Origin of the sequence: Streptomyces sp. NPDC050548, assembly GCF_044457385.1 — a bacterium.
Classification (GTDB): Bacteria; Actinomycetota; Actinomycetes; order Streptomycetales; family Streptomycetaceae; genus Streptomyces.
Map to the genome: position 1 here is coordinate 1 of NZ_JBITGV010000021.1, position 115,343 is coordinate 115,343.

Annotated in this window: 94 protein-coding genes and 3 pseudogenes (1 of these 97 running past the window's edge); 34 read left to right on the forward strand and 63 right to left on the reverse strand. The window is 70.2% G+C overall.

Annotated features, from left to right (window positions below; all coding sequences use genetic code 11):
* On the forward strand, nucleotides 1-553 hold a 553-nt coding region (locus tag ACIBJH_RS40075; RefSeq protein ID WP_399121865.1), incomplete at its 5' end, for an IS3 family transposase.
* 26 nt (nucleotides 554-579) lie between these two features.
* On the opposite strand, the pseudogene ACIBJH_RS40080 reads toward ACIBJH_RS40075, so the two are convergent.
* The 8 genes and pseudogenes from ACIBJH_RS40080 to ACIBJH_RS40115 all read right to left on the reverse strand — a co-directional run.
* Nucleotides 580-804: pseudogene (locus tag ACIBJH_RS40080) on the reverse strand (serine hydrolase); the annotation flags it as partial.
* Between the two features lie 44 nt (nucleotides 805-848).
* Nucleotides 849-1,703, reverse strand: a complete 855-nt coding sequence (locus ACIBJH_RS40085) for a PaaX family transcriptional regulator C-terminal domain-containing protein (RefSeq protein ID WP_399121866.1) — start codon at nucleotides 1,701-1,703, stop codon at nucleotides 849-851.
* A 12-nt stretch (nucleotides 1,704-1,715) separates the two neighbouring features.
* Nucleotides 1,716-2,168, reverse strand: coding sequence for an acyl-CoA thioesterase (locus ACIBJH_RS40090; protein ID WP_399121867.1), 453 nt, complete (start codon nucleotides 2,166-2,168; stop codon nucleotides 1,716-1,718).
* Nucleotides 2,165-4,534, reverse strand: coding sequence for a bifunctional salicylyl-CoA 5-hydroxylase/oxidoreductase (locus tag ACIBJH_RS40095; RefSeq protein ID WP_399121868.1), 2,370 nt, complete (start codon nucleotides 4,532-4,534; stop codon nucleotides 2,165-2,167). Before ACIBJH_RS40095 ends, ACIBJH_RS40090 begins: the two co-directional genes overlap by 4 nt.
* Nucleotides 4,531-6,189, reverse strand: coding sequence for an AMP-binding protein (locus ACIBJH_RS40100; protein ID WP_399121869.1), 1,659 nt, complete (start codon nucleotides 6,187-6,189; stop codon nucleotides 4,531-4,533). The genes ACIBJH_RS40095 and ACIBJH_RS40100 overlap by 4 nt, the downstream gene beginning before the upstream one ends.
* 61 nt (nucleotides 6,190-6,250) lie before the next feature.
* Nucleotides 6,251-7,204: an acyl-CoA thioesterase gene (locus tag ACIBJH_RS40105; protein ID WP_399121870.1), complete on the reverse strand. Its 954-nt coding sequence runs from the start codon at nucleotides 7,202-7,204 to the stop codon at nucleotides 6,251-6,253.
* Nucleotides 7,201-7,686: a cupin domain-containing protein gene (locus ACIBJH_RS40110; RefSeq protein ID WP_399121871.1), complete on the reverse strand. Its 486-nt coding sequence runs from the start codon at nucleotides 7,684-7,686 to the stop codon at nucleotides 7,201-7,203. Before ACIBJH_RS40110 ends, ACIBJH_RS40105 begins: the two co-directional genes overlap by 4 nt.
* 2 nt (nucleotides 7,687-7,688) lie before the next feature.
* Nucleotides 7,689-8,513 carry a fumarylacetoacetate hydrolase family protein gene (locus ACIBJH_RS40115; protein WP_399121872.1) on the reverse strand — a complete coding sequence of 275 codons (825 nt, stop codon included), beginning with the start codon at nucleotides 8,511-8,513 and terminating at the stop codon, nucleotides 7,689-7,691.
* Between the two features lie 142 nt (nucleotides 8,514-8,655).
* Between ACIBJH_RS40115 and ACIBJH_RS40120 the strand changes: the two genes are divergently transcribed.
* The 9 genes from ACIBJH_RS40120 to ACIBJH_RS40160 all read left to right on the forward strand — a co-directional run bounded on the left by ACIBJH_RS40120 (nucleotide 8,656) and on the right by ACIBJH_RS40160 (nucleotide 27,978).
* Nucleotides 8,656-9,096, forward strand: coding sequence for a RidA family protein (locus ACIBJH_RS40120; protein WP_399121873.1), 441 nt, complete (start codon nucleotides 8,656-8,658; stop codon nucleotides 9,094-9,096).
* A gap of 683 nt (nucleotides 9,097-9,779) precedes the next feature.
* Nucleotides 9,780-13,763: an amino acid adenylation domain-containing protein gene (locus ACIBJH_RS40125; RefSeq protein ID WP_399121874.1), complete on the forward strand. Its 3,984-nt coding sequence runs from the start codon at nucleotides 9,780-9,782 to the stop codon at nucleotides 13,761-13,763.
* Complete coding sequence (locus ACIBJH_RS40130; RefSeq protein ID WP_399121875.1) at nucleotides 13,763-22,876, forward strand: amino acid adenylation domain-containing protein; 9,114 nt, start codon at nucleotides 13,763-13,765, stop codon at nucleotides 22,874-22,876. The genes ACIBJH_RS40125 and ACIBJH_RS40130 overlap by 1 nt, the downstream gene beginning before the upstream one ends.
* Nucleotides 22,877-22,886: 10 nt before the next feature.
* A complete protein-coding gene (locus ACIBJH_RS40135; RefSeq protein ID WP_399121876.1) occupies nucleotides 22,887-23,948 on the forward strand; it encodes a GSCFA domain-containing protein in 1,062 nt (353 codons plus the stop codon).
* Entirely contained in the window at nucleotides 23,893-24,588 is a 696-nt protein-coding gene (locus ACIBJH_RS40140; RefSeq protein ID WP_399121877.1) for a hypothetical protein, read from the forward strand. The genes ACIBJH_RS40135 and ACIBJH_RS40140 overlap by 56 nt, the downstream gene beginning before the upstream one ends.
* Nucleotides 24,589-24,626: 38 nt before the next feature.
* The gene (locus ACIBJH_RS40145; RefSeq protein WP_399121878.1) at nucleotides 24,627-25,505 is read left to right on the forward strand and encodes a TauD/TfdA dioxygenase family protein; all 879 of its coding nucleotides are present in this window, start codon (nucleotides 24,627-24,629) and stop codon (nucleotides 25,503-25,505) included.
* Nucleotides 25,506-25,508: 3 nt separating this feature from the next.
* Nucleotides 25,509-26,177, forward strand: coding sequence for a hypothetical protein (locus ACIBJH_RS40150; RefSeq protein ID WP_399121879.1), 669 nt, complete (start codon nucleotides 25,509-25,511; stop codon nucleotides 26,175-26,177).
* A gap of 81 nt (nucleotides 26,178-26,258) precedes the next feature.
* A complete protein-coding gene (locus ACIBJH_RS40155; protein ID WP_399121880.1) occupies nucleotides 26,259-27,131 on the forward strand; it encodes an LLM class flavin-dependent oxidoreductase in 873 nt (290 codons plus the stop codon).
* Nucleotides 27,132-27,204: 73 nt separating this feature from the next.
* Nucleotides 27,205-27,978 carry a maleylpyruvate isomerase family mycothiol-dependent enzyme gene (locus ACIBJH_RS40160; RefSeq protein ID WP_399121881.1) on the forward strand — a complete coding sequence of 258 codons (774 nt, stop codon included), beginning with the start codon at nucleotides 27,205-27,207 and terminating at the stop codon, nucleotides 27,976-27,978.
* A gap of 18 nt (nucleotides 27,979-27,996) precedes the next feature.
* Here the strand turns inward: ACIBJH_RS40160 and dacB are convergent, their stop codons facing one another.
* Nucleotides 27,997-29,316: a D-alanyl-D-alanine carboxypeptidase/D-alanyl-D-alanine-endopeptidase gene (gene dacB / locus ACIBJH_RS40165; RefSeq protein ID WP_399121882.1), complete on the reverse strand. Its 1,320-nt coding sequence runs from the start codon at nucleotides 29,314-29,316 to the stop codon at nucleotides 27,997-27,999.
* 141 nt (nucleotides 29,317-29,457) lie between these two features.
* On the reverse strand, nucleotides 29,458-32,427 hold the full coding sequence (locus ACIBJH_RS40170) for a SpoIIE family protein phosphatase (protein WP_399121883.1): 2,970 nt from the start codon (nucleotides 32,425-32,427) through the stop codon (nucleotides 29,458-29,460).
* Nucleotides 32,428-32,759: 332 nt separating this feature from the next.
* Between ACIBJH_RS40170 and rutA the strand changes: the two genes are divergently transcribed.
* Together rutA and ACIBJH_RS40180 are read left to right on the forward strand one after the other, a co-directional pair.
* Nucleotides 32,760-33,833 (forward strand): pyrimidine utilization protein A, encoded by a 1,074-nt coding sequence (rutA, locus tag ACIBJH_RS40175; protein ID WP_399121884.1) that lies wholly within the window; start codon nucleotides 32,760-32,762, stop codon nucleotides 33,831-33,833.
* Between the two features lie 87 nt (nucleotides 33,834-33,920).
* Nucleotides 33,921-34,556: an isochorismatase family protein gene (locus ACIBJH_RS40180; protein WP_399121885.1), complete on the forward strand. Its 636-nt coding sequence runs from the start codon at nucleotides 33,921-33,923 to the stop codon at nucleotides 34,554-34,556.
* Nucleotides 34,557-34,572: 16 nt separating this feature from the next.
* Here the strand turns inward: ACIBJH_RS40180 and ACIBJH_RS40185 are convergent, their stop codons facing one another.
* The 8 genes from ACIBJH_RS40185 to ACIBJH_RS40220 all read right to left on the reverse strand — a co-directional run bounded on the left by ACIBJH_RS40185 (nucleotide 34,573) and on the right by ACIBJH_RS40220 (nucleotide 46,740).
* Nucleotides 34,573-35,343 (reverse strand): transglutaminase domain-containing protein, encoded by a 771-nt coding sequence (locus ACIBJH_RS40185; RefSeq protein ID WP_399121886.1) that lies wholly within the window; start codon nucleotides 35,341-35,343, stop codon nucleotides 34,573-34,575.
* Nucleotides 35,344-35,447: 104 nt separating this feature from the next.
* Nucleotides 35,448-38,324, reverse strand: a complete 2,877-nt coding sequence (locus tag ACIBJH_RS40190; protein ID WP_399121887.1) for a glycosyl hydrolase family 95 catalytic domain-containing protein — start codon at nucleotides 38,322-38,324, stop codon at nucleotides 35,448-35,450.
* 19 nt (nucleotides 38,325-38,343) lie between these two features.
* Nucleotides 38,344-39,270, reverse strand: coding sequence for an ROK family protein (locus ACIBJH_RS40195; protein ID WP_399121888.1), 927 nt, complete (start codon nucleotides 39,268-39,270; stop codon nucleotides 38,344-38,346).
* Nucleotides 39,267-40,970 (reverse strand): class I mannose-6-phosphate isomerase, encoded by a 1,704-nt coding sequence (locus tag ACIBJH_RS40200; RefSeq protein ID WP_399121889.1) that lies wholly within the window; start codon nucleotides 40,968-40,970, stop codon nucleotides 39,267-39,269. Before ACIBJH_RS40200 ends, ACIBJH_RS40195 begins: the two co-directional genes overlap by 4 nt.
* A 38-nt stretch (nucleotides 40,971-41,008) precedes the next feature.
* Nucleotides 41,009-43,666, reverse strand: a complete 2,658-nt coding sequence (locus tag ACIBJH_RS40205) for a hypothetical protein (protein ID WP_399121890.1) — start codon at nucleotides 43,664-43,666, stop codon at nucleotides 41,009-41,011.
* Nucleotides 43,663-44,571 (reverse strand): carbohydrate ABC transporter permease, encoded by a 909-nt coding sequence (locus ACIBJH_RS40210; RefSeq protein WP_399121891.1) that lies wholly within the window; start codon nucleotides 44,569-44,571, stop codon nucleotides 43,663-43,665. The genes ACIBJH_RS40205 and ACIBJH_RS40210 overlap by 4 nt, the downstream gene beginning before the upstream one ends.
* Nucleotides 44,568-45,458, reverse strand: coding sequence for a carbohydrate ABC transporter permease (locus ACIBJH_RS40215; RefSeq protein ID WP_399121892.1), 891 nt, complete (start codon nucleotides 45,456-45,458; stop codon nucleotides 44,568-44,570). The genes ACIBJH_RS40210 and ACIBJH_RS40215 overlap by 4 nt, the downstream gene beginning before the upstream one ends.
* A gap of 10 nt (nucleotides 45,459-45,468) precedes the next feature.
* Nucleotides 45,469-46,740 (reverse strand): ABC transporter substrate-binding protein, encoded by a 1,272-nt coding sequence (locus ACIBJH_RS40220; protein WP_399121893.1) that lies wholly within the window; start codon nucleotides 46,738-46,740, stop codon nucleotides 45,469-45,471.
* Between the two features lie 190 nt (nucleotides 46,741-46,930).
* Between ACIBJH_RS40220 and ACIBJH_RS40225 the strand changes: the two genes are divergently transcribed.
* Nucleotides 46,931-47,953, forward strand: coding sequence for a LacI family DNA-binding transcriptional regulator (locus ACIBJH_RS40225; RefSeq protein ID WP_399121894.1), 1,023 nt, complete (start codon nucleotides 46,931-46,933; stop codon nucleotides 47,951-47,953).
* Between the two features lie 54 nt (nucleotides 47,954-48,007).
* Here the strand turns inward: ACIBJH_RS40225 and ACIBJH_RS40230 are convergent, their stop codons facing one another.
* Nucleotides 48,008-50,035, reverse strand: a complete 2,028-nt coding sequence (locus ACIBJH_RS40230) for an ATP-binding protein (protein WP_399121895.1) — start codon at nucleotides 50,033-50,035, stop codon at nucleotides 48,008-48,010.
* A 147-nt stretch (nucleotides 50,036-50,182) separates the two neighbouring features.
* Nucleotides 50,183-50,971 (reverse strand): Lrp/AsnC family transcriptional regulator, encoded by a 789-nt coding sequence (locus tag ACIBJH_RS40235; RefSeq protein ID WP_399121896.1) that lies wholly within the window; start codon nucleotides 50,969-50,971, stop codon nucleotides 50,183-50,185.
* Nucleotides 50,972-50,989: 18 nt separating this feature from the next.
* On the opposite strand from ACIBJH_RS40235, the gene ACIBJH_RS40240 reads away from it, so the two are divergent.
* Together ACIBJH_RS40240 and ACIBJH_RS40245 are read left to right on the forward strand one after the other, a co-directional pair.
* Nucleotides 50,990-51,145, forward strand: a complete 156-nt coding sequence (locus ACIBJH_RS40240) for a hypothetical protein (protein ID WP_399121897.1) — start codon at nucleotides 50,990-50,992, stop codon at nucleotides 51,143-51,145.
* Between the two features lie 170 nt (nucleotides 51,146-51,315).
* Nucleotides 51,316-52,164: a PhzF family phenazine biosynthesis protein gene (locus ACIBJH_RS40245; protein WP_399121898.1), complete on the forward strand. Its 849-nt coding sequence runs from the start codon at nucleotides 51,316-51,318 to the stop codon at nucleotides 52,162-52,164.
* A 9-nt stretch (nucleotides 52,165-52,173) separates the two neighbouring features.
* Here the strand turns inward: ACIBJH_RS40245 and ACIBJH_RS40250 are convergent, their stop codons facing one another.
* Nucleotides 52,174-52,617: an Lrp/AsnC family transcriptional regulator gene (locus ACIBJH_RS40250; RefSeq protein ID WP_399121899.1), complete on the reverse strand. Its 444-nt coding sequence runs from the start codon at nucleotides 52,615-52,617 to the stop codon at nucleotides 52,174-52,176.
* A gap of 152 nt (nucleotides 52,618-52,769) precedes the next feature.
* Between ACIBJH_RS40250 and ACIBJH_RS40255 the strand changes: the two genes are divergently transcribed.
* Both ACIBJH_RS40255 and ACIBJH_RS40260 read left to right on the forward strand, forming a co-directional pair.
* Complete coding sequence (locus ACIBJH_RS40255; protein WP_399121900.1) at nucleotides 52,770-53,954, forward strand: trans-sulfuration enzyme family protein; 1,185 nt, start codon at nucleotides 52,770-52,772, stop codon at nucleotides 53,952-53,954.
* Between the two features lie 297 nt (nucleotides 53,955-54,251).
* Nucleotides 54,252-55,568 (forward strand): amidohydrolase family protein, encoded by a 1,317-nt coding sequence (locus ACIBJH_RS40260; protein ID WP_399121901.1) that lies wholly within the window; start codon nucleotides 54,252-54,254, stop codon nucleotides 55,566-55,568.
* Between the two features lie 152 nt (nucleotides 55,569-55,720).
* Here ACIBJH_RS40260 and ACIBJH_RS40265 read toward each other — a convergent pair whose 3' ends face one another.
* Nucleotides 55,721-56,215: a peptidylprolyl isomerase gene (locus tag ACIBJH_RS40265; protein ID WP_399121902.1), complete on the reverse strand. Its 495-nt coding sequence runs from the start codon at nucleotides 56,213-56,215 to the stop codon at nucleotides 55,721-55,723.
* A gap of 278 nt (nucleotides 56,216-56,493) precedes the next feature.
* Between ACIBJH_RS40265 and ACIBJH_RS40270 the strand changes: the two genes are divergently transcribed.
* Nucleotides 56,494-57,813: a DEAD/DEAH box helicase gene (locus ACIBJH_RS40270; protein ID WP_399121903.1), complete on the forward strand. Its 1,320-nt coding sequence runs from the start codon at nucleotides 56,494-56,496 to the stop codon at nucleotides 57,811-57,813.
* 44 nt (nucleotides 57,814-57,857) lie between these two features.
* On the opposite strand, the gene ACIBJH_RS40275 is transcribed toward ACIBJH_RS40270, so the two are convergent.
* Complete coding sequence (locus ACIBJH_RS40275) at nucleotides 57,858-58,151, reverse strand: hypothetical protein (protein WP_399121987.1); 294 nt, start codon at nucleotides 58,149-58,151, stop codon at nucleotides 57,858-57,860.
* Between the two features lie 248 nt (nucleotides 58,152-58,399).
* Here ACIBJH_RS40275 and ACIBJH_RS40280 point away from each other — a divergent pair, with 248 nt between their 5' ends.
* On the forward strand, nucleotides 58,400-60,379 hold the full coding sequence (locus ACIBJH_RS40280) for a hypothetical protein (RefSeq protein WP_399121904.1): 1,980 nt from the start codon (nucleotides 58,400-58,402) through the stop codon (nucleotides 60,377-60,379).
* A gap of 66 nt (nucleotides 60,380-60,445) precedes the next feature.
* Here the strand turns inward: ACIBJH_RS40280 and ACIBJH_RS40285 are convergent, their stop codons facing one another.
* From ACIBJH_RS40285 to ACIBJH_RS40305, 5 genes are all read right to left on the reverse strand, one after another.
* A complete protein-coding gene (locus tag ACIBJH_RS40285) occupies nucleotides 60,446-61,042 on the reverse strand; it encodes an MBL fold metallo-hydrolase (protein WP_399121905.1) in 597 nt (198 codons plus the stop codon).
* 132 nt (nucleotides 61,043-61,174) lie between these two features.
* The gene (locus tag ACIBJH_RS40290) at nucleotides 61,175-61,741 is read right to left on the reverse strand and encodes a hypothetical protein (RefSeq protein WP_399121906.1); all 567 of its coding nucleotides are present in this window, start codon (nucleotides 61,739-61,741) and stop codon (nucleotides 61,175-61,177) included.
* Between the two features lie 365 nt (nucleotides 61,742-62,106).
* A complete protein-coding gene (locus ACIBJH_RS40295; RefSeq protein WP_399121988.1) occupies nucleotides 62,107-63,069 on the reverse strand; it encodes a phosphotransferase family protein in 963 nt (320 codons plus the stop codon).
* A gap of 245 nt (nucleotides 63,070-63,314) precedes the next feature.
* The gene (locus ACIBJH_RS40300) at nucleotides 63,315-63,944 is read right to left on the reverse strand and encodes a chloramphenicol phosphotransferase CPT family protein (RefSeq protein WP_399121907.1); all 630 of its coding nucleotides are present in this window, start codon (nucleotides 63,942-63,944) and stop codon (nucleotides 63,315-63,317) included.
* Between the two features lie 151 nt (nucleotides 63,945-64,095).
* The gene (locus tag ACIBJH_RS40305; protein WP_399121908.1) at nucleotides 64,096-64,644 is read right to left on the reverse strand and encodes a GNAT family N-acetyltransferase; all 549 of its coding nucleotides are present in this window, start codon (nucleotides 64,642-64,644) and stop codon (nucleotides 64,096-64,098) included.
* 218 nt (nucleotides 64,645-64,862) lie between these two features.
* Between ACIBJH_RS40305 and ACIBJH_RS40310 the strand changes: the two genes are divergently transcribed.
* Nucleotides 64,863-65,132: a hypothetical protein gene (locus ACIBJH_RS40310; protein WP_399121909.1), complete on the forward strand. Its 270-nt coding sequence runs from the start codon at nucleotides 64,863-64,865 to the stop codon at nucleotides 65,130-65,132.
* Nucleotides 65,133-65,153: 21 nt separating this feature from the next.
* Here ACIBJH_RS40310 and ACIBJH_RS40315 read toward each other — a convergent pair whose 3' ends face one another.
* Nucleotides 65,154-66,170 carry a LacI family DNA-binding transcriptional regulator gene (locus ACIBJH_RS40315; protein WP_399121910.1) on the reverse strand — a complete coding sequence of 339 codons (1,017 nt, stop codon included), beginning with the start codon at nucleotides 66,168-66,170 and terminating at the stop codon, nucleotides 65,154-65,156.
* Nucleotides 66,171-66,471: 301 nt separating this feature from the next.
* Between ACIBJH_RS40315 and ACIBJH_RS40320 the strand changes: the two genes are divergently transcribed.
* Entirely contained in the window at nucleotides 66,472-67,050 is a 579-nt protein-coding gene (locus ACIBJH_RS40320) for a cysteine dioxygenase (RefSeq protein WP_399121911.1), read from the forward strand.
* 119 nt (nucleotides 67,051-67,169) lie between these two features.
* Here ACIBJH_RS40320 and pyrE read toward each other — a convergent pair whose 3' ends face one another.
* The 12 genes from pyrE to ACIBJH_RS40380 all read right to left on the reverse strand — a co-directional run bounded on the left by pyrE (nucleotide 67,170) and on the right by ACIBJH_RS40380 (nucleotide 79,029).
* Nucleotides 67,170-67,697 carry an orotate phosphoribosyltransferase gene (pyrE, locus tag ACIBJH_RS40325; protein ID WP_399121912.1) on the reverse strand — a complete coding sequence of 176 codons (528 nt, stop codon included), beginning with the start codon at nucleotides 67,695-67,697 and terminating at the stop codon, nucleotides 67,170-67,172.
* A gap of 61 nt (nucleotides 67,698-67,758) precedes the next feature.
* Nucleotides 67,759-68,550, reverse strand: coding sequence for an aspartate/glutamate racemase family protein (locus ACIBJH_RS40330; RefSeq protein ID WP_399121913.1), 792 nt, complete (start codon nucleotides 68,548-68,550; stop codon nucleotides 67,759-67,761).
* 54 nt (nucleotides 68,551-68,604) lie between these two features.
* On the reverse strand, nucleotides 68,605-69,087 hold the full coding sequence (locus ACIBJH_RS40335) for a MarR family winged helix-turn-helix transcriptional regulator (protein WP_399121914.1): 483 nt from the start codon (nucleotides 69,085-69,087) through the stop codon (nucleotides 68,605-68,607).
* 74 nt (nucleotides 69,088-69,161) lie between these two features.
* Complete coding sequence (locus ACIBJH_RS40340; protein WP_399121915.1) at nucleotides 69,162-70,010, reverse strand: alpha/beta fold hydrolase; 849 nt, start codon at nucleotides 70,008-70,010, stop codon at nucleotides 69,162-69,164.
* 33 nt (nucleotides 70,011-70,043) lie between these two features.
* The gene (locus tag ACIBJH_RS40345) at nucleotides 70,044-70,706 is read right to left on the reverse strand and encodes an isochorismatase family protein (RefSeq protein WP_399121916.1); all 663 of its coding nucleotides are present in this window, start codon (nucleotides 70,704-70,706) and stop codon (nucleotides 70,044-70,046) included.
* Nucleotides 70,703-71,380 carry an SRPBCC family protein gene (locus ACIBJH_RS40350; RefSeq protein WP_399121918.1) on the reverse strand — a complete coding sequence of 226 codons (678 nt, stop codon included), beginning with the start codon at nucleotides 71,378-71,380 and terminating at the stop codon, nucleotides 70,703-70,705. Before ACIBJH_RS40350 ends, ACIBJH_RS40345 begins: the two co-directional genes overlap by 4 nt.
* A 3-nt stretch (nucleotides 71,381-71,383) precedes the next feature.
* Nucleotides 71,384-71,929: a (2Fe-2S)-binding protein gene (locus ACIBJH_RS40355; protein WP_399121919.1), complete on the reverse strand. Its 546-nt coding sequence runs from the start codon at nucleotides 71,927-71,929 to the stop codon at nucleotides 71,384-71,386.
* A complete protein-coding gene (locus ACIBJH_RS40360; RefSeq protein ID WP_399121920.1) occupies nucleotides 71,926-74,304 on the reverse strand; it encodes a xanthine dehydrogenase family protein molybdopterin-binding subunit in 2,379 nt (792 codons plus the stop codon). Before ACIBJH_RS40360 ends, ACIBJH_RS40355 begins: the two co-directional genes overlap by 4 nt.
* Nucleotides 74,301-75,149: an FAD binding domain-containing protein gene (locus ACIBJH_RS40365; protein ID WP_399121921.1), complete on the reverse strand. Its 849-nt coding sequence runs from the start codon at nucleotides 75,147-75,149 to the stop codon at nucleotides 74,301-74,303. The genes ACIBJH_RS40360 and ACIBJH_RS40365 overlap by 4 nt, the downstream gene beginning before the upstream one ends.
* A gap of 46 nt (nucleotides 75,150-75,195) precedes the next feature.
* Nucleotides 75,196-76,596: an MFS transporter gene (locus tag ACIBJH_RS40370; RefSeq protein WP_399121922.1), complete on the reverse strand. Its 1,401-nt coding sequence runs from the start codon at nucleotides 76,594-76,596 to the stop codon at nucleotides 75,196-75,198.
* Between the two features lie 64 nt (nucleotides 76,597-76,660).
* Nucleotides 76,661-77,929 carry an FAD-dependent oxidoreductase gene (locus ACIBJH_RS40375; RefSeq protein WP_399121923.1) on the reverse strand — a complete coding sequence of 423 codons (1,269 nt, stop codon included), beginning with the start codon at nucleotides 77,927-77,929 and terminating at the stop codon, nucleotides 76,661-76,663.
* Nucleotides 77,930-77,997: 68 nt separating this feature from the next.
* Nucleotides 77,998-79,029, reverse strand: a complete 1,032-nt coding sequence (locus ACIBJH_RS40380) for a hypothetical protein (RefSeq protein WP_399121924.1) — start codon at nucleotides 79,027-79,029, stop codon at nucleotides 77,998-78,000.
* A gap of 497 nt (nucleotides 79,030-79,526) precedes the next feature.
* On the opposite strand from ACIBJH_RS40380, the gene ACIBJH_RS40385 reads away from it, so the two are divergent.
* Complete coding sequence (locus ACIBJH_RS40385) at nucleotides 79,527-80,306, forward strand: hypothetical protein (RefSeq protein WP_399121925.1); 780 nt, start codon at nucleotides 79,527-79,529, stop codon at nucleotides 80,304-80,306.
* Nucleotides 80,307-80,431: 125 nt separating this feature from the next.
* On the opposite strand, the gene ACIBJH_RS40390 is transcribed toward ACIBJH_RS40385, so the two are convergent.
* On the reverse strand, nucleotides 80,432-80,758 hold the full coding sequence (locus tag ACIBJH_RS40390) for a carboxymuconolactone decarboxylase family protein (RefSeq protein WP_399121926.1): 327 nt from the start codon (nucleotides 80,756-80,758) through the stop codon (nucleotides 80,432-80,434).
* A gap of 236 nt (nucleotides 80,759-80,994) precedes the next feature.
* Between ACIBJH_RS40390 and ACIBJH_RS40395 the strand changes: the two genes are divergently transcribed.
* Nucleotides 80,995-81,363 carry an amphi-Trp domain-containing protein gene (locus tag ACIBJH_RS40395; protein WP_399121927.1) on the forward strand — a complete coding sequence of 123 codons (369 nt, stop codon included), beginning with the start codon at nucleotides 80,995-80,997 and terminating at the stop codon, nucleotides 81,361-81,363.
* 177 nt (nucleotides 81,364-81,540) lie between these two features.
* Here the strand turns inward: ACIBJH_RS40395 and ACIBJH_RS40400 are convergent, their stop codons facing one another.
* From ACIBJH_RS40400 to ACIBJH_RS40420, 5 genes are all read right to left on the reverse strand, one after another.
* Nucleotides 81,541-82,056 (reverse strand): hypothetical protein, encoded by a 516-nt coding sequence (locus ACIBJH_RS40400; RefSeq protein ID WP_399121929.1) that lies wholly within the window; start codon nucleotides 82,054-82,056, stop codon nucleotides 81,541-81,543.
* A 277-nt stretch (nucleotides 82,057-82,333) separates the two neighbouring features.
* The gene (locus ACIBJH_RS40405) at nucleotides 82,334-82,789 is read right to left on the reverse strand and encodes a hypothetical protein (RefSeq protein WP_399121930.1); all 456 of its coding nucleotides are present in this window, start codon (nucleotides 82,787-82,789) and stop codon (nucleotides 82,334-82,336) included.
* Between the two features lie 50 nt (nucleotides 82,790-82,839).
* Complete coding sequence (locus tag ACIBJH_RS40410; protein ID WP_399121931.1) at nucleotides 82,840-84,744, reverse strand: glycoside hydrolase family 5 protein; 1,905 nt, start codon at nucleotides 84,742-84,744, stop codon at nucleotides 82,840-82,842.
* A gap of 77 nt (nucleotides 84,745-84,821) precedes the next feature.
* Nucleotides 84,822-85,127 carry a transposase gene (locus ACIBJH_RS40415; RefSeq protein WP_399121932.1) on the reverse strand — a complete coding sequence of 102 codons (306 nt, stop codon included), beginning with the start codon at nucleotides 85,125-85,127 and terminating at the stop codon, nucleotides 84,822-84,824.
* Nucleotides 85,093-85,419 (reverse strand): hypothetical protein, encoded by a 327-nt coding sequence (locus tag ACIBJH_RS40420; RefSeq protein ID WP_399121996.1) that lies wholly within the window; start codon nucleotides 85,417-85,419, stop codon nucleotides 85,093-85,095. The genes ACIBJH_RS40415 and ACIBJH_RS40420 overlap by 35 nt, the downstream gene beginning before the upstream one ends.
* Nucleotides 85,420-85,432: 13 nt before the next feature.
* On the opposite strand from ACIBJH_RS40420, the gene ACIBJH_RS40425 reads away from it, so the two are divergent.
* Both ACIBJH_RS40425 and ACIBJH_RS40430 read left to right on the forward strand, forming a co-directional pair.
* A complete protein-coding gene (locus ACIBJH_RS40425) occupies nucleotides 85,433-85,612 on the forward strand; it encodes a hypothetical protein (protein WP_399121933.1) in 180 nt (59 codons plus the stop codon).
* 83 nt (nucleotides 85,613-85,695) lie between these two features.
* The gene (locus ACIBJH_RS40430) at nucleotides 85,696-86,136 is read left to right on the forward strand and encodes a hypothetical protein (protein WP_399121934.1); all 441 of its coding nucleotides are present in this window, start codon (nucleotides 85,696-85,698) and stop codon (nucleotides 86,134-86,136) included.
* Nucleotides 86,137-86,261: 125 nt separating this feature from the next.
* Here the strand turns inward: ACIBJH_RS40430 and ACIBJH_RS40435 are convergent.
* The 6 genes and pseudogenes from ACIBJH_RS40435 to ACIBJH_RS40460 form a co-directional block, all read right to left on the reverse strand.
* A pseudogene (locus ACIBJH_RS40435) lies at nucleotides 86,262-86,767 on the reverse strand (IS110 family transposase); the annotation flags it as partial.
* A 96-nt stretch (nucleotides 86,768-86,863) separates the two neighbouring features.
* Nucleotides 86,864-87,967, reverse strand: coding sequence for a serine hydrolase domain-containing protein (locus tag ACIBJH_RS40440; RefSeq protein ID WP_399121935.1), 1,104 nt, complete (start codon nucleotides 87,965-87,967; stop codon nucleotides 86,864-86,866).
* 158 nt (nucleotides 87,968-88,125) lie between these two features.
* Nucleotides 88,126-89,250 (reverse strand): annotated as a pseudogene (locus tag ACIBJH_RS40445) (IS630 family transposase).
* Nucleotides 89,251-89,618: 368 nt separating this feature from the next.
* Nucleotides 89,619-90,452 (reverse strand): PIG-L family deacetylase, encoded by an 834-nt coding sequence (locus ACIBJH_RS40450; RefSeq protein ID WP_399121936.1) that lies wholly within the window; start codon nucleotides 90,450-90,452, stop codon nucleotides 89,619-89,621.
* Nucleotides 90,453-90,651: 199 nt separating this feature from the next.
* Entirely contained in the window at nucleotides 90,652-91,005 is a 354-nt protein-coding gene (locus ACIBJH_RS40455; protein ID WP_399121937.1) for a DoxX family protein, read from the reverse strand.
* Nucleotides 91,006-91,116: 111 nt separating this feature from the next.
* Nucleotides 91,117-92,700 carry a glycoside hydrolase family 32 protein gene (locus tag ACIBJH_RS40460; protein ID WP_399121938.1) on the reverse strand — a complete coding sequence of 528 codons (1,584 nt, stop codon included), beginning with the start codon at nucleotides 92,698-92,700 and terminating at the stop codon, nucleotides 91,117-91,119.
* Between the two features lie 173 nt (nucleotides 92,701-92,873).
* Between ACIBJH_RS40460 and ACIBJH_RS40465 the strand changes: the two genes are divergently transcribed.
* Genes ACIBJH_RS40465 through ACIBJH_RS40480 form a run of 4 tightly spaced genes read left to right on the forward strand, consistent with a single transcriptional unit; the run spans nucleotide 92,874 to nucleotide 97,534 of the window.
* Nucleotides 92,874-94,283, forward strand: a complete 1,410-nt coding sequence (locus ACIBJH_RS40465; RefSeq protein ID WP_399121939.1) for an extracellular solute-binding protein — start codon at nucleotides 92,874-92,876, stop codon at nucleotides 94,281-94,283.
* Entirely contained in the window at nucleotides 94,280-95,251 is a 972-nt protein-coding gene (locus tag ACIBJH_RS40470) for a carbohydrate ABC transporter permease (protein WP_399121940.1), read from the forward strand. Before ACIBJH_RS40465 ends, ACIBJH_RS40470 begins: the two co-directional genes overlap by 4 nt.
* Before the next feature lie 22 nt (nucleotides 95,252-95,273).
* Nucleotides 95,274-96,146 (forward strand): carbohydrate ABC transporter permease, encoded by an 873-nt coding sequence (locus ACIBJH_RS40475; RefSeq protein WP_399121941.1) that lies wholly within the window; start codon nucleotides 95,274-95,276, stop codon nucleotides 96,144-96,146.
* Entirely contained in the window at nucleotides 96,143-97,534 is a 1,392-nt protein-coding gene (locus tag ACIBJH_RS40480; RefSeq protein WP_399121942.1) for a glycoside hydrolase family 32 protein, read from the forward strand. The genes ACIBJH_RS40475 and ACIBJH_RS40480 overlap by 4 nt, the downstream gene beginning before the upstream one ends.
* A gap of 544 nt (nucleotides 97,535-98,078) precedes the next feature.
* On the opposite strand, the gene ACIBJH_RS40485 is transcribed toward ACIBJH_RS40480, so the two are convergent.
* The 6 genes from ACIBJH_RS40485 to ACIBJH_RS40510 form a co-directional block, all read right to left on the reverse strand.
* The gene (locus ACIBJH_RS40485; protein ID WP_399121989.1) at nucleotides 98,079-99,143 is read right to left on the reverse strand and encodes a LacI family DNA-binding transcriptional regulator; all 1,065 of its coding nucleotides are present in this window, start codon (nucleotides 99,141-99,143) and stop codon (nucleotides 98,079-98,081) included.
* Between the two features lie 96 nt (nucleotides 99,144-99,239).
* Nucleotides 99,240-101,003, reverse strand: a complete 1,764-nt coding sequence (locus ACIBJH_RS40490) for an RICIN domain-containing protein (protein ID WP_399121943.1) — start codon at nucleotides 101,001-101,003, stop codon at nucleotides 99,240-99,242.
* Nucleotides 101,004-101,049: 46 nt separating this feature from the next.
* Nucleotides 101,050-101,871: a carbohydrate ABC transporter permease gene (locus ACIBJH_RS40495; RefSeq protein WP_399121944.1), complete on the reverse strand. Its 822-nt coding sequence runs from the start codon at nucleotides 101,869-101,871 to the stop codon at nucleotides 101,050-101,052.
* Nucleotides 101,868-102,860: a carbohydrate ABC transporter permease gene (locus tag ACIBJH_RS40500; RefSeq protein WP_399121945.1), complete on the reverse strand. Its 993-nt coding sequence runs from the start codon at nucleotides 102,858-102,860 to the stop codon at nucleotides 101,868-101,870. Before ACIBJH_RS40500 ends, ACIBJH_RS40495 begins: the two co-directional genes overlap by 4 nt.
* A 57-nt stretch (nucleotides 102,861-102,917) precedes the next feature.
* Nucleotides 102,918-104,171: an extracellular solute-binding protein gene (locus tag ACIBJH_RS40505; protein ID WP_399121946.1), complete on the reverse strand. Its 1,254-nt coding sequence runs from the start codon at nucleotides 104,169-104,171 to the stop codon at nucleotides 102,918-102,920.
* Between the two features lie 46 nt (nucleotides 104,172-104,217).
* On the reverse strand, nucleotides 104,218-106,179 hold the full coding sequence (locus ACIBJH_RS40510) for a glycoside hydrolase family 127 protein (RefSeq protein WP_399121947.1): 1,962 nt from the start codon (nucleotides 106,177-106,179) through the stop codon (nucleotides 104,218-104,220).
* Between the two features lie 274 nt (nucleotides 106,180-106,453).
* On the opposite strand from ACIBJH_RS40510, the gene ACIBJH_RS40515 reads away from it, so the two are divergent.
* On the forward strand, nucleotides 106,454-107,473 hold the full coding sequence (locus ACIBJH_RS40515) for a LacI family DNA-binding transcriptional regulator (RefSeq protein WP_399121948.1): 1,020 nt from the start codon (nucleotides 106,454-106,456) through the stop codon (nucleotides 107,471-107,473).
* A 4-nt stretch (nucleotides 107,474-107,477) separates the two neighbouring features.
* Here ACIBJH_RS40515 and ACIBJH_RS40520 read toward each other — a convergent pair whose 3' ends face one another.
* From ACIBJH_RS40520 to ACIBJH_RS40530, 3 genes are all read right to left on the reverse strand, one after another.
* Nucleotides 107,478-108,542: a sugar phosphate isomerase/epimerase family protein gene (locus tag ACIBJH_RS40520; protein WP_399121949.1), complete on the reverse strand. Its 1,065-nt coding sequence runs from the start codon at nucleotides 108,540-108,542 to the stop codon at nucleotides 107,478-107,480.
* Nucleotides 108,543-108,576: 34 nt separating this feature from the next.
* Nucleotides 108,577-109,515 (reverse strand): Gfo/Idh/MocA family protein, encoded by a 939-nt coding sequence (locus tag ACIBJH_RS40525; protein WP_399121990.1) that lies wholly within the window; start codon nucleotides 109,513-109,515, stop codon nucleotides 108,577-108,579.
* Nucleotides 109,516-109,664: 149 nt separating this feature from the next.
* A complete protein-coding gene (locus tag ACIBJH_RS40530) occupies nucleotides 109,665-111,620 on the reverse strand; it encodes a beta-propeller fold lactonase family protein (protein WP_399121950.1) in 1,956 nt (651 codons plus the stop codon).
* Nucleotides 111,621-111,758: 138 nt separating this feature from the next.
* Between ACIBJH_RS40530 and ACIBJH_RS40535 the strand changes: the two genes are divergently transcribed.
* A complete protein-coding gene (locus ACIBJH_RS40535; protein WP_399121951.1) occupies nucleotides 111,759-111,902 on the forward strand; it encodes a hypothetical protein in 144 nt (47 codons plus the stop codon).
* A gap of 659 nt (nucleotides 111,903-112,561) precedes the next feature.
* On the opposite strand, the gene ACIBJH_RS40540 is transcribed toward ACIBJH_RS40535, so the two are convergent.
* Nucleotides 112,562-113,284 (reverse strand): hypothetical protein, encoded by a 723-nt coding sequence (locus ACIBJH_RS40540; protein ID WP_399121952.1) that lies wholly within the window; start codon nucleotides 113,282-113,284, stop codon nucleotides 112,562-112,564.
* A gap of 654 nt (nucleotides 113,285-113,938) precedes the next feature.
* On the opposite strand from ACIBJH_RS40540, the gene ACIBJH_RS40545 reads away from it, so the two are divergent.
* The 3 genes from ACIBJH_RS40545 to ACIBJH_RS40555 all read left to right on the forward strand — a co-directional run.
* The gene (locus ACIBJH_RS40545) at nucleotides 113,939-114,352 is read left to right on the forward strand and encodes a peptidase inhibitor family I36 protein (RefSeq protein ID WP_399121953.1); all 414 of its coding nucleotides are present in this window, start codon (nucleotides 113,939-113,941) and stop codon (nucleotides 114,350-114,352) included.
* Complete coding sequence (locus tag ACIBJH_RS40550; protein ID WP_399121954.1) at nucleotides 114,334-114,708, forward strand: helix-turn-helix transcriptional regulator; 375 nt, start codon at nucleotides 114,334-114,336, stop codon at nucleotides 114,706-114,708. Before ACIBJH_RS40545 ends, ACIBJH_RS40550 begins: the two co-directional genes overlap by 19 nt.
* 525 nt (nucleotides 114,709-115,233) lie before the next feature.
* Nucleotides 115,234-115,343, forward strand: partial view of a hypothetical protein gene (locus ACIBJH_RS40555; protein WP_399121955.1) — the 5' end (the start) only. 214 nt of this gene lie beyond the right edge of the window; only the first 110 of its 324 coding nucleotides appear in the window; it begins with the start codon at nucleotides 115,234-115,236; the stop codon falls past the right edge of the window.

The window sequence follows — 115,343 nt, forward strand, 5'->3', positions numbered from 1 at the left end:
CTTCGTGCGCCGGGACTTCACCGCCGAGGAACCGGACCTTGTCCGGGCGGGCGACATGACCGAGATCGACACCGGCGAAGGCAAGTTCTACCTCGTCACCGTCATCGATCTGTTCTCCCGGCGGCTGCTCGGCTACGCGATGGGGGCACGTCATGATGCCGAGCTGGTGGTGGCCTCACTCAACATGGCCGCGGCCACCCGGGGCGGCAACGTCCGCGGCGTGATCATGCACACGGACAGGGGCAGCGAGGGTGGATTCAACTGCTCGCGGCGCTTTCGCCAGGCCTGTCGGCGACTGGGCGTGACCCAGTCCATGGGCAGAGTCGGATCTTGTTTCGACAACGCCGTGAGCGAGGCGTTCAACAGTGTGCTCAAGGTCGAGTACGTCCACCGACACACCTTCGCCACCCGCACCGAGGCCCGGCTCAGGATCGCCACCTGGATCACCGACTTCTACAACACCAGGCGGCTACACAGCGTATGCGGGTTGAAGAGCCCGATCGACTACGAACGCGAGTACCGAGCCACCCTCGCCGAGGGACTGGCCGCATAGATCGTCTCCACACTGCGAGGGGATTGACACCGCGCGGCGATTTCCGTCGGCAGCGGCCCGAACCGGGTGGTGTTCATACCGAGCGGCTGCCAGATCCGCTCCGTAGCGAGTTGATCGAGGCGTTGTCCGGAGAGGCAGCCGAGGATGAGGGCGGCCCGGTCGGTGTACTCGACGGCCTCTCCGGGCCGGCGGTGCAGGGCTTCTCTCAGTACGCCGTCGCGGATGTCCTGCGGGTCGGTGCCGTAGAGGTTGGGACTCGAACCCACAACCAATGGATCAAAAGTTCGCCGGCGGATCACGAACTCTCGGTCAGCAGGCTTCCGGCGAACTCGTGGGCCGGTTCCGCCAAGGTGCTCCGGAGGGTGCCGAAGAGATCCGCGGCCGTCGCGCCCGACCAGGTGGCGGGGAGCAGGGTGTCGGGCAGGCCCGGGTCGAGGTAGGGAAGTCGGCGCCAGGCCGTGAGGACATGGACGTAGTCGATGAACGCCTCCCGGTCCGACAGCGCGCTCCTGCCGGCCCCGGCCCAGCGCGCGGCCATCGGTGTGAACTCGGCGACGAAATCGTCGTAGAGCTTCTGCAGTGCCTCCAAGTCCCACCAGCGGCCCACCTGTTCGGCGGGGTCGCCGAAGGCAACATAGTCGGCGCGGAACAGGTCGACGTACTGGTCCAGGCCGTGCTGGAGGAGGTGGTCGCGGGTGTCGTCGAGGGCGTGGGCCGGGGCGATCCAGACTCCGGAGGAAACCGTGCCGAAGCCCAACCAGGCCAGCCGGGAACGGAGTTGGTGACGCTGCTGCCGTTCGCTCTCCGGCACCGAGAAGACGGCGATGACCCAGCCGTCGTCGGTGACGGCGTGGCGCTCGAAGATACGGCGGTCACCGGTCTCCAGGACGGAGCGGGCGTACGGCGAGAGCGCGTAGCCCGCGCGGCCGTTCCGTCGTTCGGCGACCAGGATCTCGCGGCGCTTGAGCCGGAAGATCGAGGATCGGACCGCCTGGGCGTCGACGTCCAGCTCGGCGAGGAGTCGGATCAGCGCGCTCACGCTGATCCAGCCGCCGACCTCGCGCGCGTAGAGGCCGTACACCGTCACTATCAGGGATCGCGGCGGTGCGGGCTGGCCCGGGCTGTCGTCAACGAGATCGCTTGCCGTCATGATCGGATTATTTTAGTGCGCCGTGCGGGCGTCCGGTTCGGCCAGGTCGGCCGCCATGCCCGTCCCGCCCAGCGCCGCACGCCAGGCGGCCGGCCAGGGCGCGCTGCCGCCCGCCTCCTTGTCGGGGACGTGCACGGTGACATAGCTGCCCCGAGCCGCGCGACGGCGCGGCCCGTCCCCGGCGGTGCGCCACACCTCGAAGCCGAAGGTCATCGAGGACCGGCCGAGGCGGATCAGCTCGACCCGCGTCTCGACCTCCTCGCCGAAGCGGATCGACGCCTCGAACTCCACCTCGTACCGCACCCTCGGGGCCACCGGAAAGTACCCCGGGATGTCGTACGCGCGCATCAGCTCGGCCTCCGCCGCCTCGGCGAACCGGACGACGGTGGTGTTGTGGTAGATGCCGGCGGCGTCCGTGTCGATCCATTCCACGCGGGTGCGGTGGACGGCGTAGGGGCCGCTCATTCCGCCGCCCTGCCCGGGGTCCACCGCAGGTGCACGGCGTCCCGCGGAGTCTCGCGCAGCAGCGCGAGGCGCGGGCGGACCGCGTCGGTCCGTGAGGTGGGCGGCTTGCGGCGGCCGGCCGCGAACTGCGCCGGCCAGTCGGCGCCCGGGCCGCGGTATTCCTGCTCGGCGGCGGCCTGCAGTGTCCACTGCGGGTTGTACAGGTGCGTACGGCCCAGCGCGCACAGGTCGGCGCGCCCGGCGAGCAGGATCGAGTTGACGTCGTCGTAGGACGAGATCGCTCCTACGGCGATCACGGCCGCGCCCGCCGGAGCGGCCACCTCGTGCCGGATCCGGTCGGCGAACGGGGTCTGGTACGAGCGGCCGTACGCCGGCTTCTCGTCCTTGGTGACCTGGCCGGACGACACGTCGACGGCAGCGGCGCCGTGCGCGACGAACGCCCGCGCGATCTCGACCGCGTCGTGCTCGGTGTTCCCGTCCGGGACCCAGTCGGTGGCGGAGATGCGTACCGTCACCGGGCGGTCGGCGGGGAAGGCGGAGCGTACGGCGTCGAAGACCTCCAGCGGGAAGCGCAGCCGGTTCGCGAGGTCGCCGCCGTACTCGTCGGTGCGGCGGTTGGCGACGGGGGAGAGGAAGGAGGAGAGGAGGTAGCCGTGGGCGGCGTGCACTTCCAGCAGGTCGAAGCCCGCGTCGGCACCCCGGCGCGCGGCGGACACGAAGTCGGCGACGACGGCGTCCATGTCGGCCCGGGTCATCTCGCGCGGCACGTGGCAGTCGGCGCCGTAGGGAAGTGCGGACGGGCCCACTACCTCCCAGTTGCCCTCGGTCAGGGGTTCGTCGATGCCCTCCCACATGAGGCGGGTCGAGCCCTTGCGGCCCGAGTGGCCGAGTTGGAGGCCGATCTTCGCGGTGCTGCGGTCGTGGACGAAGGACGTGACCCGCGTCCACGCCTCGCGCTGGGTGTCGTTCCACAGGCCCGTGCAGCCGGGGGTGATGCGGCCCTCGGGGGAGACGCACACCATCTCGGTCATCACCAGGCCCGCGCCGCCGAGCGCCTTGGAGCCGAGGTGGACGACGTGGAAGTCGTCCGGCACTCCGTCGACTGCGGAGTACATGTCCATCGGCGAGACCACGATCCGGTTCTTCAGCTCCAGGCCGCCGATGCTGAACGGCTGGAACATCGCCGGCGCGGACTCGGTCAGGCCCTGGGCGGCTGCGAAGCCGCGCTCGATCAGGTCGGCGAAGCCCGGGTCGCGGTCCTTGAGGTTGTCGAAGGTGATCCGGCGGGAACGCGTGAGCAGGTTGAAGCAGAACTGCGCGGGATCCTGGTCGGCGTAGCGGCCGATGTTCTCGAACCATTCCAGTGAGGCCTGCGCGGCGCGCTGGGTGGACTCCACCACCGGGCGGCGCTCGGTCTCGTACGCCGTCAACGCCTCGTCCACGGTGGGGTGTTCGTGCAGACACGCGGCGAGCGCGAGGGCGTCCTCCATGGCCAGCTTGGTGCCGGAGCCGATCGAGAAGTGCGCGGTGTGGGCGGCGTCGCCGAGGAGGACCACGTTGTGGTGGTGCCAGCGCTCGTTGCGGACCGTCGTGAAGTTGAGCCAACGGGAGTTGTTGGTAAGGAGGTTGTGGCCGTCCAGCTCCCCGGCGAAGATCTCGCGGATCCGGGCGACGGACTCCTCGTCGCTGACACCGGGCGGGAACTGTGTGCCCTCCGTGGAGTCGAGGCCGGCCTTGCGCCACACGTCCTCGGCCATCTCGACGATGAACGTCGAACCGCCGTCGGAGAAGGGATAGCCGTGGATCTGCATGGTCCCGAACTCGGTCTGCTTGACGAGGAATTGGAACGCCTCGAAGACCCGGTCGGTGCCCAGCCACATGTACTTGTTCGTCCGCTGGTCGAGCGAGGGGACGAAGGCGTCGGCGTACTTGGTGCGCACCGCCGAGTTGATGCCGTCCGCGGCGACCACGAGGTCGTAGGACAGGCGGAGTTCGTCGACGTCGGGGGCGAGCGTGCGGTAGTGCACCGTGACGCCGAGTTCGGCGGCCCGTTCCTGGAGGATGTGCAGCAGGTCCTTGCGGGCCATCGCCGCGAAGCCCTGGCCGCCGACCGTGAAGGGGTGGCCGTCGAACTCGATGTCGATGTCCGTCCAGCGGGCGAAGCGGCTCTCCATCGCGTCGTGCACGACGGTGTCCGCGTTCTCGATGCCGCCGAGGGTCTCGTCGGAGAAGACCACGCCGAAGCCGAAGGTGTCGTCGGGCGCGTTGCGCTCCCAGACGGTGATCTCATGGCCGGGGTCGAGCTGCTTCATCAGCGCGGCGAGGTACAGACCGCCCGGCCCGCCGCCCACGATCGCGATCCTCATGCCTGGTTCTCCTTCTCGACGATCTGACGCAGCAGGAAGTGCTGAAGCTTTCCGCTGGTGTTGCGGGGCAGGGAGTCGCAGAAGCGCACTGCGCGGGGGTACTTGTAGGGCGCCAGCTGCGCCTTGACGTGGTTCTGGATGTCCTTGACCTTGGCGTCGTCGCCGACGACCCCCTCGGCCAGGACGACGAACGCGCAGACGACGGAGCCGCGTTCGGGATCGGGCTTGGCGACCACCGCCGATTCGACGACGTCCGGGTGGGTGTTGATCGCGGACTCGACCTCGGGACCGCCGATGTTGTAGCCGGAGGAGACGATCATGTTGTCCGTGCGGGTGCGGTAGTAGAAGTAGCCGTCCTCGTCGCGGACGAAGGTGTCGCCCGTGACGTTCCAGCCGTTGACGACGTAGTTCTCCTGGCGCCGGTCGTCGAGATAGCGGCAGCCGACCGGGCCGATCACGGCCAGCCGCCCCTCGACACCCGGGCCGACCTCCTCGCCGTCCAGGTCGAGGACGGTGGCGCGGTAGCCGGGGACCGGCCTGCCGGTCGAACCGGGCCGGATGTCGTCACCGGCGGCCGAGATGAAGATGTGGATCATCTCGGTGGCGCCGATGCCGTCGACGACCTTGATCCCGGTCTCCTCGTGCAGCTGCTGCCACACCTCTTCCGGTATGTGCTCCCCGGCGCTGACCGCGGCCCGCAGACCGTGCAGCCGGTCCGCCTTCCCGGCCTTGAGGATCTGCCGGTACGCCGTCGGCGCTGTCGCCAGTACGGTGACGCCCGCCTCGGCGACCAACTCGGCCAGCGGCTCCGGCGCGACGGCCTCCGTCAGCAGCGCGCAGGCCCCGGCCCGCAGGGCGCAGACGACCAGGATGCCGAGCCCGAAGGTGAAGGCGAGGGGCGCCGTGCACGACACGAGGTCGTCGGGCCGTAGCCGCAGGGTGTGGCGGCCGAAGGTGTTGTCGATCGACAGGATGTCGCGGTGGAAGTGCGTGGTGATCTTCGGTACGCCGGTGCTGCCGGACGTGGGTCCGAAGAGGGCGACGTCGTCGGCGGCCGTGTCGACGGCCGTGAACTCCCCTGGTTTCGCCGCCACTTGGCGTGTCAGGTCATCGGGCGCGTCGCCGCCGCACGCCACGATCCTGAGGTCCGGCAGGACCGTGTCGCGTACGGCCTCGACGTCCGCCGTGAAGCGGTGGTCGACGAGGGCGACGGTCGGGCGGGTCTTCTCCACGACCGGGGTCAGTTCGCGGGCCCGCAGGGCCGCCATGGTGGTGACGACGATGCCGCCGGCCTTGAGGACGGCGAGCCAACACGCCACGATCCAGGGGTTGTTGGGGGCGCGCAGGAGGACGCGGTTGCCGGGGACCAGGCCGAGGTCCTCGGTGAGGACGTGGGCGATCTGGTTGGTGCGGCGCAAGAGTTCGCCGTAGGTCCACACCTCGCCGTCCGGTGTGCGCAGGGCCGGACGGTCGGGGCCGAAGGCGGCGGTGGGTACGTCGATGAGTTCGGTGCCGGCGTTGAGACGCTCGGGGTACCGGAGGTCGTCGGTGGTGAACTCCAGGACCGGCCACTGGGCGCGCGGCGGGAGGTGGTCGCGGGCGAACGTGTCCGGATAGGCGGAGGGCGAGAGAGCAATGGGGTCCAACTGGTCCATCGGGAGGTTCCTTTCCGCAGGCCGGGGGCGGGCCGTGCAGGGATCAGGAGCTGCGTGGGGATCAAGAGCTGCGGATCAGGCCTTCCTGGGCGACGGTGGCCAGGTGGGTACCGGAGGCGGTGAAGAAGCGGCCGACGGCGAGGCCGCGACCGGAGTCGGCGGCGACGGCCTCCTGGGCGTAGAGGAGCCATTCGTCCAAGGGGCCGGGCCGGTGGAACCACATCGAGTGGTCGAGGCTTGCGGTGACGACTCCCGGCTGCGCCCAGGACAGGTCGAGCATGCGCAGGACGGGTTCGAGGATCGTGTAGTCGCAGACGTAGGCGAGCGCGGCGAGGTCGCGCTGTTCGGAGGTCAGGCCGACGACGGGGCGCAGCGCGTCGAACGGCCTGACCCATACGGCCTGTTGGGGCACGCGTTCGCCCTCGACCGTGAGGTAGACGGGGCCGGGCACGTGCCGCATGTCGAAGCTGCGGCCGCCGCTCCAGTACTCCTCGGAGGCGGGGGTCATCGTGCCGCGGGGTGCGGTGGTGTCGCGCAAGTACGTTGCGGAGCTGGGCAGTTCGGTGGGGTCCGGGATGCCCGTCGGGGGCTCGGCGGCGAAGGTGGCGCCCGGCTCGCCCGCGGCGAAGTTGGCGAGGCAGGTGTAGACGGGCTTGCCGTTCTGGAAGCCGCGGACCTGCCGGGTGGCGTAGCCGCGGCCGTCGCGCAGCAGCTCCACTTCGTAGCGGACGTCCGCGCCGATGTCGACCGGCCGCAGGAAGTAGGAGTGCATCGAGTGCAGCGTCTTGCCCTCGACCGAACGCATCGCGGCGGCGGCGGCCTGCGCCACCATGTCGCCGCCGTACGCCTTCGGCCACGGGCACGGCTGGGTCCTCGCGGTGAAGGCGAGGTCGAAGTGCTCGGGATCGACGGGGGTCAGGGCGAGCGCGGCGGTGAAGACCGCCGAGGTCGGGACGGACCGGACGTCGGTGCGGGTGCTCCGGGAGTCGGCGCCGGTGCTCTGGAAGTCGTTCACGGCCGGTCCAGCCAGTCGCGCAGATCGGCGTCGGCCACCTGAGCCAGGTTGACCACGATGTTCTCCGGGGTGCGGGTCGTCATCCAGGTCAGCGGGTTGTTCCGGTCGAGATTGCACTCGACGTGCGGCATGAACGGCGGGACGAAGACCCAGTCGCCCTCCGAGAGGTCGAGGTAGTCCTCGAAGCGTTCGCCGAAATAGATCCGGGCCCGGCCGGAGAGGACGTAGCCGCCGGTCTCCGCCTCGCCGTGGTGGTGCGGCACCGAGCGGTAGCCCGACTCGTTGCTCACCTTCCCGAACCACAGCTTGGTGGCCGGCGTGTGCTGGACGGAGACACCGGAGATCCGGCTCGCGCCCGCGGACTGGCCGGTGTCACCGACCTCCAGGCCCGCGCGGGTCACGACCGGTACGACCAGGCCGGACTCGTCGGCGTACACGGAGTTGTCGCCCTCTAGGACGTACTTGGAGAAATCGGGTTCCATGATCAGCTCCTGGAGTCGGTGAGACGGAGACGGTTGCGCAGGGTGCCGATGCCCGGGATCTCGGTCTCGACGAGATCGCCGTCGGCGAGGTGGACCGGCGGGGTCATGCCCGATCCCACGCCGCCGGGGGTGCCGGTGAGCACGAGGTCCCCGGGACGCAGCACCGTGAAGGTCGAGATGTAGGCGAGCAGGTCGGCCGCGTCGAACACCAGCGTGCGCGTGTTGCCGCGCTGCCGCTCGACGCCGTTGACCCGGCAGATCACCTCGACGCCCGCGACCGGGTCCAGCTCGTCGGGGGTGACGACCACCGGGCCCAGCGGGGTGGTGCGGTCCCAGGCCTTGCCCTGGAACCACTGGAGCGTGCGCTTCTGCCAGTCCCGCACGCTGATGTCGTTCGCGACCGTGTACCCGGCGATCGCCCGTCCGGCCGTGTCCCGGTCCGCGCTCCTCAGCTCGGCCCCGACGACCACCGCCAGCTCCGCCTCCCAGTCCACGTCGAGATCGTGCGGGAGAGCCAGCTCGTCCTCGGGGCCGGTCAGGGTGTCGGCGAACTTGGCGAACAGTGTGGGGTGTTTGGGCAGCTCGCGGCCCATCTCGGCGATGTGGTCGGCGTAGTTGAGGCCGCAGCAGACGACCTTGCGCGGTGCCGGCAGCGGCAACACCGGGGTGGCGCCGGGCAGTTCGGCCCCGGCGAGGTCCGCGATGCGCTCGGACGCGGTGGTCGCCAGCAGCGCCGAGAGCTCGTCGGCCGGCAGCGCCCGCCAGCGGTCGCCGTCCAGGACGGCGGCCGTGGTGCGGCCTTCGTGGGCCACGGTGGCGAGCTTCATGGGCGGTGCTCCCTCGGTGCTCGGGGCGGCGGTCGGAGTGACCGGGCCGCGTCGGCTGTATAGCGAGATTTTCACGACCGTCGAAAACAGTCAATAGATGAGTTAGGCTGCCTGCATCAGCCCGTCCGAGGAGGAACCCGCAATGACGACTCCGATCCCGGTGAACCCGCCCTCGCTCCCCGCCCCGAGCGGCTACTCGCACGGCACCCTGAGCGGCAACACGCTCCACCTGGGCGGACAGACGGCCCTGGACGCGGACATGCGGATCGTCCCCGGGGGCATCGTCGAGCAGTTCCGGCAGGCGTTCGGCAACGTGCTCACCACGCTGCGGGCCGCCGGCGGCATCCCCGAGGACCTGGTCAGCCTGACGATCTACCTCACCGACATCCCCGACTACCAGGCGCACGGCAAGGAGATCGGCAAGGCCTGGCGCGAGCTGGCGGGCCCGGTCTACCCGGCGATGGCCGGCATCGGCACCACCGCGCTCTGGCAGCCGGAGGCGATGATCGAGATCCTCGGCGTCGCGGTCATCCCGGACGAGCGGCTCGTGCGCCCGACGGAGGGGAAGGCCGCCGGGGTGTGACGGCCACTCGACGGTAGGTGACCGTCGGTCCCGATCTCGCTTGAGCCCTCGTCGCACGCCGACGGGGGCTTCTTGCTGCCGGAACGACGCGTGCATTTCGCGGCCCCCGTTGCCGGGGTTCCGCTTCCGGTCGGCGCGCGGCCATTCTGACATCCCTGCCGAGCGGCGCGGATTTCAAACATTCAATTCAGTTCGACTGCCGAAATGGACGGACCTCTTTGCCTGTTTCGCCGCTCCGGCAGCCGATTCACCCTTCTGCAGGGGAAGTTGTGTAACGGTATGCGGATGTTCTTCCCATATGGGAGTTTCGCGGGATTCCTTTTCAAGGTGACGTCCCGGTGTGGCTCCGGAAAATATCAAGTATTGACATGCCCGGAGCGTGTGATCGATGATTACGACCGCGTCACGGAGTTCCGGAAGGGAATCCGAGGGAACAGGAAAATGACGTGACGAAGTAATTGGCCAGCGATTTCGTGCATCGAATTGTCGAATCTCCGGGCCGCTTTCGGCGGCCTTGCGCGTCCCGGCCATCGGCCGCGCGCCCGCCACCTCCCCTCCCCCCTCACGGCACCCCGCTCGATGGCGAGCGCGCCCTCTCCGGCCCGTCGGCAGCCCGGTGACCCCGGCTTGTCGCGCCCCGATGTCACCCAGCCCCACACCGATGGGAAGGCCAGGTACCGCCGGTGCATCACACCCCCCACTCTGTCCCCGCTCCCCGCGCGTCCACCGAAACACCCCCGCCCGGCCTGGAAGCGACGCCCCGGGTCCGGCCCGCCTCCTTCGCCCAGCAGCGACTGTGGTTCCTGTCCCAACTGCCGGGCGCGAACGCCGCGTACAACGAGACCATCGCCTACACCCTGACCGGCCCGCTCGACGCCGACCTGCTGTCCCGCGCCCTCGACACGCTGACGGACCGTCATGAGTCGCTGCGGACACGGCTGGTGGCCGCGGACGGCGACGTACACCAGCACATCGACCCGCCGGGCAGCGGATTCACCCTGACCCGTGAGGACCTCACCACCGTCGACGGCGCGGACGCGCGGGTGGCAGTCCGCCAACTCGACGAGGCGCAACGCCCGTTCGACCTCGAAGCCGGCCCGCTCGGCCGGGGTCGCCTGCTCGTCACGGGACCCGAACGCCACGTGCTGCTCCTGACGTTCCATCACAGCATCTACGACGGCGTCTCGATGAACGTCATGATGGACGAACTCGGGCAGCTCTACGAGGCGTTCGGCGCGGGTGCCCCGAATCCCCTGCCGCCGCTCGCCGTGCAGTTCGCGGACCACGCGCGCGCCCAGTGCGAAGCCGACCTCGGCACTCAGGAGGACTACTGGCGGCGCGCACTGCACGACGTCCCGCCCGTCCTCGAACTGCCCACCGACCGTCCACGGCCGGCGGAACAGCAATACGACGGCGGGCGGGCCGAGTTCACCCTCGACGCCGAGGCCACGGCCGAACTCCGGAGTCTCGCGAGACGGCACGGCGCCACGCCCTTCGTGGCCCTGCTGACCGGATGGGCGATCCTCATGTCGCGGCTCTCCGGGCAGGAGGACATCGTTGTCGGCAGCCCGTTCGCGGGCAGGCGCGGCCCGGGAGCGGCCGGCCTCATCGGCTTCCTCGTCAACTCCCTCCCGCTGCGCGTCGATCTCTCCGGATCCCTCACCGCCGCCGAGGCCCTGACCCGCACCCGCGCCGTCGTACGCGAGGCCCTCGCCCACCAGGACCTGCCTTTCGAGCGCATCGTCGAACTGGTCAACCCGCCGCGCAGCGCCTCCCGCACACCCCTGTTCCAGACCATGCTGGCCTGGCAGCCCGACCGGCGGGGTCTGCTGCACCTGCCCGGAGTCGAGGCCGAGCCGCTGCCGATCGCCCACGCCCCGGCCAAGTTCGATCTCGCCCTGTCGGCGACCGAGTCCGACGGCCGGCTCACCGGACACCTGGACTACGCGACCGCGCTCATCGACCCCGAAACCGCCCGGCGCTGGTCCGGCCATCTCCGGAATCTGCTCACCGACATGGTCCGCCACCCCGAACGGGACATCCGGGCCCTGGAGTTGATGACACCGCAGGAACGCCGACGGGCGCTCCTCGACGGCGACGCCACGCGGCCCGACACCGCCCCGCCGCCCAACCCGGCGGAGACTGCCCTGCGTTCGGCGTCCGGACTCGTCGAACTCTTCGAGGCACAGGTCCGCGAGCGCCCCGCGCAGACCGCGGTCGTCGACCGGGACGGCTCGCTGGACTACGCGGCACTCGGCCGCCGCGCCGACCACCTCGCGCACGCGCTCGTCGCCCGGTCCGTCCGCCCCGGCGATGTGGTGGGCCTGCACGCGCAACGCACCCGCGACCTCGCCGTCGGCATCCTCGGCATCCTCAAGGCGGGCGCCGCCTACCTCCCGCTCGACCCGGGCCAGCCCGCCGAACGCCTCGCCCGCATGATCGAGGACGCCGCCTGCCCCCTCGTGCTGAGCGACCACGACAGCGCCGAACGCGACCCGGAATGGCTCGACCTGGCCGCCGTAGAGGCCGAGGGATCGACCCGGCAGGGAGCACCGGCGCACATCGACCACACGCCCGACCAGCTGGCCTACGTGATCTTCACCTCCGGGTCCACGGGACGGCCCAAGGGCGTCGCGGTCGAACACCGCAGCGTCCTCGACCTGTTCGCGACCTGGCACGCCCGCATGGGCACCGCCCCCGGCGACGCCGGCTCCGCCTGGTCCGGCATCGGCTTCGACGCCTCCATCCACGAACTGCTGCTCCCGCTGACCACCGGCGGCGAACTCCACATCGTCCCCGAGGAGTTGCGCGGCGACCCCGAGGCCCTGCTGGCGTGGATGCGCGAACACGCGGTCACCCAGGCGTTCCTGCCGCCCGCCTACGTCAAGTGGATCGACGAGGACCCCGCCGCACGACTGCGCGGCCTGCCCCTGCGCAAGCTCCTCACCGGCGTCGAGTCGCTCACCGAAGCCGCGCTGCACCGCATGACACAACACCTCCCCGGCCTGCGGATCTGCTTCGGCTACGGCCCCACCGAGGCGACCCTCTACAGCACCGCCCACTACGACCCCCGCCCGCTGGAACGGCCGTGCCCCATCGGCCGCCCGCTGCCGCACACCCGCATGTACGTGCTCGACGGCCGCCTCGAACCGGTCCCGCCCGGAGTGGTGGGCGAGGTCTACCTCGGCGGAGCGTCGCTGGCCCGCGGCTATCTCGGCCGCCCCGACCTCACCAAGGAACGCTTCCTGCCCGACCCCTTCGTGCCCGGCGAGCGGATCTACCGCACCGGCGATCTCGCCCGCCGACTGCCGGACGGCCAGGCCCACTTCATGGGGCGCGCCGACGACCAGATCAAACTGCGCGGCTTCCGGATCGAGCCCGCCGAGGTCGAGGCGGCGCTCACGGCCCTGCCCGGTGTACGCGAAGCGGCGGTCCTCGTCGACCACGACACGACCGGTCAGCCCAGGCTGATCGCCGGTATCGGCCGCGGCACGGCACCCGCCCGCACCGCGCACGACTGGCGCACCGCCCTCGCCCGCCGACTGCCCGACTACATGATCCCCGCCGTCTTCCTCGACCTCGACGCCCTGCCGCTCAACCGCAGCGGCAAACTCGACCGGCCCCAACTCCTTTGCCTGGCCCAGGAGTCGACCTCCGACCAGGTCAACGCGGCCAGCCCGCGCGACCACGTCGAACACGGCCTGTACCGGATCTGGCAACGCATCCTGCTCCACCCCGACATCGGCGTCAGCGACAACTTCTTCGAGATCGGCGGCACTTCACTGTCCGCCATCAAGATGGCCCACGCCGTCACCGAGACCTTCGGCCGCCGACTCCCCGTCGGCGAGGTCATGACGCGCCCCACCATCGAGGCCCTGGCCGCGCTGCTCCGCGAGGACGGCACCGCCCGCGCCCCCGGCAGCCTCATCGAGTTCCGCCCCGGCACCGGCCCGCGCGTGGTCTGCGTCCACCCCGCAGGCGGCACCGCCTTCTGCTACCTGCCCCTGGCCACCCTCCTGCCCGAAAGCGTCGGGCTCTACGGCATCCAGTCCCCGGGCGTGAACCCCGACGAGGACCTCCTGCCCACCGTGGAAGCCATGGCCGAGGCATACCTGCGCCTCCTGGAACCGCTCGGCGACCAGCCCCTCGTCCTGACCGGCCTGTCCTACGGCGGCCTCGTCGCCCACGAGATGGGACGCCTGCTGGCCGCCGCCGGACATCGCGCGGTCAGTGTCGTCCTCCTGGACACCCAGGCCACCGACGACGCGACCGCCCGCGCGGAGATCGGCGCCGTCGACGCGGCCGAGTTCCGCGACAAACTCGTGAGGTTCAACGGGATGTACCCCGGCATCGACGACGCCCAGGTCGACCGCTACTTCCACCTCTACAACCACAACCGGCTCACCGCCCGCGAACACCTCCCGGCAGCCTCCCCGGCCCGCCTTGTCCTCGCCCAGGCCGTGCCGGAAGGCACTGACACCCCCTTCCACGCCGAGGTCCGTGCCTTCTGGCAGCGCAGGGCCGAGGGCGCGTTCCGGGTGGAGACGCTGGAGTGCGACCACTGGGAGATCCTGGAGGGCGCCGGGGCGGCCCGGGTCGGCGCCCTGCTCGGCGCCGAACTGGCCCACCACACGCCCCAGTCGGCCCTGCCGATACGGGAGGCGTGATGGACCTCCGCCCCGCCCGCACCGTCTCCCCGGCACCGGTCGACACGGCCCCGTCACGGTCCGCCTCCCTCGCCGAGACCGTCCTCGCCCAGGCCCGCCGCACCCCCGCCGCCCCCGCCGTCGAGGACGGCGACCGGGTCCTCGACTACACGGAACTCGAACGAGCCAGTGGCCTGGTGGCGGCGCGGCTGCGCGCGGCCGGAGTACGCCCAGGGCACGCGGTCGCCGTACACCTGCCGCGCTCCTGGCAGTTGGTCTGCGTCATGCTCGGCATCCGCCGCGCCGGAGCCACCGTCGTCCCCCTCGACCGCCTCAGCCCGCCCGACCGGCAGCGCCACATCCTCGACGACTCGGGCGCCGTCGCCGTGATCCACGGGGACGGTCTCCAACTACCGGCGCATCTCCCCGTGTTGGACGTCGACCTGCTCCTGAGCGGCGAGGGTGGCACCGGCCTGCCCGCCGTGTCCGCGGTCCAACCCGGCGACACCGCCACGGGCTTCGTCTTCTACACCTCCGGCAGCACGGGGCACCCCAAGGGCGTGGAGGTCACCGACGAGGGAGTGCTGCGACTTGCCCGACCCGGCTATCTCGACCTGCGGCCCGGCACCCGGATCGCCTGCTTGGCCAACCCCGCCTTCGACGCGCTCAGCTTCGAGGTGTGGGTCCCGCTGCTGACCGGTGGCGTCTGTGTCGTACTCGACGACAGCCAGGTGCACAGCGCGCCCGGACTCGCGAGGGCGCTCGACGATCGCCGCGTCGACACGCTGTTCATCACGACGGCACTCTTCAACGCGGTCGTCGAGCAGGTACCGCACTCCTTCGCCACCGTCGCGCAGGTCCTCGTCGGCGGCGAACAGCTGAACGCCCGTATCGTCCGCCGCTGGTACGAGACCAACCCCGAAGCCCCGACGGTCCTGCGCAACGCGTACGGGCCGACCGAGGCGACGACCTTCGCCCTCTGCCACCCCATCCCGCGCGACTTCGCCGGCGACACGATCCCCATCGGCACCCCGCTCCCCGGCACCGGCATCCTCCTGCGCACCCAGGACGACCGCACCGCCGAACCGGGGGAGGTGGCCGAACTCCTGCTCTCCGGCCCGGCGTTGGCGCGCGGCTACCGCAACCTCCCCGAGCGGACCGCCCACAGCTTCGTACGACTCCCGAACGAGCGGGCCGGGCAAGGGCGTTGGTACCGCACCGGCGACCTCGTACGCCAGGACACCGAGGGCCGCATCATCTACATCGGCAGGGCCGACCGGCAGGTCAAGGTGCGCGGCTTCCGGATCGAGCCGGGCGAGGTGGAACGGCAGATCCTGGTCCAGCCCGCCGTCCGCCAGGCCTACGTCTGCACCCGCCGCGACGCCGAGGACCGCAACGAACTGCTCGCCTTCCTCGTCCTGGCCGACGAACTCTCCTACGACACCTACGACCGCCACCTCGCCGCGACCCTGCCCTCGTACATGCGCCCCCACCACACCTACCTCGTCACCGAACTCCCACGCAACGCCAACGGGAAGGTCGACCGGGAGGCCCTGCTGCGCGACGCCCGCACTCCGTGGCGCGGCACGCCCGAAGGCGACGGACCGCCCGTCAGCGCCGGACAGCGGCGGGTGCTGGACATCGCCGAGGACATCCTCGCCGTCAACGGCCTGCGTCCCGGGGACCGTTGGGCGGCCAGCGGCGGCGACTCGCTGAAGGCGCTGCGCTTCCGCTTCGAGATCCTCGACCGCTACGCCGTCGACCTTCCGCACGACCTGGTCCTGCGGGCCGACTTCGCCGCCCTCGCGGACGCCGTCGACGCCGCCGACACGGCCGTAGGGGAACACCCGCCCGTACCCGGCCCCGCCGGTGAGACGACCGCGCCGGCCACCAGTGAGCAGGAGCGGTTGTGGCTTCTGCGGCAGCGGGCGCCCGAAGACCGGTCCTACGACGTGCCGTTGGCGTTCCGGGTCCGGGGTGACGTCGACACGGCGGCTCTGCGGCGCGCGGTGCGGGCTCTGGTGGAACGGCATGTCGCCCTGCGCACCCGGCTGGTTCCCACCCCGGACGGGCTGCTCCAGCGGACCGGCGATCCCTACGACCCCTGGCAGTATCTCGCAGCCCGCCCGGGGGAGGAGTGGCAGGACACCGCCGAGCGGTTCTTCGAGCACCGCTTCGACCTCACCGAGGCTCGGATGCTGCGTGTGGCCTGGGTGCCACGGGCCGACGGCGGGCTGCTCCTGCTGCATCTGCACCACGTCGCCGTGGACGGCTGGTCGCTCAACCTCCTCCTTCGCGACCTGACCGACGCCTGCGTCGCCGACGGCTCGACTCATACGCCCCTGGACTTCGCTCACTGGCAGCGCAGTTGGCACACGAGTCCCGCCTACGCGGACCGGCGGGCACGGCTGCGCTCCCACTACGGCCGCGACGGCGAACCGTCACCCGCGCAGCCGGTCCCCGACACACCACGGGCCCGCCTGCTGCGCACCACACTCGACGTCGTCCGCCGTGGCGCGCTGGACCGACGCGCCGCACAACTCGGCCTGACCCGCTTCCAGTTGCTGGTGTCCGCGTTCGCCGCGAGCGTCTACGGCGTCACCGGGCAGGGCCGCCCACTGATCGCCACGCCGGTCGCGAACCGGGCCCGGCCCGAATTCGCCGACACCGTCGGCATGTTCGCCAACACCGTGCTCCTCGACCTGCCGATGGAGCCGCACCGCCCCTTGGACGCCCAGCTGTCCGAGCACGCCGACGTCGTGCACGCCGTCCTGCGCGACCAGGAGGTCGCCCTCGCCGACGTTCTCGCGGACCGCGTCTTCGGCGAGCGAACCCCCTTGTTCGACTACCTGTTCGTGCTGGAGAACACCGACTTCTCCGCACTGCGGCTCGACGGCTGCGACGTACGGCCGGTGTGGCCCGAGCCGCTCGGCGCCAAATGCGCCCTCACGCTGTCCGTGGTGGAGCACGAGGGCGGTTTCGACTGCCTGTGGGAGTACCGCGACGACATCGGCGCCGAACGCGCCCAGGCCGCGGCCCGCCTCTTCCGCGAGGCCCTCGACCATCTGACCGGCGACAACGACACCACCCTGCATCAACTGGTCGCCGACTACCGTCGCACCCTGCCCGATCACGGCCAAGGACCCACGCGGGCCTCGGACTTCGCGACCGTCGCCGAGGGCTTCGCCCGACACGTGGCGCGCACCCCGCACGAACCGGCGGTCACCAATGGCGAGTTGACCCTCACCTACGCCGAACTCGATGCGCATGCAGCCGGGTTGGCGGCCGCCCTCGCCGCCCGCCTCCCGGCCGATCCCGCCGCCCCGGCGGCCGTGGCGCTCCACCTCCGGCCCTCCGTCGAACACATCGTGGCCCTCCTGGCGGCGGGCCGGCTGAACCTCACCGTCGTACCGCTCGATCCCGCCTATCCACCGCACCTGCTGCGGCATGTGCTCGACCAGGCCGACCCGTTGTGCGTGCTCGTGGCGCCGCAGGACGAGGACGCGCTCGCCGCGATCGCGCCGGCGTCCCTGCCACGGCACGTCCTGACCCTCGCGGACGCCCCCGCCGCCGCGCCCTACGCTCCCGCGCACCAAGGAGCGCGTCCGCTCTACACCCTGTTCACATCCGGCTCCACCGGCGCTCCCAAAGGCGTCCAGGTCTTCGACCGGACCGTGTGCAACCTGCTGACCTGGCAGCGCACCGACGGCGGACTGCGCGGGCCCGCCGTCACCCAGCAGTTCTCCATGCTGTCCTTCGACGTCTCGTTCCAGGAGATCTGCACCACCCTGTGCTCCGGGGGTCTGCTGCGCCTGGTGGAACCCGCCTGGCGGCACGATGTTCCCTCCCTGCTGCGGGAGTTGGAGACCGGGGGAGCGGAGCGGATCTTCCTGCCGTACGTCGCTCTGCAACTGCTCGCCGAACACGGGGTGCGCACCGGGCGGTTCCCGTCGCGGTTGCGTGAAGTCGTCACGGCCGGGGAGCAGTTGGTGTGCACGGACGCGATCCGCCGCTGGTTCGCCGGGCTGCCGGACGCCCGCCTGTTCAACCACTACGGTCCCACCGAGACCCATGTCGTCAGCGGTCTGTGCCTCGACGGTGATCCCGCCGCCTGGCCGCTGCGGCCCGCGATCGGGCGGCCGGTGGCGAACGCCGTCCTGCGGGTCGTCGACGAGGGCGGCCACCCCGTCCCGCCGGGCGTCACCGGCGAGTTGCTGATCGGCGGCCTCATGGCCCACCGCTGCTACCTCGGCGACGACACACCGCACCACGACCGCTTCACCGACGACCCCGACCTCGGCACCTTCTACCGCACCGGCGACCTCGCGCGCTTCGACACGGACGGCCTGCTGCACTACGCCGGCCGCGACGACAGTCAGGTCAAACTCGGCGGACATCGGCTGGAGTTGGGTCAGGTCGAAGCCGCGCTGTTGCAGTACCCCGGCATCACCCACGCGGTCGCGGCGGTGGCGGACGGACTGCTGGTGGCCTGCCTGCAGTGCCGGGGCGGCGACCCCGACCCGAAGGACCTCGCCGACCATCTGTCCGGGCTGCTGCCGGGCTATGCGCGCGTGAGCAGGTTCCGCCGCCTCACCGAACTGCCACGCACCCCGAGCGGCAAACTGGACCGCCGGGCGGCGCTCACCGTCCAGGGGCGCGAACTGCGCCCGGCGGGTGCGACCGCCCGGGCCGCCCTGTCACCTCTCGAAGCGCGGCTGGCCGATCTGTTCGAGACGGTGACCGGCAAGGCGATCGGTGTCGAGCAGCGGTTCTTCGACGCCGGTGCCACCAGCCTGGACCTGATGCGCTTCCAACTCCGCTGCGCCGGCGAGGACCAACTCACCTTCGGTGTGCCGGAGTTGTTCGAGCACGTCAGCCTTCGCGCACTCGCCCGCCTCATCGAGGGGCGCGCGTCGGAGAGGGGTACGGATTCGATGCCCCTTGGCGCGCCACGACCCGTGGGCGAACCCGTCGCGGTGATCGGGATGGCCGTACGACTGCCGGGCGCCCCCGACCTGGCCGCCTTCTGGGACCTGGTCGTCTCCGGTCGCCGGGGCATCGAGCACTTCCCGACGGCAGACGGCCGGGTCGGTGCCCGCAGCCAGCTCGCCGGACCGCTCGCCTTCGACCCGGGCCGCTTCACCATCAGCCCGCACGAGGCCCGGCTGATGGACCCCCAGCAACGGCACCTCCTGATGAACTGCGTCGAGGCACTCGCCCACGCAGGCATCGCGGACCCGGCCACCCACCGGGTCGGGCTCCTGGCCGCCTGCGGCGAGAACACCTACTTCCAGCGCGTGCTGCGCGAGGCCGAACCGGCTCAACTCCCGGACACCTTCCGGCTCGCGCTGCACCACGAGAAGGACTTCCTGGCCACCAAAGCCGCCTACCACCTCGGACTGACCGGGCCCGCCTTCACCGTGCAGTCCGCGTGCTCCAGCTCGCTCGTCGGCGTGCATGTGGCCGCCGGGATGCTCCGGCAGGGCGACGCGGACATGATGCTCGTCGGCGGTGTCCTCGTCGACATCGACCTGACCGACGGCTACACCTACCGGCCGCAGCACATCTTCTCGCCGGACGGCCATTGCCGGCCGTTCAGCGCGGACGCCGTCGGTACCGTCGGGGCGAGCGGCAGCGCCGTCGTCGTGCTCAAACCGCTCGCCGCGGCACGCCGGGACGGCGACACCGTCTACGCCGTCGTCACCGGCTCGGGAATCAACAACGACGGTGCGGACAAGCTCAGTTACAGCGCCCCCGCCCTGGCCGGGCAGCGTGCCGCGATCCGTACCGCCCTGCACCGCAGCGGCCGTAGCGGCACCGACCTCGGCTACGTGGAGGCGCACGGGACCGGTACCCGGCTCGGGGACCCGGTGGAGACGGCCGCGCTGCGGCAGGCGTACGGGCTCGCGGACGACGCGGGCGTGGCGCTGTCCTCCGTGAAGAGCCAGATCGGACACCTGGGCGCCGCCGCGGGCGTCGTCGGCCTGGTGCGGGCCGTGCTCGCCGTGCACCACGGGGTCGTTCCGCCGACGGCCGACTTCGACCGGCTCAACCCCGAGATAGAGGACGGGCCCTTCCGGATACCGGTCATCGCCGAAGCCTGGCCGTCCGACACCCCGAGAGTGGCCGCCGTCAGCAGCTTCGGCATCGGCGGCACCAACGCCCATCTGCTGCTGGAACAAGGGGAGTTGGCCCACCCCGGTCCTGTTCCGGCCGAGACGGTGATGTGCCTGCCCCTGTCCGGCAGTTCCGCGTCCGCCGTACGCGCGGACGGACGCCGTATCGCCGCCTACCTGAGGGCGCACCCCGACAGCTACCCGCAGGTGCTGCGCCACCTCCAGGCCGGACGGCCCGCGCTCGCGCACCGGGCGGCGGCCGTCTGCCCGGACGTCGACTCCGCCGTCGCGTGGCTCGACACGCTCGGCGAGGTCGGCGAGCCGCTCGCGCGGACCGCGCTGAAGGCACCGGACCAGGACCCGCGCGCCCTCGCGGAGGCATGGACGGCCGGACACACCCTCGTATGGCCAGAGGGGCCCGCACCCGCGCCCTGGGACTTCCCGCCGCCCGCCTTCGACACGGCGGAGTACGACTTCCGACGCGCGCCCGGAGAGGATGACTCCGAGTCCGACTCCGTGCGGTCTGGCGCCCCGCGGCGGCTGCCCCCCGACGAGTGGCTGCACCAGCCGCTGTGGACACGGCTGCGCCGCGCCCGCACCGGCGCCCACCAGCCACAACGCACCGCCGTCGTGGTCACCGCACCGGACGCGGACGGCACGGCGTGGCGGTTCCTGGAACGGCACTACGCCCGCGTGGTGACCGTGCGCGCCGGGCAGGGACTCACCCGGCTCGACGAGGACCGCTACGAGGCCGACCCCGCCGACACCGAGCAACTCGCCGTCGTGCTCGCGGAGATCACCCGGCACGCCGGCCCCGGCGTCGACTGGCTGCACACCCTTCCCCTGACCCTCGACGGCAGCCTCGACGACCGTGCGCTGGAGGCGGCCCAGTGGGCCTGCCTCGACACCGTCGCGGCGCTCGTCCGCGCCCTCGCGCAAGTCCCGGACGCCGAACGGCCCCGCGCCTGGCTGCTGTCCCACGGGGCGCAGCCGGTCACCGGCCCCGTCCGCACGCCCGAGGCGGGCCTGCTCGCCGCCGCCCTCGAAGTGCCCCGGCAGGAACTGGGCGTGACCCTGCGCTGGGCCGACCTGCCAGGACCGCGCCCGGCCGAGTGGGCGGCCCAGCTGCCGGACCTGCTCCTGGACGACACGATCACCGAACCGTCGACCGGCCTGCGCGACGGCTTCTGGTGGCAGCGCACTCTTCAGCCGGTGCATGCCCCCGAGTCGCCGACTGCCGCCGTCCGTACGGCCGTTCCCGGAACCCACCTGGTGCTCGGCGGCACCGGAGGCATCGGCACCGCCCTGGCCGCCCGCCTCCTCGAACACCCCGGCAACCGCGTGGTCCTCGTCGCCAGAGGGACCGGGACACCAGCCGCGCTGCGCGCACACCGGGACCGTGTCACGCTGGTCCCGGCCGACCTCGCGACCGACGACCTGGACACGGTCGTAGAGCGACTGGCTCCGCACCTCGACGGCCTCGCCGGGGTCGTCCACGCCGCGGGCACCGCCGCCGGCGGGCTCCTCGTCCGCCGCGACCCCGCCACCGCCCGCCGGGCCACGGCCGCCAAACTCCGCGGTGCCCTGCTCGTCGAGCGGATCATCGCCGAGCACGACCCCGACTACGCGGCCTACTGCTCGTCAATGGCCGCCCGATTCGGGGGAGTCGGGCAGTTCGACTACGCGGCGGCCAACGCCTGCCTGGACGCCTACGCCCATCACGCGCCGCCCGGCGCCGACGACGCGACCGTCCGTATGACCATCGGCTGGGACGCCTGGCGGGACGTAGGCATGGCACAGCACGCCCTGACCGCCGACGCCCGCCACCAGGAACATCTGAGGTCGGCGCTCACCCCGGAGGACGGCGCGGCGGTCTTCGAGCGGGCCCTGCACCTGCAACTGCCGCACCTGATGGTCAACACCACGCCCCTGGCGGAGGCTCACTACTTCTACGAGCACGAGCACGAGCACGAGCACGAGCACGGGCATGAGTCCGTCGCCGATTCCGGGCCGGGACCCGGCGACCCCGCCGCCGACCTCACCGAGATCCTGCGCGACCTCCTCGGCGTGGACACCGTCGACCCCGAGGCGGCGCTGTACGACCTGGGTGCCGACTCGCTCACCCTGCTGGAACTCATCGACGAGGTGAAGTGCCGTCACGGCACCGACATCGACCTGTCCCGGCTCAGCCACCGGGTGAGCCTCGCCGAGATCCTCGGCCACCTCGACACCGGCACCCGCCGCGCGTCCGCCGCGGTGGCCGTCGAAGTGTGGCAACGAGGGCCCGGACCGGACGTGTTGTGCCTGGTCCATCCGGTCGGCGGCGACATCCAGGCCTACAGACCGCTGGTGGCGGCCCTCCCCGCCGAGTCGACCGTCTGCCTGATCGCCGACCCGAAACTGCGCGACCCGGGACTGCCCACCCGTTCGATCGCCGACCGGGCCGCGCACTACCTTGATGCCGTGCGGGCGGCATTCCCGGACCCCAACTGCCGTCTGCGCCTGGCGGGTTGGTCGTTCGGTGCCTGGACCGCCCTGTCCATGGCGGCACTTGCCGAAGCCGAGGGCAGACCCGTCGACGCCGTCCACCTCCTCGACCCACCGCCACCCGGCGCCGGCCAACGCCTCGCCGCCTACGACGAACAGCAGGTGGACGCCGTGTTCGCCCGTGAACTCAGCGGCAACGCCGGTGGACCGCTGTCGGAGTCCGGCCGCGCCTACGCCGAACGCCTCGCGCACTGCTGCCGAACCAACCTCGCGGCGATGGCCGAACACCGGCTGCCACGACTGCACATGACACCCACCGAGGTATGGATCGCTCAACGCCCGTTGGAGGAAGGGCTGTTGACCCCGGAACCGACCCCGCCCGGCGCGTGGGACGCCCATCTGCCCGGCACCTACCGCCTGCACCACCTCGACGCCACCCACTACGAACTCGTAGCGGAACCCCACGTGCGGACGATCGCCGCCGCACTCGCGACAGCCCCCGCTCTGCCCCATCCCGCCGGACGATCCTGAGGAGGCCACCGTGCAGCACCCCTACTCCCGCCTGCCCGAGCGGTCCTTCTGGCGCACCGCGGTCGCCGAACCCGACCCGCTCGACATCACCGACCTGTGGACGCCGAAGTTCACCATCGGCCAGGACGACCCCGTCGTCACCGCCGGATCCTGCTTCGCCGCCCACATCGGACGGGCCCTCCTGGAGGAGGGCATGCACTGGTACGACGCCGAACCGCCGCCGCCGGGCCTGACCCGCGCGGAGCGGTCGGCGCGCGGCTACCGCCGCTTCTCCTTCCGGACCGGCAACATCTACACCGCCGCCGCACTGCGCCAGTGGATCGCCTGGGCGCTCGACGAGGAGAAGCCGCCCGAGGAGATCTGGGCGGAGGACGGCGCCTTCCACGACCCCTACCGGCCCACCGTCGAACCGGACGGCTTCGCCACGCCCACCGACCTGCTGCGCTCCCGCGCCACCACCCTCGCCGCCGTCCGTACCGCGCTCACCAAGGCCGACGTCCTCGTCTTCACCCTCGGTCTGACCGAGGCCTGGCACGACACCCGCACCGGCACGGTGCTGCCGATGTGCCCCGGAACCGTACGCGGCACCTTCGACCCCGCCCGGCACGTCCTGCGCAACCACACGGTGGCCCAGGTCCACGACGACCTGACGGCCCTGCTCGCCCTGGCCCGCACCGTCAACTCCCGGCTGCGGATGGTCCTCACCGTCTCCCCGGTCCCGCTGACGGCCACCGCCACCGGCCGCCACGCCCTCGTCGCCACCACCCACTCCAAGTCCGTCCTGCGCGCGGCGGCCGGCCAACTCGCCGACGAGCGCGACGACTTCGACTACTTCCCGTCGTACGAGATCGTCACCGGCCACCCCTACCGGGCGGCCTTCTACGAACCCAACCTCCGCACGGTCAGCCCCGACGGGGTGGCCTTCGTGATGCGGCACTTCTTCGAGGCCGTCCAGGGCCGGACCACCACCACGCACATCACCCCCACCCTCGTCGACGGCGGAGAGGACAACCGGTGTGACGACGCAGTGCTCGACTACTACAACCCCCGCCCGCTTCCTGCTGCTCGGTGACTCGCACGCCGGTTGCGTCGGCCGCGCCGCCCAGGCGGCCGAACTGTCTTTCGTGGGAGGCCCGTTGGGATCGGGGCGCGACTTCCTGGGCCCCTTCTTCGACACCGGCACCACCGACCTCACCTTCCGGCAGGCCGAGACCCAGCGGCTGTACCGCGAGTTCCTGGACACCCTCGACGTGCCCGCGCTCGCCGGACTGCGGGTGCCGCTGGTGTGCACCTTCGGCCTGAGCGCCCACACCGTGGCCACCCGGCAGAACTGGGACCTCTACCGCGACCGGCACGGAACCGTCCCCGACACCTTCCTGCGCAGCGGCCTCTTCGCCGACCTGATCCGCGCGACGGTTCGGGGTGCGCTCGCCTTCTACGACCATGCCGCCGCCCTGGGACTGCGCGTACTGGCGCCCCTGCCGCCCCAACGCGTCCCCGGCATGTCCGACCCGGACGTCTTCCTCGCCGCACAGCACATTCTCGTAGCCGAACTCACCGCGAGGGGCGTCGAGTTGGTCGACCTGCGGACCCGCGTCACCGACGAGAGCGGCCTGCAACGCCCCGCCTTCTGCCAGCCGGACGACACGATCCACGGCAACCTCGCCTTCGGCCGCCTCGTCGTGTCCGAACTCCTCGACCGAGGCCTGTGAGCCTCGCCCCTTCTCCACCTACACCAAGGAGGTCCCCCATGGAGGACTACGCGCTCAAGGCCGTCGAGCGGCTCACCACCCGCCCCGCCGAGCCTTACGACACCCTGTCCGTCGAGCCGATCACCCCGCTGCTGGGTGCCGAGGTCACCGGCCTCGACCTGTCCCAGAAGCTGACGCCCCAGCAGGAGAAGGAACTCAAGCACGCGTTCCAGACCCACCACGTGCTGGTCTTCCGCGAGCAGGACATCACCCCCGAGGAACACAAGCGGTTCGCGGGCGTCTTCGGCGAGCTGCACCCCGTCGCCCTCGCGCCCGAGGGATCCGACCCGTACATCCTGGACATCAAGGCGAACAAGGAGTCCCGGGCCGTGGCCGGCAACGGCTGGCACGCCGACGGCACCGCCGACCCCGAACCCTCCCTCGGATCACTGCTCTACATCACCACCATCCCCGAAGGCGGCAGCGGCGGCGACACCGTCTTCGCCAACATGCACCTCGCCTACGAACTGCTCTCACCGGCGATGCGCGGCTTCCTCGACGGCCTCACCGCCCTCCACGACGGCGCCCTGCCCTGGACCGCCGCAGGACAGACCCCGCCGCCCGAGTACGACGTGCCGCGCACCGAACAGCCGGTCGTCGTCCGGCACCCGGAGACCGACCGCAAGCTGCTGTTCGTCAACGCCCCCTACACCTCCCACATCACCCAGCTGTCCCGCCCGGAGAGCGACGCCCTGCTCGACCTGCTGTACGCGCACATGGCCCGCACCCCGCTGCTGCACTGCCGGGTCCGCTGGCAGGAGCGCACCCTTGTGCTCTGGGACAACCGCAGCGTCCAGCACCACGCCGTCTGGGACTACTTCCCGCACACCCGCGAGGGCCGCCGCGTGGCCGTCAACGGCAGTTCCCTGCAGGCCTGAGCGATGCCCACGACCGACATCGCCCCGGTTTGGCTGCGGCACGTCGCCACGGACCTTCAGTTGCAGCTGCCGACGGACGCCCGCGACGACTGGACGGCCCGTCTGCACGGCCTTCTCGACGAAGTCCCGTACAGGGGAGGCCTGTTCGCCGTCCATGTCTGGCAGGCCGGGACGGTTCTGCCGCTCCTCGCGGAGGGGACGCGGGAGGGGGAGGCGGCCGTGTTCGTGGCTCCGGAGGAGCTGCACCGTGCGGCGGCGCACGGCAGGACACCGTCCCAGGACACCTGGAGAACGGCGCTCACCCCGATGCTCCTGCACCTCTACGACGCCGCCTACGACCGGGCCGGCGCGTACACCGAGGCCCACACGGGCGCCCGCGACTACGCGCTGGTCAACGGTTTCTCCGCGACCGAGGCGGACGGATACGGCCACGAGTACGCGCAGTTGAGCAGCGACGCGAATGCGCGGGCCTGCGCCGATGCCCACGCGCAGGCGCTTGGTCCCGCACTGGCACGGGCCTACGCGGACGACGGGTGCGAGGCGTACGCCGACACGTTTCCCGCCGCCCAACTCCGGGCCGTCGTACGGGTCTTGACCGAACGCGGGGGCCCGGCCCCGGCCGCGCGCCTGGCCGAGGGGCTCCTCTCGGCGCTGGCGACATCGCGACCGTAGACACTCGGGGCGGCGATCGCGGAGAGTGTTGATTCGCAGGCGAGATCGGCGGCGCGCCACGACCGGAAGAGGCCATACCTCATGACACAGCTTCGGATCGGTGTGATGTACAACCGCGACTGGGCTCCGGAGGAGTTGCCCGGATTCGCGCGGCAGGTCGAGAACCTCGGCGTGGACGATCTCTGGGTGGTCGAGGATCTGGGGTGGAACGCGGGCGTGTCGGCCGCCGCCATCGCGCTGGGAGCCACACAGCGGCTGCGGGTGGGCATCGGGATCATGCCGGCCCCGTTGCGCAGTCCGGCACTGCTGGCGATGGAGGTGGCCACGGTGGCGCGGGTGTTCCCCGGCCGGCTCGTCGCCGGGATAGGGCACGGGGTGGCCGAATGGATGGCCGACGTCGACGCGGTCGCGCGATCACCGCTCGCTCTGCTGGAGGAGACGATCAGCTCCGTGCGCGCCCTGCTCCGTGGGGAGCGCGTCGTCATGGAGGGGCGGGAAGTACGGCTGGCCGGCGTCCAGTTGGTCCATCCGCCGACGGAGGTGCCGCCAGTGGTCGCGGGTGTGGTGCGGCCCCGCTCGCTGGAGCTGTCCGGGCGAGTCGCGGACGGGACGGTGATCGCCGAGGGGCACGGCCCGTCCGATGTCAGGAGCTCCCGGGCGTCGGTCGACAAGGGCGGTGCCTCCGCGGACCACACCATGACGGTGTTCGCCTTCTGCTGCGTGGGGGACAGTGCCGATCAGGTGCAGCGTGAGCTGCGGCCGCATGTCGACGGCCACGGCGCCTGGCTCGGCCGCCCTGCGGAGCAGGTGTACACCGTCTCCGGCACGGCGGAACAGGCCGCCGAACGCGTCCGCGAACTGGAAGCGGCCGGAGCGCACACGGTGGTGCTGCGCATGATCGGCCCTGAGCCGGTGGCACGGCTGGGGGATCTGCTGACGGCCCTCGGCCGCTGACTTCGGTGGCAGTGAGTCGATCATTCCGGTCCGGCACTGGACACCGCGGCCCGCTCCCTACACGATCCCGTGCATGACAGTCGAGGACGCCATCACCGCCACCGCCGACCGGATCGCCGCGCTGCTCCCGGCGGAGACCGACCCGGAGACACCGCTGCCGGGCGCCGAGTGGACGGTGGGCGAGGCGGCGGCGCACCTCGCGCTGGCGGGGAAGCTGATGCGGGACATCGGGGCGGGCAAGACACGGCCCTACGGCGACGGGACGCCCAGTGGGCTCGCGGCGGCCAACAGGGCCTCCCTGGCCGCCTTCCCGGAGCGGGATCCGGTGGTTCTCGGCACGGTGATAGCGGAGCAGGCCCGGGCCTTCGTCACGGCCGCCGCGGGCCGCTCCCCGCAGGAGCAGGTGCTGACACCGATGGGGCCGATGGACCTGGCCACCCTGGGCTCGTACCTGCTCACGCATCTGCTCGGGCACGGCTACGACATCGCGGTCGCGCTGCGTCGGCCGCACATGGTGAGCCGGGAGGTCGCCCCGTTCACGCTGCCCTTCATACGGCTCGCCATGCCCCGCGTCGTGAGCGCCGGCGCGGTCGGTCACCACGCGTGTTACGTGGTGCGGACCGGCCGCGACCGCTTCGCCGTCACCTTCGCCGACGGCGTTCCCACGGTCAGCGACGAGCCGCCCCGGCGGCCCGACTGCACGATCGCCATCGACCCCGTCGCCTTCCTCCTGCTCGCCCTCGGCCGCTGGAGCGCCCCCGCCACCATGGCCCGCGCCAAGGTGATCGTCTGGGGCCGCAAACCGTGGCTCGGGCCGCGCTTCCCGGCGCTCTTCACGGCGCCGTAGCCGACGGCCCGAACGCCCTTATGCCCAGCAGCCGTTGACGGTGGCGGCGAGGCCGTCGAGGGCGTCCTTCGTGGCGGCGGGGTCGGCGGTGGAGTTGTTCTCGATGAACGAGAAGATCTTCCAGGATCCGTCCGCAGCCTTCGTCAGTCCGCTCAGCGCGATCGCACCGGTGAGCGTGCCCGTCTTGGCCATCACCTTGCCGACCGCGCACTGCGAGTCGGCGGTGTCGAACCGGCCCCACTCGGGTCCCAGCGTCGAGCCGGCCTCGCCCGCGACGGGCAGTCCGTCGATGATGTACTTCAGCGTCGGGGCGTTGGCCGGGTCGTCGGCCAGGTCGAGGATGTCGGCGATGGTCTGCGCCGGGATACGGTTGGAACGGGACAGCCCGCTGCCGTCGTGGATCTCGAAGTTGGTCAGCGAGATGCCGTACTGCGTGAGGATCTGGCGGACGACCGCCGTGCCGTCCTCGAAGGTGGCCGGGCGGCCGGAGGCGAGCGCCGTCATCCGGAGCAGGGTCTCGGCAATATCGTTGTCACTCACCTTGAGCATGTGCTCCACGATGGTGGACAGCGCAGCGGACTGGTGCTGCGCCACGGGGACGGCTCCGGTGCCCGCGACGCCGTGCGTGACACTGCCGGTGACCGTGACACCCTGCGCCGCGAGGAGCTTCGCGAAGGTCTGGCCTGCGTCCAGGGACGTGTCCGTCACGTGGTGGCCGTCGACCACCAACGCCCGTACGGGAGCGATGGAGTCGGGGTAGTAGCCGTCGTTCCAGCCGACGGCGAGGGAGGGCGCGGGGAAGAGGCTGTCGTCGACCTGGACCTTCACCGAGGTCAGGCCCGCGCTCTTCAGGCCCGCGACGACGGTCGTGACCATCGTGCTCAGATCGGCGGAGGTGAGTGTGCGGTCCCCGCCCCCGACCAGGGTGACCGTGCCGGCGTCGTAGACGACCTTCGTGGTGAAGCGGTGATCGGGGCCGAGGACCGTGAGCGCGGCCGTCGAGGTGGCGAGTTTGGTGTTGGACGCCGGCATCAGCGCGGTGGTCGCGGCATGGCCCCACACGACGTTGTCGGACTGCGCGTCGATGACCACACCGCTGAGCGTGGTGCCCAGTCGGGTGTCCTGGATGCGGGTGTCGAGATTGGTCGCCATCTGCTGCTCGGCGGGGTCGAGCGTGGCGGCGGTCTGCCCGGCGGCGAACGCGGACGTGCCGAACAGGATCGTCCCGGCGACGGGGGCGGTCACCGCGATGACGGCGACCCTGCGGAACATCGGACCGGCCGTTCTGCTCTTGCGGTGGCGTCCGCTCGCGTGGTCGGTGGAGGGGGAGTTGGGCATGGCCGCCTCGGTGCAGGGGAGTGTGAGTGGGGACGTACGAAAGATCCGGGGATCTTGAAAGGGGAAAGTAACAGCCCCAACTCACGTTACCCATGGGTACGTTGTGAAGAACGGGAGCCTGGCTGATTTGCGCCGGTGCCGTCAGTCCTCGTCGTCCCCGAAGGGCAGCGAGTCGAGGTCCCCGGCGAAGTCCTCAAGGCTCGGGAACATCAACTCCAGGGCGTCGTCCGGCAGTTCCTGCCGGGCGCCCGAAGCGGTCAGCGCCTGCTCCGTCCAGATGCACTTGCCCGTAGACGTATAGCGCGTGCCCCAGCGCTGGGTGAGAGCGGTGATCAGCTGCAGGCCACGCCCGCCCTCGTCGGTGTCCGTGGCGCGGCGGATGCGCGGCATCGTCAGGCTGCCGTCGAAGACCTCGCAGATCAGCTCGGCGCCGTGCAGGAGGCGCAGGCTGACCGGGCCCTTGGCATGGCGCACCACATTGCCCACCAGCTCACTGGCCAGGAGTTCCGTGGTCGGGGCCAGGTCCTCCAGACCCCAGGTGCTCAGCTGCTCCCGCACATGACGGCGGGCCTGCCCGGCCGCTCGCGGATCCTCGGGCAGCGACCAGGACGCGATCTTGTCGGGGGTCAGGGCGTGCAGCCGGGCGACGAGGAGAGCGGCGTCGTCGGCCGTCGGGTGCTCGGCGGGGAGCAGGCCGGCCGTGAGGGTGTCGCACAGCCGCTCAAGGCCCGCTCGCCCCAGGTCAGCCTCCCCGCCGGACCGGTGCGCCGCGCTCAGCAGCCGCGCCAGATCCGCCATGCCCTCGTCCATCTCACGCTTCGCCGACTCCACCAGACCGTCGGTGTAGAGGACCAGCAGACTTCCCTCCGGCACCTTCAACTCCACTGTCTCGAACGGCGGTTCCGCCGCGCCGAGCGGCGGGTCGGCCGACAGTTCCGGGAAGTGCACCGTGCCGTCCGGGTGGACCACGGCCGGCGGCGGATGACCGGCCGCGGCGATGGAACAGATCTGGGTCGTCGAGTCGTAGAGCGCGTACAGACAGGTCACGTACGACTCCTCGCCCATCCCGGCGACGAGTTCGTTCAGATGGCTCATGATCTCGTCGGGCGGCAGCTCCAGGTCGGCGAGGGTGTGCAGCGCGGTGCGCAGCCGGCCCATCGTCGCCGCCTCCGGCAGACCGTGGCCCATCACATCGCCCACCACCAGCGCCACCTGGCCGCCCGACAGCGGGATGATGTCGTACCAGTCGCCGCCCACGTCCATGCCCTGGCCCGCCGGGAGATAGCGGGCGGCGGCCGTGCACGCCGGCAGCTCGGGCAGCGCCCGGGGGAGCAGACTGCGCTGCAGTTCGCGGGAACGGTCGTGCTCGGCGTCGTAGAGGCGGGCTCGTTCCAGGGCCTGGGCGACGAGGGCGCAGATCGTGGCGAGGAGGGTGCGCTCCTCGTCGGTGAGCCGGCGGGGGTGGTCGAAGGCCACGACGCAGACGCCGAAGGTGTGCCCGGACGCCGTCAGCGGAAGGAACGCCCACGCCTGCTTCTGGGCCCTGGCCGGTCTGGCGGCCAGCTCGGGGTAGCGGGCCGCGTACTCCCCGACCGAGGAGAGGAACAGCGGCACGCCGGACGCGATCACGTCCCAGGACGGCTCGCCGGGGGTCCGGGCGTTGCCGTCGACGACGCCGAGGAACTCCTCCGGGTAGCCGTCCGCTCCCACGGTGTGCAGCCGGTCGCCCTCGATGGCCTGTACCAGAAGTCCGGTGGCGGCGAACGGCGGCAGCACCCGGCGGGCGACCGCGGCCACCACGTCCTGCGAGGTCGTCGCCTTGGCGAGGGCGGCCGTCAGCTCCCCGATCCGGGCCGCGCGCCGGGCCGCCGCCAGCTCGGACGCCCTGCGCTCCTCCTCGTGCTGGCGCTTCTCCGTGACGTCGGTGAGATAGAGGGTGACTCCGTCGGGCCCCGGAACCAGCCGCAGGTGGTGACGGCGGCCGGTGCCCTCCAACTGGGCGTCGAAGCCGACCGGCGTCTCCTCGGCCGCGGCCTTGCGGCAGCGGTCCTCCAGGCCCGGGACATTCCGCACCGTGGGCAGCTCCCACAGGAGGCGCCCGAACAGCTCCTCCTCGGACAGGCCCAGCGTGCGCTCCGCCTCCAGGTTGGCGAAGGTGATCCGCCAGTCGTCGTCCACCGCGAGAAAGCCGTCACTCATATGGCGCAGGGCCCGGCTGAGGGAGTCCCGGGCGGACCGGGACTCGTCGCTCTCCCAGCCCACGCCGATCATCCGCAGGGGCTCGCCCTGTTCGTCGTAGGTCGCCCGGCCACGGGCCCGGGTCCAGCCGTAGGTGCCGTCCAGGCGGCGCACCCGGTACTCGGCCTCGAACACGTCGTGCTCGCGGATCGCCCGGTCCACCGCGTCCAGCGTCGGCGGCAGGTCGTCGGGATGGACGCACACCATCCAGTTCTCGACCCTCGCCGTGTAGTCCTCGGGGCGTGTGCCGTAGAGCTCCAGGGCCGCCTCGTCCCAGATCAGCTCGCCGCCCTGGATGTCCCAGTCCCACGAACCGACGCTGACCTGCTTCAGCGCCTGCCGCAGCCGGTCACGGTGGCCGGCCGGCTCCGCCGTGGAGGGGCCGGAGGGCGGCGGCGCCTGGCTCATCCGCTCCTCGGTCCAGGCGACCAGGTCCCGGAGAAAGGCCCACTGCCGCGGTGTGGGCTCACCCTGCTCGCCCATCAGAACCGTCAGCGCGCCGATGCTGCGGTCCCCGCCGGACACCGGTACGGCGGCCAGACCGGTGCCGGGCCACGGGAGCTTCTGGCCCGCGGACCCGCTCACGCACGTGGGCTCCGCCGGAACCCACGGAACCCATACACCACTGCCCTGGTGCAGCGCCCTGGCCGGGGCCGTCGGCCCCTCCTGGTCGATGATCTCCCACGGGCGGGTCAGGGCGGGAGGCAGACCGGTCGACGACACCAGCCGCAGCGCGGACATCGGGCCACGCAGATGAATCGCTCCACCAAGGGCTCCCAGCTCGCCCACCGCATGCTGCAGTGCGAGCCGGAAGACTTCGCTCTCGGTGACGCCGGGGTCCACAGTGCCGAGCAGAGCCAGACGTGCGTTCATACCGTAAATTTTACCGTTCCCGCCTCACATGACACTGTCTCCGCAGGACTCCCACCCTTGGCTCAAGCTGTCGCGCAAGGCTCTCAACAGCCAGCATTCCAGGCCGAGTTGCATCGGAGTTCCGCCGACGTTCCCTCGGGTGACAATACTCGGCATCCGGGGCACCCGCGCCCTGTGCGACAACAGGGACCGCAGACATCGCGCAGTTCACGGAAGGGGTGGGGAGCGGTAACGGCCGACGACTACCTTTGTGGTCGTCCCGGAAACCCTTGATCATGCCCGCGCGTTGTCACCCCGTCAGGCTCACCGCCCACCCGCCAACGAGGAGCGGCATGGACATCGGCGTATTCATCCCCATCGGCAACAATGGCTGGCTCATATCGAAGAGCGCGCCCCAGTACCTACCGAGCTTCGAGCTGAACAAGGCCATCGTGCAGAAGGCCGAGGAGCACGGGCTCGACTTCGCGCTGTCGATGATCAAGCTCAAGGGATTCGGCGGCGAGACGGAGTTCTGGGACCACAACCTGGAGTCGTTCACCCTGATGGCGGGCCTGGCCGCCGTCACGGAGCGGATCAAGCTGTACGCCTCCACCCCCATCCTGGTGCTGCCCCCGGCGATCGTCGCCCGCATGGCCACGACGATCGACTCCATCGCCCCCGGCCGCTTCGGCATCAACATCGTCACCGGCTGGGCACCCGGCGAGTACTCCCAGATGGACCTGTGGCCCGGCGACGAACACTTCGGCAACCGCTACGCCCGCGCCGCCGAGTACGTCACCGTGATGAAGGAGCTGTGGAGCGAGGGCGTCAGCAACTTCAAGGGCGAGTTCTACGAGATGGACGACTGCGTGCTGTCCCCGCGCCCCGCGGACGGTCACATCGACATCGTCGCCGCCGGGCAGAGCACCACCGGGATCCGGTTCGCCGCCGAGCACGCCGAGTACAACTTCATCCTGGGCAGCGGCGTCAACACCCCCCTCGCGCTGTCGGGCACCACGGCCACGCTCGTCGAAGCGGCCGAGGAGACCGGCCGTGACGTGGGCGCGCTCTCCCTCTTCATGGTCATCGCCGACGAGACCGACGAGGCCGCCCACGCCAAGTGGCAGGACTACCACGACAACGCCGACCACGCGGCGCTGGCGTACATGGCGGGGGAGACGGCCACCGACACGACCTCCGACGGCACCTCGACCGCCCGGACCATCGCGCTGCCCGAGGGTGCGGTGAACTTCAACATGGGCACACTGGTCGGGTCGTACGAGACCGTCGCGAAACTGCTCGACGAGGTCGCCGAGGTCGAGGGAACCAAGGGCATCATGCTCGTCTTCGACGACTTCCTCGAAGGCCTGGAGAACTTCGGTACCCGCATCCAGCCGTTGATGAAGTCCCGGGCACAGTCCCGCTGACCCCTTTCCACGCGAAGGCGGCCCCGGAGGGCCGGACACCCCCACTGTCCGACCGCTCCGGACCGCCAGGACAGGAAGGACGCCGCCATGACCCGTCGTTCCCGACAGGAGGAGGACTACGAGCGCGCCGGGCTCGACGGGCGGCTCAGCCCCGGCACCTCCCCGGCGCTGATCCTGGTGGACCCCGCCCGCGCCTACGTCGACCCCGACTGCCCGCTCTACGCCGGCGTCGAACCGGCGGCCGACGCGATGAGGACCTTGCTGGCCGACGCGCGCCGCGCCGGGATTCCGGTCGTCGTCACCCGGGTGCTGCTGAGGGCGGACGGCAGCGACGGCGGGGTCTTCTTACGCAAGGTGCCGAGCCTGCGGGTATTCGTCGAAGGGAGCCCCTTCGGCGAGTTCATCGACGGACTGGCCCCGATCGCGGGCGAACTGACCATCACGAAGCAATGCCCGAGCGCCTTCTTCGAAACCGGGCTGGCCGAGCATCTCACCGCCGCCCGCATCGACACGGTCCTCATCGGGGGACTCTCGACGAGCGGCTGCGTCCGCGCCACCGCCCTCGACGCCATGCAGCACGGATTCGTCCCGATCGTGGTCGAGGAGGCGGTCGGCGACCGGGATCCCGACATCCACGCGGCGAATCTCTTCGACATCGCGCACAAGATCGGTGAGGTCTGGCCGATCGGGCGCGTCCAGAAGTACCTGGAGCCGTTCGGCTGACAGCGGCGTCGGACGGCTACGCCGCCCGGTGCCGCCCCATGACGGGCTCGGCCAGCACCCTCGCCACCGGGCACAGGGTCTGACCGTGCCGCGCGAAGAGTTCGTCGCGCGAGTCGAAGCGGCCCAGATCCGCCACGACGTAGGCCGAGAGGTCGCACCCGGCGCCCCCCGTCGGGCAGAGCGTCGTCGCACCGTCCCAGTCGACCGCCGTTCGGGACAGCGCCTCGAAGAGCGTCTCCGAGCCGGAGTTGGTGAAACCGGCGGCGCCACCGTCGCTCAACTCCCCAAGGCTGCCGAAGAGTTCGGACACCGCCAACCAAGAGGTGGACGGCGCCTCGTCAAGACGGAATTCCGGCCAGGCCAGCAGCACCCGGTCCGGGACGATCCGGCGCAACCGGGGAAAGCGCGGATACCAGAACGTCCCGTCCACCAGCAGACCGCGCACCCGGGTGGCCGTCCCGGTGGCCCGCGCCACGGCTTCGAGTACGGCGAGCCGCTGGCTGCACGAGCCACGGCCGCGGCGCAGCACCTCGGACACCGGTCGCTCGTCCTGCACCGAGTACACCGGCCGTACCGCTTCGGTGATCCGGCGGTGGGCCAGGCGGAGGGTCTCGATCCGGCGGACGGGGCCCGTGTCCCCCGTCGCGTCGAGCCCGTCGAGCAGCGGGGCCACGAGCGGATCCCGCCAGTCGAGGATCCGTGTCGGGGCCGTGCTCCCCGTCGCTGCCGCACCGCCGGTCGCGCCGACACGGGAACGCCTTCGCGGTGTGAGCAGAGAACTGGTCATGATCGTGGTCCTCTCGTCGGACGGCCCCGACGGTCTGGGCTGCCCGACGGGAGGACCATCATGATGGATAAGTTGAACGCGTTCAACTCTGTGGGTGTTGCACGTCAGCCGATGTGCAGGTCGTCGACATAGCCGCGGTAGCCACCCGTGGCCCCCGAGCGGTCGAAGCCCAGGAGCACCTTGCTGATCGACCGACCCGCCCTGACCGCGCCGAGGTTCACCGTCACCTGGTTCCAGGTGTCCAGGGTCAGGTGCCCGCACTGCCGGGCCGGATGGACCCCGTTGCCGGACTGGTCGGTGGCGCCCGAGTCCCTCAGGTTGCTGCCGTCGGTGAAGACCAGGTCGACGGCGACGCAGGTGCTGTTGTCGGAACCGGCGTCCACCCAGGGGGTGGTGGCATTGGACTGCGGGAAGATCCAGTAGCTGAGCGTGGTGTCGCCGCGGACGGTGAGCGGCGCGCCGTTGAAGCCGTAGACCTGCATGTACGCGTGGTCGTACGGACCGCCGTCGGCACGGCCCGAGTACATCAACGACGTGTCACCGGTGTGGGCCTGTTCACCGGTGCGCAGGGTGGCCTGGGGACCGGTGAGACCGCAGCACAGGCCGGCGATGCCGTAGTTGCCGTCGCCGTGGGTGTCGACGTTGTCGACGGTGTCGGTCCAGGTCGGCTGGGGCTGTCCGGTCTCGAAGCCCGTGGTGAGCGCGGACGTTGTCGCGGACTCGGCCGGCTGGGACAGCTCGTGCCGGATGGTGGCCTCGCTGGTACCCGCCGGCGCGAAGTCGATCGTCTCGCCAACTGTGGTGCGCAGCTTGAGGGTTGTGCCCGAGAGGGTGCCCTTGTGGACGCCGTTCGCGTAGTACTCCACGGACTTGCCGGGCCAGGGGTTGGTGAAGGCGAGGTCGCCGCCGGACCTGCTGGTGATCCGGGCGTACTCGATCGCGTTGTTCCGGATGCTGCTGGACACCTCGAAGTTGCCGTAGGCGAGCAGGCCGCCGAACTTGGCGTTGGAGTCGGTGGGCCAGTTCGGGAAGACCTTGATGTCGTGCTGGGCGGACTGCAGGAGCATCTCGTCGAGCCCCGAGGTGGTGACGTTGAGGTTCTCGATGCCGCCGCCGTAGTGGTGCACCGCCATGTTCGGGTAGGAGTAGGCGGTGGCCTCGGAGTGCAACTCCTCCATCAGGGTGCTGGGGCTGTAGCCGACCATCGCCGCCGCCGCGTACAGGGTGGCCGGGGAGTTGTCGCTGTGCCAGTTGTTCAGCTGCTCGACGGTGTTGCGCGCGGTCGCGAGCAGGTCGGCGGAGCTGTTCAACCCCACTTGCAGGCCCGGGTAGACGGCCTGAATGGCGACGTCGTTGCCGTCGGTGACCCAGCCGGAGCCCTCGGAGGTCTGCCGGAAGACGGTCCGGCCGTTCCGTGTCATCGTGGGCAGCGGCGCGAGGTGGCTGTCGATGTGCTGCCAGGCGGGGATCTGTGAGGCGTTGATGTGCAGGTCCTGGCTCATGTCGATCAGGCCCTGGAACAGCAGGTGCACCAGGCCGAGGGACAGGATGCTGTTGGTCTGCGGGTAGACGCCGCCCTCCTGCGGGGCGTCGTTCTCGATGATGTACGTGCCCGTGGCCGCGTCCCAGGTCAGGTAGTCCTGCCAGAACAGTCCGACCTGCTGGAGGTAGGGGAGGACCTTGCGCGCGTAGGAGGCGCTGCGCGTGTACTCGTACTTCATCACCATGTCGCTGGCGAAGTTCACCGCGTCGGACTTCTGGTTGTACAGGTCGTCCGCCGCACTGGTGCCGTTGGGCGAGATGCCCACGGGATAGAGGACACCCTTGTAGCCGGCCGCAGCGGCCTTCGCCTTGCCTCTCGGCATCCAGTCCAGGATCGGGTCGTCGTAATTGCCCATCTGGGCAACGTGGTTGGTGGACAACGTCGGGTAGAACGCCGCCTCGTAGTTGTAGTTGGCGTGGTAGTCGCCGTACCAATTCATGGGCCCGGTGGTCCAGTTGCCCCACAGGCCCGGGGCGTACTTCCCGGCCCGCGAGACCGAGCCGAGGAGATAGAGGGAGCCGTACCAGCTCTTCTCCACCGCCTGGTCGGGGATCTGTACGAACGACCGGGACCAGTAGGCGCGCCACCATGACTCGTGGGCCGAGTACAGCTTCGCCAGTGTGCCGTCGGTGAGTTGGGCGGCCGTCGTATGGGCGACCTCCTGATAGCGAGGCGTGTCGTGACTGCTCTGTATCGCCGCGACGAGGGTGTAGGTCACGCCGGGCTTGAGGGTGAGGCTGATCCGGTTGCCCGCCGGTTTCGCGGTCGTGCCGCGCACGCTGGTCGCGATACGGGCGTGCGGGTTGCCGGGCGCGTCGGTGGTGCCTGCCTGTACGTCGGCGTCAAGTACGCCCTTGTTACTGGAAGTTGACGGAGTCTTCCCGAGACCGTCCTGCACGGTGACGGTCGCGTCCTGTGCGCGCGAGCCGGACAGCCGCAGGGTGGTCACGAAGAGATTCTCGGTGGCGGAGACCCAACTCCTCGACGAGAGCGTCTGGTTGCCGAGGGTGTAGGTGCCCTCGACCTGTGCCTGGGCGATGTTCTGTACGACGTGATGGCCGGCGCCGGCCAGCCCCGGGACGGCGAGCACGATCCGGCCCAGCGGTTCGATGCCGTTGGTCGCGGTGGAGAAGAAGTCGTTCTTGCCGAGGTAGAAGGTCTGGTCGTCGATGGAGCCGCCCACCGCGACACCGACGTCACCGTTGCCCATGAGCGGGGCGTCGACGGTCTCGCCGTTCGACAGGACGGTGGGCGGGGAGTCCCACTCGCCCTTGAACTGCGCGACGGTGCGCAGGGCTTGGGCCGTGGTGGGATCGGCGCCGGTCTGTACGGCGGCCGTCGCGGACGGGCCGCCTTGGAGAGTGGTCAGGCCGATGGCCACCAGGGCCGAGGCCAGCAGAGCGCTGATGCGTCTCCGGTTGCGAAGTGAGGATGCCACTACGGTGTGACCTTTCTGCTCATCCTTCACGAGGGTCCTCACCGCACGCCGAGGCCAGGTAGGCCGCGCCGAGCAGGGGGGCTTGAGTCGGTTGCTGCGCCGGGCTGATGAGGATGCGTCGGTTGCGTTCCGGGTCGGCTTCGACGAGCCCCGCCCGCAGTGGTTCGGCCACGAGGTCCCAGGCGCCCGCGATGGCGCCCCCGACCACGAGAACGGTCGGTTCGAAGGCGGCGAGCGAGGGGCCCAGCACCCTTCCCAAGGCGGTGAACGTCTCGGCGAACACATCGGCCGCCGCTGCGTCGCCCTCCCGGGCCCGCCGGGCGATCTCCCGCACGTCGGGCGGCGTGGCACCGGTGGCCCGCGCGTAGACCCGTCGCAGGGCACGCCTGGACACCGTCTCCTCGACCGGCCCGCCCGCGTACCGCAAGGTGTGGACGCGGCCCTCGGGCGGGATCCCGGGCCCCTGCCGCACGATGCGGCCGTCCCGCAGGAAGCAGGAGCCCACGCCGGTTCCGAGGGTGATCCCGACGACGGACCGGTGCCCGCGCGCCGCCCCGGCCCACCACTCGCCGAGCACGAACGCGTCCGCGTCGTTCCAGAAACTGACCGCGGTGGCGCCGGGCAGCGCGACCGTCAGGGCGGTACGGAGATCGAAGTCCCGCAGGGCGTCGAACTTGCCCACCCCTTCGTACCGCCCGAACCCGCGCTCGTAGTCGAAGGGACCGGGCAGCGCCACGGCCCACGGCCCCGAGCCGTCGGTGGCCAGGCGCCTCGCGCACCGGACGAGGGCGGACAGTATCTCGTCGGCACTTCCGTCCCCGTCCATCGGTTCACGGAACGACCGGCCGGACCGCAGACCACGCGTCCCGATGTCCACACACGCCGAGGTCACATGCGTACCGCCGACCTCCAGCACCGGCACGACACTCCCGTCGCCGGGACTCATCGCACCAGCGCCTTCACACAGCGCACCGGTTCCGCGCCGAGGGCCCGCACCCGGTAGGCGCCGACCGAGGCGGGCACGGTCAGCGTCTCGGCGTAGGCCAGCTCGTAGGAGTGTCCGCCGCTCGTCTCCAGGAGGATGCCGTCCCCCTCGACGACATTGAGGACGTGGAAACGATCGTCCGTGTCGTCGTTCACGACGGTGTCCGGGGTCAGTTCGAGCCGCCGGACCTCGAAGAACATCTCCGGGAGCCGCCCGATGACGTCCTCCCGCCAGCCCGCGCCCGAGCGCAGGGTGCGAGGCTGCTGGACCAGGTCCCGCGCCACGGCCTCTCCCGACCGGTCGGGATCGAGGTTCTCGAAGGCGTGGTCCACGTGCACCGGCCGCCGCTTCCCCGCGCGGTCGGTGCGCAGCCAGTCGTAGAAGCGAAGGCTGTAGAGGTAGGGCGTCGCGCTGATTTCGAGTACGACATTGCCCTCGCCGCTGCCGTGCGGGGTGCCGCCCGGGATGAGGAAGAGCTGGTGCGGGTCGGCGGGGAAGGTCTGGACGTGGCGCTCGATGTCGAACGGCACGCCGTCGTGGAACGCCCGGTCCGCCTCGCTCCTGAAGGCCGCCAGGTCGGCGCCCTCGCGCAGGCCGAGGAAGACCTTGCCTCCGGGCCCGCCGAGCATCATGTAGTACGTCTCGTGCTGGGTGTACGGCCACCCGAACACCCGCCGCATGTAGCCGGATTGGGGGTGGCAGTGGACGGACAGGTTGCCGCCGCCGACGGTGTCGAGATAGTCGAAGCGGATCGGGAACGAGGTGCCGAACGTCGCGTGCACGCCTTCGCCGAGGACCTGTTCGGGGTACAGCGCGACCAGTGCCTGGAGCGGGACCTCGACGCGCGGGCCGTCCGGGGTGCCGACGAGGATGCCGCTCTCCGGTGCGATGAGTTCGTAGCCGAGCGCGGTGTTGGGCGCCTCGCGGTTGAAGCCGAGCTGTTCCTGGGCCCAATGCCCGCCCCATGAAGTGGTGTTGAAGGTGGGCCGGGTACGGAACGGCCGCCCCGCCAGGCCGGCGAGCGCCTCGCGCAGCGCGGGGCCCGCCAACCAGGCCGGATTCTGCGGTAGTTGGGTGTCCAGCCACAGGTCGACACGGCCGACGAGCGTGTCGCGATGCCGGTCCAGGACGGGCCAGTCGATGTAGAACAGCCGTCTGGTCGTGCCCGCCCCGGTCCCGGCCGGCTGCCCCAGATTGCGGCCGCTCCCACCGGTGATCCCGGCCTCGGCATGGCGTTTGGGCAGGTCCGCGTACCAGAGCAGGTCGTACGACACCAGGCCCGCGCCCGGCCCGAAGACGACGGTGACGGAGTCGGCGCGGGCCTCGGGCGCGGGCAGTTCGGCGAAGAAGTCGGCCATGCCCGCCCGGGACAAGGGGGCGAAGTCCGGGTCGTCCGCCAGCTCCGCGGACGCGGTGAGGGCGAGGATGTCCGGCCAAGGGGCGAAGTACTCGCGCAGGTCGATCTGCTTGGCCGTGATGCCGCGGGCGGCCAGCGCGTCGCGGACACCGGCGGCGACCGTCTCCCAGTCGACGGCCACCGGACCGTCGACGGCGAGGACCAGCCCGGGCGTGAGTGGGGCGACCGCCTCCAAGTACCCGAGACCGACCTCTCCTGTGATGCTGTGGCACGGCTCGGCTTCGTAGCCGCGAACTGCCGGCATGACGGTCTCAGCCTTTCTGTGGGTACGGTCCTGGTCGCTCAAGAGACCGGTCCGAGCTGTGTGAGCGTGCCGACGCCCGAGACGGACAGGGCGGTCGGCAGCGGGGCGGTGTCGCCGGTCGCGAAGGTCGGGTTGATGTCGAACAGGGCCGACAGCACCGCCTCCGCTCCGGCCGCGCCCGCGATGTTGTCGCGCGCGGCGGTGCCGCGCTCGGCGACCCGGGCCCCGTGCTGTCCGTCCGGACCGGTGACGATCTCCATGGCCTGGCCCCACAGCCCGCCCGACGCGGCGGAGGAGAGGTCGCGCAGAAGAGCGATCGCCCGGTCGCGGTAGCCGAGGCGGGCCAGGCCGTGGGCGGTGACACCCGGCCAGGCGGCGAAGGCGCCCGCCGCGCCGTGGTCGGGACGGTCGGAGGCGGCGGCGATCGGATCGTCGGGACTCAGCGCCCGCATCCAACCGCCCACCAGCAGACGGTCGTTGACGAAGTCGGCCATCTCCCGCCGTGTCCCGTCCGGGAGTTCGCGGTGCAGGGCCGCCGCGACGAGACCGAAGTCCAGACAGTGCCCGATGGTGTCGGTCCCGTCCGGCCGGAGTATCCGCCAGCGGCCCGATCCGGCGTACAAGTCCAGGAGCGCGGCGGCCAGTTGGCCGGCCTCGGCCTCGGCCCGCTCGGCCTCCTCCGTGCGGCCGAGCCGTCGGTACAGTCCGGCGAGCGAGCGCGTCGAAGCGACGTAGGCGCCGTTGAAGGAGGCGACGACACCGGTGTAGGTGGGCACGCACTCCAGCAACTGCCATGGATCGGCACCGAAGTCGGCGAGCACGCCCCCTGTGGCCGGGTTGCGGCGCTCGCGCCAGCCGAGCCCGAGCCGCTCCAAGTGCGCGAGGACCGTGGTCCCGCCGGTCGTCTCGTCGAGGAAGGCGAAGTCGCCGGTGACGCAGACGTAGTGCTCGATCAGCCGGAACAGGGCGTAGTCGGTGGAGCTGTAGGCGTTGCCCAGGGGGCCGCCGCCGAGGTTCTCGACGCCGAAGGAGTCCCGGTAGGGCCCGGCCAGGACCCGCAGCAGCCAGGAGCGCAGTCCGGCCGGCTCCAGCAGGGCGTACAGGCGGCTCCACTCGCAGTGGTCCCAGAAGTAGGTCGTGGTCGGGCCGAGTCGGGGGCCGCCGGTGAGGAACACCGGTTCGCCGGGGCGGATACGGGTGTTGCGCAGGTACAGCGTCTGCAGGGCGCCCATGTAGTAGGTGCGCGCGAGTCCGGGGTCCTCGGTGGTGAAGGTCGGCAGGTGCCCGGAGAAGTCGGGGTTGCCCGGGGTGAACATGTTGGCCCACAGCCGCCGCCAGCCGTCCTCCCCGGCTCGTGCCGTCGCCTCGAAGTCCGCGGCGGCGGCACGGGCTTGGGCCCGGACGGCGTCGGTGTCGGTTCCGTACGCGCAGACGATCCCGAGGGACACGCGCCCGCCGGGTTCGAGCCGGTGGGTCCAGGTGGCCCGGCCGCCGGCGCCCGTGGTCCGGAGTTCGGCGGGTGGTCCGGCGAAGGCGTGGACGGCGCGCGCCGGTGACCGCGAGTCCGCGAAGGAGACCGTGCCGTCCTCGACACGGGACATCCAGCGCTGGGACTCCGTCCAGTGCCGGGTGCGGGCGATCTCGGCGCCCGCGAGCCGCAGCACGACGTGGTCGGCCTCCACCTGTATACGAATCCGGCGCCAGGCCCCGACGGGGAGTTCGGCGTCGGTGAACTCCCGCTCTCCCGTGATGCCGAGCCACAACCGGCCGTCCTCGACACCGATCTGCAGCGAGTCGGGGTGGTTGCCGTGGGTGAGGACGGTCCCGGACTGGTCCGCTGTATCGAGTCGCAGCTCGAAGCCGATCGTCAGGCCGGGGGAGAGGGCGAAGGGGGCGAGAGTCGTCTCGCCGTCGGGCGACAGCGCGATCGGCTCGTCGGCGGCTCGCAGGAACACCCTGCCGTCGGCACGCGCCACCCGCAGCCCCCGTACGGCTCCTGTGACACCGGCGCGTGGCTCCGGAGCCTTGTCGTGGCTGACGTGTGCGGGGAGCGCGTCGTCCAGGAGCATCGGGCCGTGGTCCTCGTCGCGCTGGATGCCGGGGATCCGGGGCTTGCCGAGGCGCAGGCGCCGGGACGCGGGGGAGAGGAGGTAGTGCGGCTCGCCTCCTCCCGTCGTGGCCCGGATGCGCTCAAGTGCCATGAAATCGTGGTGCATTCCGTGGTTCCACGGGCCGTCGTAGAGCCAGCCGTAGCCGACCTCGGAGTGGGCGGCCAGCGCGAAGAGGTCCTGGGTCAGCTCGACGGTCCGGGACTCGGCGCTGTCGTTGGTGACCTCGATCCGCCACAGGAGGAGGTCGCGGTCGAGGGCCATGCGGGTGTCGGTGGTCACCGACAGGCCGTCCGCGCGGCGGTGTTCGCGCAGTACGCCCCACGGTTTCCACAAGAACCGCTGTGCGGCCGGGACTTGGCCGTCGACGCGCAGCTCGCCGGTGTGGTAGCCGAAGGTGAACGGCGGGGCGGCCAGCCAGGAAAGCGAGGTCAGGTCGTGGTTGACGTGGGCCTGGCCCCGCTGGTTGCGCAGGGAAGGCAGATGCGCGATCTCGTCGGCGCCGACCCAGTGCCCGGCGACGTCGGCCAGGTCCGGGACGCCCGTCCGGCCGATGCCCACGGTCAACTCGTCGGTCTTCGTGGTCACTTGGTGGCTCCCGAGGTCAGTCCCGCGATGAACTGCTTCTGCAGCGCGAGGTATCCGGCGACCGGGATGACCGCCGCCAGGAACATCACGCCGAACAACTGGGCGTAGTTGGTGGAGTACTGACCGACCGACAGATAGAGCCCGGTGGTGATCGTCTGGCCGTGCAGCGGGCCGAGGATGAACTGCGGATTCATGAAGTCGTTCCAGATCCACAGCGACAGGAAGATCGTCACGGTCGCGGTGGCCGGGCGCAGCAGCGGCATGACGATCGTCCGCCAGATCCGCAGGCTCCCGGCGCCGTCCACGGTCGCTGCCTCGATGATCTCGCCGGGGATCGACCGCAGGAACCCGGAGTAGACGAACACCGCGAACGACAGATAGCCGCCGCCGACATTGGCCAGGACGAGCCCCGGATAGGTGTGATCCAGGTGCAGGAAGGTCAGGACGCGGATGGTGGGCAGCAGCACCACCGCAGGCGGGATCATCAGACCGGCGGCGAAGGCCGCCAGCACGATCCTGCGCAGCCGGGCCGAGCGGCGGGACAGCCAGAAGCTGAGGGCCGCGCCCAGCGGGATGATCAGCAGCACCGAAATGGCCACAGTGACCGCGGAATTGGTGAGCCCGATCTGGACGATCCGGTCGGGCCGGGCGAGTGCGTCCGACAGGTTGTGGGTGGTGGGCGGGGCCGGGGGAGCCGCCGGATCCCGCACGATCTGGTCCTGCGTCTTGAACGCGTTGACGATCGTCAGATAGACCGGGCTGACGAAGGCCAGCGTGAGCAGCGCGGCTGCCACGAGGTGTCCGCGCCCGGCCCAGGGCCGGCGGCTCCTGCGCCGCACCGGTGCGGCCGGAGGTGTCGTGGTCCGCCCGTGTGCAATGGGCCGGTGCGAGGTCGACGTGCTCACAGGTCCACCTCCCGGCGGCGCAGCAGGGCGGTGACGGACAGCGCGATCACGATCGAGACGACGAGCAGGAGCATCGCGACGGCCGAGGCATAGCCGTAGCGGTCGTCCGTGAAGGCGAGCTGGATGATGTAAAGGGCCGTGGACTGCGTGGAGTTGGCCGGTCCGCCCGAGGTGAGCACGGTGATGATGTCGTAGAGCTTCAGCATCGTGATCAGCGAGATCGTGACGCTGATGGTGGTGCCCGGGGCCAGCATCGGGAACGTGATCCGGCGGAACCGCTGCCACCGGCCGGCCCCGTCGACCATCGCGGCCTGGTACAGCTCCACGGGGATCGACTGGAGTGCGGCGAGGTGGACGACGGTGGTGAACCCGGTCAGCACCCAGGCCGAGACGATCCCCACGGACAAGGCGGCCAGGTGCGGACTGCCCAGCCAGGTGATCGGTTTGTCGATGATCCCCAGGGAGACGAGGACGTTGTCGAGGATGCCGTCCCGGGCCAGGATGTAGCGCCAGACGAAGCCGACGATGACCCCGGACAGCACCTGTGGCAGGAACGCGAGAGTACGCATCATCCGGAAGCTCAGCGAGGTCCGGTTCAGCAGCATCGCGAAGCCGATGCCGGCGGCGTTGGCGACGACCGTCACCGCGCCGGCCAGCAGGAGGGTGAAGCCGAGACTGTCGGCGAGGGCGCTGTCGTGCGCCATCTCCCGGTAGTTGGAGAGACCGACGAAGTCGGCGCGGGCCAGCAGCGGGTTCTCGTCGGTGAGGCTCTTCCAGGCGCTCATCAGCACGGGCACGACGATGAACAGGGCGTACAGGCCCAGGGCGAGGAGCGCGATCGCGCCCAGAGCGGGGTCGCCGCGGCGGGCGCGGACTCGGGTGGTCATGGCGGCTTCCTTACTTCGTCGCCGAGTCCCAGGCGGCGTCCAGCTTGGCCAGCTGTCCGTCGACGTCGTCGGAGGAGTACAGCGCCTGACTGGCCGCGTAGAAGGCGTTGTTGAGCCCGGAGGGCATGGAGTCGTCGTTGGTGGCCCAGCCGAACGACGAGACCTTCGTGTTCTGCTGGGTGACGTACGAGTAGGAGTCCTTGAAGACCTTGGTGACGTGGACGCCGTAGTCGTCGAGGGTCTTGCCCTTGAGCATCGGGAACGCGCCGTCGCCCTCGATCAGGGCCTTGTAGTTGGCCGGGTCCAGCGACCAGGCCTCGGCGAACGCGGTCGCCTTCGCGGGGTCCTTCGTCTTCGCGCTGATCGCCATCGAGCCGCCCACCGAGAACGGCACCACGAGCGAGCCGTCCTCGGTCGGGGTGAGGAAGGCGCCGAAGTCGTCGGCGTGGTCCTTGGGCACCGCGCCGAGGAACCAGCTGCCCATCATGTACATCGCGGTCTTGCCGGACGTGAAGTTCGTGATGGAGTCGGCGTATTTGACGCCCAGGGCGCCGTCCTCGAAGTAGCCGTTCTTCACCATCGTCCGGTACTTGCCCACCGCCGCCTTGACGTCGGGATCGGTGAACTTGACCTTGCCCGCGTAGCGTTCCTTCAGCCAGTTCGGGTTCTTGCCCAGCACGTCGGCCGAGAGGATGCCGGTCAGCGGCATCGACGCCGAGAAGGGATCGCCGCCGCCCAGCTCGACCGGGGTGACACCGGCGGCCTTGAGCTTGGCGCACACGGACATGAACTCCGCCCAGGTCTTGGGCGGTTGGGCGATGTGGGCCTTGGCGAACAGCTTCTTGTCGTAGAAGACCTCGGGGATGATCTGCGAGTTGGTCGGCGGGATGTAGACCTTGCCCTTGTAGGCGTTGCCCAGCGGCAGCAGGAAGTTGGCGTTCACCCACTTCTGGTCGTACGGCTTGAGCAGCCCGGCCGTCGCGAACGTCGACGGGGTGATCGACTGGAGCAGATCCGGGAACTGCCCGGAGGCCTGCAACTGCTTGGCGTAGGCGTCCCGGTCGGTACTCGGGGCGACGATCTTCTTCACCGTGACGCCCGGCACCTTCTTCTCGGCGCTCGCGATCGAAGTGTTCCAGAACGTCGCGGTCAGGCTGGGGGTCTCGAAGGTGAGGTAGGTCAGGGCGCTGCCGCCCTTCGCGCCCCCGGTGGACGCGGCAGAGCATCCGGTGAGGGCGAGTGCTGCGGCGAGGCAGACAACGGTCGGACGTTTGCGCCTCATGGAGGTCTCCTGAAGGGACGATGCGGCCCGACGGCGGGGGTGGACCCAACAGGATCGACACCTCGTGGCCTCTCGGGATAACGTTATCGCGAGAATAGAAGCGCGTTGCGGGAATGTGTCAAGGGCCGGTCTGATAACGGTCCGATGTTTCGAGGGATTCACGTTCAGGGATCCGAGGAGGAGCTGCCGGATGACGCAAGCACGGCGCGAGAGCGGGGGACGGCCCCGGCGCCCGACGATGGTCGACGTCGCACGCGAGGCCGGGGTGGCCCTGCGCACCGTCTCCCGGGTGGTCAACCAGGACCCCACGGTGGGACCGGAGTACGTCACCAAGGTCGAGGCAGCGATCGCCGCGCTGAACTACCGCCCCGACGACCGCGCCCGCCAGCTCCGCACCGGCGTCACCGGCACGATCGGCGCCGCCGTCCGCAGAATCGCCGAGGTCAACCCGGAACTCGCCGCCATCGAAAGGACCGCCAGGGACGCCGGCCTGACCCTCTTCGCCGCCTCCACGGACTTCGACGAGAAGAGGGAGCACGACATCCTGATCTCCATGTGCAGGCAGCGCCTCGACGGCATCATCGTCGAGCCGTTCGGCGAGAACCACGCCTACCTGCAACCGGAGTTGGACGCGGGCGTCCCGCTGGTGGCCATGGACCGCCCGATGAGCGGCATCTCCGTGGACTGCGTGATGTCCGACAACGCCTCCGGCATCGGCATGGCCTTCCACCACCTCCACCGGCACGGCCACCGCCGCATCGCCTACATCGGCGACAGCGAACGCGTCTTCTCCGGCCGCGAGCGCGCCGCGGCCTTCCGCGCGGCCCTGGGCGCCCACGGCGAGCCGGTCGAGGGCCTGGTGCACCCCGGCGAGATCACCCCGGAACGCGTGGCCGCGGCCCTCGCCACCGCCCTCCACGGCCCGGCCCCTGCGACCGCCCTGGTCACCGGCAACATGGACACCACCCTCGCGGTCCTACGACACCTCGGCCCACAGTCGGCCTCCCGCCTGGCACTGGTCGGCTTCGACGAGGTCCCGTTGGCCGACCTCCTGCAACCCGCCCTCACCGTCATCGCCCAGCAGACCGCCGAGATCGGCCGGACAGCCGTCGAGCTACTGCGCGCCCGTATCGCCGACCCCGCACGTCCCGTGCAGTCCGTGGTCGTGCCGGTCACGTTGAAGGTTCGGGGGTCGGGGGAGGTGCCGGCCTGACGTCCAGGGCGCTTGCCGTGCGAGGAAACGGCTGCGACGCTGTGCGCGATAACGTTATTCGAAAGGCGGGGAGAGCGGGCCCTGCATCACGAGAGCCAGGCTCTGTTCGGCGTCGTTGTTCAGGGCGTTGCGGAAGGCGCTGTCGTAGGCGTCGTCGCCGACCGCCTTGCGGGCCTGGTGCTCCCATTCCTCGCGGACGGCGGAGAGTTCGGGGGTGCCGTGGTTCGGGTGGCCGAGCATGCGCCAGAAGGTGTTCCCGGTACCGGACGTGCGCGCCGCCGCGATGCCATTGCCCTGGACCGCGTTCGCCCCGGTGAGGAGGTCGAGTGCGAGGGCGATGCCGAGATTGTCGTTGAGGTTGTGCTTGCTGGTGAGCATGGCCCGGGCATGGAGTTCGGCGTCGTGCGCGCGTCCCTGGAGGAGGTCTATGAAGGCGAGTTGGTGGAAGGCGTACGACCGCGCCCAGTGCTCGCCGTACCGCACGCTGAGGCGGCGCAGGGCGACGGCCGCCTCGTAGGCCTCGGCCAGCCGGCCCAGCGCGGAGTGGGCGAAGGTGCGGATCACCATGCAGCAGAGTTGCGGGGCGCCCGACGGCGGCGACTGGCCGTGGGCGATCAGGGCGTGGTCGCAGACCTCGTACGCGTCCTGGGGACGGCCCGCCATGAGGTGGGTGAGGCCGACGGTGTGGGCGGCGAAGAGCTCCGACTGCGGGTCGCCGTCCTGGTGCGCGGCGGCGGTGCATTCCTCTCCGATACGCAGGGCGCTGCGGTGGTCGCCCTGGAGAGTGAGGGTGACGCCCAGGGCCCACAGGGCGCGGGTGCGGGAGGGGCCCTTGGGTGTGTCGAGGGCCAGGGTGCGTTCGAGGTAGTCGCGGGATTCGTGGAGGTGCCCGCAGCAGGGCCAGAACAGGCCGGTGCGGCCGGCCATTGCCACGGCGGCCTCGGGATCCGTCTCGATGAGGTGGTCGAGGGCCGCGCGCACGTCGCTGTGGCCGGCCGAGATCCGCGCGTACCAGGCGACCTGTTGTTCACTGAGCCAGCCGGCCTCGGCCTCTTCCAGCACGGTGGCGAAGTGCGCGGCGTGGAGGTGGACGAGCGTCTGCTCCTCACCGAGTTCCGCGAGCCACATGGCGCCGTACTCGCAGAGTGTGTCGAGCATGCGGTAGCGGACGCCCACCCGTTGCAGCACGGACTGGTCGGCCAGCCGGTCGAGGAGCCGGGGGACGGCGTCGGCGTCCAGCGGACCGCCGGCGCAGACGGACCGCGCGTCCGCCGCGTCGAAGGGGCCGCGGAAGACGGAGAGCCTGGCCCACAGCAGGCGTTCCAGCGGAGAACACAGTTCGTGGCTCCAGCCGATCGCCGTGCGAAGGGCCCGGTGGCGCCGGGGCCACGCGGTCTCGTCGACGAGCGTGTCGAGACGTGAGGCGAGGCGTTCGGCGATCTCGCCCAGGCTGTTCTCCCGCAGCCGCGCGCAGGCCAGTTCGACGGCGAGAGGGATTCCCTCCAGGCGACGGCAGATGGCGGCGACGGTCTCGGCGGAGGCGGGGGAGTCGAGGGAGACGTCCGGGGCGGCCGTGGCACAGCGGTCGCGGAACAGACGTACGGCATCGCTCGCACCGCCGTCGTCCATCGACAGCGGAGCCACCTCGACGAGCTGCTCCCCCCGGACACCGATGGGCTGCCTGCTGGTGGCGATGACCGTCAACCCCGGGGCGGAGGCGAGGAGTTCGCTCACCAGGAGGAGACAGGCGGGCAGCACGCGCTCACAGCAGTCGAAGACGAGCAGCACCTGCCGGCCGGCCAGCCACTCGCACAGTGCCTCGACGGGAGCGCGCGGATTGTGGTCCAGGAGATCGACGGCGTCGCAGACCGTGGCGGTGAACAGCCGGTCGTCGTAGAGGTTCGACAGGTCGACCCACCAGACCCCGTCGGCGTACCGGTCCCGGACCTGCTCCGCGACGCGCAGCGCCAGGCGGCTCTTGCCCACACCTCCGCCACCGGTGAGAGTGACCGACCGATGCTGCGTCAACGCCGTTCTGACTGCGTCGAGTTCGCTTGCGCGGCCGACGAAGCTGGTCGTCACGACGGGGAGGTTGCCTACCACGGTCCCATCCTGCACGGCCCGAGCACGGCGCTAAACCCTCTCGCGGGAAACGGTCACAGGTGATCGGGCTTGGTAACCAAACGGTCGTGCCGTGCCGCGTGGTCGGTCCGCCGTGACGCCGTCGGTTCAGAGGCTCCCGGGGCGGACCAGACCGGTCCGCTTGACCCCGCTCAGCAGGGGCGTGACCTCCAGGGTGGAGATGTGGGGGAGGGCGCCGATGGTGTCGCTCACGAAGTGGTAGAGCGCGTCGAGATCGGTGGCGGCGACCGCCACGAGGAGGTTCGTGGCGCCGGTGGTGGCGGAGGCGAACCGGACCTGCGGATGGCGGCTGAGCCGGCGGCCCGTCTCCTCCAGACCGCCGGGTGCGACGGTGATCCACAGCAGTGCCTCGGTACGGATGCCGAGCCGGGCCAGGTCGACCTCGGTCGCGAGTCTGAGCACCTGGTTGTCCACCAGCGCCTCCAGCCGGCGCCGGGCGGTGAGCGGGGTGGTGTCGGCGCGGCGCGCGAGATCGGCGTCGGAGGCCCGCCCGTCCTCGATCAGGGCCGCGACCAGGGCGTGGTCGACCGGCTGGAGACCTGGGCGGACGTCCGGCGCGGAGTGCTCCGTGCGCAGGCCGGCCAACTCGCCCTCCGTCAGCAGCCCGCCGCTCCAGTCGAAGGCCGCCGGGAAGACCCGCAGAAGGATGTGCGAGGTCCACGACTGGACGGCGGGAGTGGCGGGAAGGTCGCGCAGCAGCAGCGAGTTGCGCGCGTCCGGCCCGTCCAGGAACAGGATGGTGCAGATCTCGTCACCGCCGCCGAGGACGTCCACCCAGACGGTGTCGGCGCGGCGGGCCAGGGTGGCGGCGATGGCGCTGATCCGGTTGGGCCGGCACTGATGCGCAGGGCCAGCGGAATCAGATCGGGAAACCACAAGGGGTTGCGTACGGCGGTGGCGCGCAGCGTCCGGTCGTGGAACAGCGGTGCCGCGCGACGCACCACGGTCCGCTCCGAGATGCCCAGGACACGCCCGACCGTGCGCCACGAGGCCCGCGGGGAGGCGAGCAGCGCGGCGGCGATCCGGCCGTCCGTCTCGTTCAGCGGCTGACCTGCTTGGGCCGGATTCCTGGATCTGCTGTCTTTCACTCGTCGTTCCAACCTCTCCTTCCGGCCCAGGGTACGAATCAATCCACTTTGTTGCGGCTGGCCCTGTCCTCGCCGCGCACCTGCCCGCTGGGATGGACCCGCTTCCCGCCGCAGCCGCTCGAAAGGCCCTTGATGACCATGCCGCGCCCCCGCTCGTTCGTACAGGTCGACGTGTTCTGCACGAGCCCCTACTCCGGCAACCCGGTCGCGGTCGTCCTGGACGGGACGGACCTGACCGACGACGAGATGCAGCGCCTCGCGCGCTGGACGAACCTCTCCGAGACCACGTTCGTACTGCCCCCCACCGCCCCGGAGGCGGACTACCGGCTGCGGATCTTCACGCCCGGGGGAGAGCTGCCGTTCGCCGGTCACCCCACGCTCGGTTCCGCGCGTGCCTGGCTGGACGGCGGCGGCACACCGCGCGACGCCGGCCGCATCGTGCAGGAGTGCGCCGCGGGCCTGGTCACCGTGCGCCGCGGCGAGGACACCCTGTCCTTCGCCGCACCGCCCCGGGTGCGCGAGGGCGCGCTCGACGACGAGTACCTGCGGCGGATCACGGCCGCGTTCGGCATCGAGCGGGACCGGGTCGTGGCCCACCAGTGGGTCGACAACGGTCCGGGCTGGGCCGTGCTCCAACTTCCCACGGCCGAGGAGGTCCTGGCCCTCGAACCCGACCTCTCCCTCATCCCGGGCGCGATGGTCGGCGCGATCGGCGCCCACCCCGACGGGCATCCGTACCGTTACGAGATGCGCACCTTCGCCCCCGCCGTCGACGTGCCCGAGGACCCGGCCTGCGGCAGCATGAACGCCGGCGTCGGCCAGTGGCTCATCTCCACCGGCGCCGCGCCCTCCTCCTACCGCGTCTCCCAGGGCACCCGGGTGGGACGGGCCGCGAGCATCGAGATCACCGCCGACCCGGACGGCACGGTGTGGGTCAGCGGCGCCGCCACGATCTGTGTCCGCGGCACCATCACCCTCTGACCGCGATCCTCACGCGCCGCCGGGCGCCAGCGTCTTCATGCTGACGTAGCTGGTCACCGTGGCCACGCCGGGCAGGCTCGCCAGCTGGTTGGCGTGGAAGTCCTCGTAGGCCGGCAGATCGGCCACCTCGACCTGGAGCAGATAGTCGAAGTTGCCGGTGATGTGGTGGGCGTGGACCACCTCGGACAGCCGGGTCACGGCAGCCTCGAACGCGACCACGTCCGCGCGGGTGTGCCGCAGCAGCCGTACCCCCGCGAACACCCGCAGCCCACGCCCGACCGCGGCGGGATCGATCAGCGCACGGTAGCCGCGGATCACCCCGGCCTCCTCCAGCTGACGCACCCGCCGCAGACAGGGGGAAGGCGACAGCCCGACCCGGGCCGCGAGCTCGTTGTTGCTGATGCGGCCGTGCTGTTCGAGTACGGCCAGGATCGACCGGTCCACCTCATCCATGGTGGCAGATTATTGCTCCAGCGGATTGCCTAGCACAATCGTGCGCCCTCGATGAGCGCAATTTGCTGCCAAAGTTGCCGAGATCCGGATACATCGGAGCTCCGGTCGGCCACGCTTCATGGAGTCATACCGACGGTCCACGGAGGGCAGCCATGCCGGGCAGCAGCACCATCACCGTTCACGCCGATCGCGAGGTCCACCCCAGCCGTGCCGTGGCACCGCCGATCTACCAGACGGCGGCGTTCTCGGCCGAGGACGCGGAGACGTTCGCACAGGGCGCCGTCGCCCCACGCGGCCAGGACTTCTACACCCGCTTCGGCAACCCGAACCACGCCCAGGTCGCGGCCGTCGTCGCCGAACTGGAGCACACCGAGGCGGCCATGGTCACCGCGTCCGGAATGGCCGCGCTCACCACCGCCGTCCTGGCCCTGGTGTCCGCCGGCGACCACGTCATCGGGCAGAAGTCCACCTACGGCGGTACGGCGTCGGTGCTGCTGAACCTGCTGCCGCGCCTCGGCGTGTCGACCACCCTGGTGGACCAGACCGACCCCGAGGCGTTCGCGCGGGCACTGACTCCTGAGACCCGCCTGATCCTGGTGGAGACCCCGAGCAACCCGCTGCTGCAGATCACCGACCTGCGCGCCGTCACGGACCTGGCCCGCGCCCACGACGTACTGACCGTCGCCGACAACACCTTCGCCACCCCGCTCAACCAGCGGCCGACGGAATTCGGCGTCGACCTTGTCTGGCACAGCGCGACCAAGTACCTCAACGGCCACTCGGACGTCTCCGCCGGAGTGCTCGCCGGGTCGGCGGAGATCCTCGACCGCGTCTGGGACGTCGGCCTGCTCACCGGTGCCACGCTCGGCCCGATCGACGCATGGCTCCTGCTGCGCGGCATTCGCACCCTGCCGCTGCGGATGCCCCGGCACAACGCCAACGGCCTGGCACTTGCGGAGGCCCTGGCCGTGCATCCGGCGGTGGCCAAGGTGCACTATCCCGGTCTGCCGACCCACCCCCAACACAAGCTGGCAGTCGACCAGATGAGCGGTTTCGGCGGGGTGCTCGGCATCGAGTTCACCGGCGGCTTCGAGATGGCCGACGCCTTCCTCGGCCACCTGCGCTACCCCCGCCGGTCCGCCAGCCTCGGCGGCGTCGAGTCGCTGGCCGTGCATCCGGCGTCCATGTGGCGCGGCATGCTCAGCGAGGAACAGCTGGCGGAGTCGGTTCCGCTCGGCCTGGTCCGGCTCGCCGCGGGCACGGAGGACACGGCCGACCTGGTCGCCGACGCGCTCGCCGCGGCCGACGCGGTGCTGGCCGGGACCGCGACTGCCTGAACGACGGCTCGCCCGGCGGCGAAGAGGCGCCGGGGAGACATAGGGCGCGGCGGCCCGACCCGCGCCGACCCGCGTACTCACGACCCTGAGCCTCAGGGCCGGCCGGCCCGACACCCGCGTGCAGCTGTCGCCACCGGCGGCCTGGTGGCGATGTTCGCCCTCGCCGGCCGCCCGCAGCAGCGGACGCGGCGGACTCCCAGTGCCCCGGCTCGCCCCCGGAAGTCGCGAGCGCGGTCACCGCGGCTGCCACAACATGATCTTGAACCGTCCCGAAACGTCTGTGAAGGAGTTCCTACGATGAAGACCCTGCTCACCGGCGGCACCGTGGTCAGCATGGACCCGGCCGTCGGCGACCTCCCACGCGGGGACGTGCTGATCGACGACGGTGTGATCGTCCAGGTGGCCGAGCGCATCGACGCGCCGGACGCCGAGGTCATCGACGCGACCGACCGGATCGTCATGCCCGGCTTCGTCGACAACCACCGCCACTCCTGGCAGACCGCGTTCCGAGGCGTCGGCGCCGACTGGACGTTCCCCGAGTGGGCGGTGGCCATGCACGGCACGGTCAAGCCCCACTACCGGCCCGAGGACGTCTACGCGGGCACCCTGCTCGGCCGCCTGGAGGCCCTGCACTCCGGGGTGACCACGATGCTGGACTGGTACCACGTCGCGCAGAGCCACGCGCACGAGGACGCCGCCGTCGCCGCCCTGCGGGACGCGCCGGGCCGGTCGATCTTCTGCCTCGGCGCCGGCTGGGGCACCGCCGACTCCGTCGACGCAGACATCCGCCGCGTCCGCGCCGAGCTGGCCGGGGACGGCCTGGTCACCATGGCGCTGGGGCTGCGCGGAGCCGAGGACACCGGCATGGACACCGTCGCCCGCGAACTGAAGCTCGCGGCCGAACTCGGCCTGCGCACCAGCCTGCACGTCGACGGCGACGGTGCGAGCGGCGGCGACGGTACGCGGCGACCGGTCGCCGATCTGCACGAGCACGGCCTGCTGCGGGACACCACCACCTTCGTGCACGCCAACGGGCTCGGTGACGAAGAGCTGCGCATGCTCGCCGACGCGGGCAGCTCGGTGTCGATCAGCCCGGACGTGGAGCTGAAGATGGGCTTCGGCTGGCCGATGACCGGCCGGGTACTGGCGGCGGGACTGCGGCCGACGCTGTCCGTCGACGACGTCCCGTCCGTCGGCGGCGACATGTTCTCCACGCTCCGCACCGCCTTCGCCGTACAGCGCGGTCTGGACGGCGGCCTGCGCTCGCGCGACCTGCTGGAGTTCACCACCGTCGACGCCGCCCGCTCCTGCGGCCTCGACGCCCGGGTCGGCAGCATCACGCCCGGCAAGGACGCCGACATCATCCTGCTCCGCACCGACGACCTGACCGTCTTCCCGGTCACCGACCCGGCCGCCACCCTCGTCAGTGCCGGGCACCCCGGCCTGGTCGACACGGTTCTCGTCGCCGGCCGCGTGGTCAAGCGCGACGGAGCGCTCGTGGGAGTCGACCTGCCGGCCCTCCGTTCCCGCCTGCTCGCCTCACGCGACCGGATCGCGGAGGCCGCCGGCATCCCGCTCGACGGCACCTGGCGTCCGCGCGCGGAGACGAAGTAGGAGCGCTCGGCGCTGCAGATCGGCAGGTACAGGGACCGTTCCTGCGGCGAAACAGGCCGGGCCCCGGGGGCGAGACATCGTCCCCGGGGCCCGGCCTCCGGAACTCATGACCCTGTGTGCGGAGTCATGTCGATTCCGCGCGCGGGTGTGGCTCAGCCCTCGACGACGCCGGAAGCGGCGATCTCGATCTTCGCCTTGGTGGCGCCCGACTGCGAGCCCAGGGACTCGATCTTGTCGATGATCTCCTGGCCCTCGATGGCCTCGCCGAAGACGACGTGCTTGCCGTCGAGCCACGACGTGACGACGGTCGTGATGAAGAACTGCGAGCCGTTGGTGTTGCGGCCGGCGTTCGCCATCGACAGCAGGTAGGGGCGGTCGTGCTTCAGGTCGAAGTTCTCGTCCGCGAACTTCTCGCCGTAGATGCTCTTGCCACCGGTGCCGTTGTGGTTGGTGAAGTCACCGCCCTGCAGCATGAACTGCGGGATGACGCGGTGGAAGCCCGAACCCGCGTAGCCGAACCCGTTCTGCCCGGTGGCCAGCTCGCGGAAGTTCCGGGCGGTCTTCGGGACGACCTCGTCGAAGAGGCTGAAGACGACGCGGCCTGCGGGGGCGCCGTCGATGGTGATGTCGAAGTAGACGTTGCTCATAATAAATTCTGTCACTTTCGGTGTGATGCACACTGCCCGGCGCGGCCGTGTGCCGAACGCCGGACCGTTACCTCAGATAGCCCTGATAGCAGAACTCTATCCACAGACCCGATGTCCCCACTGTCGGTACCCGCAGCGCGCACTGTGCGGGCCCGGCGGACCGGCGGGTGCCGTGGGTGGCCGCTGATAAAGTGGGACAACGCTTCGAGATCGCCGGGGCCCGTACCAAGGGGTGCGGGCCCCGGCGCGTTGCGGGCAACAGACCGAGGAAGGTTCCCATGAACGCGTCGCCGCCGACCGCCTCCTTCGCCACGCTCGGACTGCCACCCGAGCTGGTCGCGACGATGACGGACCTCGGGGTGACCGAACCCTTCCCGATCCAGGCGGCGACCCTGCCCGACGCGCTGGCGGGCCACGATGTGCTGGGCCGGGCACGGACCGGTTCCGGCAAGACACTCGCTTTCGGGCTCCCGCTCCTCGTACGGACCGCGGGCCTGCGCGCGGAGCCGAAGCGACCGCTGGCGCTGGTCCTGGTGCCGACCCGGGAACTCGCCCAGCAGGTGAACGACGCGCTCGCCCCCTACGCGCGGACAATGGGCGTGCGGCTGGCGACCGTGGTCGGCGGTCTGTCGATCAACCGGCAGCAGGCGCTGCTGCGCACCGGCGTCGAGGTGGTCATCGCGACGCCGGGACGGCTGACCGACCTGGTGTCGCGCCGCGACTGCCACCTGAACCAGGTCCGGATCACGGTGCTGGACGAGGCGGACCAGATGTGCGACCTGGGGTTCCTGCCGCAGGTCTCGGACCTCCTGGACCAGGTCCGCCCCGACGGGCAGCGGCTCCTGTTCTCGGCCACGCTCGACCGCGACGTCGACCGGTTGGTCCAGGACTACCTCCACGACCCCGTTCTCGCGTCGGTCGACCAGGCGGCGGGCTCGGTCCCGGCGATGGAACACCATGTGCTGAACATCCACGGCGCCGACAAGTACGCCACGGCGACCGAGATCGCGGCCCGGGACGGCCGGGTGCTGATGTTCCTGGACACCAAGGCGGGCGTGGACCAGTTCACCCGTCATCTGCGGGCCGGCGGGGTACGGGCGGCGGCCCTGCACAGCGGGAAGTCACAGCCGCAACGCACGCACACACTCGCTCAGTTCAAGAACGGCGAGGTCACCGTGCTGGTGGCCACCAATGTCGCCGCTCGCGGCATCCACATCGAGGCGCTCGACCTCGTCGTCAACGTGGACCCGCCGGCCGACGCCAAGGACTACCTGCACCGGGGCGGTCGTACGGCGCGCGCCGGGGAGTCCGGGAAGGTGGTCACCCTGGTGACGCCCGGCCAGCGGCGCGACGTGAACCGCATGATGACCGAGGCCGGCATCCGGCCGACCGTCACACAGGTGCGCTCCGGCGAGGAGAAACTCACCGCCATCACCGGGGCCAAGCGCCCTCCGGCGGGGACGAAGCCCACCGGCAACGCCCCCTTCCGCGGGATGGGCACCCGTCCGGGCCGCCCGGCCAAGGAGTCCCGCAAGGCCGCCGAGGCCCGCAAGACCGCGGAAGCCCGCGCGGCGGCCCGGGTACGCAAGGGCCGCTGACCCCACGGACGACCGTGCCGGGCCCATGAGGCCCGGCACCGGCTTCATGCGCCGCCGACGACTCCGGGTGGGACGAAGCGGCGATGCAGTGGCCTGAATTCACTTTCGGGCCGACCGCTGATACCGGCCTTCTCGACGGCGGGAGCCAACCGTTCGGCGAAGAAGGTCTGGAAGGCCTCCTCGGAGTCCCAGACGTCGGTCACATTGAGCGCTTCGTCGTCGAACCAGGCCACGTGCACCTGTGAGCCCGCGGGAGCCGTCTCCTCCCAGCCCACGGTGTCCCGCACGGTGTCGTACTGCTCGGGGGTGACACCCGTCCAGCGCATGAACATCACCACAGCCAATGTCCGCTCCTCGCTCGTGTCGTGTGCGTCCGGCCATCGTCCTGCCCGACGGGGACCGGGCGAAGAGCGTACGGAGGCGCGGCACGGCTGCGGTTCACTCCTCACGCCCGGTAGGCAGGAGTCCGCATGTGCGTGCGGAGGTCGTCGTCGGCGGCGGGTAACGGTGACCTGTCCGGGATTCACTCGTTTGACGCAACGGCACCTCGCCGCGTCCTCTCCCGTCCTGGAAAGCGTCCCGTTCCATGAATCTTCGTTCGCTCCGCCCCCATGCCGGGGGTGCCAGGTCTCGGGTTCGGGAGGCCGAGTCCGTCCTCGTCGAGCAGTACGGCGATCTGGTCCGCCTGGCGCACCTCGTCCTCCCGGCCTCGCTCGGCCGGCACCGGCGGGTCCTCGTGGCGCACGCCCTCGTCCAGCGGGCGCTGCGCCGCGCGGGCACGACACGCACCGCGCCCGCCGTCCCCTCGCCGCGCGGGGAGTCCCGCGCCGGGGACTCCGTCGAGCGCCGTCTCCTGGCCGAGGTGCTGCGCGCCGCGCTGGCTCATGGGCGGCGCCCACGGATGTGGCCCGCACGGTTCGTCCACCCGGGCGTGCTACTGCCCCGGCTGCCGCTGGTCCTGGGGCTGCGGCTGTTCCCGCGTTCGGGCGGGGCGGACGAACTCGCCCTGGCGCAACGGCTGTCCGCGGCCCCGCCCGCGGCCCGTGCCGCCTTCCTGCTGCGTACCGTCCACGGCCTGTCCCTCGGCGCCGTCCACGACCTGCTGGAATCGGCCGACGCACCGGACCCGGACGCCGCCCTGCGCACCGCGGGCCTTCTGGAGGAGAGCTCGCGCAGATCGCCCGCCGCGCTGCTCGCGTCACAGGAGTTCGACGCCTGCGCCCTCCAGGCCGGCCCCACCGACCTGCTGCGCCGCACCCGGCGGACCCGCCTGCTCCTCGGGGCCGCCGCGATCGGACTGGTGACGGTGGTGACCCTGGCCGTCGCGGATGACGGCACGGCACACCGCTCGGACCCCGGGACACCGGCGGCACACGGCCTGCCACGCCCGGCGGACCTGGTGCGCACGTCCGCCGGGCTGTGGGACAACACCTCGCGGGTCGACTTCACCGCCTGGCCGACCCGAGGCGCCCGCGTCCACGACCAGGACCTCCTGGACCGCGCCCTGACCGCATGGACGCACCCACAGGCCCACACCCGCCGCCACCTAGCCCCCGCCACCACCGCGACCCCACCGTCGACCGCACCGCAACTCCTCTACGCCGGCGAAGTCGGCGACCGCGAGGTGGTCCTGTTCTACGACGGACAGCGCCTCGCCCGCTACAGCGAGACCCGCTCCGCGGCGCGGGACGCGGAGTTGAGCATCGCGCGCGTCGACGACGCGGACGTCACCACGGCGGCGGCCGTCACCCTCACCCCGGCGGGCGGCACCGCCCGCTATCTGCTGGCCCCCTGGGTGGCCGAGGCAGGGACCCGCGACCTGCTGCGCCCCGATGTCCTCGCCCGCGCACTGCACGTCTCGAAGGACGGCGTCACGGACCCGGTCCCGACCCTGCCCGCGACAGCGCACTGCGACAGCCGGCCGGTCCTGCAACTCCGTTCCTCGCCACGCATCGCCGAACACCACGCGTTCCTGCTCGCCCCCCTCGGCGACCTGTCCCCGGTCCACCTCACCTACACCCCCTTGCCCGGACACGGCACACCGCCCGCCCGCCAGCCCCGCGAGGCCACCGGCCCCCAGGCCCTGACGGCCTGGGCCCACCAGGCCTGCGCTCTGCAGCCGCTGCGCGGCACCGGCGTACGCGCCGTCAACAACTGGGACTTCGCCGAACAGGACCTGCCCGACGGAGGCGGCCACGCCGTGTGGACCTGCGCCCGCGCGGACACCTGGCGCGGACCCGGCGATGTGACGGTCTCCTTCCGGACCGGCGGGTCCGCGCCCGCCGCACCGGCCCGGACGGTGGCCCGGGCCCACGCGACCGCGTCCTGCAGCCGGTTCGGTCAGCACGTCGTGGCCGCGAGCGGCTGGCGCTCCCCGAACGGCCACTGGTACGCGCTGGCCGCCGGCAGCCGCGCCGTCACCAGCCTCACGGTGAGCGGCGACATCACGACCACGAAGCAGTCCCGCACCCTCGCCGTACCCGCTCCCCACGACCCGCACATCACCGTCCGAGCGCGACTCGCCACCGGCGAAGGGCTGAACGGCCTCGGCACTCCGGGGAGTTGAATCCGCGGCGCAGCGCGGCGGCTTCGGGGAGGCCCGGCTCGTCACCGCGGGGCCGGGCCATGGTGCTCAGGCGGTCGACTCCGGTGGGAGCCAGCGGTAGCGATCACCGCACTCCTCGGTGAGCCAGCCGTTGAGGCTGCTCAATCCCCGCTCGTTGATCTGCCCGTCGTGGATGCCGTACGCCCGCTCCGGATCGACGGCGCGTACGAAGTCGATGGCCTCGTCCGTCTTCATCCATGAACCTTGCAGGGGGACCAACAGTGTCTCCACCGGTTGGTCGGGGAGGTGCAGGGAGTCCCCGGGATGGTAGAGGTCGGACTCGACCAGGTAGCCGAGGTTGGCGCAGTCCGGGCGGTCGCCGTAGATCCGCGCGTGCCGCCCGCCATGGGCGGTCACACGGAAGCCCGCCGCGGTGAACTCCTCACCCGCGACGACCCCGGTGAAGTCCAGGCCGGGGATCCGCGCGGTCTTGGGGGCGTAGACGGGGACGCCCAACCCCCTCAGCCGCAACAGGTCGACGTGGTCGTTGTGCTCGTGGGTCACCAGGACCGCGTCCGCGCCGACGAGTGCCTCGGGCTCACTCCAGATGCCGGGATCGATGACCAGTGTCCTGTTGTTGCGTTCCAACCGGACACAGGAATGGGTGTACTTGGTAATCCGCATCCGCGTGAGCCTAGCCGGAAGACCGTGCCGATTCACTGGGGGAATGGCCGGAAAATGCCGCAAGGACATATCCCTGGATTGTGCTCGGCCGACCAGCGGGAATCCGCGAAACGCATACCAAGGAGGACGCGGCTATCGCGTCAACTTCCCTCTGGTTGGTTCGCAATCGGAACAGTTCGGGATCCAGCAAACACGGAATCGATCGTTCACCGGCCTCTTGCGCAGAAACTGCTTCGCCGCCTCGATTGTTTCCCTGTTGAGTTCCTCGACGGAGACTCCCGAGCTCTCCTCCCATTCGTCCAGGTTGAGAGCGCATGAGACGAGGGACTGCAGTTCTTCGGGGTAGCCGAGGTCGTAGGCGATGTCTGACCAGATGAGGTGGGTGCCGGCGGCGGGATCGAGAGTTCCGTCGGCTATCTGACCGGCGATCCAGTGGGCCATCGCCCACTTTGCGGCCCTGGGGTCGCCGGGCGGACGGAAGACCAGTCCCAGCTCTTCCAGTACCTGGTCGAAGAGCGCAGGCGCTTCGGATTCCTCGCTCCGAAGGAGGCCGGCCGACATGGCAAGGGAGGGACTGTCGACCTCGGCGACGAGTGCGTCAAGCCCTGCCTGGATGAGCCGGTCGGATCCGACGTGTCTACCGAATGCCCGTTCGTGCGCGATGTGGCTGAGCTGCTTGAGGGCATCATCGCGGGTCATCAGCGTCTTCTCGGTCGGCGTCCGGGAAAGGAAGGCTCGCACATCCGCCGCCGTTCCCGCATCGCGTTTCTCTTCGGCCTTCTTCGGCCTGTCGCGCGGTCAGCCATGCCGTTGGTGGCGCCGGTTCGCGGCCAGGCAGGGTGTCGAGGGGCTGGTGGCATTCGCCGTCCGTGATGACAGAGGCATACGAGTGTGCGCGGCGGGCCGGGCACCGCCCGTCCTGTCGGCGTGAGTTCGACACGCTCCAGTGCGGGCAGACCTCACCGGCCGACCGGTCCCTCAGCGCGATGTCGACCGTGCCGAACGCGATGGTCACCTTCTCGACGTCGATGGTGTCGATCCCGCAAGCCGCGGACCGCCTTGGTTCAGCCCAGCGCGTCCATCAGGGCGACGACATAGGCATCCAGCCGCTCCTCCACCGCCCGCGTCGTCAGCTCCACCCTCCCGGCCTGCTGCCACGGCCGGACCACGAGCGCCACGCCACCCGCAAATGCCAGCGCGTCCAGCAAGCGCCAGTACAACCGCTCGCTCGCCGCCGACGCCAGGACCCCGCCGGCCTCCTCGTACGCGTCGGCGAACCGCAGGCCCCAGGCCGGGCCGTGCAGCATCGCGAGGTTGGTGGAGCAGTGCGCCACATCGAGGTCCGCCGGGCCCCAGGAGGTCTGCACCCAGTCGACGACCCCGGTTATCCGCGGACCTGGCATGCATGGGGGTGACATGTCGAACAGCACGTTGCCGGGGTGGAAGTCCCGGTGCAGGAAACGCCCTTCATAGGGCGGCGCAGGCTTACGGATCACGTCGATCGCCGCGGCCCATGCCGCCACGTCGGCGCCGTCCGGAGGGACGACGGCGTCGGCGGTCGTCCACGCCTTGTACTCCTGGGGCCGCTCGGCGGGTCGTAACGCATGGATCGCCACGAGTTGACGGGCCAGCAGGGGGATGCGCGCCTCCAGCCCCTCATCGCCGAGGACTGTCCGGCCCGCCAGATGTGTCATGAGGAGCGACGGATACTCGCAATGCGAGGCGGTCGGATCAACCGCGACCGGTCCGGGAGCCGCCACGTCCGTCCCCGCGAGCAGGGTGAGGGCGTCGGCCTCCCGATTCAGCAGGTCCTCGGCGTGCTCCACGAAGTACGGGTCGATGAAGGTCCGCAGTACCAGGTCGCGGATGTCTCCATCCTGCGTTCCGACGGTCAGCCGCCGCATTTCGGCGGTGATGCCGCCGTGCAAAACCTCGGTTTTGACGATCCGTTCGCCGGCCTTCAGAAACCGGCCCACCCAGGCCAGGGTCAACGGTCGGACAGCGCCCGTCTCATCGTGGTTGATCACCGTGCCACCCCACCATCCGGATAACGGCTCGCGCAAAAGCTTTTGCGGGCTGAGCTCGTAGCGGTCATGCACACGTGTGGACGTTCCGCCGCGGGCCGGACACGAGGCGGCGTCACAGCGGGCGCTGAGCCTGACATCCGAATGCCCGGCCCGAACGAGCGCGGACAATGGGCCGGACCAGAACACTCTCTCGAATCACGCCCCAATGATCGCTATCGTGGCGGCTTCCCGTGATCGCTGGGCGGTCAGGCGACCGGTGGCTGGGCGAGCGAGGGGTTCGCCCTCAGTTTTTCGAATGCTGTGGGGGTCGGGCGATGCGGTAGGAAGTTCTTGATCTGCTGAGCGCAGTCGGCCGGACTGGCGGTGCTCGTGTCGCACTCGATGTCGTAGAGGCCATGGGCATGGACCTGGGCGATCTGGCGTGCGGCCAGGCCCGGAGGGCGGTCCCCGCGCTCCTGCTCGCGCCGCTGCAGTTCTGGCAAGGGGCAGTGCACGCCGACCAGTACCACGTCTTCGGGGGCGAACAGGGCGACGCAGTCGAGCAGACGCCACTGCTCGCTCAGGACGTGGTCGACCACGATGTTGTTGCCGCCGGCAGCCATGCCGGCGACCGCGCGGTGGAAGCCCATCCAGGTGCGCCTGAGCATGGAGGGCACTTCGTCCGGTGCGATGTCCCGGCGAGCCCGCATGGCATGAAAGGCGTCGACCGGCATGTGGAAGTACGTGTCGTCCAGGACCGGGAGGAGCTCCCTGGCGATACTCGACTTCCCTGAACTGGATGTGCCGTTCAAGAAGATGATCAGTCCGCCGGATGGCTGCGAAGCTCTCGCGGAGTCCGCGATCTGGTGGGATTCGGTTTCTGCTGGAGTTGCCATCTTCTTCCCCCCCCCGCTTTGTGCGCCGCCGGTATCCGATCATGATGCGTGCTCGGTCGTCGGTGTCTATGGGCGCCCCATACAGTGGCCGATTCAGCGGCTGCGATGGCCTGTTGACGCGCTCTGGTGTGAGTGAGTCGGTCCACCGGCCTCAGCCGAACAGCTCGACCGGGGACCACATCCCGAACCACTGCTCGGCGCCCCAATCCTCATACCGTTGGACCTCGGTGAACCCCAGCTTCGCCGCGAGGCGCATCGAGCGCTGGTTGGCGGTCTGGGTGGTGAGCACCACCGGCTCACCTGGCAGCGCTCCGGTGCACCAGTCGAGTACCGCCGCGCACGCCTCCGCGGCGTACCCGTGTCCCCACGCCTGCGGCAGGAACATGTAGCCGAGTTCGGCCTCCGAGGTCCCGGGGCAGGCGTGGACCGGATGCTTCGGGTCGCGCCGGTCGAGCGTGACGATCCCGATCATCGTCCCGTCGAGTTCGACCACGAAGAGGCCCGGGCGCCGCTTGGGCGCCTCGGGCACCGCACTCTCGAACTCGTCACGCTGTCGAGGGCCACCGATGTAGGTGCCCACCTCAGGCGAGGTGAACAACTCGATGACTGCCGCACGGTCTTGGGCCTCGGGCTCACGGAGTACAAGCCGCTCGGTCCTGATCGGGGCAGGGGGCCAGGCGACGGGTCCCAACTCAGTCATGCGGGCCAGCCAATCACCAGGCTCGGCAGCGATCAATGTTCGCGGCCCGATCAACCCACCTGCCCGGGCCCGTCCTCTTTCTCTCGGATCCCCTTCACCGAGCCACAACCTGCACTGCTTCGCCGTGCGGATTCGAGGATGGGATCTCTGACGTCATCTCTCGTGAACGTCGCGAGGCCACCGGCTCTCAGGCCCTGCCCGACGGAGGCGGCCACACCGTGTGGACCCGCGCCCGCGAGACCGTGGCCTGCGGCCGGTTCGGTCAGCACGTCGTGGCCGCGAGCGGCTGGTGCTCTCCGAACGGCCACTGGTACGCGCTGGCCGCCGACAGCCGCACCGTCACCAGCCTCACAGTGAGCGGCGACATCACGACCACGAAGCGATCTCGCACCCTCGCCGTACCCGCTCCCCGCGACCCGCACATCATCGTCCGGGCGCGTCTCGCAGGCGGCGAAGGGCTGGACGGCGTAGGCACTCCCGGAACGTGAGCCCTGTGCCCGTCTGCCGGTCTACCGGCGTGCGGTCCTCGGCGGCGCGACCGAACCGCGTGGCTTCGCCGCCGGAGGCAGGACTTTGCGACGGCTGAGTTTGTTCTCGTCGATCGCTTTGACCGTGCGCTTGACCACCAGGTCCACCAGCAGGTCGGCGGGCCACCGGTAGCTGGACAGCGGCGGTGTCAACAGCCGCGACAACGGGTGGTCGTCGAAGCCCATGACCGAGACGTCGTCCGGTACTTCGAGTCCCAGCTCCCGGGCCCCGGCATAGACGCCGTAGGCCATCGAATCGGCCAGGCACAGAAACGCGGTCGGCGGATTCGCGGAGCCCAGTACGGTCCGCGCCACGGCGGTGGCGCCGTCCAGGTCGTGCGGTGAGGGGTGGAGTGTGACGTCCAGCCCGAGACTCCGCGCGACCCGATGGGCGATCACCTCGGCGGGGCGGTCGGGGGTGGTGGGTCGGCTCGGGGTCATGACGGCGATCCTGCGGTGACCGCAGTCGACGAGTCGGTGGAAGGCGTCGGTGACCCCGGCCTCGTTGTCGAAAACGACCTCCGCCGCGGTGGCCGCACCTGGCAGTCCGTCACCGATGGACGTCAGCACCGTCCGCCGGGCGACCTCCTTCCAGTGCGCGGCGGCCGGGTCGACCGGCAGCACGATCAGCGCGTCCACCCGCTGGTCGGCCAGTTGGGAGGCGAGCGTCGCCTCAAGCTCGGGGTCGTTGGAGGCGTCGACGATCAGCGCGTGCCGGCCGACGCCGAGGAACCTGCGGCCCAGGGCGGCGGCGAGGTCCTGCTGCCAGACGTCGGCGAGCGACCCGCACAGCACTCCGACATACCCGGTGCGACCGGAGGCCAGGGCGCGGGCGATCGGGTCCGCCTGGTAGCCGAGCCGATCGGCCACCTCGCGGACGCGTCGCTGGGTCTCGGGCGGTACTTGAAGACCGCGGAGCGCGTAGGACACCGCGGCGGCGGAGAGCCCGGTCTCCTCCGCGATGTCGCGCAGGGTGATCCGCCGCGGCTGTTTTGGCACGTCGCCAGTGTAACGACTCGATGAACTGGCGAGCCGCTCCTGCCGTCCGGAGCGGAGCGACCCTCGGCGCACATTGACACCGGCTTGACTTAAGCGCTTCACTGGAACGCATCACTGAAGCGCTTAACCAAAGAGACGGCACGAGCGGACACAGTGCGACCGCCATTCGCCAACACCCGTGTCCGGAATGCCTCGTCGGCCAGTTGTGCCTGGTCCCGTGCACGATCCTTCGTCGTACGACCGCCGTGCGTGCCGCACGCGTCGGCAATCCACACCACCTCCTACTCGAAGGAGTACGACCATGACCGCACCGCTGCCGTCCCACGACCTCGACACCGCAGCCGCCCGCGATGCCGAGCCGTGGCACCGGGTGCGGGCGGCCGTCACTCTCGACGCGCTCCCGGGCCGCGACCTGGACAAGCGGGAACTGCTGGAACTGGCCTCGTCGATCGCCGCGGACCCCGGCAGCTGGCGTGAGCACGTGGCCTTCGACGACGACAAGCGGCACTACGTCTCGCTGTACCGGGACGCCCATGTCGATGTCTGGGTGCTGTGCTGGACGCCGCGGAACGACACCGGCTGGCACGATCACGATGTTTCGTCCGGCGCCGTGGCGGTGGCCGAGGGAGCACTCGTCGAACACAATCTGGCCGTCGGCGTGCCGAGCCTGGCGACCGAGGTGTCGGCCGGTCAGGTCTTCTGCTTCGGCCCCGACCACATCCACCGGCTCACCGGACGCGATGCCGGGAGCGTGTCGATCCACACCTACTCTCCGCCGCTGTGGCGGATGGGCCAGTACGCGGTCGCTCGCAACGGGATCCTCCGCCGCACCGCGGTCTCCTACGCCGACGAGCTGCGTCCACTGGACGACATGGCCTGACCCGACTCGTGCAGTTCGCTGCTGACGGCCGGAGATCTGCGCGCTTCGTGGCGTAGTGGGCCCGGGAGTCGGGACCGCTGAGCGAGGCGAACGAATGCCGCCGGCCGACCGCCCGCAGATCAGGCGGCGGCAGCGCGCAGATCTCCGGCCGTCAGCAGCGACAACAGCCCGATGTCCTCGGCCGCGAGGGCCTCGGCGCCGCCTTGTTCACGGTCGATCACGCACAGAGCCGTAGAGACCTGAGCCCCCAGACCACGCAGGTCCGCGGTCGACAGCACGATCTGTCCGCCGCTGGTGACCACGTCCTCGACGACCAGCACCCGACGGCCCTCGACCTCGGCTCCTTCGGCGAGACGGCAGGTGCCGTACGGTTTGGCCTGCTTCCGCACGAACGCGCAGGGCAGGCCCGTGTGTCGGCCGAGCGCGGTCACCACCGGGATGCCGCCCATCTCCAGGCCGGCCAGGACCTCGGTGCCGGAAGGCACCAGCGGAACCATCCGCCGGGCGATCTCGTCCAGCAGGACCGGGTCGCCCTCGAACCGGTACTTGTCGAAGTACTCCGTGGCAGTTCGTCCGGACCGAAGCGTGAAACGCCCCGTCAGATGAGAGGCGGCATGGATACGGCGAGCGAGATCAGAATGTGTCACAGGCGTCCAGTCTTCCAGCCGCTCGTCCGCGCGAGGACACCGGCTCCCTCCACGCTGTCCGTCACGGCCGCCCAGGACCTGCCCCTTCCTGGCCTCCGGCCCCGGCCCGGCCGCTGAGCAGGCTGCCCGCGCCGGGAACGACCGCGGGCAGGCCCAGTTCGACGAGGGCGCGGTACGCCGTCGCGGTGGCCGCCGAGAGCACGGGAAGCCCCGCCGCTTCCTCCACCGGCTGGATCGACGGCAGCGAAGGCATCTGGACACAGGCGGACAGGACGAGCGCGTCGGCCCGTGACAGATCCAGGCGTCGCCAGTGCTCGCGCAGATCGGCGGGGTCGAGGCGGGCGACGGCCAGATTGTCCGGTACCTCCAGGCTCAGCGCGTCCACCACCTCGATGCCCGCGTCCTCGATGTAGTCGGCCACGAGCTGCGTGAGCGGCTTCAGATACGGCGTGACGATCGCGACCCGGCGGGCCTCAAGCGCCCTGATGCCGTCGAGGAGAGCGCCCGCGCTCGACACCACGGGGGCCTGTGAACCCTCGGTGCGCAGTACATCGGTGATCTCGTCCTCGGCGGTGCAGTGGTACCCGGACCCCTGCGCCATGATCGCCACGAGGCAGGCCGTGACGACGACATCGGGCCGGGCGTCGGCCAGTTCCAGTGCCGCTCGCCCGGTCTGCGCGTTCATGGCGCGCAGCTGCTCGGGCGTGACGTGCCGCATGCGCATACGGCTGCTGTGGAAGACGAACCGGTCCTCCGGGACCAGGGACTCCCGCTGCCGCATCATGCGCGGCAGTTCCGTCTCCATGGTCAGGTTCGAGCTGGGCACGATCATGCCGATGTGGTGATCGGTCACGGGATCCTCCGGGTGTGGTCGGCCACCGGGGATCCGGAAACCGCCGCCGCGGAGTCAGGAGCCCTCGGTGAGTCCCTCCCAGTGGTCGGCGAGGGACGTGAACAGGTGCATGATGTGCTCGCGCTGCTCCGGCCCGAACGGCTCAAGAAGCCGCTCGTCGAGCTGCCGGGCGCGGAGGTTCGCGTCGTGGAGGGTCTCCTCGCCCTCCTCCGTGAGATAGAGCAGCTTGCGCCGGCCGTCGTCCGCGGCCGTCCTGCGCACGATCAGGCCCCGGTTCTCCAGGCGCCGGGCGACATCCGCCATCGTCGACGTGTCCAGGGAGACCGCCGACGCCATGGAACGCTGGTCGCTCCCCGGAGCCGCGTCCACGGCCTGGAGCACCGCGAACTGCGGGCCCGTGAGCGTCGGGTCGACGGCACGGATCCAGACCGCCAGATACGCCTGGTAGAGGCGGCGGACCTGGTAGCCGGGCGCGGCGGTGAGCTCCGGGGGAGGCCCGGGAGGCGTGGACGTCGGGGCTGTGGTTTCGTCACCCATGACGCCCACTTAAGCACGGCACTTGATCGAGTCGTCAGCCGGAGGGGCGATCTCCGGGAACCCGCGCGCCGACGTCACACCAGCATCGGACGCAGCACCTGGCGCAGGGCCGCGAGTGCGGCGCGCGGGCTGTCCCAGAACAGCATGTGGCCGGCGTCCGGGACCTCGGCCAGTACGGCCGACGGCAGGAGCCGGGCCGCTTCCGCCGCGCCCTGAGCGGTGACGACCGGGCTGTCCGCGCCGTACAGAAGTGCCGTGGGCCCGGGCACGGAGGGCCACCACTCGAAGAAGTCCTCGCTCTCGAAGCCGCGGTGCGTGGCCGTGACGGCCTCCGGGTCGCAACTCGCCAGCCAGCGCGCCCGTAGCTCCTGCTCCCGGCGTGGCCAGCGCGGCCAGGACCGGGCCACCTCGTCCGCGTCGGTGCCGCGCCGCGCCTGCGCCAGCTGGTCGAGGAAGACGTCCAGGGACGTGGGATAGGGCCCACGTCCGGGGCCGCTCATCGGCGGGTCGCCCAGCACGGTGCCCCGCAGCGCCACCTTGGCCCGGACGGCGGTCACGGCCGCGATCCGCGCGCCCATGGAGTGCCCGAAGAGGACCGGCCGGTGCAGACCGAGGCCCGCGACGACGGCCTCGGTGTCCTCGGCGTACTCCTCCAGCCCGTACGATCCACCGCCGTCGGACAGCCCGCGCCCACGGACGTCGACGACCAACGGCCGTACGAGCGACGTCAGTTCACGGGCCACGAAGTCCATCGCGACGGCCGGACTGGTGATGCCGGGCAACACGACCAGCGGGACGCCGTGACCCCCGTAGTCCAGGACGTGCAGGCGTGCGCCGCCCGAGCGGACCCAGCGGCTGGTGGCGGGGACGTCGGCGAGATCGGCGAGTGCGGACTGCGCGAGCAGGCGGGTGGGTGGGGGCATGGGGATCTCCAAGTGGGCGGAGCGGCAAGGGGGTTACGGGGCTGTCCTCGGCAGTCCTTCGAGGTAGCCGACGGCGTCCTTGAGGTCGATCACGTCGCCGTACTTGGCCTGGATGTCGAAGAGGTTCGCCTCGTGCGGACCCGGCGCGCGGTCACCGACGCACTCCCTCGGCACCAGCACCGAGAACCCGGACTGCACGGCGTCCACGGCGGTGGCCCGTACGCAACCGCTGGTCGTCGCGCCGCACACCAGCACCGTGTCGCGGCCGAGTCCGGTCAACAGGGCGGCCAGGGACGTACCGAAGAACGCGGACGCGCCCTTCTTCACGATCAGATGGTCCTGCGGCACCCGGGGGAGCCGTGGGTCCAGCGCGACCTCGTCGCCGCCTTCGACCAGGCTCCGCATGCCCCGCGACTTGTGCAGCCAGGTGACGGCGTCGCCCGCCGCCTCGGCCGGTGTGTAGGCGATCGCGGTGAACACCACCGGTACGCCGGCCGGACGCGCCGCCGCGATCAACCTGCCGGTGGCACCGACGACTTCGGTGAGGTCGGCGCCCGAGGGGAAGGCCGGTTCGGTGAAACCGCGGGTGAGGTCGACGACGATGATCGCGGGGCTGCTGCCGCGGCGCACGGGTGCGCCGAATCCGGCCCGCTCGTAGGTCTGTTCCGTGTCCCGCCCGTACTGGGCCTCGCTCATGACGTCCTCCGCAGTGTCCGCAACTCCCGTGCCTGGGCGCCGAGTCGGCCGAGCAGCCAGCCCTCCAGGACACCGAGGGCGAACACCCCTGCCACCAGGCCGTACTTGGCGGCCCGCGGGCCGAGCAGCATCGCCAGGCCGTCGAGGTCGGAGTCCTGGGCGATGGCCGGCCGCGCGGCTGCGGAAGTCGTCGGAGTCGAGGCCGCGGGCGAAGACGGCCCGGCCGCCCGGTCCTGGTCCAGCAGGCTTCCCAGGTTTCGTGCGAACTGCTGGAGGATCCGGTCCGACACCGTGACGATCGCGCCCTTGCCGAACTGGACGATCTTGCCGCGGATCACCAGGTCCGTGGAGAGCTGGAGCAGCGCTCCCTCGGGCGCCGCGAGAACTTCGAGCGCGACCTCCGCCTCCGCGTCCCCGCTGCCATGGGTGTCCGTACCGCGCGCGTGCACCCGCAGTCGCCGCTTCTCGGCGTCGGTCTCCAGGAAGCGGACGGTGCCCGCGTAGGAGGCGCTGATGGGACCGACCCGGATCTTCACCCGGCCCCGCCAGGCGTCGCCGTCCTGCCCGTCGAGTGCCGCGCCCGGCATGCAGGACGCGACCCGTTCGACGTCGTTCATCAGGGCGAAGACGTCGTCGGGGGAGGCGTTGATCGGCACCGTGTTGGTGAGCTGCATGGGTCAGTGCTCCTTGTCGGCAGGCACGTCACAGGGGGTGGCGCAGGCCCCGCGTCGGGCCGTCGCGCAGGCGTCGATCGCCTCGACAATGGTCTGGTAGCCGGTGCACCGGCACAGGTTCGAAGCCACCACTTCGCGGATCTCCTCCTTGGTCGCCTCCGGCCGTTCGGCGAGGAACCCGTCGGCGAGCATCAGGAAACCGGGCGTACAGAACCCGCACTGCAACGCGTGGTGCTCGGTGAACGCCCGTTGCAGATCGTTCAAGCCGCCCTCACTGTCCGACAGCGACTCGACCGTGCGGATCCGGGCTCCTTCGGCCTGGGCCGCGAACATCAGGCAGGCGCGGACGGGCCGCTCGTCGACCAGCACCGTGCAGGCGCCGCAGATGCCGTGCTCGCAGCCGACGTGCGTACCGGTCAGCCGGAGGTCGTGGCGGAGTACGTCGACGAGGGTGCGGCGGGGCTCGGTGATCACTTCGTGCTGCTCGCCGTTGACGTCGAGGGCGATGAGCTGGAGCGGCGGATGTGTCACCACGGGGTCGGTGTTCATGAGGACAACTCCAGGCTCGGAGCGCCGTTCAGGGCGCGGTGCACGGTCTCGGGGGTGATCGGTGTGTGGTCGAGTTCGACGCCGGTCGGGCGCAGCGCGTCGTTGACGGCGTTGAGGACGGCGGCGGGTGCCCCGATCGTGCCGCCCTCGCCGGCCCCCTTCGCGCCCGTCTCCGTGAACGCGCAGGGCGTCTCCAGATGGTGGATCAGCACGTCCGGGATCTCGTGCGCGGTGGGCACCTTGTAGTCCATGAAGCCGGTCGCCGACGGTTCGCCCTGGGCGTCGTACGTCACCTGCTCGAACAGCGCACCGGCGATGCCCTGCGCGATGCCCCCACGGCACTGCCCCTCCACGACCTGCGGGTTGACGGCGACCCCGCAGTCCTCGACACACACGTACCGCAGGATCTCCACCTGCCCTGTGTCCGCGTGGAGTTCGACGACGCAGCCGTGGGTGGCGTTGGAGAAGGTGCCGTCGTTGAAGACGTCGAAGGTGGCGGTGACCGACAGGCCCGGCTCGATGTCCTTGGGCAGCAAGTGGGCCTGGAGATAGGCGATGTCGGCGATCTGCTCGTAGGTGAGGACGTCGGAGGCGTTACGGCGACGGGCCGCGCCGGACGTCAACTCCACCTCGCCAGGGGTGATTTCCCAGCGGGCGGCGGCGATCGCGCGCAGCTTGTCGCCGAGTTTCGCGGCGGCCAGGCGTACGGCGCTGCCGCCGATGGTGATGGAACGGCTGGCGAAGGTGCCGAAGCCGTAGGTGATGCGGTCGGTGTCGCCCTGATGGAGCCTCACCTTGGCGATGTCCAGGGCGAGTTCGTCGGCGACGATCTGTGCCATCGTCGTCTCGTGGCTCTGTCCGTGGTTCATGGTGCCGGTGGTGAAGGTGACCGTGCCGCTGGTGTCCATCCGTACTTCGGAGATGTCGAAGCCGGGCACCACCTTCATCTTGCGCTGCGCGAAGGCCGCCGAGCCGTAGCCGGTGCGCTCGCTGAAGCACGAGTAGCCGATGCCGAGGTGCCGGCCCTCGGCCGCAGCCGCTGCCTGCTTCTCGTACCAGCCCTCCGCCCGCACGAGCAGTTCGCAGAGGTTGAGCGACTCCAGGTAGGAGCCCGGGTCGTAGGTGATGTTGTTGACGCCCGTGTACGGGAAGTCGGTGATGACGTTGCGGCGGCGGATCTCGACCGGATCCAGGGCCAGTTCACGGGCGGCGCGCTCGAAGAGCCGCTCCATGACCATGACGTACTGGGGCCGGCTCACCCCGCGATACGGCCCGGTGGGGGCCTTGTTGGTGGTGACCGCACGGCCCCGCACCCGGTAGGCGGGCACCTTGTAGACGCCGGGCATCTCGGCGGACGCCATCAGCGGCTCGATGCCCGCCGTGAAGGGGTAGCAGGAGTAGGCGCCCATGTCGCAGACCACGTCCGTGTCGAGCGCGAGGATCCTGCCGTCGGCGTCGAAGGCCGCGCGAGCCCGGTAGTGCTGTTCGCGGGCGAGGAAGGAGGCGGTCAGGGCGTCCTTGCGGTCCTCGATCCACTTCACCGGCCGGCGCAGTCGTAGGGCCGCTGCCGCGGCGGCGATCTCCTCGCGGCCGACCACGCACTTCTGGCCGAACCCGCCGCCCATGTCGGGCACCACGACCCGCACGGCGCGCTCGTCGAGACGCAGACAGCGGGACGCCACCGTCCGTACCTGGTGCGGGATCTGGGTGCAGGTGTGCAGGACGAGCTGTTCCTCGCGGTCGTCCCAGTGGGCCACGGCGCCCCGGGTCTCCAGCGGCAGGGCGTTCTGCCGTCCGGTCCTGGTGTCGACCTCGACGACACAGGGCGCGGACGCGAAGATCCCGTCGATGCCGTCCGTCGCGAACAGCGAGACGTCCACCAGGGTGTTGTGCGCGGCCTCGGCGTGGACGAGGGGGGCGTCGGCCGCGAACGCCGCCTCCTCGGACATGACCGGGGGCAGCGAGATGTACGAGATCTTCGCCGCCTCCAGGCCGTCCTCCGCCGCGTACGCGTCGCGGGCCACGACGATCGCGATCGGCTCACCGACGTAGCGGACCTTGTCGCGGGCCAGGACCGGCATGGCGGTCGGTACGAACTCCGAGAGCGGGCGCCCCAGTTGGGCGACGATGTCGCCCAGCTCCAGGTCCTCGGCCGTGAACGCCGCGACGACGCCCGGGATTTGGAGGACCGCCGACACGTCCACCGAGGCCAGCTCCGCGTGGGCGACGGTGCTGCGCACGAACTGGGCGTGCAGCATGCCGGGCAGGGCGATGTCGTCGACGAACCGGCCGCGCCCGGTGAGCAGTCGGGGATCCTCGCGGCGGCGAACGGCCCTGCCGACCAACTTCCGTTCGTTCATGGGGACATCGCTCATGAGGACACGGCCTCCTCGCAGGCGCGGCGGACCAGGGTCCGGACGAGTTGCCTGCGGTAGTGGGTGCTGCCGGACGCGTCCGCGGGCGGCTCCACGGCCTGCGCCGCGGCCGACGCACAGGCCGCGAACGAACCGCCGTCCGCCAGCACGGCCTCCGCCTCCGGCACTCGGACGGCCGCGGATGCCACCCCGCCGAGCGCGACCCGCCCGGAGCGCACCTCGCCGTCCGCCACATCGAGGTCGACGGCGGCGGCCACCAGGGCGAAGTCCCCGCGCCGCTCGGCGAATTCGGTGAGCGCGGCGTGCGGCGCGGGACGCGGGAAGACGATCTCGACGAGGATCTCGTCCGGGTCGAGGGCCGTCGTGTAGTAGCCGAGGAAGAAGTCCCCGGCGGCGATCGTGCGCTCTCCCCGCGGCCCGCGTGCCACGAACTCCGCGCCGAGCGTCACCGCGAGCAGGCACCACTCGGCGGTGGCGTCGCCGTGCGCCATGCTGCCGCCCACCGTGCCACGGGTACGGATCGGGAGGTGCCCGATCCAGGTCATGGCCCTGTTCAGGACCTCGAAGCCCGCCTCCAGTACCCCGGCCGGGTCGCTCTCCACCGTGTGGTGGGTGGTGAGCGCCCCGATGCGCAGCGCGCCGTCGGCGTCCCGGTGCATCCGGTCCAGTTCCCGCAGGCCGGCTATGTCGACGAGGTGCCCCGGCCGGGCCAGCCGGTAGTTCATCATCGCGACGAGACTCTGTCCGCCGGCGATGACCTTGGCGTCCTCGCCGAGTTCGGCAAGCAGTCGCGCGGCACCGTCGACGTCGCGGGCCCTGTGGTACTGGAAGGGAGCGGGCTTCATGGTCCTCCGTAAGGTGACTGGGCGGCCCGGGAGGGCCGGGGTCGGCTCAGAGCGCCGCCTGCTCGGCGATGCCCAGAGGTGCGCGGGCCGTCGGCGTCTCCTCCTCGTCGGCGTCCAGGACCCGGCCCTTCGTCTCCGGCGCCGCGAACGCCATCCACACGACGGCCAGCAGCACCGCGACCCCCAGGACCGCGAAGGTCGTCGCCAGCCCCAGCGCGGGCCACATGAGCGAACCGAACAGCAACGGGGCGAATCCGGTGAGCGCCCGGCTGACCGAGGAGGCCCAGCCGAAGCCGCTGGCCCGCAGTTCGGTGGGGTACAGCTCCGAGGCGTAGGCGTACAGGACGGGAACCGTGAGCTGGATCAGGAAGCCGAAGACGGCGATCGCCACGACGGACCCGGTCGGCATCTTCATCACCAGCGCGAACACGACCAGCGCGGCGGACGCGACCGGAGCCGAGACCCCGATCAGCCACTTGCGGCCGACGATGTCGACGAGCGCCGTGGACACCAGCACACCGACGATTCCGACACCGCTCATCAGGGTGGTCTTCATGAAAGCCGCCGTGTCACCGAGACCCTCGTCCTTGAGGATCGTCGGCATCCAGCTCAGGGCCGCGTAGTAGACCAGCATGATGGTGGCGAACAACGCCCAGGCCGCGGAGGTGATGCGCGGGCTGAACTTCCATACGCGGCGCAGCTGTTCCGCCGCGGCGGCCACTCCGCGCGGACCGGTCTCGGCGACGGGCTCCGGGATCGTGTACAGCACGGCCGGCGCGCCGGTACGGGCGACCAGGTCGTCGATGACCTGCCTGGCCTCCGTCTCGCGGCCCTTCTTCGCCAGGTAGACGGGCGACTCCGGGATGCCTCGGCGCGCCCAGAAGAGCAGCAGCGCGGGCAGGACCATCGTCGTCAGCATCCACCGCCAGTTCCCGTCGAGCGACAGCATCGCCGTCGACACGAACCCGCACAGCGTGACGCCCCCCGGCCACCACACATCGAGCCCGGTCAGCACCCGGCCCCGGTACTTGCGCGGCGAGAACTCGCTCACCAGCGCGTAGTCCACCGGTATGCAGCCGCCGAGGCCGATGCCCGCGAGGAAGCGCAGCGCGAGGAAGACCGGGTACGTGGGCGAGAGCGCGCCGAGGACGGAGAAGAGGGCGAAGACCAGCAGCGTGACGCTGAAGGCCTTCTTCCGGCCGATGCGGTCCGCGACCGAGCCCCAGGCGATGGCACCTACGGCCATGCCGACGAGGTTGGCGGTGGCGACGTACCCGCGTTCGCTCAGCGAGAGGCCGAAGTGCTCGCCCACGAGCGGCATCAGGAAGCCGTTGAGGGCGATGTCGTACGCGTCGAAGAGGTAGCCGAGGCCACCGATGATGAAGATCTTTCCCTGGACGGACCATCTCCAGGGCAGTTCCTGAACGATCTGATCGCCTGTTTTCACGTTCGCTCCACGGGGTCGCGTTGACGTTCTTGAGGGGAAAGTGCGGGGGGAAAGAGGGAAGGGCTCAGCGGGCGAACTGGTACGAGAACGCGCCGAGATCCGGGTCGTTGAGCGGGGTGCCCGACCACAGCCAGTCGTAGGACAGGTCCGACTCCCCGTCGAAGTTCCTCAACTTCTTGTCCCTGGCCCGCTGTTCGGGGCCGTCGGGCAGGTGGTAGAAGGTCTTGTTGCGCAGGGAGGCGTCCTGCACCATGCCGGCGTGCTTGGCACGACGGTCGACGTAGCGACGCAGTGCTCCCTCGACGCCGGCCGCCGTGACCGCGCCGAGTTCCTCGGCCAGTACGGCGGCGTCCTCCATGGCCTGCGAGGCGCCCTGCGCCTGGTAGGGGAGCATCGCGTGGCAGGCGTCGCCGAGGAGGGCGACCCGGCCGTCCGTCCACACCGGGTCGCGGCGCCGGTGGTGGAGCGCGAAGGCGGAGACGTCCTCCTTCGCCTTCGACAGCATGGCCGGGACCCGGTCGTCCCAGCCGGGGAACGCGTCCACGAGGTCCTGCGCGGTCGCGGACACACTCCACTTCGCGGCGACCTCGTCCGTGCAGGGCACACACGCCACGACGTTGAGGTACTCGCCGCCGCGGATCATGTAGTGCACGAGGTGCCGGTCGGGTCCGTACCAGATGGTGCTCTGGAACCGGTCCACGAGCCAGCGCGTCGCCGGGTCGGCGGCGATCAACTCCCCTGGGATCAGAGCCCGGTAGGCCATCTCGCCGGAGAACAGCAGGGTGTCGGGGGCGCCCATCAGATCACGCGTCCGAGAGCGGATGCCGTCGGCGCCGATGAGCGCGTCGCCGACGTGCCGGCACCCGTCCTCAGTGACCGCGACGGGACGTTCGGGGTCGGTGCGGTCCAGGTCGACGACCTTGCTCCCGGTGTGCACCCGGACGACGGGGCCGGGACCGGCGGGGTCGACGCAGGCGTCCAGCAGGATGCGATGGAGATCGGCCCGGTGGTAGTGCCAGTAGGGGGCGTTGAACTGGTCCTTGACGCGTTGTCCCAGTGAGGTCAGCCCGACGATGCGGCCGTCCTGCCACCGCCGCCGCACCTGATCGAGCGGCTCGGTGCGGATGGCCTCCATCTGCCGCCGCAGTCCGAGCCCCATCAGCACCCGGCTCGCGTTGGGCGCCGTCTGGATGCCCGCCCCGGCCTCGCCGAGCTCGGACGCCTGCTCCAGGACGGTGACCCGCAGACCACGCTGCCGCAGTGCCAACGCGGTGGTGAGCCCGCCGAGACCTCCTCCGACGACGGTGACTTCGTACGACTGGCTGGGCGCCACACTTCCTCCAACTCGCGTGCGGGTACGGGTGGTTCGGTGGTTGGGCTCGTGGGAGAGGGCCGGCGCGGTCAGCGCTCGGTGAGTTTCCCGTCGGTGACGACCTCGATGTCGTCGACCGTCACGGTGCAGCCGCGCATCGCGATGTCGAGGTGGGCGTACGACTCACGGCCGAGGACCGGGTGCGGACCCGTCGACCAGAGGAAGTTGCCGGCGAAGGCGCGGGCGTCCATGCCCATCAGGTCGTCCTTGCCGTACATCGCCGTGGCGAACCAGTCGGCGGTACGCATCAGACCCCACCCCATGTGGGAGAGGCTGCGCGCCCACTGGTCCCGGGCGTCCTCGAAGAAGGTCGACAGCAGTTCGGCCTCGGCGCCGCCGGACACCTTCTCGATGTGCCCGCCGGCGATCTGCAGGGTGACGGGGGAGCGGACGTACTCCTTGAAGGGCAGCAGGATGTCGCCCTCGGCGAGCACGATCTGCCCGTCGGAGATCTCCGGCCAGCACAGCACCATCGTGCTGGGCCAGTGGTCCCAGCGGCCCGGGTCGTCGGCGAAGCCGCACTGGAACTCCGGCTTGGAACCGGCGAGTTGGACGGTGAGGTCGGTTCCGGCGTCCGAGGTGACCCGCATGACGGACGACCGCTTGAGCAGGCCGACGCCCTCCAGCACCTCCGCCTTGTCGCCCTCCTTGGGGAGGTTGCGGATCAGCACGTCGGGGGCGTCGCAGACGAAGATGATGCGGGTGCCGGCGCGCAGGATCTCCTGCTGGACCGGCGCGTGGATGAACCCCTCGCGGGTCAGGTCGACGACCAGGTCGGCCGACTTGAGCAGGTCCTGCGCGGTGCTGTCGTTGAGGACGGAGACCAGCCCCGGACCGGCGCCGGTGTGGGTGCTGGGCATCGGCGCGGGGCTGCCGCCCGGCACGGTCGCGGAGATGACGTGCGCCCCGCAGGCCTTGGCGGCGCCGAACGCGGCCGCGACGTAGTCGCCGCGACTGCCGGGCTCGGACAGCACCACGACATGCTCGTCGCTGCGCAGCTTGCACAGCCGCAGTTCACGGGTGAAGGCGTCGAGCAGGTCGACGGACGAAAGATCGAACACGGGCTTCTCCAGGTTTCGCCGAGGGGTGCCGACCGGGCTCTTCGGCGGGCTGCGGACATGGCGCAGGCACGCTCCGGGCACGGCGACGGGAGGGAGAGCGAACAGGGGGAGAGTGGAGGGGGAAGGGGAGCGGAGGCAGGGCGCATCGACCCCGCGGTGCATCGGTTGAGCAGCGGATTCGGGGCGGTAGGGTGCCGCCCGACAGAGATAATCCGAGCACGTACTATCTCGGCTTGGCAAGGGGGTGCGCGCCGAGTTAACACGGTTATTTCGTGACGGACCGTCAGGGTGGACGCGAACTTCCGACCTGACCTCGGCTTTGCACGCGCACCGCTCTGGGGGCGCTTGCGGTCGCCGGTGAACTGTGTGGGCGGCCTCGGATCTGTCGGGTCTGTGAGGCCTGTCCGGGCGGGCCGACCGCGGCCTTTAAACCGAACACCGCGGAAAGGGCCTGATCACGTAGCCTCTCCTGGCACGCACACGACAAGGGGAGGATCATGAGAGGCAGAACGGCCTGGGCCGCGGCCGGTGGGGCCGCGGCCCTGGTGCTGGTGACGGCGACCGGGGCGCACGCGGAGGGGCGAGGCGATGTCCGGGTGGTGAAGACCGTCGTCAACGGCGGCGGCAACGTCATCGTGGGCACGGCGAAGTCGATCCGCTACCCGGTCGACATCACCGTCAAGGACAACTCGGGGGTGAAGGGGCTCACGCACGTCAGCACCTTCAACAAGTCCAGCGGCTACACCTTCGCGACCTGGAACGACGACTCGTCCTGCACGAAGAAGAGCGCGACGACCTCGGTGTGCCGGGCCACGCTGACGATCGACCCGGCCTGGATCGCCGACAGCGACGACATCGACTCCAACAAGGTCGCCGGCGTCTGGCAGGTCAACGCCACCGTCAAGGCGAACGACGGCGACTACTGGATCTCCGACCACATCGCCGAGTACAAGGTCAAGCGGGCCGCACAGCTCACCACGGTGATCGCACCTGAGAAGGTCGCCAAGAACGCCAAGGTGACCGTGACCGGCAAGCTGTCACGGGCCAACTGGGAGGACCGCAAGTACCACGGGTTCCCCGGGCAGCAGGTCAAACTCCAGTTCAGGAAGAAGGGCGCCGCCCACTACGCCACGGTCAAGACCGTCACGACGGGTAACGTCGGCCAGCTGACCACCAAGGTGACCGTGACCTCGGCGGGCAGCTGGCGCTGGTACTTCCCCGGCACCACGACCACCTCGTTGAAGGCGTCGGCCGGGGACGCGGTCAGCTTGAACTAGTACCTCAGTGTGGCTTCGCGATCCAGGTGTCCGAGTGGTCTCGGCGTGGGTGACGCTGAGCGGAGCGAGGTGTCACGCTGGATCGCGAGGCCGAGGCGATCACCGATGGCGGGCGGAGCCGGTTCTCAGCCCTGGGACTCGATCTCGGTGTCTGCGACGGCAATGGCGATGCCGAGAGCCGTGGCGATGTTGCCGGCTGCGGTCATGACGCGGGCGGTGCCCACGATGGGCGCGATGGCGACCAGGACGTCCTGCAACTGGTCGGCGGTCAGGCCGGTCTTGAGGGCGGGGTCGATGTGCGCCACGTACGAGATCGGCGGGGCGTCCGAGGCGGCGAGCGCGGCGATACGCGTGAGGATGAGCAGGTCCGGGGGCATCCCGCATCGCTCGATCGAGTCGACCGTCATGGCGGCGAGGGTGTCAAGGACAGGTGTTTCCGATGAAGTGGACATGCCGTATGCCCTCCTGGTGAGATTCGACCCCGAGAGACAACAGGCGGAAGGAACCGAGTTCCGCGAAAGAGGGATTCCTCTCCACCGTAGAACTCTTCCGGGCCTCGCGCGCGGGGGGCGCATGGTCCGTCGGCGCCGGAGAGAAGCTCCGAGCGCCCGACCGTGAGGATGTCCGATCTCGCGCATGGCCTCAGAATGGGCGTAATCGACTCTTCTCTTCCGAAGGGGAGACACCCATGAAGGACCTGAAGTTCGAGCAGAAGCGCTCTCTGTCGCGCTTTGAGGCCGCTGACCAACTCACGGCACTAGCAGCCGCACTGAGGGAAGGCGGGGACGTCGATCTGGAACTCGGCCTCGGAACGCTCAGCCTGCGGATCCCCGACGACATGCGCACCGAGACGGAGGTCGAGATCGGCAACGGGGAGATCGAGCTGGAGATCGAGTTCAAGTGGCCGACCACGCCGCCCCGCAAGACGCCGTCGCGAACGGTCGCAGCCACGAAGAAGGCCAGAAGCGCCAAGAAGGCGCCCGCCGAGCCCGGCCGAAGCAGCACGCGCACCAGCAGGAGCAAGAACACCAAACGGTCCGCATCGAAAGCGAACTGAGGCATCCCCCACCGACTCCCGTGCCGGCCGACGAAGGGCCGGCCCGGAAGGAGAACCTCCTGAGCAGACCCTTGTCTCTGGTCGGTCTCATTTGCGTGACGTCACATGCCGGCGGGCGGTACGTCCTGCCCAGGTTGTTGATCTCTTGGGGTACCTGCGTGGAGCACGGCCGAGCGCTTACGCAGCCGCGTCGTAGACGGCCCGCAACCGGACGTCGCTGCGGGTCCCGGACGGGGGAGTTCCCTCGGCGAACACAGCCAGCCGCAGCACGAGATAGCGGCCGATCCCCACGAGCGCGGTGGCCGACAAGTACACCGACTGCTGCAGGACGAGTCCGGCCCCGGGGCGGAGCGCGGCCAGCGCGCCGACCGCGGCGGACGTGACCAGCCAGCCGACGGCCATGGTGGCGGCGCTCTTCAAGTGGCCGGCCAGACCGGGCCGTCCGTGGCGGAACGAGACGCGGGCGTGCAGCTCGGTGGCAACCACGGTGGAGGCGACGGTGGTCAGCGCGTTCGCCGCCGTCCACGGAATCCACTGCGAGAGCAGGACCAGCACTGCAGAGGCCGCCAGGGTGAGCCCGCTGCCCAGCCCGGCGAAGCGCCCGAAGGCCACCGCGTGCCGACGGATCAGTCGCAGGCTGTTCATGGTGATCCCCTCCCTGGCCGCCGCCCCTGGCGGGGCCGTCGTCGTCATGCCGCACAGCGTGACTGCGACCCCATTCAGCGCGGTTTCAGGGCGTTCTCAGGGGTCTCGGAGGTGGTGAAACCGGTGTGCGATGTGCCGCCGCCGGCCGCGACCGTGATCAGGTGCTCAACGGACCGGGGTCGGGGAAGATCTTGAGCTTGATGCAATGCCAGGGGTGATGCCGGGCACCGGGAACGGGGTACCGGGGCCGCGCGGCACGCGGGCCGGAACGTGTGGAGACACGGCGGCAACAGAGCCTCGGGGTGCGTGCGCCGGACGCCGCAAGTCAGTCGGTGCCGTCGCGAGGGCCGGCTGCCTGCCGGCCCGGCACGGTCACTTCGTCGTCACGCAAGGCCCCCACGGGTACCGCTTGTGCGGGCCCGACGGTCACCCGCAACTGGTGAGAGCGGTACTCGTCCTTCGCGTCCTCGACAGCGAATCCGGCGGACGCCGGGATCGCGGCCACCGCTTTCATCATCATCGCGGCCGCGATCTCGCTGGAGTGACACAGGACGGGACCGTCGAGCAGCCGAAGACGGAAGGCACGACTCGCGCGCTCTCGCAGGCGCGGGCTGATCAGTCGGCCCACATGCACGCCGTAGGCGGCGCCGGACCCATCGTCGACCTCCGCCCGCCGCGCCCGCCGGGCCGAGCGGCCGTGATCGCCGCCCGATTCGCCCGGACCACCCCCACACGGGGCCCATCCGACTTCGAGCCCGATGCCGGACGCGGCACCGGCCACCCGCTGATCACCGTCCGCCGGCCCACCCGGCGGCGTCCCTCCTGCGCGGGTCAGTTGGCCAGTGCGCGGCACAGCAGCGCCGCTGGGCCCGGTGAGCTGCCGGTGCGGGTGGTGTAGGCGATGCCCGCGGCGTACTCGTCGTTGGCGCACTGGCCCTTGTAGTCGCCGGTGGCGAAGTCGCCGCCGGCGGCGTCGGTGGGCCGGTTGTCGGAGCGGTCGAACCACACCGTGCGTCCCGTGCCCGCCAGGGCGGTACCGGCCGGAGCGCACAGGGCCGCCGACGTCGCTGTGCCCCGGTGGCTGTAGCCGATGAGGAACTGGCCCTGGGCGCACTGGAGTTTGGTGTATCCGGAGGCCCAGTCTCCGCCCTGGGGGACGTTGCGTTCGTCGGTGACGACCGACTGGGCGCCGTCCGCTGCACGCAGGTTGCCCGCGGTGACGTCCGTGCACAGTCCTCGGCCCGAGGTGTGACCGAGACCGATCAGCCGCAGCCCGTCCGGGCAGGCCGCCTTGGCGGCGCCCTGGTCCCAGTCGCCGGTGGCGCGCACCCGTACCGACTGCACGTAGTCGCCGTGGTCGGTGGCGAGCATCTGCCAGGCGGGGACGGGGGCGACGGGACCGCTGAGCGAGGCGGTGGACATCAGCCGCTGCCATCCGGCGGTGCGCCAGTCCGTGTCGTCCAGGAGGCCGTGCCGGGTGCCGTCCGTGTCGTAGCGCAGCAGGGCCCAGTCGTCGTGGCCCTGCCAGCCGACCAGTGGCCAGTAGGCGAAGTCGGCGTCGTGGTCGGCGAAGTAGTCGGTGACGTTGCCGAACCAGGTGCGCGCCGCGGTGCCGGTCTCGCCCGCTCCGATGCCGAACTCGCTGATCCACACGGGGGCGGTGTAGTGCTTGCCGGTGTCCTGGGAGACGAAGAACGCCTCGTCGTACAGGGCCTGGAACAGTGCGTCGCGACTGAGGTCCTGGTAGCGGGGGTCACTGGTCTCGCCGATGCCGGTGGCGCCGCTGTGGTTGGGGCCGGTGTAGCCGTAGAAGTGGGCCGAGTAGACGAGTTTGTGGGCGGTCACCAGGGTGTGCGACAGGGTGCGTGCGGGGGTGAGCAGGGGGCGGCCGTGGGCGAATCCGTCGATGGGCAGGCCGGTCCAGTTGATGCCCTCGATGACGATGAGCAGGTTCGGGTTCGCCTCGGTGAGGATACGATCAGCGGCGAGTTGGGCGGCGGCGTACCAGTCGTGTGCGTCGCCGCCGCCCCAGTTGGGGTCGTCCCAGACGTCACGGCGTACCTCGTTGTAGAGGTCGGCACCCACGACACGGGGGTCGGCGGCGTAGCGGCGAGCCATGAACACCCAGTCGTCCGCCCACTGTTGGGTCGACTGGCTGCTGTTCCACCGCTCGTTGCCGTCGATCCCGCAGCACCAACGGGACGTGTTGGTGTGGTTGTTGAGGATGACGGCGAAGTCGGCCGAGGTCAGCGCGGAGACCACGGCGTCGAATACCTGAAGCGGAGTTCGGCCGCGCAACTGCGGGTTGGCCGCCACGGCGGCGTCCGGTACGGCGGTGGTGTCGTGGATCATCGCGTTGGAGAACGGCAGCCGGATGCTGTTGATGCCCAACTGGTGGAAGTCGGCCATCAGTTGAGCCAGGGGCACGCGGTCCAGGCCCAGAGGGATGCCGTAGGAGATCTGCCCGGCGTGGTGATCGGCACTGTCGGCCGTGCTGCCGCTTCCGGTCCAGGAGCCCTGGGCGCCGTCCCAGTTGGCGGACTTCAGCCGGAAGCGGTTGCCGTTCGCGTCGACGATGTAGCGCCCGCGCGTGGACAGGGGTGGTTGCCAGGAACCCGCGGTGGCGGCGGTGGGCGTGGCGGGGGCTGCTTGTGCCGCCGAGGCGGTTCCGGTGGACGGGAGCAGGAGGGAGGCCGCCAGGGCAAGTAGTGTCAGGTACCGGACAAGTATGGTCATGAAGTGCCCTCCGTACCGATCCCGATCCCGACAGATGGCAGCGCTCTCGAAGTCCTGCGGCAGCTGCCCGGGGGACACTACCCGAGACCTGCGGACCTGTCGGGGTCTGCTGCGCTATTCCGTTGGGCGTCGAGCCTGATCGCGTTGAGTGCGACGGCGGAGAAGGCGTGTTGGAGCTGGCCTTTCGGCAGGCCGCCGTCGCGGGCCCGGCGGATGCCGGTGATGTTCAGGGCCTGATTGGCGGTGCCCTCGACTCCGGCGCGTGGGGCGTACGTGTTCTTCCAGGTGTCTGTCTTCTGTTCGGCGCGGGCCGGGCAAGGTTTTCGCGGAGTGCCCTGGGCCGCAGGACTAGCATGCGGCGACCGGTCTTCGAGGTCGCGCACTGCTTCTGGCGAAGTTGATGGTGAAGGCGTTCTTGTCGAGGCAGCGCTTGCCGGCCTTCACTCCGTGCCGGGCGAGCTTGCGCTGGATTGGGGCGGTCGCCTTGACACCCGGCACGGTCATCTTCCCGCGACCGGCACGAGTATCGAGAACCCCGCGCACATCAGACCTGTGACCTGCAACGTCACGATGCACACCGAGCATCGCCACCAACGGGGCGATCGGCACCAACAACCGGGCTGACGCGTTCCTGGGCACCTGGTCCGGCGAGGCGAGCATCAAGTCGATCAACAAGAAGACCGGCACCGTGACGCTTGAGTTCCACGCGTACAACACCTCCGACTGGCAGTCCGCCACGCATAAGGTGCCGCGCTCCTGGAACCCGCATTTCGCGGACACCTTCGGCGCGGCAGTGAAGGAAGACTTCAACTGGGAGGAGAAGTGGCCGGTAAATCAGTGCGTCAATACCTCGGACTGGCTGAACTAGCCGGAATCTTCCCGAGTTGGCGAACAATGGGGCGGTACGGAGCTGAGTCAGGCTTCATACCGCCCCGTCGTTATAGTGGCCTGGTGCACCGTACCGCCCTGAGAACACTTACCGCCCTGGCGCCACTTCTCCTTCTCACCGCGTGTGCGGAGAGCCAGCCGACGACCAAGGTCACGGCAGATCACATCACCGGGGACTGGATGGGACCGCACGGCGAGAAGTTCACTTTTGCCGCCGATCGAACGTTTACCGCCAACGGTCTCGATTCGAAGAACCTTGCCGATGAGATGTGCTCCGGAAAACCCTCCAAAGGTGGCTGGGCTTTCTACGTAGCGGCAAGCAGGAATACTGATATCTCGGACAAGGCCGCCAAATCTGGCTCCTGGATTGGTCTTTCATTCGATGGCGCGGCCGAGAACTGCCGTATTGACCTGGCGGTGGTGGATGGCGGAAAGGCATTGTGCGCGACGGACGACCCGGATGCGCCGTGCGGACTGGACGTGAAGTTCGCCAAAGAGCCGTAGTTGGACGGCTTACTTTTTGAGCCCCGCGATGACCCGAGCGTGGGGGCCAAGGCGGCACTGCCGTCGAGCGTCGGAGTACGCGGCGAGTGTGGTGGGCGCGGCCCGCAGAGCCTCTGTTCCCTCCGTCAAGTCGACGGCATCGGTCTGAGTCTTGGACGTGCGGCGGTGGCTTCGGCGGGGGTGCGGGGTTTGTGGAAGGCGCCGTCGCGGAGTGTTGCGAACAGGACGCTGATGTGTTGGCGGGTGAGGCGGAGAAGGGCCTGGATATGGGTTTTCCGCGGCCTTGCCGGCGGTCGTAATGGGCGCCGGAGGCCGTGTCGACGTTCATGCTGGCGAAGGCGGAGAGGAACGTGGCGCTTTTGATGTGTCCGTTTCCGCCTCTGGGGAAGCTGGTGCCCCCGCCGACGGTGGCCAGGGGGACGGTGGCGGTCCTGACGCCGAACGCCGGGCATCGACATTCGGACCGGGCTCCTTGGGATGGGCCCCGGCACTGCGTTGATCTGGTTTCCGGGGTCCGGCGATGGGTGTGGATGGCGGCGGGGGAGGGAGCGACGATGTTGAGGGTGCCGGGCACGACGACAGTCTGTTCGTCGAGTGCGTCGAAGCACGTGTCCGCCATGTGGGCACCGAGCGCGTACTTCTAGTGCTGTGACCGCATTGGTTCGCCGGATTGCCCGGGCGTTGGTCGCTGGTCGCCATGCACAGGACTGGATGGGAGGTCCAGCTGTCAGTCGGCGAGCGCGGCGTTGACGATCGCCTTGATGCACGGGAGGTCATTGCCGGCCCCAGTCGGGTTCAGGGAGTACACCACGCGGTGTCGGAGGTCGCGGGTGGCGAAGAGCCCGTTGTCCCAGCCGGGGCGGGAACCGGTCTTGCCCCACACGTACTCGCCACCTGGGAGCTGGTAGCGCAGAAGTCCGCCGATGCTGTAACAGGCCGTCTGGCCAACGCAGTTCGTGTTGTCGGCGGCGCTTTTCACCTTCGGTACCTCGAATACCAGCTTCTGCTGGGTGGGTGGGAGCAGGTTGCCCCGGAACAGTGCGGTGATGAAGCGGTCCAGGTCGGCGGCGGTGGAGACCATGCCTCCCTCGGCCCACGGGTACGGGCTCTGCTCGGTCACGTCCTGCCCATCGAGGTACACCTCCGCGTGGGGCGAGGGGATCGTCGGGTCGTCGGCGGCGGGCAGGTTGGTGTGCCTCAGATGCAGCGGCCAAATGATCCTGCGCCGCAGTTCGTTGCTGAAGGAGTGGCCGGTGACCTTCTCGACGATCAGGCCGAGGACGAAGGAGTTGAGTCCGTTGTACTGCTGCTCGGAGCCGGGTGCGGGCGGTGCGTCGGTGGCTGCGGCGAACGATTCGCGCAGGAGGTCTTCGGGCGTCACAGATTTGAGCTGCCATCCGGGTCCGTCGGTTGGGCCAGGGGTCGGGGCGGGCTTGGGCAGGCCGCTCGTGTGGTCGAGGAGCTGGCGCACGGTGACGCGGTTGTACTCCTCGGGCAGCACCTGGGGGACGTACTTCCGCGCCGGTGTGTCCAGGCCGATCCGATGTTCCGCGACGAGTTGGAGCACCACCGTGTTGGTGAACGCTTTGGTGACGCTGCCGATCCGGACATAGTCGTCAGCGGTGACCGGGCCGGCGGTGGCGCCCACGCCGTCCCGTCTGATCAGCGCGCCCGCAACGACGTCGTCGGGCAGGTGGTCGAGGATGTCCTGGACGGTGGGGTTCGCGGAAGCAGGGGCACTGGAAGCAGGCGTGGCGGCGGCTGTGGGCAGGGCAGCGCCGGCGGTGAGAGTGGTGGCCAGGGCGAGGGTGGCGGCGAGGCGGATACGCATTGAAGTTTGTCCTCCATGGCGTTGATGGCCCTTGCTGACAACGCCAACTCTGCTGCGTGCAGCCGTCGTCGCCCATCAGTGATCACCCTGATCACAACCCTGGACTGCCCCTGACAGATGTGACCGGGTGCTGCCACCCCGTCAGTTCGCCGAGTTGTTCAGGCTGCTGTCGTGAGTGGGCGTCCGCCCCAGCCGATGCCATTCTCGCTGTGGATACGGGCGCGTTCCTTGCGTTCGGCGGCTAAGACGCCCGGGTGGCGGGCGTCGGCGTTGCGCCAGCGCAGGTAGGCGTGCAGGGCTGGCCCGTTTCTGCACGGTGTGGTTGGGGTGGTGGGAGTTGGCGATGGTGTACTGCCGCAGCGGTCCGAAGTGCGCCTCGATGGGGTTCGCCCACGAGGCGTAGGTCGGGGTGAAGCACAACTTGACCTTGTGTTTCTTCACCCAGCGGCGGATGTCGGCGCCTTTGTGGGCGGACAGGTTGTCCAGGATCACGTAGACCGGGGCGCCGTCGGGCCTGGCTGCGCGGATCGACTTCAGTGCGGCCAGCGTGTTCGCGGCACCTTTCCTGCGATGGTTGACGCCCCACAGGCGGTCGTCACCGACCGAGTAGCAGCCGTGGAAGTAGCGCACCCCGTGCGTGCGGTGGTACGTGGCCGGCACCCGGTCGGGATGTCTTCGTTCGGCCCAGCCCGAGCCCGCGGTGGGCCGGATTCCGAGCGGTCCGCACTCGTCGACGGTGAACACCCGGTCGGGGAAGCGGTCAAGGACCTCCTCGATCCGGTCCAGCTTCGCCTCGCGGTCCGGGCCGGGGGATTCCTTCCATGTCTTGGTGCGCTGGAAGGTGACACCGCGGCGGGCGAGCAAGCCGCGTAAGGTCTCGCGGCCGATGCGGATGATCCGGCCGTGGACTCTCCACAGGCAGGCGACGAGCTTGCGCAGTGACCACCGAGTGAAAGGCTGGCCGAGCTTGGTGGGGCGAGTGGTGGCCGTCTGGACGACGAAGTCCTCGTCGTCAGAGCTGAGTTGGCGGGGACGGCCTCCCGCCCACCGAGGGTCCAAGCAAGCCAGGCCGATCTCGTTGAATCGGTGGATCACATCCCGGACGGTGTCCTCATCGGCCTGCACCAGCTGGGCGATCACCGGAACGCGGTTGCCGCCGGCCGAAGCCAGCAGCACCATTGCGCGCCGATACCGCACCGAACTGGTGCTGCCCCGACGCACGATCCGCTGGAGCTTCTGCCCCCCTGATCAGTAAGTCTGCGCACACGGACAGGCTCGGCCACCGCACCTCCAGCGGTCGGATCGGACCCCATCCCACATCCAACCGCCACGACCACCAACCCGGCGAACCTATGCGGTCACAGCACTGGCCGATCGCTTGCTCCACCATCGCCGCCATCTGCCGGTCGGTCAGGTCCCGCACCCCGAACTCCCCTTCTGGAACGCCGCCCGGACCACCACCACGGTCCGCGAAGGACGATCATCCCGCGCTCGCCGCCGCAGCCCTGCACGGAATTGAGCAGCAGAGTGGCCCTCGACGGACAAAGCGCGCACTCGGTCAAGCCTGCCGACCGAAACCGCCGCCCGCGTCCGGCCGGGGGCACGGGGGAACGCCGCGCTCTCCCGGCCGGACGGCAGGGTGACGGGATGGTCAGCGCAGTCCGGCGAAGAGGTCGTTCTCGGGTACGGCCGTGCCGGTGGTGTCCTGGACGCGGAGGAAGGTCTCGATGCCCATCAACTCACCGAACCTCTCCTTGCCCATCTTGAGGAAGAAGATGTTGTCGCCCTGACTGGCGTGCGCGGCCAGCGAGTCGAACTTCTGGCCGCTGAACGCGGTGGCGTCCACCCAGGTGGTGATCTCGTCGTCGGGGAGGCCCATCTTGGCCATCTCGGCGACCTCGGCGGGGTCCGGCTCCGGCATGTCCGGGTGGAACTCGCGCAGGAGCTCGCCGAACCGCTGCGTCGCAGAGCGAGGCATCGTGGTCCAGTAGACCTTCGGTGTCAGGTCGGTCATCTCCATGGCCGCCATCGTGATGCGGTGGGCCTGGATGTGGTCGGGGTGGCCGTAGAAGCCGTTCTCGTCGTACGTGACGACCACATCGGGCCGGTAGTGCCGCATGAGGTCCGCGAGCCGCGCCGCGGCTTCCGGCACGGGGGTCCGCCAGAAGGATCCGGGGGCGTCGTTGCTGGGCCAGCCCATCATCCCGGAGTCGGCGTAGTCCAGCAGTTCCAGATCGCTGATCTTCAGGACCTCGCAGCTCGCTTCGAGTTCCTGGCGGCGCATGAGGGCGACCGCAGCCGGATCGTGGCCGGGATCGCCCGGCTTGACACCTCCCGGTCCATCACCGCACGAGCCGTCGGTACAGGTCACGAGAACCGTGCGGATGCCTTCCGATGCGTACCGCGCGAGGACCCCTCCGGTCGAGGTGGCCTCGTCGTCGGGGTGGGCGTGCACTGCCATCAGCGTCAAGGGCCGGCCAGTCATGAGAAGTCCTCCAACAGGAAATGCGTCGCGGTCCACGGAGCGTGGTGGGTGTACCACCATCCTGGGGCCCGAATCCCGGCGGGACGGACGACCTCGCGGTCGCCGTGTTTTCCGCCCGTACGGCATCGGCCCCTCTGCCGGTGCAACCCCGCGGACCGGACCTGCTGTTCCCGATGTGGCCGCTGATCCCCGGCAGCTGTCAGGCGCCGTGGTGGAGCAGGCCCAAAGTCAGGGCGGCCGTCGCGGTGGCGAGGAACACGATCCCGCCGACGATGCTGCGGGAGCCCACCCGCAGGTGGGCGATGATCGCGCCGATGAAGTACAGCACGAGTCCGGCAGCGGCGAGGGTTCCCAGGAGCGGCACGGCGAGCCCGACCAGCAGCCCCACGGTGCCCGCTGCCAGCAGCAAGCCCAGAACCGGTACCCATTTCCGGGGTATGCCCTTCATGTCCGCCTGGGTCTTGGGGTATTCATGGCCGATCAGGTAGGTGACGGCGGCGGCACCGTTGAACACCGCGCCGAGGAGGGTGACCGTGATGTAGGCGGCGAACACGCTTTCTCCGGTTCTGTGGGGACTGCATCGCTGAGCACCCCGTTGTGGGATGCCGATCTCCCGGACGACGAACCGGCGCCCCGATTCTGTGACATCGACAGACACCGAGAATCACACCGCGAACTCGCGTATCACCGTGTTCCGGAACACCGCGCTGCCGCCGATCGTGAAGAGCGCGAGCCGGGTGTCGAGCAGGTACGGGAACACCTGGCTGGTGTGCACGTAGCGGCCGTCGTCGACGAACATCTCCACGGACGTGCGGTCCACCAGGATGCGCAGCTTCACCGTGCCGGCGGACGGGTCGACCGGGGTGTGGCTCTCCTGCCACTTGCCGGACGTGTCGGCGTTCACCGTGTTGCGCCGGTTGAGGAAGGCGTAGTCGGCGTAGACACCGGCGTCGATGTGCCGACCACCATCGGGCGAGCGCCTCAACTGGAGGCCCGCGCCGGTGAGTTGGGACCACTCGATCTCGGTCGTCACCTCGTAGGAGATACCGGTGTAGTCGAGCACCTTCGTGCCGTCCACGGTCACGTCGCCCAGGTTCACGGTGCGGGAGACGTACGAGTCGAGGCCGGCGACGGGCCGGGAGGCGAGGTAGTAGGTGGCGTCGGACGCCTGCTTCAGCGTGATCTCCCGGACGACGGAGTCCGTGCCGTTGAAGCCGTCGCAGTCGATGGTGGGGGTGGTGTTGGCGTAGTCCCAGTTGTTCACCCACCCGATCGCGTACCGGGCCGCCGCGTCCACCGCGCCGCTCGCGTCCCGCTTCTCGAAGGTGACGGCGCCGTACCAGTCCCAGCCGTGGTCGAGCCACTGCGGGTCACTCGCATCGGCGGTGAACGCGCTGCCGTCGAAGGAACCCGTCCAGTAGGCGTACGTGTTGGGCAGCCCCGAGCCCTTCCCGTTGGCGCTCACGCCGAGCACCCACTTCACGGTGCCGTCGCCGGCGGTGATGCGGAACAGGTCGGGGCACTCCAGGACGCCGATGCCGTCATGGACGAAACCGCCCACGTACGTCCAGGACTTGAGGTCGTCGGAGTGGTAGAAACCGACCTTGTCGTTCTCGGCGAGGGCCATCACCCAGCGGCCCCGGTCCTCGTCGCGGATCACCTTGGGGTCGCGGAAGTCGGCGACGCCGGGGTTGGGCAGGACGGGGTCGGTCCCGTGGTTGGTGAAGGTGAGACCGCCGTCGGTCGAGTAGTACAGGAACTGCTCCTGGTGGTCGGTACCGCCGCCGGGGGACATGGTGACGATGACGACGACCGCACCCGCGCCGAATCCGGCCGTGTTGCCCGTGTCGACCACCGCCGAACCCGACCAGAGATCGCCGTTGGGTGTGGTGTCCTTGGGCACGGCGACCCCGTGGTCGATGAAGGAGACCAGGTCCGTGGTGGTGGCCAGGCGCCACGCGGTGCCGACGGCTCCCGTGAAGTAGTCGGCGTTGTAGAGGTAGTAGTAACGGTACTCACCGTCGATCCAGACGGGCCGCTGCGGGTCGTTCTTCCACTGTTCGGGGACGGTGAAGTGGTACGCGGCGCGGTAACTCGCCCCGGTCGCAACGGACTTGGACTTGGCCTCGGCCTTGGTCCCGGCCGTGGCCGTTCCGGTGGGCAGTAGCGCGGCGGCGGTGCCCGCTGCCGATCCCGCGAACAGTGATCTCCTGGAAATCCCCGATGAAATCCCCGACGTTCCGGGCATGGCACATCGTTCCTCTCGTGCGGCTCATGTGAACGAGGACTGTAGACCTAACTCGTTAAAGGTCAAGGGGCCTAACCCGTTGAAGGTCAAGCGTTCCCGACCCTTGACAGGTCCACCGCCCGGTTCCCATCATCTGGGCATCACCCCTGAACTAACACGAGTTAGGCCCGTTGATGACTGACTCGCACATCCCCCGCCGCACGCTGTTGCGGTACGGCGCGTACGGGGCCGGAGCAGCCGCCCTGGCCGGGACCGCCGCGAGCTGGGACCGGCTCACGGGAGCCGACATCCCCGGCCGTGACGACGGCTCCCTCGTCGTCGCCACCCTCGGCTCCGCCTTCGACCCGGCCACCGTCGACGCCCTCACCAAGGGCTTCCACCGCCTCCACCCCGACATCCCGCTGCGGGTGAACGCGGTACAGGCCGTCGACTGGTCGGACTTCTTCGCGAAGATCCTCACGCAGATCGCCGCGGGCACCGCCCCCGACCTGGTGTATGTGGCCACCGAGGGCGTGCAGTTGTTCGCCCGGAAGCTCGGCGTGCCCCTGGACCGCTGGGTGCGGCGGGACGCGGCGGAGCTGCGCGAGTACTTCGCCGACGTCCACCCCTCGCTGGTGGAGTCGATGATGTACGAGGGGTCCCTCTACCAACTCCCGCTGGAGTTCAACGCCGCCGACATCTACCTCAACAAACAGGTGCTGAAGCGGGCGGGCGCGGGTTTCCCGGCGCCCGACTGGAGCCGCGACGACTTCACCGCGCTGCTGCGCGAGATGAAGCGCGCCGGCGACGCGCACTTCACGCCGTACTTCTGGACCAACCGGCTGTGGGGCGGCGTGGTCCCCTGGCTCTTCGCGAACGGCACGAACCTGCTGAAGGAGTCGAAGGCGCCCGGCGGTTCCTGGCTGTGGGACGCCTTCTACCCGGCCGCCGACCGCCAGGGCCGCGGCGGGGGCTTCCGCTGGAGCACCCCGCAGGCCACCGCCGACCGGGTCGAGGAGGCGTACGACTATCTCGCCTCCCTCGTCCAGGAGGACCTGTGCACCCGGCCCGAGGGCGGCAACGGCAGCAATCTGGTCGGCGTGTTCTCCACCGGCCGCGTCGGCGTCACACCGGCGGGCGGCTTCTGGGCGGGCGGCCTGCACCTGGCCGGTATGCCGGCCGCCGACTACGACGTGCAGTACTTCCCGCGCTGGCGCTCCCAGCGGCACCAGTTCGGCGCGGCGGGCTACGCGCTGCTGCGCACCTCGAAGAAGCAGGAAGCCGCCTGGGAGTTCATCAAATACGCGGCCCGCAAGGACACCATGACCCGGCTGTTCCAGGGCAACCAGACCACCCCGGCCCGCCGTTCGATGCTGACCGCCGCACGCTACGCCGAGAGCGGTCCGGCGCACTGGCAGGTCTTCTACGACACCCTCGACCGGTTTCCCGACACCGGCCCGATCCCCGCGCCGCCGCAGGTCGCCGGGGTGACCGACGTCCTGCTCAAGTACACCGGCACCGCGCTGGCCTCGCCGCGTGCGGTGGGTCCCGCGCTGCGCCGGATGCAGGGCGACCTGGAGCGGGCCATGGAGCGTGAGATATGACGAACACTCAGGTCCCCAACTCCGAGGCGCCGGGCGTACGTTCGCGGCCCGCCACACCACCACCCGCCGACACCGCCGTACGGCCGTCCGTCCGCGACCGCGGCTCCCGGCTGCTGGCCGCGCTGTTCCTGGCGCCTACGGTCGTCGGCATCGTGGTCTTCACGGTCGTGCCCATCATCGGGTCCCTCGTACTGAGCCTGTTCCACTGGAACGTGATCGACCCGCCCCGTTTCGCCGGCGGCGCCAACTACCGCACCACCTTCACGGATTCGACCGTCCTGGTCTCCTTCCGCAACACGCTCGTCTTCATGGTCCTCGCGGTCGCGCTGCAACTGCTGATCGCGCTGTCGCTGGCGCTCGCGCTGAACGCGCGGATGCCGGTGTGGCTGCGGTCGCTGTTCCGTTCGGCGTTCTTCTTCCCCCTGGTACTGTCCGCCGCGTCCATCTCGGTGGTGATGAAGTACCTGTTCAACCAGGACTTCGGGGTGGTGAACTGGCTGATCGGCCTGGTCGGCGTCGCGCCCGTGCCCTGGCTGACCTCGGAGCACGCGGCGATGGCCACGGTGATCCTGGTCTACGTCTGGCAGCAGTTCGGCTTCTCGTTCCTGCTGTTCGTCGGCGGTCTGAACAACATCCCCAAGGAGATCCACGAGGCCGCCGCCCTCGACGGCGCGACCGGCCTGCGCAAGCACCTCGGCATCACGCTGCCGCTGCTGTCGCCGACGCTGCTCGTCGCGTCGGTGGTCGGCATCATCAACGCCCTCCAGGTCTTCGAACAGCCCTATGTCCTCACCGACGGCGGGCCCGGCGACGCCACCCGCACTGTCGTGATGGTGATCTACGAGAGGGCCTTCGAGCAGCTCGACTTCGGCGAGGCGTCCGCGGTGGGCGTGCTGCTCTTCGCGCTGATCATGGCGGTCACCGCCGTCCAGTTCCGGCTCAGCCGGCGTTTCGTCCACTACCAGTGAGCCGGTGAGCCGCATGAGTGCCATGAGCCAAGCAACTCCGACCGTGAAAGCGACCCCGACCCTGAGCCGCGTACGGTACTCACTCGCCCCCTGGGCCCGGATCGCCGCACTGACCGTGTGCGCCCTGCTGACCCTGGGCCCGGTCATCTGGACCGTCGCCACCTCGCTGCGCACTCCGGCCCAGTCCTTCGACCTGCCCCCGCAGATCATCCCGACGCACCCGACGACCGCGGCCTACCGCGGGGTCTTCGATCAGATCGACGTATGGCTGCTCGCCCTGAACTCCACTCTCGTGACGGCACTGATCGCCGTAGGCCAGATGATCACGGCGGGCCTGGCCGGATACGCCTTCGCGCGACTGGAGTTCCGCTTCAAGAAGCCGCTCTTCGGCCTGGTCCTGGCGACCATGATGGTGCCGTTGCAGGTCACCATCGTGCCGGTGTTCCTGGTGCTGAAGTCGATGGGCCTCACCGACACCCTCCTCGGCCTGATCATCCCGGCCTTCCCGACGGCCTTCGGCACGTTCCTGATGCGCCAGTACTTCCTCGGGATGCCGAAGGACCTGGGCGAGGCGGCCATGCTGGACGGCGCCGGGCCCTGGCGGATCTTCCGCTCGGTGTACGCGCCACTGGCCGCGCCCGGCCTCGCGATCGTCGGCGTACTGGCCTTCAACTACCACTGGAACGAGTTCTTCCGCCCGCTGATCCTGGAGACCTCCGGCCAGAACTACACGCTTCCGCTGGGGCTGGTCTCCCTCCAGGGCAACCTCGGCACCGGGTCGATCTCGGTGGTCCTGGCCGGGGTCGTCCTCTCGATGCTCCCCGCCCTCGCCGTGTTCGTCGTCGGCCAGCGCCCTCTGCGTGAGGGCATCACCTCGGCAGGAGTCAACCGTTGAGCAATGACCCCAACGCGCCGCGTTTCAGGGTCCGTCCGCCCGCCGGCTGGATCAACGACCCCAACGGGCCGTTCCGTTGGCGGGACCGCTACCACCTCTTCTACCAGCACAATCCCGACGCACCGGTGCACGCGAACGTCCACTGGGGTCATGCCTCCAGCACCGACCTCGCACACTGGGAGCACCACCCGATCGCGCTCACCCCGACGCCCGGCGGCCCCGACGAGGCCGGCTGCTGGTCGGGCTGCGTGACCGACGATGCCGGCACACCGACCGCCGTGTACACGGGAGTTGACCGTACCCACACCGGACTCGGCACCATCTGCCTGGCACGGGCGGCGGACCCGGACGACGAGCGGCTGACCGAGTGGAAGCCGCTGCCGACGCCGGTGGTGGCGGGCCCGCCGTCGGGCCTGGACGTGGTGATGTTCCGCGACCCGTTCGTCTTCCGCTTCGATGACCGGCGCTGGGCCCTCGTCGGCGCCGGACACTCCGACGGCACACCGTCGGTCCTGCTCTACGACTGCGACGACCTGACCGACTGGCGGTTCGCCGGTGTGCTGCTGGACGGCAACGACCCTGTGGCCGCAGGTGTGTTCGGCGACAAGTCGGTGGGCTGGGAGTGCCCGCACCTGTACCGGACGGCGGGCGGCGACCACGTGCTCCTGGTGTCCCTGTGGGATGGAGATCCCTGCACCACGGGGTATCTGACGGGCTGTCTGGAGCCTGCTAGCCGGGGCGCGTTGAGATTCGCGCCGCGTGTCGGCGGCCGGCTCGACCAGGGGCGGGACTTCTACGCTCCCGCCGTGCTCCAGGAGCCGGACCGCACACTGCTGTGGGGCTGGTCGTGGGAGGCCCGCGAGCAGGAGGAGACGGATCGGGCCGGATGGGCAGGCGTACTCACGGCACCCCGGGTGGTCGACGTTCACCCGGACGGTTCTCTACGTGTGACCCCGGCCCCGGAACTCGAACTGCTGCGCCCGGCCGAGCCGTTCGTCACCGGGCCGGGCCGGGTTCCGCTTCCATCCGCCTACGACCTGACGGTCACCGCGTGCGGACCGACCACGGTGAGTCTGCTCCGGGACGCGGCGGGGCGGGAGTTGACCGTCCGGGCGGACCCCGACTCGGGGACCGTCGTCCTCGACCGCACCGCCTGGCCCCGGACCGGCAGGGAAGGCTCCGCCCCGATCACCGTGCACGTCCCGAAGGCACCGGAACTCGCGCTCCGGCTGCTCGTCGACGGCTCGCTCCTCGAACTCTTCGTCGCGGACCGGGCCATGGTCACCGAGCGCGTCTACCGCCGCCCGGGCGACATCGCCGAACTGGTTATCGAGGGGCCGGGTGCCCGGGTCACGGGGTGGGCGCCGGACCCGTGGACTCGCGGTTGACCACAGGGCGGGGCAGGCGCGGGTCGGGTGCGCCGGTTGCCGAGCGGACGTCGGGCTCAGGGATGCGCGGCTGACCATGGGGCAGGTCACGCTCGGGTCGGGTGTCCGGGTTACCGGGTGGGTCCCGGCCCCGGGGAGGCGCGGCTGACCAGGGGGCAGGTCACCCTCGGGTCGAGCGCCCGGGTCACCCGGTGGGTGCCGGACCTACGGAGTCGCGGTCGGCCATGGGCCTCGGCAGGCGCGGGGAGGGTGCGCGGGTCACGCGGTGGGTGCCGGAACTCAGGGAGGCGCGGCTGACCAGGGGGCAGGTCACACGCGGTTCGGTGCCCGGGGCACCGGGTGGGTGCCGGAGCCACGGAGGTCCGGCTGACCGCTGGGCAGGCCAGGCACCCGGGTCACCGAGAGGGCGCCAAACCCAGGCGGGCGCGACTGACCGCAGAACACGTCAGGCACGGGGCCGGGCACCCGGGTCACGGGGTGGGCGCCGGAGCCACGGAAGCTCGACCGACCACGGGACGCGTCAGGCACAGGCCACGCACCCAGGTCACCGACTGGGCGCCGGGCCCACGGAAGCCCGACTGACTACAGGACACGCCAACCGGCGGACGGTCGCCGGCGGCGTGCGGCCCGCTTCGATCGCGTCCAGGAGCAGTCGGGCCGCCGCCTCGCCCATCGCCCGGTGCGGCAGCGCGACCGAGGTGAGCGGCGGGGTGAGGAACGCGGCCATGTGCTCCTGGTCGTCGTAACCGACCACGGACAGCTCGGCGGGCACGTCGATCCCGAGCCGGGTCGCGGCGTGCAGGACGCCCGCCGCGACCCGGTCGTTGTAGCAGAGGACGCCAGTGGGACGGCGGCCCGGCTCGACCCCTTCGAGCAGACGCAGCGCCCCCGCGTACCCCGCTGAGATCTCACCGCCACCTCGCACGATCCACTCCTTGGGCACGGTGACGCCCTCGGCGCGCAGCGCGTCGCGGAAGCCGCGGGTACGTTCCACCGAGGCGATGTCGTCCAGACCTCCGATCACGGCGAGCCGGCGGTGGCCCGCACCGAGCAGCAGCCGGGCCGCGGTACGGCCACCGGTGCGCTCGGCGGGGACCACGGCGGGCAGGGAGTCGTCCTCGGGAAGGCAGTTGGCCAGCACGGAGTGGGTGCGGTGCAGGCCCTCGGGGACGCGGACCCGGCGCAGTGACATGGCCGCGTAGATGATGCCGTCCACGCGCCGGTCGAGCAGTTCCGCGACGGCCGCGTCCTCCTTGGCCGGGTCACCGCCGGAGTCGACGGTGAGGACGAGATGGTCCCTGTCCCAGGCGGTCTCCATGGCGCCGCGCAGCAGCCGGCCGGCGAACGGCGAGGACGCGATCTCATCGGTGACCAGCCCGATCACGGCCGTACGGCGCCGGCGCAGACCGCGGGCCACCGGGTCGGGGCGGTAGTCCAGCTGGGCAGCGGCCTGCCGGATGCGTTCCTGGGTGGCGGGGGAGAGGTTGCCCTCGGCCCGGCCGTTGAACACGAAGGACACCGCGGTGTGCGACACGCCGGCGAGCCGGGCGACGTCCCGTGACGTCGGGCGCCCGGTACCCCTGTTCCCGCTCTCCTCGGCACCGCCCACGCCGTCCGTCGCCCTCACCCAGCCCGTCACTGTCGATCACCGTCCACCCTATCCGCGGGGAGCGCCACGGCACACGGCAGAACCGGCGCGATCGTCTCAGCGCGCGGTGAGTCTCCACAGGTGGTCGGCGGTGCCGTTGTCGGACCACTGGAGGACCTGGGCGCCGGAGGTGGTGCTCATCTGGTCGACGCCGAGCAGGAGCCCGCTGTTGTAGTTGGCGATCTTGGCGTAGCCGTCGCGGGCCGGGATCACCTGCCAGAGGTGGTCGGCGGTGCCGTTGTCGCCCCAGATCAGAGCCGTGCCGCCGTCACTGGTGCCCGCGTCGGTGATGCCGAGCAGCAGGCCGCTCTTCTGGTTGACGATCTTGTAGAGGCCCTGGCCCGCCGCCACGAGGGTCCAGTTCTGATCGGTGCCGGTCGTGGACGTGGCCTGGACGACCGAAGTGCCTTGTGCCGTACCCGCGTTGAGGGTGTCCAGGGCGAGGCCGCTGTTCTTGTTGGTGATCTGGTAGCGCCCGGCCAGGGATGTCGAGGTGCCGCTGGGGGTGATCGTCAGGTGGTAGCCGTCGGTCGCGTTCATGGTGACCGGCACGGTGATCGAGCCGTTCGAGACCGAGTAGTCCGTGTCGGAGACGGTGATCGGGCCCGGGGAGGCGGTGGTGCGGCCCGTGCCCGGGCTGTACTCCAGCTTGACGTGCACGGTGCTGCCGTAGGCCGACAGGGACGAGAGCCCGTTGACCGTGACCGCGCACGAGCCGGTGCAGCCGCCCGCGATCACGCTGATCTGGTTGCGCGCGCCGTTGAGAGAGGCGAGACCGTCGATGCCGGTCTGCGCGGGCGGTGTGGTGGTGAGCATGGTCCCGGACATGTCGCCGTACCACTTGTACGTCCAGTACGACCCGTTGGGCGAGCCGCCGGTGTCGGTCAGGGTGTCGCCGAGGGTGCCGTAGTGGTTCCAGAAGGCCAGTTCGGCGTCGCGGACGCCCGCGCGCTCGAACTTGGCGGCGTAGCCGATGAGCGCGCCCGAGTCGCCCATCTCGGTGGGCGTGCCGTACTCCTCGATGGCGATCGGACGCGGGCTGATGCCGAGGCTGCTCTCCAACGCGCGGTAGGCCGCGACATGGGCGGCGATGCCGGAGCTGCCCTGGAGTTCGTGCCAGGCGATGACGTCGGGGACCGTGCCGGCGGCCTTGGCGTCGGTGAGGAACGTGGTCATCCAGGACTGGTTCCACACCGAGTAACTCGGGCCCTGGATCGGGGTGTTGGCGTCCTTGGCGCGGACCTCCTTGAACGTGCGCGTCCAACCGGCGTCGAAGGCCCCCGCGTTGGTGGTGTCCCAGGTCCAGTCCGGCTCGTTCCAGAGCTCGTACGCGCTGATGTTGGTGGCTCCCGAGGACTTCACCGCGGCGACCTGCTGATCCACCGCCGAGAGCCAGTTGCTCCAACTCACCCACTGGTACGGGAAGTTCGGGTACCAGTCCGGCATCCGTACGACGACCTTGGCACCCGCCGCCGCGGCCTTCGGGGCGACGACCAGGGCGTCGCCGGCCGGTGCGGGCTCTCCGTTGGGGAGTTGGCTGCCACCGGGCGCCATCTGGACGAACGTGTTGGGTTTCAGGGCCTGTACGACGCTGTCGGCGGGGGTGCTCGCGGTGGCGAGGCCGTAGAGGCTGCCGGTGGCGACGTGGCTGACGGAGCGCAAGGTCTGCGCGGCGTCGACGACCAGGGTGGTGGACGAGGTGGGGGTGGCTCGGGCGGGGGCGCCCGTCAGGGCGACGGCGGCGAGGGCGGTCGCCAGCACGGCGACGCCGACGCGGCCGAGGGGCGCTCTGGAACGGTGACGGTGACTCAGGTACGACATGCGGCTCTCCGTAAGTTGTTGGGCGGCCCGCACCGTGGGCCACGGATCAGTCCTTGACGGCACCGGCGGTCACGCCCGCCGCCACATAACGCTGGGCGAGGACCAGGAGCACGGCCGCCGGGATCGACGCGACGACGGCGGTGGCCATGATCGCGTTCCACTCCTGGTTGTTGTTGCCGATGTACTTGTAGATGCCGAGGGTGATCGGCCGCAGATCGCCGCCGCCGTCAAGGGTGTTGGCGAAGACGAAGTCGGACCAGGCCCACAGGAAGCTGAACAGCGAGACCGTGACGATCGCGTTGCGGCTCACCGGGAGCACCACGGACACGAAGGTGCGCCAGGTGCCGGCGCCGTCGATGCGGGCCGCGGAGAGCAGCTCGCCGGGGATGCCCGACATGAACGCGGTGAAGATCATCACGCCGAACGGCACGGCGATCGTGGAGTCCGCGACGATCAGTCCCCACCAGGAGTTGAGCAGACCGAGGTCGAGGAAGATGCCGTAGAAGCCCATCGCCATGACGATGCCCGGGATCATCTGGGCTACCAGCAGGGCGAGTCCGAGGGTGCCACCGCCGAGAGGACGGAGCTTGGCCAGGGCGAATCCGGCCGGGGCGGCGAGGACCAGGGTGAGGGCGACCGTGCCCAGGCCGATGAGCAGGCTGGTGCCCAGAAAGGGCAACTGGTCGTTCAGGACGGCCCGGTAGCCCTCGAAGGTGGGGTGCAGGGGCAGCAGGTCGGGCGGGTCCTTGCGCATGTCCTGCTGCGGGGTGAGGGACACGTTCAGCATCCAGTACACCGGGAACAGCATCACGGCGGTCAGCAGGACCCCGATGACGGTGTAACGGCGTTTTCCCGTACGGGACTTCACGCTTCCTGCCTCCTCTGGACGCGGATGTGGAGCAGGCCGAAGACGAGCGCGATGAGGATGAGGATGTTGCCGACGGCCGCGCCGGGGCCGAACTTCGGCAGCAGCGTGCCGAAGCCGAGTTGGTACGACCAGGTCGCGAGGGTGGAGGAGGCGTCGCCGGGACCGCCCTTGGTCATGATCCAGATCAGGTCGAACACCTTGAGCGTGTAGACGAGCCCGAGGAGCAGGGTGATCGCCGACACCGGGTGCAGCAGCGGGAAAGTGATCCGGCGGAACTGCTGCCAGGCGCCCGCCCCGTCGAGCGAGGCCGCCTCGTACAGCTCGGCGGGGATGTTCTGCAACCCGCTGTAGAGGATGACGAGATTGAACGGAATGCCGATCCAGATGTTCGCGATGACGACCGAAGTCAGCGCCCAGTCCGGCGAGTTGAGCCAGTCCACCGGGGACACGCCCACGAAGTGCAGGGCGTAGTTGATGACACCGGACTCGCTGTTGAACATCCACGACCAGGTCGACGCCGACACGATCAGCGGCAGCAGCCAGGGGATCAGGAACAGGGCGCGCAGGGTGCCGGCGAGCCGGAAATGGCGGTTGAAGAAGACCGCGAGAGCGAGCCCGGCCGCGTACTGGAAGGCGATCGACGCGAAGGTGAAGATCACGGTGTGGCGCATCGCCGGGCCGAACGTGGGGTCGTCCAGGACGGTCCTGAAGTTGGCGAGGCCGGAGAAGGGCGCGTCCCCCTGCACGAACGACCGGACGGTGTAGTAGCGCAGACTCAGGTCGAGATTGCGGTAGAGCGGATAGAGGTAGAAGGCGGCGAGGTACACGACCAGCGGGGTGACGAAGGCCAGCGCGGTGAGCCGGCTCCTACGGCGCTGTCGGCGCCGTAGGCCCGACGCGTCGGTCCGTTGTCCGGTGCCGGTCGCCCCGGACCTGGCCGGGGAGGCCGGGGACCGCTGCGAGCGGCGGTCGACGCGGGCGATGGTCATGCGTACTCCTGGATGCGGGTGGCGGTGCTGTTTCCGGAGGAGTGTGGAGACCGGGTGTCAGCCCTTGCTCGCGGCCGTCTGAGCGGTGTCGAGGGCCGCCTGCGGGCTCTTGCCGCCGGACAGGGCGTTCTGCACGGCGGTCCACATCGGCTGGGAGATCGTCGGGTACTTCGTGCCCAGGTCGTCACTTGTGCGGCCGCGCGCCGCGGCCACCGCAGCGACCCACGGCTTCAACTCCGGGGTCTGCTTGACCTGTTGGGCCTGCACGGCGGCGGTGGGTGCCACGTACGTCAACGTCGTGTCGGTGGTCAGCAGGTTCGCGGAGTTCGTCAGACAGGTGACGATCTTCTTGCTGACGTCGTAGCGGGAGGTGTCCTTCTGTACGGGGACGGTGACGAACTCGCCGCCGGTCGGCACCGGCGCCGAACCGCCGTTCTGCCCGGGGATGTTGATGACGCCGTACGCGAAGCCGGCCTTGTCCGCGTTGCCGAGCTGCCAGGTGCCGTTCTCGCCGAACGCGTAGTCGCCGGTGGCGAACTCCTGCCAGCTGGTGGTCTGGGTGTTCTGCAGGACGTCCTTGGGTGCGTATCCGCCGTCGACCCACTGCTTCCACAGCGACAGCGCGGCGACGCCCTTGTCCGAGTTGAGCTTGGTCAGGTCGCCGCCCGCACCCCAGAACCACGGCAGGAACTGGAAGCTGCCCTCCTCCGTGTTGATCGCGGAGAACGTGATGCCCTTCTTGCCCGCCGACTTGACCTTCTGCAGCGCGGCGGTGAGCGAGGCCCAGTCCTTGACGGACGCGGGGTCGACGTGGGCCGCGGCCAGGATCTTCTTGTTGTAGTAGAGCGCGAGGGTGTTGGCGCCGATCGGCACCCCGTAGGAGGCGTTGTCGATGACGCCCGCGCCGAGGATGTTCTTCTGGATGGCTGACGTGTCGAGGCCCAGGTCACTGGTCTTGTTGAGGATGCCGGCTTCCACGAGGGTGGAGACGACCGGGTTGTCGACCAGCATCACGTCGGGGGCGTTGCCCTGCTGGGCGGCGAGCAGGGCCTTGTTGCCCAGGTCCGTGGTGTCCATGCTGGTGCGCTTGACCTTGACCCCGGCGTCCGTGCCGCACTTGGCGACGAGCTTGCCCCACGCCGAGGAGGCGTCGAACTGCGGGTACGGGTCCCAGAAGTTGTACGTCCCTCCGGTCTTCCCGGAACCGGAACCGGAGGCGGAGGAGTCGGAACCGCCCCCGCAGGCGGCTACAGCGGTGAGCGCGCCGACGGTGGCCATGGCGGCGAGGAGGGTGCGGCGGGTGTTTCTCACGGTGACCTCGTTGTCTTGGTGCGGCTCGTGGAGACGGGGCAGGGGTTCAAGAGGTGGGCAGCCAGACGCGCATGGCGCCGTCCTGGCGGTTGGCCCAGGCGTAGTAGGGGATGGCGGTGAACTCGACGGCATCACCGTCCGGTTCCGGTGCCTTGCCGCCGGCGGAGACGTACGGCCACCAGCCCGGGTCGGCGATACGCCGGCGGTGGCCGGACACGACGATGGCGGTGACCCCGCCGAGCAGATCCGGGCGGTGGTCCAGGGCAAGCGGGCGGCTGGGGTCGAGGACGATGTCGTCCAGGCCGCCGCCGGGGTTGTCCACCTGTTCCAGGCAGTACACGAGCGGGCCGCGTTCGATCGCCACACAGCCGCGCACGGCGTCCACGCGGGGATCGGCCGCGGTCAGGCGGGGGTCGAGCGGCAGCTCCAGGATCACCGAGTCGCCCGGCGCCCAGCTCCGTTCGAGCCGCAGCCAGCCGTCGGAGAGGGGCGCGTCCGTCTGGTCGTACGACAACTCCCCGACCCGCAGCCGGAATTCACGGCACCACTGCGGGACACGCAAGGACAGGGTCCACGGCCGCTCGGGAGTCTCCTCGACCGTGAAGGCGATCGTGCCGTGCCAGGGATAGCCGGTCTCGGCGCGCACGGACATCGCGCCGTAGGAGTACCGGCCGGTCACGAACTGGTGGATCTGCAGGCCCTGTTCGTCGCCGGACGACAGGTAGTGCTCCAGTGAGGCCAGCAGCCGCATGACGTTCGGCGGGCAGCAGGCGCAGCGGAACCAGCGGGTGCGGCGGGCCGACTGGTCGCCGCCCGGGTCGGTGTGGCCGTCGCGGACCTGGAGCGGGTTGACGTACAGCCACCGCTCGCCGTCGAGCGACACCCCGGCGAGGAAGCTGTTGTACAGGGTGCGTTCGATCAGGTCGGAGTAGCGGGCCTCGCCGGTGAGCAGGGCCATCCGCCAGCTCCACTGGACCGACGCGATGGCGGCGCAAGTCTCGCAGTACGCCCGCTCGTTGGGCAGTTCGTACGGGTCGCCGAAGTCCTCCTCGTCGTGGTGCGCGCCGAGCCCGCCGGTGAGGTGGGTCTTGGTGACGGTCATCGCCCGCCACAACCGCTCGCCCGCCGCCCGGAGTTCGGCGTCCCCGGTCTCGGTCGCCAGATCGGCCGCGGCGGCCAGCAGGTACAACTGCCGTACCGCGTGGCCCTCCACGGTGTCCGCCTCGCGCAGTGGCACCCGGTCCTGGCAGTACGCCTCGCCACCCAGCAGACCGTGGCCGAACCGGTCGACGAAGTAGCCGGCCAGATCGAGGTAGCGGCGCTCACCGGTCTCCCGGTACAGCTCCACCAGGGCGGTCTCGACCTCGGGGTGACCGTCGATACCGTCGATCGGCTTTCCACTCCCGGGAAGGCCGAACACGGAGTCGATGTGGTCGGCGAACTTCCGTGCCACGTCGAGGAGTTGGGTCCGACCGGTGGCCCGGTGGTGGGCGACCGCCGCCTGGATGAGATGGCCGGCGCAGTACAGCTCGTGGCCCCAGCGCAGGTCCTTGTACCGCTCGCCGCCCTTGACCAGCTGGAACCACGTGTTCAGGTAGCCGTCGGGCTGCTGCGCGTCGGCCACCAGGTCGACGATCCGCGCCATGTCGGCCTCCAGCGCGGCCGAGGGCCCCTGGGCCAGCTGCCAGGACGCCGCCTCCAGCCATTTGTAGACGTCCGTGTCGACGAACGGGTACGCGCCCCGGAACTCGCCCTCGACCGCGCCCGCCGCCAGCCGCAGGTTGTTCAAGTTCCCTGCGGATTCAAGGAGTTGGGGTCCCTGCGGGAGAGAGATCCGCGCGTTCACCTCGCGGCGGGTGCTCCAGAAGCCGGCGCGCACCTCGACGTCGGCAGGCGCCAATGCGGCCTTGGCCCCTGGCCCGAGACGGACGGGCCCGGTGGTCTTGCCCGCTTGTTCGGACGGGGCCGGTGCCGAGGAGGAAGGCGCAACGGAATGAGGGCGGGGCATGGCTCTCCGGAGAGGTAGGCGGAAGCACGAGTCGGGGACCCGACGTGCGATGCGCGTCAGGGTGTCGCTGCGGGCGGACGGGGCGTTGCTCCGTCTCTGGAACTCGCTCTGAACTCGTCGAGGAAAACGTTTTTCTGCCCGGAAAGGTAGGAACGGGTTCGCATGCTCGTCAAGGCCCTGCGCAAACATTTTCTTCGCCTGGCGTGGGACTGGCCAGCTGCCGCGAACGGTGTCAGGATGCAGCAGACGACGTCATCTAGGAAAAGGGTTGCGTGTGACCGCCGTTCCAAGCCTTCCGCCCACCGGGCGGGCGAAGCTCACCGATGTGGCCAGACTGGCCGGTGTCAGTGTCGGGACGGCCTCGAAGGCGCTCAACGGCAGTGGAAGCATGCGCCCGGAAACCCGGCAGCGGGTCCTGGACGCCGTCGAGGAGCTCGACTTCCGCCCCAATCAGCAGGCACAGAGCCTGCACACCGGCCGCAGCTGGACCGTCGGGCTGATGACGACGGACGGCATCGGCCGCTTCAGCACACCCGTCCTCCTCGGGGCCGAGGACGCGCTCGGCGCCGGAAAGATCTCCGTGCTGCTGTGCGACACGCGCGGCGACGCCATCCGCGAGCAGCACCACCTGAGCAATCTCATGGGCCGCCGGGTGGACGGCATCATCGTGACCGGCCGACGGACCGACCCGCGTCCGCCCCTGAAGGGCGTCGAACCGATCCCGACGGTCTACGCGCTCTCGCCCTCCACCGACCCGGACGACATCTCCGTCGTGTCCGACGACCGCAGCGGAGCCCAGCTGGCCATCGAGCATCTGCTGGCCACCGGCCGCACCCGGATCGCACACATCACCGGCCCGGCCCACCACGCGGCGGCCCGCGACCGCGCCCAGCACACCCTCGAATTCCTCAAGCAGTCCTCCATGGAACTCACCACCGGCCGGGTCCACTTCGGGGAGTGGAGCGAGGCATGGGGCCGCCGCGCCGCCCAAGCGGTGCTGCGCACGGCACCGGACACGGACGCCTTCTTCTGCGGCAACGACCAGATCGCGAGAGGCGTCGCCGACGCCCTGCGCGAGAACGGCCTGGACGTCCCCGGCCAGGTCGCGGTCGTGGGCTACGACAACTGGGATGTGATGGCGCTGGCGTCCCGTCCGCCCCTGACGACGATCGACACGGATCTCTCCGAGGTCGGCAGGCGGGCCGCTCTGCTACTGCTGGACGCCATCGGCTCCAAGCCGGCGCCCGGCCTCCACAGCGTTCCCTGCCGCCTCGTGGTCCGTGAATCCACCTGAGTTTTCAGGTGAGTTGGTGCATGCCCGAGAGCGGTGCGCTCTGGAACGCACCGCTCTCGGGCAGTTGGGCCCAGACGGCCGCCGCGGCGGCGTGCAGGTTCTTCGCGGCCAGGGCGAGCCCCTCGGTCTGGGAGTAGGCGGCGTCCTCGTGCTCGATGTTCACGGCCATGTCCGGATCGACCTCGGCGAGGGCGCGCAGGAACTCGGTCCAGTAGGCGACGTCGTGGCCGATACCGACGGCGACGAACTTCCACGCCGGGTTCTCGGGCCAGGAGTTGCACCAGAAGCCGTAGCCGGTGGGCACCTTGTCGGGTGCGTCGGCGGGCACGCGGGTGAACGAGGTGTCCAGCACCCCGCGGATGTCGGCGCCGGGGCAGAGCGTCGCGTCCTTCGCGGCGGCGTGGAACACCAGCGGCCCCAGCCACTTGATCGAGGCGACGATGTCCATGCCCTGCCACATCAGGTGCGAAGGGTCCATCTCCGCACCGACGTTGGTCGCGCCGGTCGCGTCGACGAGCCGCTTCAGCGTGACGGGGGAGAAGACGAGGTTGTGGGGGTGCATCTCGATGGCGACCCGGACGTCGTTGTCTCGTGCCAGCGCGTCGATCTCCTTCCAGAACTCGACCGCCACACCCCACTGGTAGTCCAGGACGTCCATGTAGACGCCGTCCCACGGATTCACCACCCAGGAGGGGTACTTGGCGTCCGGGTCGGAGCCGGGCGTGCCGGACATCGTGACCACGTGCCGCACTCCGAGCAGCCCCGCCAGGCGGATCGTACGGCGCAGGTCGTCGGCGTGCTTCGGGCCGACCCCGGGGAGCGGAATGAGCGGATTCCCGTTGCAGTTGAGGCCCGTCAGCTCCATCCCGCGGTCCGCGAAGGTCGCCAGGTACTCCTCGCGCGCGGTCGCCGAGGACAGCAGCAGGTCGACCGGGCAGTGCGGGGAGGGGATGAAGCCGCCGGTGTTGACCTCGACGGAGGTCAGCCCGTTCTCCTTGAGGATGTCGAGGGCCTCGGCCAGCGGGCGGTCGTGCAGACAGGCGGTGTAGGCGCCGAGCTTGAGGGACATGCGGGTGCTCCTTGGACGGGTGCGTTGTGGGTGGTCAGACGGCGGGCGGGACCGTGACGGCGGCGCCGTGGGCCTGCGAGGACTCGACGATCGCGCGGATGATCTCCATGGTCCGCAGCCCCTCGGCGAACGTGGCGCAGGCGGGCAGCGGTTCGGCGACGCCCGCGACCTGGTCGAGGAACGCCCGGGCCTGATAGGTGAAGTTGTCGGCGTTGCTGGCCCCGACACCAGGTGCCTCCATCGGCACCCCGCCCGCGAAGTACGGCAGTTGGGGTCCGGCGATGATCTGCCGGGCACCTCGGGTCCGGGCGTCGGGCTGGGCGTCGTCGAACAGGTACTCGGCCGGCCGGTGCTGGTCGAAGGCGGCCCGGCCGCCGACCCCGAGGACGTCGAACGCGAGCCCGTTGGGCAGCCCGAAACCGGTACGGGTGACGGAGAAGGTAGCGATGAGCCCGGACTCGAAACGGGCGGTGAAGGACGCGGTGTCCTCGTTCTCCACCTCGCCGAACTCGTCCGAGACGGGGGCCGCGTTGTGCCCGACGACCGCGCCCAGCGGCAGCGGACGCTTCGGGATCTGGGTGGACAGTGTGGCACCGGAGACCGAGGTGATGGCCCCGGCTACGTACTCGGCGGCGTCGATGACATGCGAGCCGACATCACCGAGCGCGCCGGAACCGGCACCTCCCTTGAAACGCCAACTCAGCGGCCCCTTGGGGTCGGTGGCGTAGTCGCACCAGTAGCGACCGCTGAAGAGAGTGAGGTCACCCAACTCGCCGCGCTGTACGTGATCGCGGATCGCGGCGATGCCGGGGGAGCGGCGGAAGGTGTATCCGACGGCGGTGACGACATCGGAGGACCGTTCCAACTCGGCCATCGCGCGGGCGTCTTCGAGTGAACCGGCCAGTGGCTTCTCGCACAGAACGTGCTTCCCGGCGGCGACCAGTGCCTCGGCGATCGGCCGGTGAGCGTACAGACCCGGTCAGAACACAGTTGGGCCCCTGGTCCGGGGTGACTCGGTGAGGGTTGCGGTCGGGCTGTGCGGCGTGAGGGGTGCCGGGCGGTGACTGAAACGGAAACGGACATAAGTCTCCGCGTCACCGCCCGTCCCGGGGGCTGCGTTGGTCAGTTGGTGAAGTAGAAGTACTGCCAGGCGCCGTAGGTCGTGGTGTTCACGTTGTCGCCGGAGGCGGGATCGAGGTACGACGTGCGGACCCGGGCGCGGACGCCCGCGGTTCCCGGGTGGCCGAGGTTGACGATGCTCTTGCCGTTCGTGCCGAGGGCGAAGTACTCCGAGTCGGTCGTGTACCACCTGCCGTTGGAGTAGACCTGGAGGTCCAGGCGTTCCTTGCGGCTCTTGTAGTACGTCATCGTGGTGGTCAGGACCGCGTCGGTGTTCTTGTGGTAGTAGCGGTAACGGGTCGAGCCGATCGTGGCGGTGCGGAAGTACTTGGACAGCGAGCTGGCGGTCTTGACGTGCGCGTACGCGGTGGATTTGACGGTCCGCGGGCTGTAGCGGGGATCGCCCTTGAAGACGGCGCTCACCGCGGTGTCGCGGGACATGGTGACGGTCGCCGTCAGGTTGCCGTGCGCGTCCACCTTGCCGCTCTTGATCAGCTTGTTCGGCTTGTCCGGGCCGTAGGGGTCGGCCCAGATCTCCACCGTGCGGTTGGTGTAGGTGGTGCCGAGGTGGGCGGTGAAGACGACGTTCTTGCCGTAGTCGTACGTCTTCTTGTTGTTGGTGAGCGTCAGGGCCGGTGCGGTGCGGGAGACGGTGACGGTGTCCGAGGCGGACGCCCGGGTGTGCGCGGCATCCCCGGGATACGTCACCGTGTAGCGGACCGCGCCGCCGGCCGGAGGCACGTCGGTGAACGAGAACGCGCCGCCGGCGCCCAGCACTGTGGTGCCCAGGGACTTGCCCGACGGGGAGAGCAGGTCGGTGCGCACGACGTTCACCGGTGTCCCGGCAGGCGGTACGAGACCGGCGGTGAGGGTGCCCTTGACGGTGAGGGTCTTGGCACGCGGGGCGGTGGCCGGCGCGTTGACAGCGAGTTTGGTGACGTACTTGCGGGGCTCGTCCACCGTCTGGAACTGCATGGAGCCGGATGATCCGGTCAGCACAAACAACTTGGAGCCGTCCGCGGACCAGGATGTGGAATGGCCGCCCCAGGGCATCCACTCGTCCGACAGGTTGCGGACGCTGGCCGGGGCGTCGGCGCCGCCGGGGAAGACGTAGGTGTCGCCGGTGTTCTCGGTGTCCAGCGCGGTTGCCGCGATGGTGCCGTCCGGGGCGACCGTGACGGTCTCCGGCTCGTCCTTGACCGGGTACTCGTGCACCTTCGCGAGGTCGGAGAGCCGGTATTCGGTCACCGCCCGGTACCCCTGCCCGACCACCACGATCGACTGCGCGCCCGGAGCGAGCGCGGCGTCCCTGTAGAAGCCGCCCTCGTCCTTCGTGACGCGGATGACCGGGGTGCCGGAGGAGACGTCGTAGACGACGATCGGCCCGGTGCTGATGCCGCCGTCCAGGGCGACCAGGGTGTCCGGGTCGGACGGGTCGGCGTACAGCAGCGGCGTGCTGGCGAAGTCGTGGCCGCCGGCGAGGTCGAGTTTCACGGTTGCCGGACTCGCGGTCAGGTCGACCTCGCCGAGCCCGGAATCCCACTGGTCGCCGTAGCCGAACCAGATCCGGCCCTGCGTGAGCGCGATGTGGCGCGGCGCCGTTCCGGCGCCGGTCGGGTACTCGGCGCTCTGCGTGAGCGTCGTCGTGTCGAAGGCGACGATCTTGTCGGCGCCGGTGACCGCCGCGTAGAGCGTGCCGCCGTCGGGGCTCAGCAGGAGGTCCGAAACCCCGGACAGGCCGGTGAGGGTCTGGATCACCTTGCCGGTGTAGTCGACGACCGTGATCACGCTGTCGCCGCTGATGAAGAGGCGCTGGTGCGCGCCGTCGACGACCGTGTCGCGGACGTCGCCGACGCTGATCGGCACGCTGGTGTCGGCAGCCGCGGGTCCGGCGCTGAGCAGCACGGAACTGAAGAGGGCTGCCGTCGCGACGGCAGCCGGAAGTGTGCGGATACGCACGGGAATTGACCCCCCATGGGTGCGGCCAGTGCACGGCCGACCGGCCCTGTGACCGGTGGGTGAAGCGTAGGGCAAAGCCCTGACACGCCTTGCGGCGCCTGTCGGCCCCCGCTCTCCTCCGAGCTCGGCCCCTGCACAGTGGACGGTCGCCTCACCGACCCGGTCCGCTTCGCCTACGAACTGACCCGCAGACCCGTACCTGCGGTCGACGCGTCAGAGACGGAGCAGGCGACCGCGAAGACGGCCACGCTGGAGGTGCGCACCCCGTGGGCGAGGCCCTGACCTGGCTCCAGCCGCTGACCGAAGACCCGCGTGTCCTAGCGCTCGCCGCCCGAGTCGTCGACGTCACCTTCAACCTGCACGAGGCCCCCTACCGCGCCGACGGTGACCGGCGCAGTGACCTTGCCCGGGTCGCACACAACGCGTTCGTCGCCGCCACCGGCCCACTGGCGGAACAGCGCGACAGCGTCAGCCAGAGGCCCCGGGCCGCGCAGAGCACGGTTATGGTCTCCCGGGGTCGTCCACCTCCAGCGACACATCGGGTTGGAGGCCGGCGTCGGGCCTCGGGCGTCTTGTTGCCGCTGGCCAGGTCGGTGACGAGGGATGCGGTCCACCCCTCGGGTGAGGGCTGCGGCGGCATCAGCCGTCAGAGGATGTGCCAGAACGGGCCTATTTCGTTCCGGCCTACGCTGTGTCATTCCAACGGGCCCCTGCCCGGGTGCGTTTGCCCGCTGGGCAGAGGGTCGTTGTCGACGACATCGACCGATTGAGAATCGGCGCCGGGACAAAGGCTCCGGCCCGCTCAGCCAGACGCCGATCTTCCGTTCCGGAAGGCCCCGGGAGTTGCCCATGGCGAAAAGCTCCTTCTGCGCAGACGCCTGGCCCGTGACGAAACCGACTGAGCCGTTGGACATCCACATCCCGAGATGCCGAGATCCTGCTCACCGACTCTCGAAAGCCTCTTGGACCTGGCGGTGGCCGACCTCGTCCCGCGACCAGATGCGCACACGACGACTCGGATTCTCGCGGTCCCAGCTTTCGCTGTCGCAGACCGCGGCTGACTCGGACAGCCGCCATCGTGAACTTTCCCACGAGGCTTCCGGTACGTGGACGAGTCCGTCCAGAACCTCGGCGGCCGAGGCGGCCGCGGTACCGCCGGCAGGCCAGGGCCGCCAGACGGACACGGCGTCGGTGAGGGCATGGGATTCGATCAGGTGGGTCATCGAGGGAGCCACGGGGAGGTACGGACTGCTGCCGTCCACGTCAGTGCCGACACTTCCGTCCGTATGGATCAGGTCGCGGCACGGCTTCGACACGCGCTGTCCGAGCCATTCGAAATACCAGCCACCTCGCACGGGATCCTGCCAGGCCCGTGTTCTCACGCCGAAATGGTCGTACTCCCAGCTGTAGGCCGTCTCGCATCGCTTCCCGTTCAGCGTCCAGCTGTGCCGCACCTGGTAGCGCAGGCCACCGAACCTCTGCTCGAAGCCCTCGCATCGAATGATCAGCTCCATGGGAGCCGGCACGAGATGGCCTGCGTGGTCGTGCACCCGCCACATCTCTATCGGGACTTCGAACCTGGCCGGACTTTCACGTCGGCCTGTACGACGAAGGAGATCCTGAGCACGCTCCGACAGCTCGGAGGGATTGTCCAGGATGCGCATCCTGTACTTCATTTCCAGAGGCAGCAAATGTCAGCAAGAGCGGCACCCAATCGCGGAGTTCAACGCATGAGTGAGAGGGCCGCTCCATCAACCCGTCCGCAACCGTCAGCGGCATACTGCTGACACTGGGACCTGCCAAAAACCTCTTCGGACCGTCACAGGTACGGATACGAGGTGGTCGACGTCCAGCTTCCCGGCGCTGTCGAGGTGGCGGTCGTCGTACGGCGAGTAGCAACTGCCTCCGGTCAGAGCACAGTTGGGGCCCTGGACGGGCGTGACGACGGCCTCGGCCTTGAGGACCTCGGCCCTCGTTGTCTGCGTCGCGTTTCCGGGTCTGAGTCCCATGTGCCACAGGTGCTTCGCTCTGTCGTGCCTCACGAAATGTGATGACGAGGCCAGGCACAAGAGACCTGGGCGAAGACTCACCTCGGCCTCACCATCAGGACCGTCAGCCACCCGAAGGACGCGAGCGGGTTCGTCGTCCTGCCCCGCCGCTGGGGCGTTGAGAGGTCGGGTCCACCAGCAGGTGCGTACAGGTCGGACAAGGTTTCGACAAGGTCGGCATTCCACACTCCGTGCAGCACCGCCGAGGGCCGGCCCGGGACGTATTCTCCGCCGGCTCGATCAAGGATCACTCACGGGAAAGGGTCATGAATGAACGTCACGACACGCACAGTCCGCAGGACTCTGAGCGCGACCGTCGTCGCCGCCACGGTGGCGGCTCTGGGCCTGCTGGCACCGAGTTCGGCCGAAGCCGCCGCGAGTGACTGCCCTTCCGGCAGCCTGTGCGTCTGGGACCAGATCAACTACACCGGAAACAGGTGCACTTGGAGCAACGCCGACGACGACTGGACCAGCGGGTCCGTGACGTGTTCATGGGCCGACGACCGTAACGTCAAGTCGGTCTACAACCACGGGACTTCTTCCTCGTACGAGGGAGTCGGCCTCTATTCCGGAGCGGGCCAAACGGGGTATCTCGGCTGCATAGGACAGGGCGTGAAGGGCCCTGGCGTCAGCGGCGGCCCCGGCCTCAAGGTGCGCTCCCACAAGTGGCTCGCCAGCTGCTGAGTCCGTTCACCGGAGAGAGTGAGCACGGCACGGGCCGAGCGCCCGGTGGGGCCGCCGAGGGGGAGCGGCCCCACCGTCGCCGATGCGGATCCTGCTACGGCGACCAACTCTCCCCGCGCGAGGGGGAAGTGGTCCGGCTGCTGCTCACCGGTCTGACCAACCCGGCCATCGCACGCGCACTTTCCCGTTCCCCGAAGACCGTTGCCGTGCAACCGAACTCCGCCATGCGCACATGCGGAGTGACCTCGCGCACCGCACTCAGCGGAGCAGATCCGGACTTGCGGAGCAAACCTTCAGAGCAGATCGGACCCGTAGACCATCCCCTGGATGCAACCGGTGCGGAGCCGCCCCCGTAGGACTTCTTCCTGCACCCATCGCGGAGGTTTCGCCGGGGCAGCGGCTTCGCCGGAACGGGACGCGCGGAGGGCGACGTTCCGGTCCGCTGAGCGGCACAGGTGTGGTGGACCGATGGCCCCCTGCCCAAGATGAGGGACGTGCCGAACCCCGCCTGCTTCCGTCGGGGCGTGGTGCACCGGCTGTGCCGGTTAGTGGGCGTTCTGGCGGTATTGAACGATTCCCGACTGTGTCGGGGTGCTGATTGCCTGGTCATGGGGTGTGGGCGGTGGTCCGCGGTCGTGGGGTGCTTGGAGGATGTCGGCTCCTGGGCTCCTGACCTTGGGCGGCTGTCGCGCCGCGCCTGGGACGGGCTGACGGCTGTTCATGCCCGGGCATGCCGGTGCGGGCACTGTCCGAACCGGCGCGATCCGCATCCCGCCGGTCCGGTGTGCAGAGCGGAAACACCAATCAGCCCCGAACGGGGCACTTCCACCGGGCTGCCGGACTTCTTGGAGTCGGCGCCACGCAGGGAACGGGGACATCTCATGCTCACACTTGCCCGTCTGGGAAGGCTCGGCCTGGCGGTGGGCACTGCAGCCGTTGTGGCCGTCGGTCTGTCCACCAACGCTCAAGCCGCTACGGGAGCGCTTCGGTA

What these genes read in the sequence shown, in the direction of transcription:
- ACIBJH_RS40200 (WP_399121889.1), bottom strand. Translation starts at nt 40,970, where the DNA reads ATGCCGGCAGTTCGCGGCTACGAAGCCGAGCCGTGCCACAGCATCACA.
- ACIBJH_RS40320 (WP_399121911.1), top strand. Translation starts at nt 66,472, where the DNA reads ATGACCGCACCGCTGCCGTCCCACGACCTCGACACCGCAGCCGCCCGC.
- ACIBJH_RS40440 (WP_399121935.1), bottom strand. Translation starts at nt 87,967, where the DNA reads ATGCGTATCCGCCTCGCCGCCACCCTCGCCCTGGCCACCACTCTCACC.
- ACIBJH_RS40540 (WP_399121952.1), bottom strand. Translation starts at nt 113,284, where the DNA reads ATGCGCATCCTGGACAATCCCTCCGAGCTGTCGGAGCGTGCTCAGGAT.
- ACIBJH_RS40350 (WP_399121918.1), bottom strand. Translation starts at nt 71,380, where the DNA reads ATGCAGCTCACCAACACGGTGCCGATCAACGCCTCCCCCGACGACGTC.
- ACIBJH_RS40260 (WP_399121901.1), top strand. Translation starts at nt 54,252, where the DNA reads ATGAAGACCCTGCTCACCGGCGGCACCGTGGTCAGCATGGACCCGGCC.
- ACIBJH_RS40115 (WP_399121872.1), bottom strand. Translation starts at nt 8,513, where the DNA reads ATGAAGCTCGCCACCGTGGCCCACGAAGGCCGCACCACGGCCGCCGTC.
- ACIBJH_RS40120 (WP_399121873.1), top strand. Translation starts at nt 8,656, where the DNA reads ATGACGACTCCGATCCCGGTGAACCCGCCCTCGCTCCCCGCCCCGAGC.
- ACIBJH_RS40490 (WP_399121943.1), bottom strand. Translation starts at nt 101,003, where the DNA reads ATGTCGTACCTGAGTCACCGTCACCGTTCCAGAGCGCCCCTCGGCCGC.
- ACIBJH_RS40280 (WP_399121904.1), top strand. Translation starts at nt 58,400, where the DNA reads ATGAATCTTCGTTCGCTCCGCCCCCATGCCGGGGGTGCCAGGTCTCGG.
- ACIBJH_RS40150 (WP_399121879.1), top strand. Translation starts at nt 25,509, where the DNA reads ATGCCCACGACCGACATCGCCCCGGTTTGGCTGCGGCACGTCGCCACG.
- ACIBJH_RS40155 (WP_399121880.1), top strand. Translation starts at nt 26,259, where the DNA reads ATGACACAGCTTCGGATCGGTGTGATGTACAACCGCGACTGGGCTCCG.
- ACIBJH_RS40180 (WP_399121885.1), top strand. Translation starts at nt 33,921, where the DNA reads ATGACCCGTCGTTCCCGACAGGAGGAGGACTACGAGCGCGCCGGGCTC.
- ACIBJH_RS40470 (WP_399121940.1), top strand. Translation starts at nt 94,280, where the DNA reads ATGACGAACACTCAGGTCCCCAACTCCGAGGCGCCGGGCGTACGTTCG.
- ACIBJH_RS40225 (WP_399121894.1), top strand. Translation starts at nt 46,931, where the DNA reads ATGACGCAAGCACGGCGCGAGAGCGGGGGACGGCCCCGGCGCCCGACG.
- ACIBJH_RS40305 (WP_399121908.1), bottom strand. Translation starts at nt 64,644, where the DNA reads ATGACTGAGTTGGGACCCGTCGCCTGGCCCCCTGCCCCGATCAGGACC.
- ACIBJH_RS40450 (WP_399121936.1), bottom strand. Translation starts at nt 90,452, where the DNA reads ATGACTGGCCGGCCCTTGACGCTGATGGCAGTGCACGCCCACCCCGAC.
- ACIBJH_RS40465 (WP_399121939.1), top strand. Translation starts at nt 92,874, where the DNA reads ATGACTGACTCGCACATCCCCCGCCGCACGCTGTTGCGGTACGGCGCG.
- ACIBJH_RS40475 (WP_399121941.1), top strand. Translation starts at nt 95,274, where the DNA reads ATGAGCCAAGCAACTCCGACCGTGAAAGCGACCCCGACCCTGAGCCGC.
- ACIBJH_RS40355 (WP_399121919.1), bottom strand. Translation starts at nt 71,929, where the DNA reads ATGAACACCGACCCCGTGGTGACACATCCGCCGCTCCAGCTCATCGCC.
- dacB (WP_399121882.1), bottom strand. Translation starts at nt 29,316, where the DNA reads ATGCCCAACTCCCCCTCCACCGACCACGCGAGCGGACGCCACCGCAAG.
- ACIBJH_RS40170 (WP_399121883.1), bottom strand. Translation starts at nt 32,427, where the DNA reads ATGAACGCACGTCTGGCTCTGCTCGGCACTGTGGACCCCGGCGTCACC.
- ACIBJH_RS40360 (WP_399121920.1), bottom strand. Translation starts at nt 74,304, where the DNA reads ATGAGCGATGTCCCCATGAACGAACGGAAGTTGGTCGGCAGGGCCGTT.
- ACIBJH_RS40220 (WP_399121893.1), bottom strand. Translation starts at nt 46,740, where the DNA reads ATGAGGCGCAAACGTCCGACCGTTGTCTGCCTCGCCGCAGCACTCGCC.
- ACIBJH_RS40390 (WP_399121926.1), bottom strand. Translation starts at nt 80,758, where the DNA reads ATGTCCACTTCATCGGAAACACCTGTCCTTGACACCCTCGCCGCCATG.
- ACIBJH_RS40250 (WP_399121899.1), bottom strand. Translation starts at nt 52,617, where the DNA reads ATGGATGAGGTGGACCGGTCGATCCTGGCCGTACTCGAACAGCACGGC.
- ACIBJH_RS40520 (WP_399121949.1), bottom strand. Translation starts at nt 108,542, where the DNA reads ATGTCCCTCAAGCTCGGCGCCTACACCGCCTGTCTGCACGACCGCCCG.
- ACIBJH_RS40385 (WP_399121925.1), top strand. Translation starts at nt 79,527, where the DNA reads ATGAGAGGCAGAACGGCCTGGGCCGCGGCCGGTGGGGCCGCGGCCCTG.
- ACIBJH_RS40410 (WP_399121931.1), bottom strand. Translation starts at nt 84,744, where the DNA reads ATGACCATACTTGTCCGGTACCTGACACTACTTGCCCTGGCGGCCTCC.
- ACIBJH_RS40130 (WP_399121875.1), top strand. Translation starts at nt 13,763, where the DNA reads ATGGACCTCCGCCCCGCCCGCACCGTCTCCCCGGCACCGGTCGACACG.
- ACIBJH_RS40185 (WP_399121886.1), bottom strand. Translation starts at nt 35,343, where the DNA reads ATGACCAGTTCTCTGCTCACACCGCGAAGGCGTTCCCGTGTCGGCGCG.
- ACIBJH_RS40265 (WP_399121902.1), bottom strand. Translation starts at nt 56,215, where the DNA reads ATGAGCAACGTCTACTTCGACATCACCATCGACGGCGCCCCCGCAGGC.
- ACIBJH_RS40100 (WP_399121869.1), bottom strand. Translation starts at nt 6,189, where the DNA reads ATGGACCAGTTGGACCCCATTGCTCTCTCGCCCTCCGCCTATCCGGAC.
- ACIBJH_RS40545 (WP_399121953.1), top strand. Translation starts at nt 113,939, where the DNA reads ATGAACGTCACGACACGCACAGTCCGCAGGACTCTGAGCGCGACCGTC.
- ACIBJH_RS40090 (WP_399121867.1), bottom strand. Translation starts at nt 2,168, where the DNA reads ATGAGCGGCCCCTACGCCGTCCACCGCACCCGCGTGGAATGGATCGAC.
- ACIBJH_RS40335 (WP_399121914.1), bottom strand. Translation starts at nt 69,087, where the DNA reads ATGGGTGACGAAACCACAGCCCCGACGTCCACGCCTCCCGGGCCTCCC.
- ACIBJH_RS40255 (WP_399121900.1), top strand. Translation starts at nt 52,770, where the DNA reads ATGCCGGGCAGCAGCACCATCACCGTTCACGCCGATCGCGAGGTCCAC.
- ACIBJH_RS40085 (WP_399121866.1), bottom strand. Translation starts at nt 1,703, where the DNA reads ATGACGGCAAGCGATCTCGTTGACGACAGCCCGGGCCAGCCCGCACCG.
- ACIBJH_RS40145 (WP_399121878.1), top strand. Translation starts at nt 24,627, where the DNA reads ATGGAGGACTACGCGCTCAAGGCCGTCGAGCGGCTCACCACCCGCCCC.
- ACIBJH_RS40510 (WP_399121947.1), bottom strand. Translation starts at nt 106,179, where the DNA reads ATGCCCCGCCCTCATTCCGTTGCGCCTTCCTCCTCGGCACCGGCCCCG.
- ACIBJH_RS40270 (WP_399121903.1), top strand. Translation starts at nt 56,494, where the DNA reads ATGAACGCGTCGCCGCCGACCGCCTCCTTCGCCACGCTCGGACTGCCA.
- ACIBJH_RS40245 (WP_399121898.1), top strand. Translation starts at nt 51,316, where the DNA reads ATGACCATGCCGCGCCCCCGCTCGTTCGTACAGGTCGACGTGTTCTGC.
- ACIBJH_RS40400 (WP_399121929.1), bottom strand. Translation starts at nt 82,056, where the DNA reads ATGACGACGACGGCCCCGCCAGGGGCGGCGGCCAGGGAGGGGATCACC.
- ACIBJH_RS40160 (WP_399121881.1), top strand. Translation starts at nt 27,205, where the DNA reads ATGACAGTCGAGGACGCCATCACCGCCACCGCCGACCGGATCGCCGCG.
- ACIBJH_RS40095 (WP_399121868.1), bottom strand. Translation starts at nt 4,534, where the DNA reads ATGAGGATCGCGATCGTGGGCGGCGGGCCGGGCGGTCTGTACCTCGCC.
- rutA (WP_399121884.1), top strand. Translation starts at nt 32,760, where the DNA reads ATGGACATCGGCGTATTCATCCCCATCGGCAACAATGGCTGGCTCATA.
- ACIBJH_RS40345 (WP_399121916.1), bottom strand. Translation starts at nt 70,706, where the DNA reads ATGAGCGAGGCCCAGTACGGGCGGGACACGGAACAGACCTACGAGCGG.
- ACIBJH_RS40500 (WP_399121945.1), bottom strand. Translation starts at nt 102,860, where the DNA reads ATGACCATCGCCCGCGTCGACCGCCGCTCGCAGCGGTCCCCGGCCTCC.
- ACIBJH_RS40215 (WP_399121892.1), bottom strand. Translation starts at nt 45,458, where the DNA reads ATGACCACCCGAGTCCGCGCCCGCCGCGGCGACCCCGCTCTGGGCGCG.
- ACIBJH_RS40340 (WP_399121915.1), bottom strand. Translation starts at nt 70,010, where the DNA reads ATGCCCCCACCCACCCGCCTGCTCGCGCAGTCCGCACTCGCCGATCTC.
- ACIBJH_RS40110 (WP_399121871.1), bottom strand. Translation starts at nt 7,686, where the DNA reads ATGGAACCCGATTTCTCCAAGTACGTCCTAGAGGGCGACAACTCCGTG.
- ACIBJH_RS40285 (WP_399121905.1), bottom strand. Translation starts at nt 61,042, where the DNA reads ATGCGGATTACCAAGTACACCCATTCCTGTGTCCGGTTGGAACGCAAC.
- ACIBJH_RS40290 (WP_399121906.1), bottom strand. Translation starts at nt 61,741, where the DNA reads ATGACCCGCGATGATGCCCTCAAGCAGCTCAGCCACATCGCGCACGAA.
- ACIBJH_RS40365 (WP_399121921.1), bottom strand. Translation starts at nt 75,149, where the DNA reads ATGAAGCCCGCTCCCTTCCAGTACCACAGGGCCCGCGACGTCGACGGT.
- ACIBJH_RS40300 (WP_399121907.1), bottom strand. Translation starts at nt 63,944, where the DNA reads ATGGCAACTCCAGCAGAAACCGAATCCCACCAGATCGCGGACTCCGCG.
- ACIBJH_RS40395 (WP_399121927.1), top strand. Translation starts at nt 80,995, where the DNA reads ATGAAGGACCTGAAGTTCGAGCAGAAGCGCTCTCTGTCGCGCTTTGAG.
- ACIBJH_RS40195 (WP_399121888.1), bottom strand. Translation starts at nt 39,270, where the DNA reads ATGAGTCCCGGCGACGGGAGTGTCGTGCCGGTGCTGGAGGTCGGCGGT.
- ACIBJH_RS40460 (WP_399121938.1), bottom strand. Translation starts at nt 92,700, where the DNA reads ATGCCCGGAACGTCGGGGATTTCATCGGGGATTTCCAGGAGATCACTG.